The organism is Pedobacter sp. L105 (assembly GCF_009765875.1).
GTDB lineage: Bacteria > Bacteroidota > Bacteroidia > Sphingobacteriales > Sphingobacteriaceae > Pedobacter.
The window spans coordinates 57,672-158,645 of the sequence record NZ_LMUP01000003.1 but is presented as its reverse complement, the minus strand read 5'-3'; the positions used below and the strand labels follow the sequence as shown (position 1 = coordinate 158,645).

The 100,974-nt window shown below is 40.0% G+C and carries 94 protein-coding genes; 38 read left to right on the top strand and 56 right to left on the bottom strand.

The features are described from left to right. Window positions 1-345, bottom strand: a 345-nt coding sequence (locus GSQ84_RS05135; protein ID WP_158796195.1) for an SDR family NAD(P)-dependent oxidoreductase, incomplete at its 3' end; no start/stop codon positions are given. Window positions 346-609: 264 nt separating this feature from the next. Here GSQ84_RS05135 and GSQ84_RS05130 point away from each other — a divergent pair. After that, the gene (locus GSQ84_RS05130) at window positions 610-1,188 is read left to right on the top strand and encodes a Crp/Fnr family transcriptional regulator (protein WP_158796194.1); all 579 of its coding nucleotides are present in this window, start codon (window positions 610-612) and stop codon (window positions 1,186-1,188) included. A gap of 25 nt (window positions 1,189-1,213) precedes the next feature. On the opposite strand, the gene GSQ84_RS05125 is transcribed toward GSQ84_RS05130, so the two are convergent. After that, window positions 1,214-1,726, bottom strand: coding sequence for a cysteine hydrolase family protein (locus GSQ84_RS05125; RefSeq protein ID WP_158796193.1), 513 nt, complete (start codon window positions 1,724-1,726; stop codon window positions 1,214-1,216). 678 nt (window positions 1,727-2,404) lie between these two features. Between GSQ84_RS05125 and GSQ84_RS05120 the strand changes: the two genes are divergently transcribed. Both GSQ84_RS05120 and GSQ84_RS05115 read left to right on the top strand, forming a co-directional pair. Beyond that, window positions 2,405-3,280 carry an SDR family NAD(P)-dependent oxidoreductase gene (locus GSQ84_RS05120; RefSeq protein WP_158796192.1) on the top strand — a complete coding sequence of 292 codons (876 nt, stop codon included), beginning with the start codon at window positions 2,405-2,407 and terminating at the stop codon, window positions 3,278-3,280. 58 nt (window positions 3,281-3,338) lie between these two features. Next, on the top strand, window positions 3,339-4,253 hold the full coding sequence (locus GSQ84_RS05115; RefSeq protein WP_158796191.1) for an AraC family transcriptional regulator: 915 nt from the start codon (window positions 3,339-3,341) through the stop codon (window positions 4,251-4,253). Between the two features lie 133 nt (window positions 4,254-4,386). On the opposite strand, the gene GSQ84_RS05110 is transcribed toward GSQ84_RS05115, so the two are convergent. Together GSQ84_RS05110 and GSQ84_RS05105 are read right to left on the bottom strand one after the other, a co-directional pair. Next, a complete protein-coding gene (locus GSQ84_RS05110) occupies window positions 4,387-4,785 on the bottom strand; it encodes a nuclear transport factor 2 family protein (protein ID WP_158796190.1) in 399 nt (132 codons plus the stop codon). 98 nt (window positions 4,786-4,883) lie between these two features. Continuing rightward, the gene (locus tag GSQ84_RS05105; RefSeq protein WP_158796189.1) at window positions 4,884-5,465 is read right to left on the bottom strand and encodes a Crp/Fnr family transcriptional regulator; all 582 of its coding nucleotides are present in this window, start codon (window positions 5,463-5,465) and stop codon (window positions 4,884-4,886) included. 184 nt (window positions 5,466-5,649) lie between these two features. Here GSQ84_RS05105 and GSQ84_RS05100 point away from each other — a divergent pair, with 184 nt between their 5' ends. The 4 genes from GSQ84_RS05100 (at window position 5,650) to GSQ84_RS05085 (ending at window position 10,735) form a co-directional block, all read left to right on the top strand. Then, window positions 5,650-6,687: an aldehyde reductase gene (locus tag GSQ84_RS05100; RefSeq protein WP_158796188.1), complete on the top strand. Its 1,038-nt coding sequence runs from the start codon at window positions 5,650-5,652 to the stop codon at window positions 6,685-6,687. After that, complete coding sequence (locus tag GSQ84_RS05095; RefSeq protein ID WP_158796187.1) at window positions 6,684-7,487, top strand: AraC family transcriptional regulator; 804 nt, start codon at window positions 6,684-6,686, stop codon at window positions 7,485-7,487. The genes GSQ84_RS05100 and GSQ84_RS05095 overlap by 4 nt, the downstream gene beginning before the upstream one ends. A gap of 85 nt (window positions 7,488-7,572) precedes the next feature. Beyond that, window positions 7,573-8,295, top strand: a complete 723-nt coding sequence (locus tag GSQ84_RS05090; protein ID WP_158796186.1) for an SDR family oxidoreductase — start codon at window positions 7,573-7,575, stop codon at window positions 8,293-8,295. Window positions 8,296-8,674: 379 nt separating this feature from the next. Then, window positions 8,675-10,735 (top strand): M1 family metallopeptidase, encoded by a 2,061-nt coding sequence (locus GSQ84_RS05085; protein WP_158796185.1) that lies wholly within the window; start codon window positions 8,675-8,677, stop codon window positions 10,733-10,735. A gap of 105 nt (window positions 10,736-10,840) precedes the next feature. Here the strand turns inward: GSQ84_RS05085 and GSQ84_RS05080 are convergent, their stop codons facing one another. The 5 genes from GSQ84_RS05080 to GSQ84_RS05060 all read right to left on the bottom strand — a co-directional run bounded on the left by GSQ84_RS05080 (window position 10,841) and on the right by GSQ84_RS05060 (window position 14,421). Further along, window positions 10,841-11,398, bottom strand: a complete 558-nt coding sequence (locus tag GSQ84_RS05080; protein WP_158796184.1) for a GNAT family N-acetyltransferase — start codon at window positions 11,396-11,398, stop codon at window positions 10,841-10,843. Between the two features lie 26 nt (window positions 11,399-11,424). After that, complete coding sequence (locus tag GSQ84_RS05075; protein WP_158796183.1) at window positions 11,425-11,919, bottom strand: PRC-barrel domain-containing protein; 495 nt, start codon at window positions 11,917-11,919, stop codon at window positions 11,425-11,427. Between the two features lie 266 nt (window positions 11,920-12,185). After that, the gene (locus tag GSQ84_RS05070) at window positions 12,186-12,545 is read right to left on the bottom strand and encodes a hypothetical protein (protein ID WP_216848876.1); all 360 of its coding nucleotides are present in this window, start codon (window positions 12,543-12,545) and stop codon (window positions 12,186-12,188) included. 336 nt (window positions 12,546-12,881) lie between these two features. Beyond that, a complete protein-coding gene (locus tag GSQ84_RS05065; RefSeq protein ID WP_158796182.1) occupies window positions 12,882-13,553 on the bottom strand; it encodes a DUF6266 family protein in 672 nt (223 codons plus the stop codon). A 73-nt stretch (window positions 13,554-13,626) separates the two neighbouring features. After that, the gene (locus GSQ84_RS05060; RefSeq protein ID WP_158796181.1) at window positions 13,627-14,421 is read right to left on the bottom strand and encodes a hypothetical protein; all 795 of its coding nucleotides are present in this window, start codon (window positions 14,419-14,421) and stop codon (window positions 13,627-13,629) included. A gap of 2,105 nt (window positions 14,422-16,526) precedes the next feature. On the opposite strand from GSQ84_RS05060, the gene GSQ84_RS27855 reads away from it, so the two are divergent. After that, a complete protein-coding gene (locus GSQ84_RS27855) occupies window positions 16,527-16,706 on the top strand; it encodes a hypothetical protein (protein ID WP_216848875.1) in 180 nt (59 codons plus the stop codon). Window positions 16,707-16,764: 58 nt separating this feature from the next. Here GSQ84_RS27855 and GSQ84_RS05055 read toward each other — a convergent pair whose 3' ends face one another. Then, complete coding sequence (locus GSQ84_RS05055) at window positions 16,765-17,742, bottom strand: AraC family transcriptional regulator (protein ID WP_158796180.1); 978 nt, start codon at window positions 17,740-17,742, stop codon at window positions 16,765-16,767. A gap of 21 nt (window positions 17,743-17,763) precedes the next feature. After that, a complete protein-coding gene (locus GSQ84_RS05050) occupies window positions 17,764-18,696 on the bottom strand; it encodes an NAD-dependent epimerase/dehydratase family protein (RefSeq protein WP_216848874.1) in 933 nt (310 codons plus the stop codon). 248 nt (window positions 18,697-18,944) lie between these two features. On the opposite strand from GSQ84_RS05050, the gene GSQ84_RS05045 reads away from it, so the two are divergent. The 3 genes from GSQ84_RS05045 to GSQ84_RS05035 are packed head-to-tail and all read left to right on the top strand — an operon-like array spanning window position 18,945 to window position 21,053. Then, entirely contained in the window at window positions 18,945-19,397 is a 453-nt protein-coding gene (locus tag GSQ84_RS05045; protein WP_158796179.1) for a carboxymuconolactone decarboxylase family protein, read from the top strand. A gap of 22 nt (window positions 19,398-19,419) precedes the next feature. Further along, complete coding sequence (locus tag GSQ84_RS05040) at window positions 19,420-19,770, top strand: YciI family protein (RefSeq protein ID WP_158796178.1); 351 nt, start codon at window positions 19,420-19,422, stop codon at window positions 19,768-19,770. Between the two features lie 44 nt (window positions 19,771-19,814). Further along, window positions 19,815-21,053 (top strand): RNA polymerase sigma factor, encoded by a 1,239-nt coding sequence (locus GSQ84_RS05035; protein ID WP_158796177.1) that lies wholly within the window; start codon window positions 19,815-19,817, stop codon window positions 21,051-21,053. Window positions 21,054-21,149: 96 nt separating this feature from the next. Here the strand turns inward: GSQ84_RS05035 and GSQ84_RS05030 are convergent, their stop codons facing one another. Next, entirely contained in the window at window positions 21,150-21,893 is a 744-nt protein-coding gene (locus tag GSQ84_RS05030; protein ID WP_158796176.1) for an SDR family oxidoreductase, read from the bottom strand. 136 nt (window positions 21,894-22,029) lie between these two features. Here GSQ84_RS05030 and GSQ84_RS05025 point away from each other — a divergent pair, with 136 nt between their 5' ends. After that, complete coding sequence (locus GSQ84_RS05025) at window positions 22,030-22,992, top strand: SDR family oxidoreductase (RefSeq protein ID WP_158796175.1); 963 nt, start codon at window positions 22,030-22,032, stop codon at window positions 22,990-22,992. A 116-nt stretch (window positions 22,993-23,108) separates the two neighbouring features. Here the strand turns inward: GSQ84_RS05025 and GSQ84_RS05020 are convergent, their stop codons facing one another. Then, window positions 23,109-24,311, bottom strand: coding sequence for a redoxin family protein (locus tag GSQ84_RS05020; protein ID WP_158796174.1), 1,203 nt, complete (start codon window positions 24,309-24,311; stop codon window positions 23,109-23,111). Window positions 24,312-24,439: 128 nt separating this feature from the next. Here GSQ84_RS05020 and GSQ84_RS05015 point away from each other — a divergent pair, with 128 nt between their 5' ends. The 4 genes from GSQ84_RS05015 to GSQ84_RS05000 all read left to right on the top strand — a co-directional run bounded on the left by GSQ84_RS05015 (window position 24,440) and on the right by GSQ84_RS05000 (window position 28,104). Further along, window positions 24,440-25,957, top strand: a complete 1,518-nt coding sequence (locus tag GSQ84_RS05015; protein ID WP_158796173.1) for a cell wall metabolism sensor histidine kinase WalK — start codon at window positions 24,440-24,442, stop codon at window positions 25,955-25,957. Further along, entirely contained in the window at window positions 25,954-26,640 is a 687-nt protein-coding gene (locus GSQ84_RS05010) for a response regulator transcription factor (RefSeq protein WP_158796172.1), read from the top strand. The genes GSQ84_RS05015 and GSQ84_RS05010 overlap by 4 nt, the downstream gene beginning before the upstream one ends. A gap of 38 nt (window positions 26,641-26,678) precedes the next feature. Then, a complete protein-coding gene (locus GSQ84_RS05005; protein WP_158796171.1) occupies window positions 26,679-27,029 on the top strand; it encodes a hypothetical protein in 351 nt (116 codons plus the stop codon). A gap of 67 nt (window positions 27,030-27,096) precedes the next feature. Continuing rightward, complete coding sequence (locus GSQ84_RS05000) at window positions 27,097-28,104, top strand: SDR family oxidoreductase (protein ID WP_158796170.1); 1,008 nt, start codon at window positions 27,097-27,099, stop codon at window positions 28,102-28,104. A gap of 637 nt (window positions 28,105-28,741) precedes the next feature. On the opposite strand, the gene GSQ84_RS04995 is transcribed toward GSQ84_RS05000, so the two are convergent. After that, entirely contained in the window at window positions 28,742-29,434 is a 693-nt protein-coding gene (locus GSQ84_RS04995; protein WP_158796169.1) for a DUF2461 domain-containing protein, read from the bottom strand. Then, window positions 29,427-29,708 (bottom strand): pyrimidine/purine nucleoside phosphorylase, encoded by a 282-nt coding sequence (locus tag GSQ84_RS04990; RefSeq protein ID WP_158796168.1) that lies wholly within the window; start codon window positions 29,706-29,708, stop codon window positions 29,427-29,429. Before GSQ84_RS04990 ends, GSQ84_RS04995 begins: the two co-directional genes overlap by 8 nt. 114 nt (window positions 29,709-29,822) lie before the next feature. On the opposite strand from GSQ84_RS04990, the gene GSQ84_RS04985 reads away from it, so the two are divergent. Both GSQ84_RS04985 and GSQ84_RS04980 read left to right on the top strand, forming a co-directional pair. After that, the gene (locus GSQ84_RS04985) at window positions 29,823-30,191 is read left to right on the top strand and encodes a YccF domain-containing protein (RefSeq protein WP_158796167.1); all 369 of its coding nucleotides are present in this window, start codon (window positions 29,823-29,825) and stop codon (window positions 30,189-30,191) included. A gap of 455 nt (window positions 30,192-30,646) precedes the next feature. Continuing rightward, the gene (locus tag GSQ84_RS04980) at window positions 30,647-31,516 is read left to right on the top strand and encodes a helix-turn-helix domain-containing protein (protein WP_158796166.1); all 870 of its coding nucleotides are present in this window, start codon (window positions 30,647-30,649) and stop codon (window positions 31,514-31,516) included. Between the two features lie 398 nt (window positions 31,517-31,914). On the opposite strand, the gene GSQ84_RS04975 is transcribed toward GSQ84_RS04980, so the two are convergent. Then, window positions 31,915-33,576: a beta-xylosidase gene (locus tag GSQ84_RS04975; protein WP_254070785.1), complete on the bottom strand. Its 1,662-nt coding sequence runs from the start codon at window positions 33,574-33,576 to the stop codon at window positions 31,915-31,917. Window positions 33,577-33,812: 236 nt separating this feature from the next. Here GSQ84_RS04975 and GSQ84_RS04970 point away from each other — a divergent pair, with 236 nt between their 5' ends. Next, on the top strand, window positions 33,813-34,649 hold the full coding sequence (locus GSQ84_RS04970; protein ID WP_158796164.1) for a hypothetical protein: 837 nt from the start codon (window positions 33,813-33,815) through the stop codon (window positions 34,647-34,649). Between the two features lie 239 nt (window positions 34,650-34,888). On the opposite strand, the gene GSQ84_RS04965 is transcribed toward GSQ84_RS04970, so the two are convergent. From GSQ84_RS04965 to GSQ84_RS04915, 11 genes are all read right to left on the bottom strand, one after another. Beyond that, window positions 34,889-36,826, bottom strand: a complete 1,938-nt coding sequence (locus tag GSQ84_RS04965) for a glycoside hydrolase family 127 protein (protein WP_216848873.1) — start codon at window positions 36,824-36,826, stop codon at window positions 34,889-34,891. Window positions 36,827-36,998: 172 nt separating this feature from the next. Next, entirely contained in the window at window positions 36,999-37,559 is a 561-nt protein-coding gene (locus GSQ84_RS04960; protein WP_158796162.1) for an RNA polymerase sigma factor, read from the bottom strand. Window positions 37,560-37,807: 248 nt separating this feature from the next. Further along, window positions 37,808-40,510, bottom strand: a complete 2,703-nt coding sequence (locus tag GSQ84_RS04955; RefSeq protein ID WP_216848872.1) for an outer membrane beta-barrel protein — start codon at window positions 40,508-40,510, stop codon at window positions 37,808-37,810. Window positions 40,511-40,527: 17 nt separating this feature from the next. After that, window positions 40,528-41,553 carry a FecR family protein gene (locus GSQ84_RS04950; protein WP_158796160.1) on the bottom strand — a complete coding sequence of 342 codons (1,026 nt, stop codon included), beginning with the start codon at window positions 41,551-41,553 and terminating at the stop codon, window positions 40,528-40,530. A gap of 82 nt (window positions 41,554-41,635) precedes the next feature. Next, window positions 41,636-42,250, bottom strand: a complete 615-nt coding sequence (locus GSQ84_RS04945; protein ID WP_158796159.1) for an RNA polymerase sigma factor — start codon at window positions 42,248-42,250, stop codon at window positions 41,636-41,638. Window positions 42,251-42,342: 92 nt separating this feature from the next. Continuing rightward, window positions 42,343-44,550: a multicopper oxidase domain-containing protein gene (locus GSQ84_RS04940; RefSeq protein WP_158796158.1), complete on the bottom strand. Its 2,208-nt coding sequence runs from the start codon at window positions 44,548-44,550 to the stop codon at window positions 42,343-42,345. Between the two features lies 1 nt (window position 44,551). Then, window positions 44,552-45,049 (bottom strand): DUF3347 domain-containing protein, encoded by a 498-nt coding sequence (locus GSQ84_RS04935; RefSeq protein WP_158796157.1) that lies wholly within the window; start codon window positions 45,047-45,049, stop codon window positions 44,552-44,554. Between the two features lie 117 nt (window positions 45,050-45,166). After that, window positions 45,167-46,102 carry a YeiH family protein gene (locus tag GSQ84_RS04930; RefSeq protein ID WP_371416350.1) on the bottom strand — a complete coding sequence of 312 codons (936 nt, stop codon included), beginning with the start codon at window positions 46,100-46,102 and terminating at the stop codon, window positions 45,167-45,169. A gap of 72 nt (window positions 46,103-46,174) precedes the next feature. Beyond that, window positions 46,175-47,071, bottom strand: a complete 897-nt coding sequence (locus GSQ84_RS04925) for a LysR family transcriptional regulator (protein WP_158796156.1) — start codon at window positions 47,069-47,071, stop codon at window positions 46,175-46,177. A 9-nt stretch (window positions 47,072-47,080) separates the two neighbouring features. Beyond that, window positions 47,081-47,857 (bottom strand): CHASE3 domain-containing protein, encoded by a 777-nt coding sequence (locus tag GSQ84_RS04920; protein ID WP_158796155.1) that lies wholly within the window; start codon window positions 47,855-47,857, stop codon window positions 47,081-47,083. A 153-nt stretch (window positions 47,858-48,010) separates the two neighbouring features. Beyond that, entirely contained in the window at window positions 48,011-48,190 is a 180-nt protein-coding gene (locus tag GSQ84_RS04915) for a histone H1 (RefSeq protein WP_068396067.1), read from the bottom strand. A gap of 167 nt (window positions 48,191-48,357) precedes the next feature. Between GSQ84_RS04915 and GSQ84_RS04910 the strand changes: the two genes are divergently transcribed. Further along, window positions 48,358-48,675 (top strand): hypothetical protein, encoded by a 318-nt coding sequence (locus tag GSQ84_RS04910; RefSeq protein WP_158796154.1) that lies wholly within the window; start codon window positions 48,358-48,360, stop codon window positions 48,673-48,675. On the opposite strand, the gene GSQ84_RS04905 is transcribed toward GSQ84_RS04910, so the two are convergent. The 3 genes from GSQ84_RS04905 to GSQ84_RS04895 are packed head-to-tail and all read right to left on the bottom strand — an operon-like array spanning window position 48,669 to window position 52,649. After that, a complete protein-coding gene (locus GSQ84_RS04905) occupies window positions 48,669-50,264 on the bottom strand; it encodes an MFS transporter (RefSeq protein WP_158796153.1) in 1,596 nt (531 codons plus the stop codon). The genes GSQ84_RS04910 and GSQ84_RS04905 overlap by 7 nt on opposite strands. Window position 50,265: 1 nt before the next feature. Next, on the bottom strand, window positions 50,266-51,324 hold the full coding sequence (locus GSQ84_RS04900; RefSeq protein ID WP_158796152.1) for an HlyD family secretion protein: 1,059 nt from the start codon (window positions 51,322-51,324) through the stop codon (window positions 50,266-50,268). Continuing rightward, on the bottom strand, window positions 51,324-52,649 hold the full coding sequence (locus GSQ84_RS04895) for a TolC family protein (protein WP_158796151.1): 1,326 nt from the start codon (window positions 52,647-52,649) through the stop codon (window positions 51,324-51,326). The genes GSQ84_RS04900 and GSQ84_RS04895 overlap by 1 nt, the downstream gene beginning before the upstream one ends. 81 nt (window positions 52,650-52,730) lie before the next feature. On the opposite strand from GSQ84_RS04895, the gene GSQ84_RS04890 reads away from it, so the two are divergent. Next, the gene (locus GSQ84_RS04890) at window positions 52,731-53,525 is read left to right on the top strand and encodes an AraC family transcriptional regulator (protein WP_158796150.1); all 795 of its coding nucleotides are present in this window, start codon (window positions 52,731-52,733) and stop codon (window positions 53,523-53,525) included. Here GSQ84_RS04890 and GSQ84_RS04885 read toward each other — a convergent pair. After that, on the bottom strand, window positions 53,522-55,462 hold the full coding sequence (locus GSQ84_RS04885; protein ID WP_158796149.1) for a KUP/HAK/KT family potassium transporter: 1,941 nt from the start codon (window positions 55,460-55,462) through the stop codon (window positions 53,522-53,524). The two genes, GSQ84_RS04890 and GSQ84_RS04885, sit on opposite strands and share 4 nt — an antisense overlap. Window positions 55,463-55,690: 228 nt before the next feature. Here GSQ84_RS04885 and GSQ84_RS04880 point away from each other — a divergent pair, with 228 nt between their 5' ends. The 4 genes from GSQ84_RS04880 to GSQ84_RS04865 all read left to right on the top strand — a co-directional run bounded on the left by GSQ84_RS04880 (window position 55,691) and on the right by GSQ84_RS04865 (window position 59,621). Next, on the top strand, window positions 55,691-55,921 hold the full coding sequence (locus tag GSQ84_RS04880; protein WP_158796148.1) for a hypothetical protein: 231 nt from the start codon (window positions 55,691-55,693) through the stop codon (window positions 55,919-55,921). A gap of 70 nt (window positions 55,922-55,991) precedes the next feature. Further along, on the top strand, window positions 55,992-56,633 hold the full coding sequence (locus tag GSQ84_RS04875) for a DUF47 domain-containing protein (protein ID WP_158796147.1): 642 nt from the start codon (window positions 55,992-55,994) through the stop codon (window positions 56,631-56,633). Between the two features lie 5 nt (window positions 56,634-56,638). Next, window positions 56,639-57,790, top strand: a complete 1,152-nt coding sequence (locus GSQ84_RS04870) for a metallophosphoesterase (protein ID WP_158796146.1) — start codon at window positions 56,639-56,641, stop codon at window positions 57,788-57,790. After that, window positions 57,765-59,621 carry an ABC transporter ATP-binding protein gene (locus GSQ84_RS04865; protein ID WP_158796145.1) on the top strand — a complete coding sequence of 619 codons (1,857 nt, stop codon included), beginning with the start codon at window positions 57,765-57,767 and terminating at the stop codon, window positions 59,619-59,621. Before GSQ84_RS04870 ends, GSQ84_RS04865 begins: the two co-directional genes overlap by 26 nt. Before the next feature lies 1 nt (window position 59,622). Here the strand turns inward: GSQ84_RS04865 and GSQ84_RS04860 are convergent, their stop codons facing one another. Together GSQ84_RS04860 and GSQ84_RS04855 are read right to left on the bottom strand one after the other, a co-directional pair. Next, a complete protein-coding gene (locus GSQ84_RS04860; protein WP_158796144.1) occupies window positions 59,623-60,132 on the bottom strand; it encodes a hypothetical protein in 510 nt (169 codons plus the stop codon). A 3-nt stretch (window positions 60,133-60,135) separates the two neighbouring features. Further along, on the bottom strand, window positions 60,136-61,032 hold the full coding sequence (locus tag GSQ84_RS04855) for an aldo/keto reductase (protein ID WP_158796143.1): 897 nt from the start codon (window positions 61,030-61,032) through the stop codon (window positions 60,136-60,138). Between the two features lie 258 nt (window positions 61,033-61,290). Between GSQ84_RS04855 and GSQ84_RS04850 the strand changes: the two genes are divergently transcribed. Both GSQ84_RS04850 and GSQ84_RS04845 read left to right on the top strand, forming a co-directional pair. Further along, window positions 61,291-62,529, top strand: a complete 1,239-nt coding sequence (locus GSQ84_RS04850; protein WP_158796142.1) for a sodium:proton antiporter — start codon at window positions 61,291-61,293, stop codon at window positions 62,527-62,529. Between the two features lie 87 nt (window positions 62,530-62,616). Continuing rightward, on the top strand, window positions 62,617-64,638 hold the full coding sequence (locus GSQ84_RS04845; protein ID WP_158796141.1) for a cation:proton antiporter: 2,022 nt from the start codon (window positions 62,617-62,619) through the stop codon (window positions 64,636-64,638). Window positions 64,639-64,659: 21 nt separating this feature from the next. On the opposite strand, the gene GSQ84_RS04840 is transcribed toward GSQ84_RS04845, so the two are convergent. The 13 genes from GSQ84_RS04840 to GSQ84_RS04780 all read right to left on the bottom strand — a co-directional run bounded on the left by GSQ84_RS04840 (window position 64,660) and on the right by GSQ84_RS04780 (window position 79,913). Next, entirely contained in the window at window positions 64,660-65,199 is a 540-nt protein-coding gene (locus GSQ84_RS04840; protein ID WP_158796140.1) for a YfiT family bacillithiol transferase, read from the bottom strand. Window positions 65,200-65,232: 33 nt separating this feature from the next. Then, window positions 65,233-65,523 (bottom strand): antibiotic biosynthesis monooxygenase, encoded by a 291-nt coding sequence (locus GSQ84_RS04835; protein WP_158796139.1) that lies wholly within the window; start codon window positions 65,521-65,523, stop codon window positions 65,233-65,235. Window positions 65,524-65,571: 48 nt separating this feature from the next. Continuing rightward, window positions 65,572-66,492, bottom strand: coding sequence for a DUF6624 domain-containing protein (locus GSQ84_RS04830; RefSeq protein WP_158796138.1), 921 nt, complete (start codon window positions 66,490-66,492; stop codon window positions 65,572-65,574). 338 nt (window positions 66,493-66,830) lie between these two features. Beyond that, window positions 66,831-69,044 carry a xanthine dehydrogenase family protein molybdopterin-binding subunit gene (locus tag GSQ84_RS04825; protein WP_158796137.1) on the bottom strand — a complete coding sequence of 738 codons (2,214 nt, stop codon included), beginning with the start codon at window positions 69,042-69,044 and terminating at the stop codon, window positions 66,831-66,833. Window positions 69,045-69,047: 3 nt separating this feature from the next. Next, entirely contained in the window at window positions 69,048-70,034 is a 987-nt protein-coding gene (locus tag GSQ84_RS04820; RefSeq protein WP_158796136.1) for a xanthine dehydrogenase family protein subunit M, read from the bottom strand. Continuing rightward, entirely contained in the window at window positions 70,031-70,654 is a 624-nt protein-coding gene (locus GSQ84_RS04815) for a (2Fe-2S)-binding protein (RefSeq protein ID WP_158796135.1), read from the bottom strand. The genes GSQ84_RS04820 and GSQ84_RS04815 overlap by 4 nt, the downstream gene beginning before the upstream one ends. Before the next feature lie 265 nt (window positions 70,655-70,919). Continuing rightward, on the bottom strand, window positions 70,920-71,666 hold the full coding sequence (locus GSQ84_RS04810) for a YoaK family protein (RefSeq protein ID WP_158796134.1): 747 nt from the start codon (window positions 71,664-71,666) through the stop codon (window positions 70,920-70,922). 39 nt (window positions 71,667-71,705) lie between these two features. Then, window positions 71,706-73,094, bottom strand: coding sequence for a cation diffusion facilitator family transporter (locus GSQ84_RS04805; RefSeq protein WP_158796133.1), 1,389 nt, complete (start codon window positions 73,092-73,094; stop codon window positions 71,706-71,708). A 27-nt stretch (window positions 73,095-73,121) separates the two neighbouring features. After that, entirely contained in the window at window positions 73,122-75,818 is a 2,697-nt protein-coding gene (gene mgtA, locus GSQ84_RS04800; protein WP_158796132.1) for a magnesium-translocating P-type ATPase, read from the bottom strand. Between the two features lie 242 nt (window positions 75,819-76,060). Continuing rightward, window positions 76,061-77,071: a fatty acid desaturase gene (locus GSQ84_RS04795; protein WP_158796131.1), complete on the bottom strand. Its 1,011-nt coding sequence runs from the start codon at window positions 77,069-77,071 to the stop codon at window positions 76,061-76,063. Window positions 77,072-77,168: 97 nt separating this feature from the next. After that, complete coding sequence (locus GSQ84_RS04790; protein ID WP_158796130.1) at window positions 77,169-78,536, bottom strand: ATP-binding protein; 1,368 nt, start codon at window positions 78,534-78,536, stop codon at window positions 77,169-77,171. Next, the gene (locus GSQ84_RS04785) at window positions 78,526-79,215 is read right to left on the bottom strand and encodes a response regulator transcription factor (protein WP_158796129.1); all 690 of its coding nucleotides are present in this window, start codon (window positions 79,213-79,215) and stop codon (window positions 78,526-78,528) included. Before GSQ84_RS04785 ends, GSQ84_RS04790 begins: the two co-directional genes overlap by 11 nt. 110 nt (window positions 79,216-79,325) lie before the next feature. Further along, on the bottom strand, window positions 79,326-79,913 hold the full coding sequence (locus GSQ84_RS04780; protein WP_158796128.1) for a DUF4142 domain-containing protein: 588 nt from the start codon (window positions 79,911-79,913) through the stop codon (window positions 79,326-79,328). Between the two features lie 113 nt (window positions 79,914-80,026). Here GSQ84_RS04780 and GSQ84_RS04775 point away from each other — a divergent pair, with 113 nt between their 5' ends. Next, the gene (locus GSQ84_RS04775) at window positions 80,027-80,599 is read left to right on the top strand and encodes a hypothetical protein (RefSeq protein WP_158796127.1); all 573 of its coding nucleotides are present in this window, start codon (window positions 80,027-80,029) and stop codon (window positions 80,597-80,599) included. 105 nt (window positions 80,600-80,704) lie between these two features. On the opposite strand, the gene GSQ84_RS04770 is transcribed toward GSQ84_RS04775, so the two are convergent. Next, entirely contained in the window at window positions 80,705-80,884 is a 180-nt protein-coding gene (locus GSQ84_RS04770; RefSeq protein WP_158796126.1) for a hypothetical protein, read from the bottom strand. 232 nt (window positions 80,885-81,116) lie between these two features. On the opposite strand from GSQ84_RS04770, the gene GSQ84_RS04765 reads away from it, so the two are divergent. Then, entirely contained in the window at window positions 81,117-81,902 is a 786-nt protein-coding gene (locus GSQ84_RS04765; protein ID WP_158796125.1) for a thioredoxin family protein, read from the top strand. A 74-nt stretch (window positions 81,903-81,976) separates the two neighbouring features. Here GSQ84_RS04765 and GSQ84_RS04760 read toward each other — a convergent pair whose 3' ends face one another. From GSQ84_RS04760 to GSQ84_RS04750, 3 genes are all read right to left on the bottom strand, one after another. Next, window positions 81,977-82,798: a bifunctional 2-polyprenyl-6-hydroxyphenol methylase/3-demethylubiquinol 3-O-methyltransferase UbiG gene (locus GSQ84_RS04760; protein ID WP_158796124.1), complete on the bottom strand. Its 822-nt coding sequence runs from the start codon at window positions 82,796-82,798 to the stop codon at window positions 81,977-81,979. 200 nt (window positions 82,799-82,998) lie between these two features. After that, the gene (locus GSQ84_RS04755; protein WP_158796123.1) at window positions 82,999-83,658 is read right to left on the bottom strand and encodes a DNA-3-methyladenine glycosylase; all 660 of its coding nucleotides are present in this window, start codon (window positions 83,656-83,658) and stop codon (window positions 82,999-83,001) included. Continuing rightward, window positions 83,646-84,149: a methylated-DNA--[protein]-cysteine S-methyltransferase gene (locus GSQ84_RS04750; RefSeq protein ID WP_158796122.1), complete on the bottom strand. Its 504-nt coding sequence runs from the start codon at window positions 84,147-84,149 to the stop codon at window positions 83,646-83,648. Before GSQ84_RS04750 ends, GSQ84_RS04755 begins: the two co-directional genes overlap by 13 nt. A gap of 320 nt (window positions 84,150-84,469) precedes the next feature. On the opposite strand from GSQ84_RS04750, the gene GSQ84_RS04745 reads away from it, so the two are divergent. Then, a complete protein-coding gene (locus GSQ84_RS04745) occupies window positions 84,470-86,212 on the top strand; it encodes an ABC transporter ATP-binding protein (RefSeq protein WP_158796121.1) in 1,743 nt (580 codons plus the stop codon). A gap of 19 nt (window positions 86,213-86,231) precedes the next feature. Here GSQ84_RS04745 and GSQ84_RS04740 read toward each other — a convergent pair whose 3' ends face one another. Beyond that, on the bottom strand, window positions 86,232-87,071 hold the full coding sequence (locus GSQ84_RS04740) for a hypothetical protein (protein WP_158796120.1): 840 nt from the start codon (window positions 87,069-87,071) through the stop codon (window positions 86,232-86,234). A gap of 202 nt (window positions 87,072-87,273) precedes the next feature. On the opposite strand from GSQ84_RS04740, the gene GSQ84_RS04735 reads away from it, so the two are divergent. From GSQ84_RS04735 to GSQ84_RS04725, 3 genes are all read left to right on the top strand, one after another. Beyond that, window positions 87,274-88,089, top strand: a complete 816-nt coding sequence (locus GSQ84_RS04735; RefSeq protein WP_158796119.1) for an SDR family NAD(P)-dependent oxidoreductase — start codon at window positions 87,274-87,276, stop codon at window positions 88,087-88,089. 60 nt (window positions 88,090-88,149) lie between these two features. After that, window positions 88,150-89,043 carry an AraC family transcriptional regulator gene (locus GSQ84_RS04730; protein WP_158796118.1) on the top strand — a complete coding sequence of 298 codons (894 nt, stop codon included), beginning with the start codon at window positions 88,150-88,152 and terminating at the stop codon, window positions 89,041-89,043. A 641-nt stretch (window positions 89,044-89,684) separates the two neighbouring features. Beyond that, complete coding sequence (locus tag GSQ84_RS04725) at window positions 89,685-90,989, top strand: spondin domain-containing protein (protein WP_158796117.1); 1,305 nt, start codon at window positions 89,685-89,687, stop codon at window positions 90,987-90,989. Between the two features lie 131 nt (window positions 90,990-91,120). On the opposite strand, the gene GSQ84_RS04720 is transcribed toward GSQ84_RS04725, so the two are convergent. Then, complete coding sequence (locus tag GSQ84_RS04720; protein WP_158796116.1) at window positions 91,121-91,498, bottom strand: hypothetical protein; 378 nt, start codon at window positions 91,496-91,498, stop codon at window positions 91,121-91,123. A 183-nt stretch (window positions 91,499-91,681) separates the two neighbouring features. On the opposite strand from GSQ84_RS04720, the gene GSQ84_RS04715 reads away from it, so the two are divergent. Beyond that, window positions 91,682-92,266, top strand: a complete 585-nt coding sequence (locus GSQ84_RS04715; RefSeq protein WP_254070784.1) for a sigma-70 family RNA polymerase sigma factor — start codon at window positions 91,682-91,684, stop codon at window positions 92,264-92,266. Between the two features lies 1 nt (window position 92,267). Continuing rightward, the gene (locus tag GSQ84_RS04710; RefSeq protein WP_158796114.1) at window positions 92,268-92,543 is read left to right on the top strand and encodes a hypothetical protein; all 276 of its coding nucleotides are present in this window, start codon (window positions 92,268-92,270) and stop codon (window positions 92,541-92,543) included. A 77-nt stretch (window positions 92,544-92,620) separates the two neighbouring features. On the opposite strand, the gene GSQ84_RS04705 is transcribed toward GSQ84_RS04710, so the two are convergent. Then, entirely contained in the window at window positions 92,621-93,754 is a 1,134-nt protein-coding gene (locus tag GSQ84_RS04705; RefSeq protein ID WP_158796113.1) for a TlpA disulfide reductase family protein, read from the bottom strand. A 354-nt stretch (window positions 93,755-94,108) separates the two neighbouring features. Between GSQ84_RS04705 and GSQ84_RS04700 the strand changes: the two genes are divergently transcribed. The 3 genes from GSQ84_RS04700 to GSQ84_RS04690 all read left to right on the top strand — a co-directional run bounded on the left by GSQ84_RS04700 (window position 94,109) and on the right by GSQ84_RS04690 (window position 98,302). After that, a complete protein-coding gene (locus tag GSQ84_RS04700; protein ID WP_158796112.1) occupies window positions 94,109-96,475 on the top strand; it encodes an ABC transporter permease in 2,367 nt (788 codons plus the stop codon). Window positions 96,476-96,657: 182 nt separating this feature from the next. Further along, window positions 96,658-97,245 carry a Crp/Fnr family transcriptional regulator gene (locus tag GSQ84_RS04695; protein ID WP_158796111.1) on the top strand — a complete coding sequence of 196 codons (588 nt, stop codon included), beginning with the start codon at window positions 96,658-96,660 and terminating at the stop codon, window positions 97,243-97,245. Between the two features lie 298 nt (window positions 97,246-97,543). Beyond that, window positions 97,544-98,302, top strand: a complete 759-nt coding sequence (locus GSQ84_RS04690) for an SDR family NAD(P)-dependent oxidoreductase (RefSeq protein ID WP_158796110.1) — start codon at window positions 97,544-97,546, stop codon at window positions 98,300-98,302. Window positions 98,303-98,379: 77 nt separating this feature from the next. Here the strand turns inward: GSQ84_RS04690 and GSQ84_RS04685 are convergent, their stop codons facing one another. The 3 genes from GSQ84_RS04685 to GSQ84_RS04675 all read right to left on the bottom strand — a co-directional run bounded on the left by GSQ84_RS04685 (window position 98,380) and on the right by GSQ84_RS04675 (window position 100,777). Beyond that, on the bottom strand, window positions 98,380-99,132 hold the full coding sequence (locus GSQ84_RS04685; RefSeq protein ID WP_158796109.1) for an SDR family NAD(P)-dependent oxidoreductase: 753 nt from the start codon (window positions 99,130-99,132) through the stop codon (window positions 98,380-98,382). Between the two features lie 93 nt (window positions 99,133-99,225). Further along, complete coding sequence (locus GSQ84_RS04680) at window positions 99,226-99,813, bottom strand: Crp/Fnr family transcriptional regulator (RefSeq protein ID WP_158796108.1); 588 nt, start codon at window positions 99,811-99,813, stop codon at window positions 99,226-99,228. A gap of 169 nt (window positions 99,814-99,982) precedes the next feature. Then, window positions 99,983-100,777 carry a Fic family protein gene (locus tag GSQ84_RS04675; RefSeq protein WP_158796107.1) on the bottom strand — a complete coding sequence of 265 codons (795 nt, stop codon included), beginning with the start codon at window positions 100,775-100,777 and terminating at the stop codon, window positions 99,983-99,985. Window positions 100,778-100,974 lie beyond the last annotated feature (197 nt).

The window sequence follows — 100,974 nt, the reverse complement described above, 5'->3', positions numbered from 1 at the left end:
TACAGAACCCCAAACGTTCACTTCAAAAATATTTTTCATTTGTTCGATAGAAGTTGCTTCGAATAATCCAAATCCGGTTATTCCCGCATTATTGACCAATACATCAATCTGCCCGTATTTTTTGACTGTTGTTTCGACAGCAGCGTTTACCGAGGCGGTGCTGGTCACATCCATTTCAACCACTTCGATATTAGGTATAACACCCAATTCCTTTGCTATATCAGCATTTTTAGTAGTTATATTGCGCATAGCAGCAATTACCCTGTTTCCTTTTTTGGCCAGATCTAAAGCCATTAGTTTTCCGAATCCGGAACTTGTTCCGGTTATTAAAATCGTCTTTGACATATATTTCTTATTTAAAATCTCACTCATGAGAACTCTACAAAGGTTAGGAGAACAATTCGCCTGGAACAAGGACATTTAAAGCAAAATACCCGTGACTTTTATCACGATAGCCTTCACACAAGCATGCGCATAGGTTTCGCAAGTCTGATAAAGGAGAGCTTCATTGCTGATCGCAAAAATTGCAATAAATTGTCGGTCACCCGGATTCCATTTTTTAATTTAGAAACTGTAAAAGAGACGATTTTAGATAGATTTGTTTTATCTATGTTTGAAGCCTTCGAAATATACTTAAAGCAAAAAGCGGATTTAACCGATGGCGAAATTGACGCGGTGCGTGCCGTTAGCATTGAAAAAAAGATAAGGAAAAGACAGTATCTCCTTCAGGAAGGTGATGTTTGCCATTATAACTGTTTTATCGTAAAAGGTTGCCTTCGCTTGTACAGAGTTGGCGAAGACGGGGCTGAACACATACTACGTTTTGGCGTTGAAAATTGGTGGATCAGTGATCGTGAAAGTTATAATACTGGCAATCCTTCAAAAAGCAACATCGACGCGCTGGAAAACTGTGAAGTTATCCTGATAGACAAGCCGGCTTTCGATGATTTACTAACCACTATACCCAGATTAAAAAACTATATAGAAGTTCTGAAGGCAAGGAGTTTTGATGCCAGCCAAAACAGGATAATGACAAATATCAGTTCTACCGCTGAAGAAAAATATCAGAATTTTATGACCTCTTTTCCTGATATCTTTTACCGCGTTCCCTTGCATATGATCGCCTCCTACCTGGGTGTATCAAGAGAAACTTTAAGCCGGATCAGGAACCAGTTCTCTCATAAATAAACGTCAAATTCTAAGGTTCCAGAGGTTACCACCAGTTAAACCACTCATCAACCGTCACAACTTCTGCCTGACAGGGAAATAATTTGCTCATAAATATGCGGTGAACCTCCTTGTCGGGGTCGGCGCAGCAATCCAGCAATACAGTTAGGCCGTAACCTTTGTCGGCCGCCTCGCATAAAGTTGACAGTATCGCCCCACTGGTAGAAATTCCAGTGAGCACAATATTCCGAATGTTGAATGATCTTAATATAATCTCTAAATCAGTGCCGGTGAAAGCACTCACGCGCCTTCTCATTACTGTCACCTCCTCATTTCCGGGTAATAAATCAGGATGAACTTTCATAGACTCATCTATATTCCTGGTTGCAGGATGAGTTTTACCAGCCACCACATAAATAACGGGAATGTTATAATACCGGGCACTTGTTATTGCTTTTCCTGTATTTTCTATAATTACTGAAGTTTCATCTGGCATCGTCGCTAGAATTTCTTCCTGCATATCAATGACCAATAGCGCAGTATTTTGAGTTTGTTCCATTTTTTTAGTTGATTAATAATTATCTATTTTGCAATGGAGGCACTTGCTTTACCATCTCTTTATGACCTTGATAAGGTTTTACAAAGGGTAATAAATTAAAGAACATTGCGGCGATAAACAGAGTGGTAATGCTTTGACAAAGCACCGTGAGCGGGGCGCCTGACACTCATTACCCGGCCTCTCATGCGAGGTTCATCTCTACTTGTATTATGGTAATACTGGGCAGAAATGGGCATGATGGAGCCCAAGTCTGAGGTCAGGGCGAATGGCAAAGAATAAAGCATAATTACGATTCCGTAGAACACGGAAGGTGCTGTTTCTTAAATTCATAGTATACGATGTAGAGTTTTTTTTACAACAAACATATCCTTGTAATACATTATTGAATGCTACAAAGAACCACTTTTTCAAATAAACAGAAATAGATATATCGTTGTATTGATAGGACTATTTACGGTATTGTTCGCGGAAGGCGCCAGCGTTTTATCACGATTCTCTCTCACATAAGACGGTTGCGATATATTTTGCAGCAGCCTGTAAAGGTGATCATCATTCGCTGATGGTAAAATTTTAGTTAACCCGCTTCGCCATTATGGCTACAAAAATCATCAATACGGCTACATCTCACGGATAGCATATACTGACTTTTGTATTGTTAATCATTTAAAATATAATATTATGGCAGATCAAAATGAAACTTCGGCTTTAGCGCAATCCTCTGGCACTTCAGATAAAGTTTGGTTCATTACAGGTGCATCACGTGGTTTTGGACGTGTATGGGCCGAAGCAGCACTTAACCGTGGTGATAAAGTCGCGGCTACAGCCCGCACGCTGGGAAGCATTGCAGGCCTGAAAGAAAAATATGGCGAGAACGTGCTTACTTTAGAGATGGATGTAACCAAGCCCGATCAGGTAAAAACAGCCGTGGAACAAGCTCATTCCCACTTTGGAAGGTTGGATATCATCGCTAATAACGCAGGTTATACACTGGTAGGAACGATTGAGGAATCCAGTACCGAAGACATCCGGGCTCAATATGAAACCAACGTTTTTGGTGCAATTACTGTCATTCAGGCGGTTTTGCCATTGCTGAGAAAGCAAGGCTATGGTCATATTCTGGGTACATCGAGTGGCGTTGGACATGTGACATTACCAGTAGTTGGCTATTATTGTTCTACGAAATGGGCATTCGAGTCGATCCATGAAAGCCTGGCCTTAGAGGTCAAAGCCTTTGGTATCAAAGTAACGATCATAGAACCCGGTGCCTATGCAACTGAATTTGGCAGTCCTTTGTCTGCGAAGTTTGCAGCAGGCCTGGATGTTTATGCAGATTTTAAAAAACAGGTTTTTGAAGGCATGCAAGGCATGGAAAGAGGTGATCCGAATGCAACGCCAGAAGCCATCTTTAAAATCGTTGATACAGAAAATCCGCCATTGAGATTTAACCTTGGCAGTCACAATTTAGCATGGGTGCGAGCTGCATATACTGATAGACTGGAAACCTGGGAGGCATGGCAGGAAGTTTCCAGCTCAGCACAGGGAACATTAAAGTAATAGATAAATGATAACTGATATATCAATATATCGGTTATCATTGTATAAAGTTTTCGAAATGAAAAAAGAAGAGAATAGCTATCGTAAATTTGAATCGTTAACTGATTTTAACCGTCTGTTCGGGTTAGCAAAACCTTTGCATCCGCTGATCAGTTTAAGAGAGATCAACGACATAAAAATTGATGCTGATGAACTACCCGATTCATTTATACTCGGTTTTTACCAAATCGCTTATAAAACAAATGCCTGTAACCAGGCAAAATACGGTCAAAATTATTATGATTTTGGTGAAGGCGGACTGATATTTTCAGCACCGAACCAATTGTTTGAAACCCCTCGGGAAAATGGGAGTTCAGGGTATGTATTGCATATCCATCCGGATTTTTTCCTGACCTATCCGCTGGCAAAGAAAATTACCACTTATGGCTTCTTTTCCTATGCCACAAATGAAGCTTTACATCTGTCTGATCATGAAAAGACAACTATCCTTTCAATTTTTAAAATAATTGATGAAGAATTAAAAAGCAGAATAGATGATTTCAGTCAGGATGTTGTTATTTCACAGATTGAATTATTATTAAATTACAGCAATCGTTTTTACAAGCGTCAGTTCCTTACCCGCAAAGCAGTAAACCACAACTTGCTACAGCAGCTTGAAGAAATATTAGAAGCCTATTTTACAGATGAAAAGCCTTTAACCGAAGGGGTTCCTACAGTTCAATACCTTTCCGACAAGCTGAATATGTCACCAAGATATTTAAGTGATATGCTTCGTTCCCTGGCCGGGCAAAATGCCCAGCAGCACATACATCACAAGCTAATTGAAAAAGCAAAAGAAAAATTGTCCACCACCAGCTTGTCTGTAAGTGAAGTGGCATACGAACTGGGCTTTGAACATTCCCAATCTTTTAGTAAATTATTCAAGACAAAAACTACTTACTCTCCTTTGGAATTCAGGCGATCTTTTAATTAATGGCCCTTTACCTTTGACAACTTAATAACGTTACTAAAAGGGAAAATTTAAATGATTTAATAAGACAAAGAGCTGAATTACAAAAACAGCTCTATGACCTTTATAAAAATTAACACAAGAAACAATTATTCCTTTATTCCTGATGGGTATTATTAAAGATGTAATGCGATATCTTCCAATGCGTGTCTTTATGCAGTACAAACATTTCTTTATTTTTTAACGAAATGGTTTGTCCACTGGCTCTTATAAGCGTACTTACTTTTGAATTTGTCCTGACATAAGCGTAATCCCCATTTACATTCACTTCGTCAATAAAGTATTCAATATTGATTTCAAAGTTCTTAGAAAGCATTTCATAGGTGGCTTTTATGGCCTCGTATCCTTTTGCCAGTGGCCCATTATTGGGCATCAGTATGGCATCGGTTGCATAAAATGACATCGCTTTTAATATATCTGATGCATTGAAGGCTTCGCTGAAAGAAAAGATTAACTTTTCTATAGCCGATTTTTCTGTTGTTGTATCCATTTCCATTGTACGTTGTTTTGAGTACAGGACAAAGGAACCTACAATCAAATGAAACAGCCCTTAAACAAGGTTAAGAAATGGGCTTAACTTAGGTTAAGGATCATTTACTTTTTAACGATAATCCTTCTTAGCTTGCTCAGAAACTCAGGTGTAATCCCCAGGTAAGAAGCAATCTGCGTATTAGGCAGCCGATTTGCCAGGGTTGGATATTGCGCTAGAAATGCCAGGTATCGCTCCTCTGCCGTCGAGCTGATATTCTGCAAGACCCTGTTTTGAAGTTCCTCAAATTTATTTTCAATCATCACTCTAAAAATCCTGTCAAATTTCGGATGATGATGGTAAAGATAGATCAGGTTTATTTTTTCTATCTGTAAGATTATCGACGGTTCAATAGCTTCAATGTAAAGGCGGCTTTCCTTTCCTGAATGAAAGCTGCTGATATCTGTAATCCATTCATTTTCGGAAGCAAACTGAAGGTTATGCTCTGTACCATTTTTATCAACCCCATATAATTTAAAACAGCCGGAAACAACAAATGTGTAGTGTTTACAAATATCATTTTCCTGCAAAATAAATTGCCTGCGTTTGATTTTCCTTTCAACTACCCGGCTATTTAATTCACTTCTTTCACTTTCCCTGAGCGGAATGTAGGTATTAAAATAAGCGATGAGTTGATCTGTTGCCATGATGAATCTTATATATAGCCCTTCAAACATACGAAAGATGTATAAGCTTTAACAATACGATATCATTAACTCGTTTTTGTCCCCATCCTACCTTCATCTGGACTTCTCAATAAAGCTATTTTGGACTTCTCAGGAAAACTTACCGGGATTATTATGAGCAATTTTGTACCATAAAATTCAGACAATGGAAAATTCAGAAACAGTTTTAGTTACGGGAGGATCAGGAGCTGTAGGCGTTCATTGTATCCTTCAATTATTGCAAAAAGGGTACAGCGTAAAAACTACGCTCCGCTCCATCAGCAAAAAAAGTGAAGTGATTGAAATGCTTAAAACAGGCGGCATTACTGTCTTTGACAATCTTGTTTTTATGGAAGCAGATCTGATAAAAGATGATCATTGGGATGAAGTTATGAAAAATTGTAATTATGTTCTCCATGTTGCATCACCAACGCATTCTTTAACACCCAAAGATGAAAATGAGATGATCCGTCCTGCGGTAGACGGCGTGCTCCGTGTTTTAAAAGCTGCCCGCAATGCAGGTGTAAAACGCGTAGTCCTGACTTCCAGTTTTGGTGCCCTGGGTTTTAGCAACAAAAACCCGAACAGGCTAACAACAGAGGCAGACTGGACAGATCCGAATGAAAAAGGTTTGTCTGCTTATGAAAAATCAAAAGGATTGGCAGAACGTGCAGCCTGGGAGTTCATGAGCAAAGAAGGCGGCAGTTTAGAATTGGCAGCCATCAATCCTGTTGCTATTTTCGGGCCATCACTGGGCCCTTCCACATCCCCTAGCCTTGGGCTCCTGAAACATTTATTGGACGGTACCATGAAGGCTGTCCCCAATATCCCTTTGAATGTTGTTGATATCCGGGACGTAGCCGATCTGCATATTCGCGCAATGACGAATCCTGACGCTAAAGGGCAACGCTTTATCGCATCGGCAGACGGTCAGATATCCTTACCTGAAATTGCTATCTTGCTGAAAAATAAAATGCCCGCTGTGTCAAAAAAAGTCGCTGAAAAAACATTCCCTAACTGGGTGCTTAAAATCGCGGCCTTATTTAACCCGCTGGCAAAACAGGCCGTTTCCTTTATAAAAATCAGCCGAAACGTGAGCAATGCAAAGGCGAAGGAAGTTTTAGGCTGGACACCAGTTACAAATAATGAAGGGGCTATTCTGGCTTCAATGGAAAGTATGATCAAACTCGGAATTGTAAAATGAACGCGAACGCAGCAAAGAATTGTTTAAGTGAGCCTGAAATTGCGCAGGAACAATTTATCCCTGATCATGTATTTGTTTATGTGACAAAAGGATCGTTGCGCTGTTATGATGGCAACAAAAGCCATATTTTCAAAGCGGGCGAATACTGCCTGGTACGTAAAAATAGTCTGGCGAGATACGAAAGTGAGAAAGGTGCTGCCGAATTTGAAAAGGTTATTTTCTGTTTTGAAGAAAAGTTCATCAGGAATTTTCAGGAAAAACACCAATTGACGGCAGCGAAATCCAATTCAGCAGATACTTTTATTAGGATAAACCCTACAGCATTAATACCTGATTTCATTCGTTCGCTGGAACCTTACTCAGATCATTCAGGAAATATTGATGAGGCATTTGCCGATATAAAATATGAAGAATTGCTGATTATCCTCTTGAAAAATCAGCCGGAACTTGCTGGTATACTCTTTGATTATGCCAGTCCCGAAAAAATTAACCTGGAAGAGTTTATGAACCGCAATTATAAATTCAATGTACGCATTGAGCGGTTCGCTTATTTAACCGGACGCAGTTTATCGGCTTTTAAGCGGGATTTTAAAATCATATTTAAAAAAACTCCGAGTCACTGGCTGGTAAACAAACGTTTACAGGATGCTTATTTCCTGATGCAGAAAAAGAATAAAAAACCAACCGAGATTTATCTCGACCTGGGCTTCGAAAGCCTGTCGCACTTCTCCGTTGCCTTCAAAAAATTATTCGGGATTACCCCAACCGAACTGACAGGAAAAAAAAAGCAAAATCATTAGTTAGCACACATTTTGCAGGAATAGCATATACATTTAAATTCACTAACTATAAATGTAAATAATCCGTTTACACCAACATAAACTCATGAAAACAGCAAACAATAAAATTCTAATTACCGGAGGAGCAAGTGGTATCGGCCTGGGATTAACAGAAAGATTTATCAGGGAAAACAATACCGTGATCATTTGCGGAAGAAGAGAGTCTGTGCTCAAAGAAGTTGCAGCTAAATTTCCTGCTGTAATCACTAAGGTATGCGACCTTTCTGATGAAGAAGAACGCACTGAACTATTCAACTGGGTAGAAGAGAATCATCCCGACCTGAATGTATTAATGAATAATGCGGGCATTCAAAATTGGATGAATGTCTCAGATGATGATTTTTATGAAAAGTCGTCTGAGGAAATTGCAACCAATATTACCGCTCCAATTCATTTAACAAAACTGTTTTTGAACTTAAAATCGTTAGATACGATTATGAATGTTACCTCTGGCTTAGCCTTTGTGCCATTTTCAAAAGTCCCTGTGTATTGTGGTACAAAAGCATTTATGCGTTCATTCACACTGTCACTAAGACATCAATTGAAATCAACAGGTATTGAAGTGATTGAAATTATCCCCCCAGCATTGAACACAGACCTTGGCGGAAAAGGTATTCACAATGAACATCCTTCTGTAAGCGATTTTGTTGAATCCATATTTAAACAACTGAAAGAGGGTAAAACTGAATTGACGTTTGGGACAAGTGAAACAAGGGCAGCAGCAAATAATGAAACCATTGGCGACTATTTTAGTAAAATGAACCCATAGAGATTTTGTTAAGAATGAATAAGCCATAACTTCAACCTGATGTTATGGCTTATTTTTATTCATATTTCAACGCATCCACAGCATTTGACTTCGCTGCTCGAAACGGATTGTTCATATTCAAAAGCGAACAACTAACACTAGCCTTAATCTCCTCAAGAATTTGAATAGAAATCAGAATAATTCTATATTATTAATATCAAAATCCATCAATTTTAAATAAACAAGGATTCGTTCGAACATTTCACCTCAATTTTAATCATTTAACGCGTTGTGTGATTATAATTTACACCAGAAATAACCGTAACAATATATTTACGCACATTCTTCCTGTTTATTTTTATAGTATAATTGTGAAACAGACATATTTAAAATTATTTCCATGAAGATAAACTTACTTTACAGCCTTTCACTGGTTCTTCTGGCAGGTATAAATGTAGTTTCCGCACAAGTCACTACACCTCCGGCTACAAGCACTCCCCCTCCTGCTGCTTCACGGCGCCCCGTAGAACCACCAGATCCAAATGCTCCGCCTACAAAATATGATTACCATGATGCATTTGCCCCATTTTTCTATAGTAAAAATGGTACAGAATACAGGGCCGCAACGGGTGAACCCGGACCTAAGTACTGGCAAAATCGCACCGATTATCAATTGGCAGCGAAGTTAAATGACGAAACCAATGAAATAACGGGTACCGAAATTCTAACCTATACCAATAACAGCCCGCTGAAACTAGGTTTTATATGGATGCAACTCGACCAGAACTTGTTTAAGCAAGATTCAAGGGGAAGCGCCATTGTACCTTTAGTAGGCAGTCGTAATGCCGGCCACGGACAAATATTTGATGCAGGTTACAAGATCAAATCTGTCAAATTATTAAGCGGTCCAAAAGGAACTACTGCTACTGATGTTAAATTCATGATCAACGACACCCGTATGCAGGTATTCTTACCTAAAGAAGTAACTGCTGGCGGTGGTGTATTAAAACTGAAAATTGAGTATTCCTTTATCTCTCCTGATTACGGATCAGACCGGATGGGTATCATGCAAACTAAAAACGGAAAGATATTTACCATTGCACAATGGTATCCGCGGATGTGCGTATTTGATGATATTAGCGGATGGAATACTTTGCCATATACCGGACCAAGTGAATTTTACTTAGAATATGGTGATTTCGATATTAAAATCACTGCTCCTTCAAAAGACATCGTGGTATGTTCCGGAGATCTGCAAAACCCTTCGGAAGTATATACTGCTGAACAGCAAAAACGATGGGCACAGGCTGCACAGAGTGAAAAAACGGTGGTTATCCGTTCTGCTGCAGAAGTAACAGACGCTCAGTCACGCCCTGCCGGAAAAACTGAACTGACCTGGCATTTTATCATCAAAAATGCACGTGATGCCTCTTGGGGTGCTTCCTCCGCATTTATTATAGATGCTGCTAAGATGGACCTTCCAAGCGGAAAGAAATCAATGGCAATTTCTGCCTATCCGGTAGAAAGCGATGGGATCACTGCCTGGGGACGTTCAACAGAGTTTGTGAAAAAATCAATTGAATACAACTCTGCCAAATGGTTTGAGTTCCCTTATCCTAATGCGACGGCAGTTGCCGGAACACCTGGAGGAATGGAATATCCTGGTATTGTATTCTGCGGCGCTAAAGCCGGCGGACGTGGTTTATGGGGCGTAAATGACCATGAATTTGGCCATACCTGGTTCCCAATGATCGTTGGATCTAACGAGCGTTTGTACGGATGGATGGACGAAGGGTTTAACACGTTTATCAATACCCTGTCTACCGCAAACTTTAACAATGGTGAATATAAAAGCACCCTGCCAAGGGATATGCATAAGATTGGTGATAATTTCACCCTGCCAACTTTGGAACCTATCCTGAGTAATCCTGAGAATTTAAAAGAGAAAAATAACGGTACACTATTATACAGCAAACCAAGCGCAGGACTGGTACTATTGCGTGAACAGATCTTAGGCCCTGAGCGTTTTGATTTTGCCTTTACTACTTATATTAACAGATGGGCATTTAAACACCCTACACCGGATGACTTTTTCCGTACCATGGAAAATGCCGCTGGCGAAAGCCTGCAATGGTTCTGGAGAGGCTGGTTTGTGAACAACTGGCGACTGGACGTTTCCGTTCGCGAGGTAAAATACGTAGATAATGATCCTTCCAAAGGAGCTATCATTGTTCTGGATAACCTGGAAAAAATGGCTATGCCTGTCATCCTGGAAGTTAAAACCAAAAGCGGAAAAACCGACCGTATTAAATTACCGGCAGAAATCTGGGAGCGTAATGTAAGCTGGAGATTCAAATATCCATCCACAGAAGAAATTGAGTCTGTTACTTATGACCCCGACAATGTATTGCCAGATTTTAATCCATCGAATAACGTGTGGACAAAAAATAAGAAAGATTAATTACGGAAATTTCAACCGCTGACCAGGTATTAATATCCTCCTATCATTATAAATCCCCAAAATTATTTAAATTTTGGGGATTTATAATGATAGAGACTTTTTATGTTATGATGTCTCCATTTGATCTTTTTCAAAAAATTCATCGGAATACTTAATCGTGCCCCCAATGATCTCAGAGAAATCATGATCAATTAAGGAAATGATCAAAGAATTTGATTTAGCAATTTTAATGGGTAAGCTAATATCATATCGACTAGTCAGTTCATATCCAAATTTTGGATAATAATTTGGGATACCTAAAATGGCAATGAATTTAAAACCCAGATCCGCAGCAATCCGATGGCTTTCCATCACTAATTTGGAACCAATACCTTTATTTTGATAAGATGGTATAATAGAAAGTGGTGCTAAGGTCAATGCACTATAGTCGATACCCTTGTTTTGTATGTGCATTTTAGTCAACATAATATGACCCACAATCTCCTGGTGTTCATTTTCAGCGACAATTGATAATTCAGGAACAAAAGAATCCGAATTTCTTAATCTTTCAACCATCAGTTGTTCCCTGTGGTTGCTATATCCAACATCTTTATAAGAAGCTATAATGGCTTCAGCAACGGCAGAATGATCTACCTGTTTTTCCTGTCTGAGTTTAATTTCCATGCTTTGGGTTGACCACGCAACTGCGACTAACTGCGTGTAAAGTGATTATCATTAAAATGGTCATGATCATAAAAATCATCAGGGTGGCTTTCATAGACAACGCTGTCTGCATGAGGAAGTGAATCTTTTCCAAGAAATGCATAACGTATAGCCAGTTCTTCTACCGGGGAAATTATCTTACCACTTTCATATTCAGGTAGCGTTCCTAAACGATAAGTATAAACAGCCGGCAGGATCACTTCATCTTTTTTTTCATCAAAGGATACAACACCAATCGGAATAAGCACCACTCTGGTTTCCTTATCACCGTCCCTGTCTGCATCTACATCAATACTACTGATCAGATAACGTACTTTACCTGCATTACTGTCAAAGATCAGGTCTTTAACTTCCCCTATTTCACTGCCACTGCTATCTGCGATTCTCCAGCCGCTAATATCTGGCTGATCATCCGCAATTTCATAGTCGCTTCCGCTCAATTCTTCCAAATAGGTAGTTCTATTATTTTCTTTGTGTTCCATGATATCATTCTTTAAATTAACTTGATTAATGCAGTCCGGATATCTTTAATCCAATATACTGATTTAACTGCCTGATTAATGTTTATTCTGCTTTAATAACTTAAAAAGCAGGATATTGTTTGATACATCCTTAGTCGTTCGGGAATACAGCACCTGCCGCATAAATTGTGTCCCGGGCGGGATAAAAGTAATTGAAGAATTACAGCTAAATTTCAATAATCCTTCAATTATTTTTACAAAAACACTTCAGTTGTCACGACTTTTGATCAGGCTGCTGGTTCATCATCCAGAAGGAAGCGAAGCGGACTGATTGGGCCAAGCGGAATAAAATCAAATTCCATCATTTTTGCTACGCCTAAAGGAAGTTTTTCCAGCAGCTGGTGCGCTTCTTCCGGGTCGGTAAGGTTCATGATAAATACCACGCCATTTAAGTCCGGTTTAACGTACCACATTTCAATTTTACCAGTTAAGTATAAACGCACTGTAGCAGGTACTTCTTTTACCATAACAGGAAGCCTATCGCTCTGAATCATCCCTTTTTCTGTCCATCGGCCAATGGCCAGTATTTTTGTTGTCGGAGTAGTCAGGTCTACCTTTTTTTGAGTGTCCATAATTTCTTTATTCATGTTTAATTGTGATTACATCAGTAAAGATCTTAAGTAATTACGCCAGTTATCTTGCCAAATGGCAAGAAATTATTTCGATATAATTTCTCCATAACCCTTAACTGTTGTAAGTTATTTTACATTAATAATTACTATGTTTCAATTGATAGTTCTAATAAATTACAGCGAAGTAGCAAAACTTAATGAATCCCATCGCCTGGGGTATCGATTTGTTAACCGGTGCTGTTAATAGGATCACTCCAAATGAGTATACGATTAAATTAGAACCTAAACCTTAATCAATTACAACGTCATTCTGCAAAAGCCCTCTTTTATGACGTAAAGAGGGCTTTTATATTATATCATACTTGGTGTATAATTACTGATCACTCCCAGATACTGAGTGTTTGAAACTTTGCCATCCTCAGCAGCAAAAAAGAAATAACAATGCAATTGATCTCCTTGAAACGCTTTTGGCAAGCTCACTTCAAGTTTTCCTGCAGCCCTGGTTACCTCGCCAATACGGCTAGAAGTAAGTTGCTTTGTTTCATCAAAGATCAGCAATACCGCCTGGTCAAGTTTTCGCTTCAGCATTTCAAAAGGGTTATAAATTGTTGCAAAATCCCAGCTTACTTTCAGGATATCACCTGCATCTATCGAAACTGTAGCATTAAATTCCTGTTTCAAACCACCCTGATCCCTGCTGACCTTAATTTTAACCGCATCCATGGTGAAATCCGGATAAACACCTATAACCGCATTTTTTAAATGATAAGCAGTTGCAGCATTCAGAGGTCTTTCTGTGTGCAAATAATCATAGTACCCGATCCGCATGACCTGCTGAGTTTGATCTATAAACTGTTTCACCATTTTAAAAATAGCACGCTGACTAAGTTGCGGCAGTTTCGGTGCTTTTGTTGTTTTTTTAGGAAGAATTTTTACGATTGATTTATCCTTGCCTTTACAGACTACTATCGGCCCTACCTTACCGCTAAGTCCGCGGAGGAGCCCATTTTTTGTTGTTGCCATATGTTATGATTTAGATTGATTACCTATAAATTTAAATTTCGGCTAGCCTGTACCATATAGATCAAGAAACCTTTTACTTGCGTTTTGGCTTCGCCTCCATTTTTTCCCAGCTACTGTCGTCGTTATCCTGATAAACACCCGGTGTGATCAATGCTTTGCTGATCTGTCCGGGATTAAACGTTTTATGATTAATCACCGATGGATTATTTTTTGCATAGTTAGCATATTGAAGAAATGTACTAACAATGCATAAACAGCCGTCTGGCACGTTAAAACTAAACGTTTGCTGTTCTAGTAAGTCTTCATCCCTAGCTATTGTGATCAGCTGACTTTCAGCCTCTTTCTCCATATAACCATCCTCCAGCCGGCAAAGGGATACGTTTACCAGTACTTTGCAATAAAAGGTATTACCCGGAAATTTCAATTCACTTCCTATCTTATTTTCAGGAATGGTAACAGTCAATATGCCTTCATTTAAAGTGGTTGTTGACCTATTAGAGAGCAATTTAGAGAGTTTGGAATCCTCATTAAACTCAAAGCCCTCTAAGCTGGTAAAACTGTCTTCTTTAAAATTGAAAATCCCAGTTGTTTCATTAGGCGAACCCTTTAAACATTGTCGTAGGGTTGCCAGTAACCGGTTCTTCATCTTATAGTCTGCATAACTATTGATCTGGTTAGCTAAAGATACCCTGAGGTAACGGCCAATTAATCCTGCTCTTGCAAAAACTTCAGCTGCCCTTTTTGTGTTGTCTGTTTGTTTCAATTTTTTCGGGTCTGGTTTCGGATAAACAGATTGTTTTTCATTAACCACCCTATATACGAGATCACCTATTGCGCCACGTATAAATTTTCCATCTTTTTTTGCCATAATTTTATCTTTTTCTTTAAATATAAATTACAAGAAAATAAAAAACAATAGCTAACAAGCTGAACACCTGATTTTTTCCGATAATTTCCGGTAATTTCCGATAATTTCCGACAATTTAGCATTCCTTTTTTTCTGATCACTTCTGGAACCTCTTCAGATTTACCAAATATTATTCTGTTTAGGAGGAAACAGAGACTTCCCAAATCACTAATAGTTTGATCCGGAGGTGTTATGTAATCGATCTATTATATTCCACGCATAGTCCACGCATTGTCCACTCATCTAGTACTAATTTAATTAAATTCATAGTGAATGAGTGGACTATGCGTGGACTATAAGTGGTATTAAACAAACTTAACTCAAAATCATAACACGGTTTTGAATGATCAGCAAAGTCTGTAACATTCATTCAGTTCATTTCCCCATTGCTTTAGCAGAAAAAGCACCTGCCCAGCTTTCTCTTGCTCTGAGAGACGAATGGAAAAATTGAGTTGTTTCAATAAATCCATATAGTATTGCTCGATTTCAGTTCTTTTACATGAACATGATTTTTGATCTTCCATGGTGATTTTTTTAAAAATGATTAAATTGACCATCAGTTTAATTCCTACACTGATGATGATTTTATTAAAATTTAGACATGGCGATGCCATTGGGATAAAATCCCTATTGTAAATGTTGTCTATGAATTAGATTTTACAGAAAGAGAATTAGCCTGGAGGCTTGGCTTTGACTTGAAAGCTGAAAAATTTACTAAACCCACATTGATGTTGAATTGATGAAATTACGAAGCAATTTGTAGCCATCTGACTGATCACAATAGCGAAAAAAATAAAGACGGATTCTTTTAGATACAGTTTCTTCATTGCTTTAAATTTTAAGATCCTTAAGCAAGAAAAACTTTAGAAAGAGCGGTATGAAATATGGCCGCTCTCCGCATGCATAAGTAGTACCCCGTAGGAAGGGAGGAATAAATTCCCGTTGCACACACTACAGAGAACGGCCATATCGCTATCGGAAAGATAGAAAAAGTGCTTTCAATCTCCATAACTTTGTGTGCAATCAGATTCCTACGTCCACTTAAACAAAGTTTTTTTGATTAAAAATCAATTATTAAACTGAGTAATCGATCATAACCGATCAACTATCACATTACTAAGATAGGAATAATCATCCATAAAAAAGCATAATAAAGAACTTATTTTTCTTTAATATTAATTTTAAAACCTATTAATTAATTTTAACCTTTATCCAAAAAAAGTGAAATATGTGGGATGGGAAAATGAGATCCTTTAATATTCTTAAAAAAGGCTTTTTACTGTATCTTATGCTTAACTCTGTTCTGCCAGTATTTTCAAACCGTACATCCCCACGCTGAAGTTTGATAATCCTAATCTGGTCGGGCTTAAAAGAGTAATCCTGACTTTCCATTTCTGTGGTAATACTACAGCTACCATGTTCGGTGTCGCTGTAATTTCTAATTCTGATCTGAATATATTTAGCTGGAATATTAAGTATGGAATTTGGTCTTAATATGGGCATGAAACATGATTTTAAGAGGTTAATAAAAAATATTGATCGTTCATTACAAAAAAAGAGAATAATAAAATTTTCACAAGCGTGAAAATACTCATTTCTAAAGATAAGTATTTATACCTAAAGCACTTTTTTAAAGAATTATTCTTTTAATTTAACATCTAATCTACCTTTCATATATTAAAACCTTATCCTTATCAATAGAAGGTTTAACATATTTAGACAGTCCCTCATAGCTAACTAGACCCACTTTTTTATTTCGAATCTGATAGGAAAAGAATTTCATTCCGATAGGTTTCATATGATCCAATTCAACCAGAATATCTATATCACTATTTTCATCTCATGCATATATACCAAATACATAAGCCTTTTTTACTGGCCTACCAGAAAAAAAACTTCTGATATAATTAATATGCTGATTAGAAAGAGTCATCTAATAAAAATAATCAGTCTTAAACAAGAATTATCTGTCATCTTAAAAAAAACCTATCCTTTAGAAGGATTGAATATTATTGAAAATCCAGATATGATGCGTAAATTCCAGTGCATAAAATGCGTGAAGCAATATGAAAAAGAAAGTTAATAACATTTTTAGCGAACCTTCAGAAACATACATTACTAATGTGTCTGAAAATGATCGTCTACGTGCAGATGTATTTCGTTCCGATATGGGCAAACTTAAGCTTTTCACTAAAATGCTACGCACAAATGCGCTCTTAATTAAAGCGGTAATTGTTCATAAATAATCTATAGAGTAAAGTCATGGAATGATCTCCGCTGCCCCCATGCGCCTTTTCACTTAATTCAACTCATCTTAACCAGCTTTTCTTTTTCCCGGTATTGTGATGGAGTACTATCCATATACCGTTTAAAAAATCGGGTAAAATAAGATGGATTTTCAAAATTAAACAGGTAACAGATCTCGGCGATGCTCAATTCTGTATGTACCAGGAGCTGGGCAACCTCTCTCACCATACGTTCATGGATCAATAAACCCGGTGGTTTTCCTGAAACAGATTTTACGGTGTTGATAAGGTGGTTTTTGGATACATTTAGTAAACCAGCGTAACAGCTCAGGTTTTTCAGCGATGCCTGCTGATTGCGTTTAACACTTTCAAAATCCTTTTCAAAAAGCTGCGTAAAAGCCTTGGTGAGGCGAAGCCCTGCATTGCTGTTTACAAGTGCCGCCTGATAGTTACCAGAAATATGCAGACGCTGGGCTTTTTTAAGGATAATGGTAAGAAATGCCCTGATCACATCAGCTTTATACAGATCGTCCGACTCATATTCTTTTTCCATTTCTTTAAACAAACCGTTAAAGTATTCCGTTTCCTCTTCGTCCAGCTGTAAAGCAGAACATCCATCCAGCTGAAAGAACGGGTAGCTGTTCAGCAGTTCTGAAACCTGCGACGACTGCTGAAAAAAATCAGCATGGAACACACAGAAGTAACCTTCATGACGATCGGCCTTGGCCTGCCAGGAGGTGATTTTACCCGGCGATTCAAAGCAAAGCATCCCTCTTTTCACATAATACTCTTTGGCACCAAAGGTTTTGATCCCTTCCCCGCCGGTCACTAAATTGACCATAAAAAAATCAAGCCGGTTGGAAGGGATCACCTCTTTACACTGGTAACGGTAATCATCCCTGCGGTGTATTTCGAAATGTCCGGTTTTGGTATTTAACGAATTGTAAATCGCAGCATTATCGGCACTGCGCTTAAAGTAATTCTCTTTGTACGTCTGTGTAGTTAATGTAGGGATGTCTTTATGGTTAGTGTTCATTTGATTACCGTTTATGTAAACCTAAAAGCCCAAATCTCTTGCCCCTTTAGGAACAAGGCCATGGATATGTTCAAAAATTGACGTGTAGCGCGGCTGCCAATCCAATAGTTTACGTGCTTTATCTGACGTGCACCTGCTGTTAGAAGCCAGTCCAAAGTGAACAACATCGGCATTTTTAAAAAAAGCAATTGCCTCGTTAATGGAAATGGAAGAAGTATGTTCTCCCCTGCCCATCTTTTTACTGATGTCTTTAGCGATGTCCTTCATGCTGGCCTCTCCATTCTCTGCATAAAAATAAGAACCGGCAGCTGCTTTTTCCATCATCTGAATATATAATTCCGCCAGGTCGGCGATATGAACATTCGACCATATATTTTCACCTCTTTCAACATATACCCCTTCACCTTTTTCTGCCGCCAAACGCCATAAAAAAGGCAGCTGGATACTTTCTTTACGTAAGCCCAGTCCTTCGCCATAAACCATCGTAGGGACAATCACCATAGAACGTATCCCTTGTCTGGCCGACCATAAAACCTGGTTATTGATCTCCACCCACAGTGCTTTTTCAAACCTGGGCCGTAAAGGAAAATCTTCTGTATAAATAAAATCTGTGCGCTCACCCAGGTCTTTTGTACCCAGAATGCTTGATCCCGAGGTATGGATTAAGGTTTTGCCTGTTCCTTTTAACGCTTCTATTAAATTATCGATAAAAAAGGCATCCACCACAGTGGCCGTATTGATCACTGCATCTGCGGCTTCGGCTTCTCTTTTGATCAGTTCAGGATCATCTATAGTCCCTATCACGGGCCTTATACCAAGAACTTCCAGCTGTCCGGCAAGTTCTTTCTGGCGGATCAGCCCCGATACTTCATATCCTTTTTTTATCAGTAAATGTGCGATAGACCCACCTATATAACCGTTAGCGCCAGTCAGAAAAACTTTTTTAATTTTCATGTTATTTGTATTGAATTGTTTATGATATAATTACAGCAACAAAGTTCCTGATAATGATAAGGCGGAGATAGTCTGTTGCTCAGGATTACTATCACTTTATAAGGAATTACCTGTAAAATTTATCATTAGATGCCTATATTTATCTTTGTGTAACCGCTGATAATTTTATAAATAAAAATATATTATTCATTTTGTCCAATTCTGAAAATCAGATTGTCTTTAGGTTTTAACAATCAAAATTTAATAAAATGGAACAGAGAATCAACGTCTATGCTAAAGGACAAAACGCTTTAAAACCTCTTTACGGAATAACAGGTTATCTGAAGAAATCACCAGTTGAAGACGCCATTCTGGAACTTGTTTTTTTCAGGGTATCACAAATCAACAACTGTGCTTATTGTCTGGATATGCATTCCAAAGATGCCCGTGCTGCAGGAGAAACAGAACAGCGTTTATATGGTATCAGTTCGTGGCGCGAAACACCTTATTTCAGCGACCGTGAAAGGGCTGCCTTAGCCTGGGCTGAAGCCCTCACCAAATGTGAGGTACCTGATGCGATTTACAATAAGGTAAAAGAGCAGTTTACAGATGAAGAAATGATAGATTTGACATTGGCGATTACCACCATCAATACCTGGAACCGCATTAACCTTGCCTTTCCAAATGAACCGGGAACATATAAAGTAGGCCAGTTCGGCTAATCAAAATTTAAACCATAGAAAAATGAACGATTTCTTATTGATCTTTCGCAGGGATTTCACCAGCAAAGAAGCACAACCATCGTCTGAAGAGCTGCAAAATTCTATTAAGGACTGGCAAAATTGGTTTGGCGGTATTGCGGCCCAAAATAAACTGGCAAGACCATTACAGCGATGGGATGGCGAAGGAAAAGTAGTACAACAAAATAAACAGGTAATCAATGGGCCTTATGCCGAAATCAAGGAGTCGATTGGCGGTGTGATCATCATTAAAGCAGAAGATTATGATGATGCCGTATCCATTGCACAAGGCTGCCCGATTTTACAGCTGGGCGGAAATGTAGAAGTGAGGATGGCAAATTCGCTTAAAGACTAATAGAAACGGAGCCTTTGCCGGATGCAAAGGCTCTCAAAAACGCCATGGAAGAAAGGGAACTCTTACCAAATTTATTCAGACAGGAATATCAAAAGATAGTTTCGGTGCTTTGTTATTTATTTGGCATTGAACATATAGAGATTGCCGAAGATATTGTCAGTGATACTTTTCTCTCTGCTACCGAATTATGGGGCCAGAAAGGATTACCTGAAAATCCTATAGCCTGGCTTTATACGGTGGCGAAGAATAAAACCAGGAATTATTTAAAGCGCAATTCACTTTTCGGGCAGAAAATAACAGCGGAGATTCAATACAATAGTCACCTTACAGCGGAAATAGAGATCGACCTATCGGTTAAAAACATAACCGACAGCCAGCTAGCCATGATCTTCACAGTTTGTAATCCGGCTATTTCCAGCGAGTCGCAAGTAGCCCTCGCCCTCAATTTATTATGCGGTTTTGGCATTCAGGAAATTGCCGATGCATTTTTAACCAATAAAGAAGTGGTTTATAAAAGAATAAACAGGGCGAAACAAAAGCTGAAAGAAGCCCATATCAAAATAGAGCAGCCTGGTTTGGAGGAGATCAATAACAGACTGGATACTGTTTTAACGACCCTATATTTATTGTTTTCTGAAGGTTATTATTCAACTGCGCAAAATACGGTGCTGCGTAAAGATCTTTGTGCGGAAGCCATCCGGCTGACTTATTTACTGACTGAAAACCCCACTACGAATAAACCTGCTGTGAATGCACTGATGGCCTTAATGTGTTTTCATGCTTCAAGATTTGAAGCCAGGGTAAATGAAAGTGGCGAAACAATTTTGTACGAAGACCAGGATGAAACACTTTGGAACAAAGAGCTGATGGTTAAAGGCGGTTATTATTTAGGCAAAGCGGCAACGGGTACCCAGCTTACAAAATATCATCTGGAAGCAGGTATTGCGTACTGGCATACCCAAAAGGAAGATAGCCATCAAAAATGGGAAAACATTTTGCAGCTATATAATAACCTGCTCCTCCTGGAATATTCACCAATTGCAGCGTTAAACAGGACTTTCGCACTCGCTAAAACAAATGGAAAATGGGAGGCCATCCTGGAAGCCGAAAAGTTAAACCTTACAGACAACCACTTTTATTATTCTTTGCTGGGCCATTTGTATACTGATTTTGATCGGGCAAAAGCCATAAGACATTTCGAGATAGCTCATCACCTGGCCAGCTCAGCCGCAGATCGGGCAACGATAATGAAGAACATCAGTCGGCTTGAGGGCTTGATATAATATGTAAAAAAACCTGTCCTTCTGAAACGATGCCCAATTATTGTCAAAATTCCCCGGCAATGCATCAGAAGAACAGGTGTCTTTAAAGATTACTTGCTAAGACGGCTGTGATGTTGGTCTTAAAATAATCTCATTGACATCGTAATCTGCAGGCTGCTCAATCGCATAGGCCACTCCACGTGCGATAGATTCCGGGGATATCGCTTTGTCCAATACAGTTTTCATAGATTCTTTAATCTGAGTATCTGTGATCGTATTGGGTAATTCAGTTTTGATGGCACCCGGCGAAATAATCGTAGTACGGATGTTATACGGTTTAACTTCCTGACGAAATCCTTCCGACAAAGCCCTTACAGCAAATTTAGTTGCCGAATATACCGCTCCGCCTGGTCCTACCCTATGGCCTGCAACAGATGATACGTTGATCACATGTCCGCCTTTCTGTGCTTTAAACAATGGTAATACTGCACCAATACCATATAATGTTCCTTTTAAATTGGTATCTATCATTTGCTCCCATTCTTCATGGTGCAGCTCTTCCAGTTTAGAAAGCGGCATTAATCCGGCATTGTTAAAAAGAACATCGACCTTTCCAAAAGCGCTGACAGTACTTTTAACCAGTGCTTCTACCTCTTCGCGTTTGGTTACGTCGGTCACAAAAGCCTGCGCCTGGCCTCCCGCCGCTTTTATATCTTTAACTAATTCGTCCAATTTTTCCTTACGGCGTGCACCAAGGCTTAATATGGCACCTAATGAGGCCAGGTGTTTAGCTACAGCTTCTCCGATACCACTGCTGGCACCGGTAATAATTACTACTTTTCCTTTAATGTTGTTTTCCATGGTAATTCAATTGATATCTGGTTTAACAACAAAAAAGGACGGTAGGTTTTATTTAAACAATGTAAATAACGATCAGGGTAATTCTTCAAAACATTAAAGCCGACTTAGGGGTTAGGAAACAACTAATCCTAGTATTATGCTTAAAGATAAAACTATAGTCGTAACCGGAGCCTCCAGCGGAGCAGGAAAAGCAATTGCCTTAGAATTTGCCTTGCAGCAGCCTAAATTGGTGCTGGCTTCCAGAAATATAAATGCCCTGAATGAAGTAGCAGACGAATGCCGCTCACTGGGTGCTAAAGTTAAAGTGGTGGTAACCGATGTCACTGAAACCAGTGCCATGGTGCAGCTGGCAAATGAAGCCCATGTTTTTGGCGGCAGCATCGACGTATGGGTAAATAATGCCGGTTTACTGGCCGCCGGACAATTTGAAGAAACCCCTATGGCAGTCCACCAGCAGGTAATTGAGACTAACCTGATTGGTTACATGAATGGTGCACATGCTATACTGCCCTATTTTAAAAAACAAAATTACGGTGTGCTGATCAACAATATTTCCATAGGTGGCTTCCTGCCCGTACCCTTCGGGGTAGGCTATTCTGCCAGTAAGTTTGGCTTGCGCGGTTTTTCTTCAGCGCTGAAAGCAGAGTTATCCAACCGGCCTGGTATTCACGTTTGCGATGTTTTCCCTGCTTTTCTGGATACGCCTGGTATTCAGCATGCCGCTAATTACACTGGTAAATATCTAAAACCTGCCCCTCCTGTTTATGACCCAAGGCGCGTAGCGATGGCCATTGTTAAACTCGCAGAGAAACCCCGTCCGGAAGTAATGGTTGGAAGTTTATCTTCACTTTTAAGGGTATCTTATAGTCTGTTTCCCGGTTTAACACGCGGAATTACCTCAAAAGTAATCAGCTATTACCTGAACCATGCCGATACCATGCCAAAATCTGATGGTAATGTTTTTGGGCCGGTGGATTATGGTAATTCCGTTTATGGCGGCTGGGGCTTACCAGGAAGGCCAAAAGCGCATCGAAAATATATTGCAGCCAGTTTGTTGCTGGTTGCAGCAGCAGGATTTTTAGCGCTGAGAGAAAAATAAAAAATAATTACCTGCCTGCACAATATTCATTACATTTTGACGCTTTAGTATATGAGAGCGTTAATTAGATGAGGGGAAATGGTCATAGATCATTTCCCCTTTCTTTTTTAGGCGGTTTATTTATACAACACTAGCACCTTCATTTTTCTTTCTTCTTTCTCCAGCATAAAGCCCAGGTCACTTATTGATTGAGTGATATTTTTTAAATTCCTTATGTCTACAACCGTATGAATATCATAACGCCCGGTCAGCCCGGTTTCATCTACTACTGGCAAATCATATTCATTGCTCAGGTAGATAGTGGCAAAATCGGCTGCAGAAACACCCGTTCCGTTAAAACCTCTTCCACCAAATTCATAGCTTAACTTTTGTGAAGCCGATATAGGAATACTCAGCTGTTTTGCCGGATTGAGTTTCAAAACATATACAGGCATTAACTTTTCCGTCAGTCTTGCTTTTACGGGCAGCATGACCTGAAGTTTCTTTTGCATGATACGATAAAGGCTATCCTTCTCTTCCGGCTTCACCAGCAGGTCCAGACAATAAAGGGAGCTTTTATCATCAAAATTACAAGCCTCCTTTTCGTTTATTTCGTAAATGATCTGCTGGGAAGAGGTGATCAGGTAAGCTTCCTTATAAAAAGTGGTGATACAGGAATTAACAAAACTGATCCTTCTACCAAAATATGGTGCATCAAGATAAGTCTGTCCCACACTTCGCTGCCCTTTCATATATCCCCGTAAGGTAAAGTCTTCCGTCATGGTACTATCCACCCCAAAAAGGTCTTTTCCACCCGATACAGTCTGTTCTTTAAGATTTGCGGTTGATTTTATCTTTTTTCCTTTCACCAGGTCAGTGATCATTTGCTGGTTAATGGAATCTGTTTTTACCATAGCGACAACCTCATGTTTACTGTTGATAATAGCACTTTGTCCCACACCTACCAAACCAAATGCATGATAAAAAAAGTCCGAAGTATCACTGGCCAGCCAAATTTTTGACGGCTTTTGGATCAGGTATTTCTTCAGCCTTTCCGGCGAATCGTCTGATATAGCTATAATTTGCAAAGTATTTGGATTGACATCCTGCAATTTGGCCAGGGCATCCATTTCGGGAATACAGGGAGTGCACCAGGTTCCCCAAAGATTTAAAATATAAAACCGGTTTCCCATATCTTCACTGATAGAAAATGAATGGACAGGAGCATTGATTAAAGGACCAATACTGATTGCAGGGAATTGATCTCCCGTGTTGATGAGTTGCTGTGCCGATGCAGAACAGGCAGCAGCGAGTAAAATAAAAGTAATTAGTTTTTTCATGACCTTGAATGGTTTTACCCGTCAAAATTGCTGATAAGCCTAAACAAAATGTGTTATCCCTATGGTTAATAAAGGTTATATTACGTTAACGGGATTCCTCATGCCAATCCTAAAGTTTATATTTGGTTATGCTCAAAAACACCCGGTTTATTGTGTTGGTCTGTACCGCGGCGATAGTCATTGTATTACTGCTGCAATTTTACTGGATCAGCAGTTATTACCAGGTAAACCAGGCCACCTTTGAAAAGGAAGTGAACATGGCTTTTGAAGATGCCATCCAAAAAGAGTTTAGCCTGCGCTGCGATACCATACAGCATTTGATTGCCCTTCACCTGATGGATACCACGGCGTTTAAAATTAACGGGGAATATGACCCGAAACACAGGGTTTATCAATACTATCTGTCTACTGCAAGCAGAGATATACATCCTGATGATAAAATTTTATCCACGTCAATGAGTGACGGCCGTCTTAATAAACCCTTAATGAATGGGGATACCATCTTTAAAAGAAAAATTGCAGAACGCATGGCTTTTGCGATGCGCAGTGAGGATCTGGAACATCATATTGTTTATTACCGTACACAGAAATTGGGTGACTATATTGATCAATGTATAATCAGATATGATTTCGACACCACCCGTTTACGACCTGTATTGAAGCATTACCTCAATGAAAGGAATATTCACGTGCCCTTTAAATTTTATATCAGGGAAACTGACAGCACTTTTAACCGCAGTCAGTTTAGCCCTAAATTACTGGCAAAATTTCCTTTTATCACCAAATCTTACCCCACCTTTAAGCAAAGAAGCAAGCAGCAATACGTCCGGGCAATGTTCACCAACCCGGTTTCGTATGTTCTGGAAAGAATGGGACTGATGTTTGCCGGCTCGCTGTTGATTATTGTAGTGGTTGCTTTAAGTCTGCTCTGGATAGTTCGTTTACTTTTTGCAGAAAAACGTCTATCAGCCATTAAAAATGATTTTATCAGCAATATTACCCACGAACTGAAAACACCGATAGCCGGTGCATCGGCAGCCATTGAGGCTTTGATTGGCTTTGATGTTTTGGACGATAGGGAGAAAACTTCCCGTTATCTTCAGCATGGTAAAAACGAACTGGAAAGGTTATCTGCATTGGTAGATAAGGTATTGAATATCTCTATTTATGAAAACCAGCAATTTACAATCAGGCCCATTTTATTTGACGTAGAAAGCACGGTTAAAACGATGCTAATCAATTTTGCCTCCGCTCCCGGCAAAGTAGTGAACTGGTCTTATGCCAACCACACCACAATAGTGTTGCTCAATGCCGACCAGCTTTATTTTCAGCATGCGGTCAGTAATATTATCGACAATGCCATTAAATATGCAGGTGATGAAGTGACTATTGAGGTGGATTGTGTCATAAAAAACGCCTTTTTTGTGATCTCAGTTAAAGACAATGGCATCGGAATAGCTGCGCAAGACCTGTCATTGGTGTTTGAAAAATTTTACCGGGTACCTCATCATGAGCAGCACCAGATAAAGGGACATGGCCTTGGTTTAAATTACGTGAAAAGTATCATTGAAAGGCATAGCGGATGGTGCAGTATAGAAAGTGAATATGGTAAAGGAAGTATTTTTAGCTTAGGCTGGCCGATATGAACGCAAAGATCCTATTCGTTGAAGATGAACCGGTACTGGCTGAAATTGTGCAGGAAAGTTTACAGTCGCGCGGTTTTGAATTATTACATGTAAATACACTGGCCGATGCCAAACTTCAATATTATCAGTATAACCCGCAGCTGATTATACTGGATGTGATGCTGACTGATGGCAGCGGATTTGAATTAGCCAGACAGATCAGGAATGTAGATACATTGATCCCCATCATTTTTCTGACCTCAAAATCACTGCCCCGGGATGTAGTGGAAGGTTTTGAAAGCGGCGGAAATGATTACCTGAAAAAGCCTTTTAGTCTGGAAGAGTTGATTGTCAGAATGAAAGCACTCTTACATAAAAACAAACCAATATTCAAATCAGCAACGGATAGCAGTACGATAGAATTAGGGTTATATACCTTTCAGTACCCTAAGGGAGTATTAAAAAGTTTTGGTTCGGCACGGATGCTGACCACACGCGAAAGCGAAATCCTTCATTTATTGATTTTACAGAAGAATATGATCGTCATTCGGAAAGACCTACTTATCAATTTATGGGGTAATGACGATTACTTCAGCAGTCGTAGTCTGGATGTGTTTATCACTAAATTACGCCGTTATTTAAAAGAAGATCCCTCGGTTTGTATTCTTAACATCAGAGGGCAAGGTTATAAGCTAATCTATTAACGAATTAAACTTATATTAGCGAAATCAACCAAGAAATAATGAAACACCCGTACAAAGCACAACTCCTGTTGAACCTCAAAGCTTATTATCATGAACGGAACTGGCGTACACTCACCTACTTTACGCCAAAAAGAGAAGAAATCTTATTCATCCTGCCGGAAGAAGAAGACATTAAAAGTGCCTTCGAGGGATTATACGATGTATTAGGGTCATTGCCTGAAATTGATTTCCCCATTGAGCGGGTAGTAATCAGCTTTTGCCATGAAAGCGGAAATAACTATTGTTCACGGTTGATTAATCCAAGCACACAGGATGAAATCAATCTGGCATTGATTGGCTACAGACCCGAACGCAAAATACAACCGGAAGAACTTCAGGATTTCCAATAATCTATTTTTTCAAAACTTATTACAGGTTGTTTAGTTATTGCTCCAACATCTATGAGGAGCATATATTATGAACAATGAAAATAAAATCAGCCGCCGCAAAGTGATTGGCGGATTAGGACTCGGCCTGGCCGCAGTGGCTATGGCACCAGTTTTATCAGCAGAAGGATCGCCAAAACCGCTATCGTTTGCACCGGAGAAATTGACAGATCCAACTACAAAATATCCAAGACCTCCGTTTAATGGTCAGACTCAGCCCTGGCCGGGTTTAACCAGCAAGATGAACCCCGTACCCGACCATGGTGAAACTAGTTATAAAGGATCAGGCCGCTTAAAGGGCAGAAAAGCACTTATTACAGGCGGTGATTCGGGAATGGGACGTGCTGCCGCCATCGCTTATGCACGTGAAGGTGCGGATGTGGTGATTAATTATTTACCAGCAGAAGAACCGGATGCACGTGAGGTGATTGCACTGATGAAAGCAGAAGGCGTAAAAGCGATTGGTATTCCCGGCGACCTGCGTGAAGAAGCTTTTTGCCAGAAACTGGTAGCAGAAGCAGTAAAAAGCCTTGGCGGGCTTGATATCGTAGTGAGCAACGCAGGAAGGCAGCAAAGCCATGTTTCCATTCTGGATATATCCACTGAACAGTTTGACTGGACTATGAAAACCAATATCTATGCTCCTTTCTGGATCATTAAAGCTGCGTTGCCACATTTGCAGCCAGGATCGGCCATCATTGGAACTACATCCGAACAGGCCTATGATCCATCACCAGACCTGTATGATTATGCGCAGACTAAAGCCGCCACAATGAATTATGTGAAGTCACTGGCAAAACAGTTAGGCCCAAAAGGTATTCGCGTTAACGGCGTAGCACCGGGACCTATATGGACAGCATTACAGGTTACTGGTGGGGCAACTCAGGAAAAATTAAAAAACTTTGGCGGTATGACCCCGCTGGGCAGACCAGGACAACCCGTAGAACTCGCTTCGATTTATGTTCAGCTGGCTGCAAATGACGGCAGTTACGCAACCGGACAGGTTTATGGTGCTGCCGGAGGCGGCGGGCAGCCTTAATAAAAAAGTATTCACTGTATAGACCTAATGAAAAGTTACGAACAAGATAGTTCATAGTTTTTCATTAGGTCTTCTTTTTGACTCCCGTAGAAGCTTGCTTATTTTACGGCGAACGGGTGCTTCAAGTAGATTAATATCAAAGGGATCATCAAGAATGGAATTTCGATCAGGGCAGGTTTAATTTCCCTGACATTCAAAAACATAACTATCAGAAATAGGATAACCGCCGCATTGATCAGGTTTCCGGCAAGAAATGTTTGAGGAGCCAGAATGAGAACACTGCTTAAAATACTCAATACAGCAACTATTTTTAGAGTAGCCGGACTCAGGTCTATTTTCTTGAAAAGATCGCTTCAGGGCCTGTATCGCCGGGTTTTATAGTTAAGCCCTTCCACCCATGTGTAATGCCCATGTAAACTGTAAATAAAATCAGAACTCCGCTAATTAGTTTGACGATCATAAGTTATAGTATTATAAAACAAAAATAGCTGTTATCCCATTTATACAGTTTACGCAAATCAATCCGGTTTTTATCAAAATCAATCATTCATCTAAAATTGCAGCAGGGATACCCAAAATGAAGATGTGTTGCTTAAGGCATCAACTATAATTAATAAGCTGATGAATTTTTGATCACTTAAAGATCAAGCCCGTTAATATCTGTGGTTAAAACTTCGCTCATATAATCAAAAAACGGACGCATATTTTTAAACACCAGGCCAGCTTCTTTCACAAAAGAAGGCGCCAAAACCTCCTGATCTGTAAATTTCTTTACCAGTCTGAATTGTTTAAAACGCAGTAAGTCTATCGCCTCATCACTGGCATCAAAACCCTTGGGTGTGGTCTTCAGCTGTTCTCCCTTCAGTATACCAAATGTTTCTGTGAATGATTTGCTGGCCAGTATATTTCTGAGCGGGATTGGGTCAGCACTAATATCTTCCCGTATTCTTTTCAAATCCTGTGCATCAGGTGCCTGGAACCCACCTCCAATAAAGGTATTCCCGGGTTCAATATGAAAATAATATCCGCCCCTGCGTTTTTTCGTAGCCCGTGTAAAACTACCGCTCCAATTGGTTTTATAAGGTATCTTTTCTTTAGAGAACCTCGTATCCTTATAAATCCGGTGCAGGCTTTTTTTGCCTGAAGGCGTTTCAATCGAATCATGAACATTCAATTCAGTCAGTAATCCATCAGCAAAAGTTTCAATAAGCTTCTGTTGTTCTAAAAATTCATCTTTGTGTTCATTGAACCACTCCCGGTTATTGTTCTCTCTTAACAATTTTAAAAAATCCAGGCTTGAAGCCCGAACTTTTGGCTGTAACTTATCCATAATAACAAATATAAGCTACATCTGTGCCGCATTTCACATCAAATGAAACACCTGCGGCTACAGTAAATTCTTCTTGTTCATTGTAGGTTTGAAAACCGCTGTCATCTAATTTCGCTTCCAGGCTGCCCGACAGGACTTTCATTTTTTCAGGTGAAGAGGTCGAAAATGTATAGGCTCCTTTTTTCATCACGCCTAACGTAGCCTTACCTTCTGAGGTGTCTAAACCAAGGCTTTGAACGTTGCCTTCAAAATATGTATTGTGGGATATACTCATGATTTTTTAAGGGATTATAATAACTGTATCTGCATTCGGATGCAAATTATAAAAATTTAAATGTTACCGCTGTAACTAATCCGGTTAATTTTTATCTTAATTAAAACTAACAGAATGAATTTTATAGGCAATATATTATGGATAATTTTCGGGGGATTAATTATCTTTTTTGAATACATGATAGGCGGTCTAATTTTATGCCTTACCATCGTGGGTATCCCATTCGGGTTACAATGTTTTAAATTTGCCTTTGTAGGCCTCGCTCCTTTTGGGGTTAGAATTACAGATACTTCTTCCAACACCGGTTGTTTGTCTACCATCATGAATATCATCTGGCTACTTTGCGGCGGTTTCTGGATAGCGCTGACACATCTGTTTTTTGGTATCCTTTTATGCCTGACCATCATAGGTATTCCCTTTGGAAGACAGCATTTTAAATTGATGAACCTTGCATTTTCCCCGTTTGGAAAGTCAATCAGCTAGCTTCCAATGCATTTGTCTTTTAAGCTAAACCGGTACCTGCAGTTGCCTGTAGAACATCTTCCTGCTACGCAGTGCCAGTCCCCGGATGATTACGCTTGTAACCGGCCACGTCTTCTTCCAACGACCAGGGTTTAGTGGTAACCTCACTGATGTATATCCGGTTTTTAAATGCTTATTTTCCGTGATACGCGTTGTTTAACAACCTTTTCAGGTCAATTGAATATATAGCTAATAAACGCATCCCAGCTTATTTGAACATTTTATAATCAACTAAATAGCACAAAACATCCGGAAGCCCGGATATTAAAAACATTCAAATCATTATCTTATATTTATATAGTATTTATACGCTAATGGCGTTATTTATACTATGAAGCGTATACAATGAATTAAAACCGCGAAGACAATCCTGAGATAAACAACAATAGATACGACCCAAAAACAAATATATCCTAATGAAAAAGCAATTTCAAAATTACGACGGCTTATACAAGGAAGATGTATCTGTTTTATCTCCTTCGTATATACGCAGCGAATCGATCAGGGACCGCAGCAGTCTGTTTAACTGGCAGATCAGCCCACATGTACATCAACACCTGTTACAGATCTTTTTTATTGAAAGCGGATCAGTCAAAGTAGAGATGACACAGGGATCTTATGAACTGATCGCACCGGGAATAATGATCATTCCTCCCGGCAATGTACATGGATTTATTTATGACCCTCTGGTTATAGGACGCGTGATCACCCTCGAAGACATGTATTTAGAACAGCTGCTCCAATTGGCCGCAGGGTTAATGCTGAACCTAAAAAAGATACAATTCATCAGTGAATTTGATCAGGAAATATCTTTTGATCATTTGATGGATATCAGCTTAGAAATTGATAAAGAACTGTTTGGTGATTTTGAAGAAAGAGAGTTGGCTTTAAAAACACAACTGAGCTTTTTATTCCTTAAACTGTACCGCCTTTTAGATAACAATCGCTCGGCAATTGCCCAGCAGGGATTAAATGAAAATTACTACCAGAATTTTAAAAAGAGTTTCAAGAACCATCCGCCCTTTACCAGAACTATTCCGGATTATGCTGCAGAATTGAATATTACAGCCGTTCATTTAAACCGCGTTTGCCATACGGTTACCGGAAAATCATGCTCATGGATCTTGCAGGAACATGCCATTCTGGAAGCAAAAAAATTACTGATCTTTACCTCCTACTCGATGTCAGAAATAGCTTACCTGCTTAATTTTTCAGATCCGGCATACTTTTCCCGGTTATTTAGAAAACACCTTGGGATTACGCCAGGCGAATTTAGAAAACGCTGATTATACAAAGCCATAACCGGCAGCTTTCTTCGCCATCCAGTTCTGTAACTCAGCAGTAAAAGCAGGCTTTTTTTAATTGTAAAATATTGGTAGTTTGTTCAGAGATAATTCCGCTAACAGTGGCATGATTGGACGTCATTGATGGATATCCTCAAACCAATAAAATAAACTGGCAGACCAAAGCTCAAATGCTGATTGAGTAAAAAGTCTATTATATGATGATCGGCTAAAATAACCAGATCTCAGCTTCACCTGCCAGTGGATAACGGTGTGTTTGTTAATTCTTTTAATAGTTATACCTAATAACACATCAAAGTTAGCGCAGGCAGAGCTTATAATTTTGGACTATTTTGCTTAATGATTGGACATTTCAAACACGAAAGACATTCTTTCAATGATTACCAGGTAAACTGAAGTAATGAAACTCCCTGTCGCGGAAGCTGCATCTTTATAAGGGCTGTTCCATTTTTTGGACTAACCCATTGGGGGGCATTAAGCTGTTGTAGCTGACCCGCCTGCTGTAGGATCAGGATCTGCTGTGCGGACGGTTGTTTCGGAGACCCCATACTTTTCCAAACCGTATAGGAATTGCTATGCTTACCATCAATACGGTAATGGTGCAATAATACTTTGTTTGCGGGCAGTCCCTTTATAGCTACATTTACTGTGGCATCCGGAGCCGGGGTCATGTCATCATGATAATTCCATACCATAATACTTGCAGATTTGATACTTTTAGCTGCCAGAGCGTTGATATCCGCAGCACCGCGTACACTTTCATCCCTTACTTTTTTGTAATCATAAGCCAGGTTTTGTATCACTTCAACACGGTTTCCGGCCATCATGCCAAACATTCTGAATACATTAAGTACAGGTTTATCCACTCCATTAGTCGCCAGGTCGCGGAAACCGCGAAACCAGGCCTGGTCTTCATATTCAAATGCCCAGGTAACTGCTCCTGCCAGGTTTACCCCGCGTGCTTCTGACAGTTCATATTTACGGGCAAATACCGCCGCGGTATAACTTGAATACATGGTGCCATTACGATAAGCATTCTGAGGATTAAAATCTTCAGAACAGGCGGCACATCCTTCCGGATCAGACTCCCCGATAATGATAGGAAGTTTCTTCAGCACCGGATACGAAGCCACGATCTGAAATCCGCTGTCGATATCCCTGAGCTGGGTGCCCATGTTCATCTGTACATGCCCATCTACCAATTTTGGGGATCCTTTAGCATGATAAGTGATAAAATCGATGGGTGATCCAATCCCTCCGTTAACATAGTTTTTTCCTCCGGTTACGTGATTCAGAAAGGTTTTAAGGAATACGGCCGACTGTGCCGATGAAGGCCCGGTTACTTCCGGCCCTCCTATTCTGGCCGTTGGCAAAGCACGTTTTACAGCCGCAGCGGAATAGTCGTAAAGTTTAATATATTCTTCAGTGGTTCCTTTCCAGTACCCGATATTGGGTTCATTCCATACTTCCCAGTACCAGCTTTCAACTTCCTTCTGTCCATATCTGGCAACGGAATGTTTTACCCATTGGTAAACGAGTTCCTCCCATTTTTGATAATCCTTTGGCGGATAAGCCCATCCGGTATAAATATCGTTGTAATTGGAAGCCGGCGTCCAGTGATGACGGTAAGGTTTGGGTTTAACAGAAAGCGCTTCGGGCATAAAGCCGATCTGTGCAATTGGTTTCATGCCCCGGGCAATGAAGGTATCAAATATTTTATCGATAATAGTCCAGTTATAGACAGGATTGCCCTTTGCGTCTTCGGTATAGGCATTGGTAGAACCCCATTTTAAAGCGGCAGTTCCATCTCCGGTTACCAGCAAACTGTGCACACGTACATATACAGGCACTTTACTCAACTTCGAAATCTCTGTCAGCAGTTTTTTACCATCCTTCATGTAGGTATAGTTAGGTTCATCATAACCAAACCATGCCCATATGGGTTTCATTGGTGCTTTAGATACACTTAGATCTACCTGAACAGTTATCGGATCCTGGCTGTAAGCCAAAAAAGGCATACAGGTACAGACAATTATGATCATTAAGGCCGTTTTTTTGAACCACATAATATGAGATTTATTTCGGGTGAATTTAACCTGTTGATTATAAATATAAGAAATAAATTACCACTATTCGAAATTTTGGAAGTACGTTAGCATATGGCAAAACAAAAAGACATATATTGAAAGGCGCACTGGAACAGCTATTCGAAGATTTCCTGCCTTTTATTAACCCCGGTTTAGTTCAGTCCGTTGATCTGACCAAAGGTTTCGAATTTTTGAATAAAGAACTTAACTCAGTAATCCCGATTGAAAATGGGAAGTATGAACAGAAAATATTAGACAAACTAGTAAAGCTGCATACCAAAGATGGAAAACAACTATTGGTGCATCTGGAAGTACAGGAAAAATATAACAAAGATTTTAGTGAAAGGATGTACAGTTATTTCAACAGACTGTATGCTAAATATAAATTGCCAATAATTGCCTGTGCTATCTTTACAGAACCAAATGAAATTGATCGTGAAAACACTTTCCGAATTGATTATATGGGAACTGTAATGAACTATCAGTTTAACACCTGTAAAATTGCCAGTCAGCATATTGACGATCTGATTAATCATCCTAGCCCGTTTGCATTAATCCTCTTAATTGCAAAATCAGTCCTGCTAAAAAAAAGCTGTAAGAATAACCTTGAATTTGATGAGCGGTTACTGACACATAAAATCGAAATGGTTAAACTGCTATTGGAACGTAAATTACCTGTTCATAAGCAAAACGCAATAATGGATTTTCTTTTTTATTACATAAATTTTGAATATTCAGAAACAACCGCTAAATTTGAACTAAAAGTTAATATATTAACCAATAAAAACACTAAAGATATGTATACAATTGCAGATGCGATATATGAGGACGCTGAAATAACCGGATATTTTAAAGGAAAAAAGAAGGGTAAAATAGAAGGAAAAAAGGAAGCTAAAGAAGATGTAATTCGTAGTCTAATTATTAAACATGGTTTTTCAGACCAGCAAATTATGGACTATACAGATATTTCTATAAGCTTTATAAAAAAAACCAGGACAATATTAAAAGCTGAAAAATTGATTCATTAGGCTGCCTATTATACGGAATGTAAATTAATCATTTTGATGTTCACGTAGTATTTCTTTTAGCTGCTCTGAGTTCATCGGTTTGATCAGATAATTAGATACATTTTCATAGACCTTAGCCCTGTTTCTGCTGCTGGATCTATGGAAGAGGATACAATATATACTGTAATCAATGATTCTGTGGGGATTTATCTTCAAATTAGTACCCAAATTAATTCCAGCTGTTAAAAGCGTATGGAGTTTTATTTTGCAGAAGGGAACCAGACTGTCATTTCTCCTTTGCCCCGGTTAGCCCAGGCATAATAAGGAATGGCTGTAAATCCGCCGCCTTTTAATTTAATGACCCCATTTAAAAGATCTGAATCAAAAAGTGGTTTAAAACTGGTAGTTAAAGGAACAGTCAGGCTGTTTATTTTTGCCCGGTTATCTGTCCATTCTGCGCAATACATCAACGGCCCGCGCTGCAAAGCTACTTTACCCTGATCATCTTTGATCTGGTTATTGGCAATTACTTTACGTACTGGCATAGGTATATTTAACTGAACCAGGTCGTCTGCTTTCCAGCTGCGTGAAATGACAGCATATCCGTTTTGTATTTCATATTTTACAGGACTTCCATTAATTTTGAGAGTAACAACCGAAGAAACAGGCTGTGCAAAGTTGTAAATATCAGTTGGCATTGCTTTATTTTCTGCCCATCCGGGGATGCGGAAACGCAGGGTAAACTGCTGTTCTTCTTTTGGCGATACCACAAAACTCAGCAGGCCGCTCCATGGATAGTTATTTTGCTGAACGATAGTCACCGGCTGCTCTTCAATTTTAAGTTCGGCAGTTCCGCTGATATACAAATTCACATAAGTATCATTTCCTTTCTGTGCATACATATAACCCGGAAGTGAAGGTAGAAAGCGGGCTATATTAGTTGGACAGCAGGAGCATTCAAACCATCCGGAACGGTTGGGTTCCAGTGCCGGATGGGTAAACCCTTTTGTGATTTGCAGGGCATTGGTATAAAAAAAAGATTTACCATCCAGGCCAACACCCGAGATGAGTCCATTATATAAAACCTTTTCCATGACATCAATATATTTTGAATCTCCATGCAGTAAAAACATCCGCTGGTTCCAGAAAACATTGCCTATTGCAGCGCAGGTTTCGTTGTAGGCGGTAGCATTGGGCAGATCGTAGTTCTCGCCAAAACGTTCACCATCGGGAACCGCGCCTATTCCTCCCTGCACATAGATTTTCTTGCCCACCATATTGTCCCATATCTTATCAATGGCATCAATATAATCTTTATCACCGGTTAAAGCGGCTACATCGGCCATGCCACTATAGAGGTACATAGCTCTTACCGCATGTCCCTCTGCCTGTTCCTGTGTAGTAACCGGCTCATCATCCTGCCAGTACTTACCATTTTTCCATACATCCTTATTGTTTTTATCATAGGTACGCTTACCGCGTTCATCAATAAAAAACTTGGCCAGGCTTAGGTAATCCTGTTTTCCGGTGATCCTGTATAAACGAACCAGTCCCATTTCTACGATCTCATGTCCCGGAGCCACATGCCTTTTGCCCGGGCCAAAGGTTTCTACCAGCAAATCTGCGTTGCGCAGGGCGATATCAAGGAAGTTCCGTTTGCCAGTAGCCTGATAATGGGCGGCAGCAGCTTCAAACAGATGCCCCGAATCATACAATTCATGACTGAGTTCATTTTCTTTTACCCAGCGCTCGGAGCCCGACCAGGCATGGGGATGCAGGGGATCAATGGTACGAGCAGTATATAAATAACCATCAGGTTCTTGTGCCAGTTTTATTTTATTGATCAGCGAATCTACATATCCATCTAATTTTGCATCCGGGTGCATAGCCAAAGAATAAGAAGCCCCTTCTATAGTTTTATAAATATCAGTATCATCAAAGGGGAATTTGGTACAGAACTTACCGCTTTTTGCAGCGGCCATTTCAAAGTTCTTTACCCTCCCTGTATTTTCACACCTTGCAAAAGATGCAGGAATGGTAACTGTTCTGTTGGTTTCTATCCTTGGCAGCCAAAAAGTATCATCCAGTTTTACTTTGGTAAAAGACACCGGCTGTATGGGATAATCCTTCTGCTGGGCAAAAGCAAAACTGACTGCCAGCATCAGTAAGTGGATAAAAATTACTTTAGCTTTCATCATCGTATATTTTACAAAAATTAATCATTACTAGTATCAGCAGCTGCTGAATCCTTTTTGCAACTCATTAATAGTTTATCGGCCATCAGGCAATTCATCCGTCAATATGATGTTTAAAAAATTTAAAAAATAAAAACCCCTAAAAATAATTACTATTTAAATATAGAGGAGGGTATCAGGCAAATCCATCATTGTGCTGATGGATATAATCACGGATGAGCACTAATCCGTTAGTCAATTGCTTTTTTATAACAAATTTAGGGATATCCAGGAGATCTGAAATTTCTTCAGGAGAGCGCTTATCCTGAGTACGAAGCGTTAAAATCTCTTTTCTATTCTCTGGCAGGCTGTTAATTACTTCTATAGTCAATTGTTCAAACTGCTGGCAAATGAAGTCCCTGCGGGCTTGCTGATCACTACCTTTACTGAGCAGCCTGATCTTTTCTGCCCCTTTTATTTCCATCTCAAGCCTCGTTGTCCTTTCTACCAGTAAATGCTGCGCTGTACGATAAATATGGACTTTGAAATGGACAACTTGCTCCAGCTTTTCACGATCTCTCCAAATCTTAACAAAAAGATCCTCCAGAACTTCTTCGGTAGTATCCTTCGATTTACACAACAAATGAACGAAGTTGTATAAACCACGCATATACATAACATAAAGTTCATCGAATGCTTTACGATCATCATTTGCCAAACGTCTTAGCAGTTCTTTCTCTTCAAGAGGACTATCCATACAATTGAAATAAGTGTTAAGCCCATATAAAAATAAAGATGAAGTCTCATTTATAGAATTAATCCCTGAGTTGCTAATACCCTATTTACCTGAACAGGGTTCATCACAGTCTTTATAATTGGCACACTAATATAACAACAGATTTCAATAAAAAAAATTATCTGCCTGTTTTAGAGTGCGTAACACCGGACGGTTAATTTATCTTCAAACAAATGGCTCTTTTTTAACGATAAATTACATTTCACTGGCTAAAGCCTCTTGATCACATCTTCATTCCCTAATTTCTTATTTGATGATTTAATATTGCTTTTTCCGAATTTATACGTGAAGCCGATGCTTGCTCTTCTGCTATCCGTATTGTAAACCTGTCTGGAGGTATAACCGGTAAAATATTGATCCTGATGGTAGTCGTTCCTTTTAAATACAATTTCATTCCCGCTCAATCTTAACTGCCCTTTTCCATTAAAAAGGTCAATTAGTAATCCTGCATCGATATTTTTATAACCACTATAATTAGACAGACTTTGTTTATACGAGGTAAAGTAATAGGCATCCAGCTGAAGTTTGACTTTTTTTGATAATGTAAATATCTGGGCAGACTTGAAGTCAGAATAAAAACCTGAAAGCGCATAAGAGGCATTTAATATTGTCCCTTCTACCTTATTATGACCTAAAATAGCTCCGCTATTCTGCGTTCCCCACCATGAGGTAAGCTGCAGGGGATAAAAAAGATTGAGGTTTAGGTCGGATGAATTGTTCAAATTCTGCAGGGAAGAATAAGTTACATTATTTACATAATCTTCTTTTGATGGAAGCATGGCAAACATTCCTTTACCAGCTGTATAATTAAAAGAAATATTCAATTTATGAACGTTTGTGCTGATCGTATAAATATTATCATATTCAGGTTTTAGCGCAGGATTACCCTGTTCTATTGTATATTGATTATTAAAAACTGTATAGGGAACAAGGTCATAATATGGGGCCCTGGTGATGGTGCGTTTGAAAGAAAAGGAAAGATTATAGTCGGCATTAAAGGTATGCTGATATAACAATGCAGGAAATGCGTTTAGGTAATTGTGCGAATAATAACCTGTGTAAACGGTTTTTGTATTTTCTACACGCAGGCCGGCCTGCAATTTATCAGACGCCCAATTCTTGGTTAGCACACCATAAGCACCAGATATAGCTTCATCTAACTTACTGTTACTGGAAAAAGCCGGATCACGATCCAAATGTCCCTGGTTATTGACCAGGTAATCTGCATCATTTTTAGAATAGGTTTCCTGATATTTCAATCCGGTCTCAATAGTCCATCTGTGATTGAATTGATGCAGGTAATCTACCTGGGCAATATAAATATTAATAGCCGTTGTATTTATAGTTTGATAAGTTGCAGGTGTTCTGATCGTTTCTCCTGAAGAATTCAACAATACGGATGGAAAATCCTGGGATAAGACATGTCTGAACGGCGTTAATGAAGTCAGGAATGTCAATTCATTTTTGCCCGAATCTGCCAGCAGGTGATAATTAACATTATAGGTAAAGGTAGATTGATTTACATGAAAAGAGGAATTGGTGTTCAAAACAGAATCAATTCCTGAACCCTGTTTGTGAAATGAAGTGACGGATGTCCATGGTCCGTTAAGCTTAAAAACATTGTCGTTCACGAGTAATCCAATGGTTTGATCCTTACCCAGTTCAACATCTGCGCCAGCCTGAAAATAATAAGATTTATCATGACCAAGTCTGCGTAAATTCATTTGAAGTATCTCAGGGGTGGCTGAAACGCCAAGAATTTTCTCTGTATTGATGGAAAATAATTCATCCTGTCTGTTGATACCGCCAGTTCCAAAAACCGTTAGCGCTTTATGTTTGCAGGTGACAGCAGCATTTATATCGGACCGGCCATATTCTCCTAATGATCCTTCTGCACGTATATTACCGGTTAAGCCATCCACCTGGCTTTTTTTCGTGATGATGTTGATCACTGCACCATAGGCAGCATCATACCTTGCGGACGGCTGGGTGATCAGCTCAATTTTAGCAATATTACCAGCAGGTAATGTTTCGAGAATACTCTCTAAAGAAGCATCAGGAACTGGTTTATTATCGATCAGAACCATTGTTTTTTTCCCTTGCAGACTAACCGTATTGTCGGCAGAAACTTTTACAAAGGGAGCACTCTTTAACAGCTGTATGGAATTTCCGGAAGCCATCGCGCTATTCTCTACATTAAATATAAATCGGTCGCTTTTTGTTTCCACCACAGCCCTGCTGGCACTTATCTTTACCTCGTTTAAGGTTTTGGAAAGTGCTTCTATCAGCAGAGGCGGCAAAGTTAAGCTACCTCCATCCTCCATCATAAATTTCGGTGAAAAAGCATCATGGTAACCAATACTCGAAGCCCTGATTCTATATTCACCTGCTTTTACCGCTGTAAAAAGGTAAGATGCAGAAGTATCACTGAGTACTTTTTTCAGCACTGCAGAATCTGCAGCACGCAGCAAAGTCATAGTTGAAAACTCCAGCCCCTGTAATTTTTGATCTGTAACACGGCCAGTTATTTTTCCTGTGCCTGCAGAGTCAACAGCCGTTGATATCCCTTGCCCGGTTTCTGTTTTTAAGGATTGCTTTTTATCCCTGACTGGAAATATAGAATAGTTTTTGGTATCTATTTTATACCAGCTGAGCCCTAATGGAGAAAGTAATCCGGTTAACACCTGTTCTATATTTTTATCCTTTAAAGTTTCGCTGCTAAAGTTTACTTTTTTATCCCGGACGTTACCTTCTTCATATAGAAAATTGGTCTGATAATGTGCTGTTAGCTGCTTTAATACATCGGCCAATGGCATTAAGGTACCGGGAGATTTAACTGCCTGCCCATAAACTATACTATGAAACAGGATACAGATCAGCAATAAACAAACCCTCTGAGGGATTGATTTCATCAAAAAAGAACTGCGCATTAGTTAATGATCAATTGATGAGCTGCCTGATCTTTTTGTATAGAAATACCCAAAGAAGTTGATATTGCTTTCAGTAAGGCATCTTCAGAACTTACAGAGAAATTACCTGATAGTCTTTTATAACCTATAGCAGGATCTTTCAAGATTGCTTTATCTCCATAATCATCCTCAATGATACGCAGTACTTCGCTAAGCGGTGTACTGTTAAAGTGCAGTTCGCCAGTTTTCCAGGAAACATAGTCGGGCGTATAAATTTTTCGCTTCACAATAGTTTCCTCTTTTTCCCGATATTCTGCCAGATCACCCGGCTGAAGTTTAATCAGCGGCCGTTGCAGTCCTTTAACTTCAAGCCCAACGCGGCCTGTTGCCAATGCTACTTTTACCAGCCCGCGCCTGTTGTTTACATTAAATGACGTACCCAGCACTTCTACCTTCAGTTTTTGCGCATGGACTACAAAATGATCTCCTTCTTTGATCACTCCTGATTTATGCAGGTGGTTTACTTTAAAAAAAGCTTCCCCTTCTATCCATACTTCCCTGGTATTGGCGCTGTTCCAGTTTTTTGGATATCGCAGTTTTGAATTGGCGTTCAGTGTAACTATGGTTCCATCCGGCAAGGTTAAAGTTTTCACCTGACCATATCGGGTATCCACTGTAATTTTTTGGTATTGCTGGTAAAAGAAGAAGGAAATAGCCAATAACCCAAGCAGTAAAACTGCTGCAGCCGACCGCAGCCAAAAGGACAAACGGAAAACCGGTTTTTCATACAATTTGCTTTGCTGCGCAATGGCATTCCACAGGGATTGCTGTTCAGCTGAATTTAAATACTCCTGTTGAAAGCGGAGAGATAATACTATTTTTCGGGCATCTGTGATGATAGCCACAGTTTCAGGATAATCTTCCTGTACTTTTTGCCAGAAGGCATCAAGTGCAGGATCTGGGGCGCTCACCCAAAGTATAAAGCGGGGATGATCTATAAAATCTTCCAGCGTGTAGGAACTAAAATCAGCAGATTGCATATTCATAAATTTCTTTTTCAATCCTATTAGCTGAAAAACTATTTTTTTACCCCACGGCCTTAAATATTATTATTCAAACAATTGATTATCAATGATATATTTTTAAATAAAATAGAGTAATTAATAGTAGCAGGTCATCTTTAGATAAGTTTTCCTTTAAAAAGCCCAATGAACGCGCCATTAGTTTATAGGTAGCTTTTACTGAAATATCCATGATTGCTGCAATTTCATCATAAGAAAGATTTTCATAGAATTTAAGAAAGACAGCTTCCTTTTGCCGGTCTGTTAACTGCTCAAGCGCAGCTTCTATACGCTTTTTTAGTGTTTCGTTTTTTTCACCGGTAATGATATCTTCTTCTATGCTTAACGTGATGTGAAAAGGATAGTCTTCTGCTTCCTGATATTCCTGATGTTTTTGCAGCAGGGCTGCTTTTTTAAAAACCGAAAGCCGGAATGATTTAAAGAGATAATTTTTAACATCCGGCGGATTGCCGATAAACGTTCTCCTGGTCCAGAGGTTTACAAACAACTCCTGTATACATTCCTTAATGAGGTCTTTATCTGGCGTAAACTTCGATCCGTAATTGTATAAACTATTAGCATACAATGTATAAAGGTTTTCAAGCGCATTGGCATCTCCCTTTTTCAAGGACGACCAATATGCTTTGGCAGAGACAGAAGGATGATTTAAAGGTAGCTGCAAGAGAGTTTTTTTTGCTATATTACTAAATATATTTAACTAGCAAATAGCTTTTAAATATATTTAATACATTTTAACTCCGATCAGCTGATGTATTAATAAGTAATTGTTAATCCTCCGCCCCAGCCCATATCGCTATCATAGTGACTTGATAAAGCAATATATTTGGTGAGTACATATTTTAGTCCTGCGGCATATTCCCTATCGGTATTAACCATAAAATTAGCCCTTAATCTTTTGGAAACCGGTATATCATCCCTTCCCAGCTGGAACCTGTATTTCCCATTTCCATCAATCCGGGCATCTGCTACAACAAGCATGGGTAAAGTATAAGCAAAACCCACCATAAATGTTTTCCGGTTATTTTTATCGCTCGACTGTCCAAACAGGTTATTTTCCTGTTCGTCAGATTTCCGGTAGTGATAATCAAAACCTACATAGGGCATTAACCACTGTGTTTCACCCAAATACCTGCCTACCATGGTTTCACTTTCATAACCTTTTGTACTGCTGGTACCCAAATGCCATAGGGTATTGATCTTCCAGCGGGTGTTGGAGATCCCTGCTTGTCCATCAGAGCCATTACTTTCTAATCCTACACTGGCCATCGCATGGAAACGTTCATCATCTTTATTAATTTGCTTTAACGCATAGGCAGGATCAGGCACTTCCGGATTAGGAGGAGAGTTTTCATACTCAAAGATTCTTCCCATGCCGCTCATCATATGGTATAAAATATGGCAGTGGAAAAACCAGTTGCCACTGGCTGTTGCAGCAAATTCTATCGTATCGGTTTCCATTGGCATGATATCCAGGGTGTTTTTTAAAGGAGAATATTCTCCCTGTCCGTTCAGCACCCTAAAAAAATGCCCGTGAAGGTGCATAGGATGACGCATCATGGTATTATTAGTCAAAATTACCCTTACATTCTCGCCTTTTTTGATCAGTATTTTATCTGCTTCAGATACCGTTTTGTTATTGATAGACCATACATAACGGTTCATATTTCCGGTCAGGTTAAAACGCAGCAGCTTAAACTTTCCCGGAGGAAGTGTCGTTTTTTGCGTTGCTTTCAGCATACCATAATTCAAAGTAACGATATCTTCTGGAGCCCCCATTTTCATTCCCTTCTCTTTCCCCATGTCCATTTTCATTCCCATATCCATTTTATCGGGGCTGCCTGTGATCTCCGGGTACATGACTGCATTCATATCCATTTCCTGGTTGGTCATTTTCATTCCTTCCATCGCCTTCATCTTTCCATTGAGCTGCATCATGCCGTTCATCATTTTCATGCCTTCAAAATAGTGAAGTGCAGGCAAAGCGGGTGCTTTAATTCTGGCTCCTGAACCTAACCATAAAGTGGTAAATTGAGTGCGATCTTCTGCTGTTGCCCGAAATTCGTAATTTTTATTTTCGGGAATGGTAACAATCACATCATAGGTTTCCGCTACCGCTATAATTAGCCGGTCTACCTCCACAGGCTGTACAGCTTCCCCATCGTTGGCTACGACCGTCATTTTTCCGCCGCCATACGTTAGCCAGAAATAAGTTGAAGCACCGCCATTTACAATTCGTAGCCTAACCTTATCCCCGGCTTTAAACTGAGGTTGTTCATTGATAGTTTTACCATTGATCAGGAACTTATCATATGCTACATCACTTACGTCCATCGCCGGCATCCGTTTCCATTCGCTATTTAGCTTGGTACCAAAATGTCCTTGTCTAATCGCTTCGGCATAACTTTGTACAGAATTTTTCTTTATCGCAAACCAGTCGGTAGCGTTATGCAAACTACGGTTTATTTCCATAGCATCCATATCCGCCCAGTCGCTGAGCACCATGGTATACTCTTTATGAACCGGTTCATTTCTTGGGCGGAGAACCAGGGCGCCATACATGCCCATCTGTTCCTGCATACTAGTATGGGAGTGGTACCAATAAGTACCATGCTGTACAATAGGGAATTTAAACAAATGTGTTTCCCCGGCCCTGATTGGCTGAGTGGTGAGGTAAGAAACACCGTCATACTGGTTAGGCAGGATTAAACCGTGCCAGTGGATAGAAGTTTCTTCTTTTAAATTATTATGCACGTAGATCTCTGCTGTATCTCCTTCTGTGAAATATAAGGTAGGCCCGGGTATGGAATCGTTTATCGCCATAGCCATCCTCATTTTACGAGTGTAATCCACCATCTTTTCCGCCACATTCAAATCATACCGCAGGGTTTTAGGACGTTCGGTTTGCTGGGCATAAACACCCTGGACAGTAAAAAAGAAAAGGATCAGCCAGAAGAACTTCATTTTAGATCAACGTATCTTTAACTGTTCCACAGCTTAGCATTTGTTTTCCGAAATAAGGATTTTTGATCACCTGATCATTGCTTAGCCAATAGTTTTTTGTCATTGGACAATAAGCATAATAAACAGGCGTACTGCTGATCTTTACATTTTTAGTCAATGCATAAAAATCTGTTGACAGATTTGCGAAAGAACTTCTTTGTGCAGCAATATCTTTTGCTCCAGCAATGGCTTTGGCGGATACACTCAGCTTTTCTTTTAAAGGCAGAAAAACTTTGGCGTCATCAGTAGAAAGGTTTTTCACATCAACAGCTTCAATAGTAGCTAACAATTCTTTTGATTTTGCTGCTGCCGCAATACCATCAGAATTTACCAGTGCATTTTTAACATCAAAATAACTGTTCAATAGAGCCGAAAGAGGAGACGCTGCGCTGTTTGTTGCAAATGTTTGCAGACTGAAAGTTGTGGTAAGCAGGGTAAGGATGAAGATGATCTTTTTCATAGCTAATAATTAACTAAATTCATGGATTAACTGATATTATCAAAGTGTAAAGGTAAAATCCTTTGCCCCTCTGGTCTTTACAAAATTAGACTTACTTTTTATATAATTCTGTTTTGTTTAAGCAACCAGCGTTACAATGGCCCAAAGCGAAGCAGAAGAAATCACTACCCATAAAATAACCCCTTGCAGAAAAGGTTTCACGCCCACTGACCGGATCACTTTAACCGACAAGCCGCTTCCAATAAGGAACAAAGTTAAAGTCAGCCCCTTTTTTGCCAGGTTTACTACATAAGGGGCAATGTTTTGTACGGATGGCAGGTAGGTATTAGCCAGCATCGCTAAAATAAACAGGCCTATAAAATAAGGAACCTGAACTTTCGCCTTCTCGCTTTTAAACAGAAAAGCAGTGCCAAAAGCTACAGGTACAATCCATAATGCACGGGCCAGTTTTACCGTGGTAGCTAGCTGCAAAGCCTGGTTTCCATATTTACTGGCAGCCCCAACTACAGAACTCGTATCATGAATGGCAATGGCGCACCACATTCCAAACTGGCTTTGTGATAAGTTTAAAGCATGTCCTATAGCAGGAAATAGAAACAGGGCTACAGAATTCAGGACGAACACAATTCCCAATGAAACTGATATGTCCTTTTCATCGGCTTTCATTACAGGAGACAAAGCTGCAATGGCACTTCCACCGCAGATGGCAGTACCGGCTGAGATTAGAAATGATGTTTTAAGTTCAATTTTGAAGATCTTCCCCAGTATGTATCCGAGTGTCAATACACCGAAGATAGAAACGATTGTAAACAGTATTCCTTCCTTTCCCGCCATCATTGCGCTGAATACATCCATCCCAAAACCAAGGCCTATAACAGATACTTTTAACAACCAATTGGTAGCTTTATGATTGAAGTGCTGGTAAGGATGTTCCATGAGCTGCGCGAGTATTAATCCGAGCAAAAGGGCTAAAGGAGGAGACATTAAAGGCAGCAGGCAAACCAGTGCGGCAATGATAAAAATGATTTTTCTGGTAGTGAGGTTGAGTTCCACGATCTTTGTTTTTTGTTAAACAAAGGTGTCACTAACAGGAAGGCCAGTCAAATTGTTAAATTTGATCTGCCATTACTTTAAGTTATAGAATAGCCTGGCGTACCGTTGGAAAACTTCTGTTAAACCATCCGTTTTACCTTGTAAATGGATAAAATAGAAATTACGGGCGATAGTCAATCCTTCAACGTCTATAACTCTAAGTGTTCCGCTCTGTAATTCATTGGTTAGCGCATGGATGGAAATAAAGGCCAGGCAATCGGAATATTGGAGGTAAGATTTAATGCTTTCTGTACTTCCCAATTGAATTTCCACCTTTAGATCAGCAATGCTCATGTTCACTTCTTTTAGTGAATAATCAATCACTTCCAGCGTGCCCGAACCTTGTTCACGCATCACAAAGGAGCTGGATTTTAATAACTCAGCCCCTACTTCAGCTCGACCGGCCAGCGGGTGATTTTTACCGCAAACCAGCACAATCTCATCTTTAATGAATTCGGTATAACTGATCTCCGGGTTTCTGGACCTTCCTTCGATGATCCCCATTTCTATTTCTTTATCCAGCAGCGACTTTTCAATCTGCTCCGTATTACCATTGATCAGATTAATTTGAATAGCTTCAAACTTTTTCCTGAAGCCTGCCAATAGAGGTGCAATCACATAATGCGAAACGGTAGTACTTGCTCCCATGTGTAATATCCCTTCCTTTTTATGAACGAGGGCATTCATATCAAAGTCTATTTTCCGGTAGATATCAAATAAAGATTCTGTGTGACTGAAAAGGATTTCTCCGGCAATGGTCAGCTTGATTTTATTGCCGTTACGCTCAAAAAGTTTATTATCATATTGTTGCTCCAATTCATAAATATGTTTGGTTACAGCCGGTTGAGTAATAAATAGACTGGCCGCAGCTTTGGTAAAACTGAGACGCCTGGCTACAGTATAAAAAACTTCTAAACGAAAATCTGACATAATGATCTTTTAAAAAGGATTATCACGCGGAGGTTTTAAATCGTTGTCTTTAATTCTCACATCGTAATTACCTTTTGCCAGTTGCTCTGCCAGGTTACTGATCATTGCAATATTTTTTTGTGTACTTTTTTCTTTTCTTTCCAGTTCTTCCATTAGAAACTGATTATCAGCCAGATTGGCTTTCATGCGACGGTAAAAAACAAAAGTCACCACTACAGCTACCAGAGAAGCCAGCAGAATCAGCAGGGGTGTAAAAGTAGCGAAGCGATTTACTCTTGAAGTTCTGGCAACCATCAGTTGATGCTCACGGTACTTCATCAGATGGATCTGCTTCCTGATATGATCCATGATGCCCTTACCTTCCAGCAAAGACGTTTTAGTTACAGAAATACCGTTTTTCTTATCGGAAATTGTACGGTCAACAATTGCATATTTTTGATTGATCAGGCTATTTAAGTATGGAATATCCTTTTGCTGCCACTTATTATCAGCGGTAAGCAATTGAATATGATCAACATCGGTTGTTACATCCTCCCTTGAACCAGTGTAAGGTTCTAAGAACACTTGGTCTCCGGTCAGCAGATAACCCCGTTGGGACGTTTCCACATCCTTCATGCGGGAAAGGATATCGTCGAGCCCCTGGATAACCACACTGGTATGGTTTAACCATTCGTTACTTTCCAGTAATTTCCGGATACTGACATAAGAAGCAGTGGAACTTAGAATTAAAGCCAAAAGCGATATGCCCAGGCCTAGACGGATATTTCTTTTAAATGTATTAACCATGCTGAGAGCTATTGAAAAGATAAAAATAGATTATTTATAAATATAAAACAGAAATCAATTTTAAAAATACAAATTGGCTAACAAATAAAAATCCCGGTTAGTAAATACCAACCGGGATCTTCTCTTAGTATGCTATCAGCAAAAACTAATTATTTATTTATCGCTGTTTTTCTTTTCAGTTACTTCAGTACGGATGTCCTGAGCAAGGGTTTTCAAATCTTGCATAGCTTTACGTACTCTTGTACCAGCAGCACCATTACCTGAATTGTAAAACTTGTCAGCATCTGCCTCAACTCCGGCGATTAACTCTTTTAATTTTGCGAATTTTTCCATGATATTTTGTTAATTAAATTTGATTTATGGGCTTAAAGTTAATAATTATTGGTTTTCTTCCAAATGATTAACGTTCGAATATTGCCTTTTAATATATATAGATGTTTATTTAAAACCATTTAAGAACGGGTTTGTTAGTTAAACTACCTATTCAAAAGAACAATATCATGGAAAACGAAAACGAAAAAGAAAACCCGAAAGTAGTTGGTTCAGAGCACTATAACGTTGAAAAACCTCAAAACGAGACCTTTCCAAAGTTCAATAGCAACTCCGATCACCGCAATGCAGCTGGAGCGCCGGCGATTGAAAATTTAAATCAAACAGATGGGTTAAAAAGTGAACCAAAATCAGCAAATGGAGACGATTCTACCCCATCAGTACCAAAAAATGACGATTCCATCTTCGGCGAAAACACCAAAACCGACCTTGGCAACGGGCAAAGGGACGCGCACGAAGACAAGGATGAAAGGATCATCCGTCAGTAACCTGCGGGAGCTGGCTGATTAGATTTTAGATTAATTTTTGTCCTGTTCAGGTATGGAATGAGGGCAATGATCAGCAGTATAACAGCAATTAAAATGCTAACCAATAAATAATAATCCATCATTGTACGCAGGGATGCCTGCGCTTCTACAGATCTGTTTAACAATCCCCGGGCAATTTTAGCCGCCTGATCCGGAGCTACACCTTTTGAAGTGAGTGCCCCTGTGTACATTTTTAAACGTTCTGCAACAACCGGATTTAAACTGCTTAACTGATCCTGAAAACGGTTCATATGATCTGTTTTGAAACGCAGTGAAAAATAATTTACCAGGGCTATGCTGGTGCAAAAACCCATAAAGCGAAAAAAAACACCTGCTGCCGAGGCCGAACTCCCTAAATGACCGGGCACTGAGGAGATCATAAAAATGATAATAGGCGTCATCAGCATCCCCACTCCTGCCCCCTGAAGAAACAATGGGACGGCAAAGGTCAGCGCATCAGCCTGGGTACTGAATAAAAACCACATCCAGGAATGAAAGATCAGTAAAATGAAAAAGCCATATAACCATATTAAGCGCATTGGCCTTCTCAAGATCACCATTCTTGAAGATACAAGGCTTCCTATGACAATCCCTATAAGATTGACAATAAGCAGATAACCTATATTTCTTGGGTCCATCCCCAATGTTGAACCAAAATAAAGTGTGGTAATCCCAAAAGCCCCGCGCACTAAATAAAGCAGAAAGATCATCACTGCGCCGACCACAAAATTTCTCCTTTTAAAAATAGTCAGGTCAATATATGGGCGTTTCTGATGAAGCTGACGAAGAATATTGATCACCATCAGCACAGCACTGGCAATCAGGTTTATAACAATCCGTTTATCCTGCAGCCAGTAATACTGCTGCCCATATAACAACACATAACCTATGGAGCACAGCATACCAGAATAGAGTACAAAACTATACCAGTCTACCTGATAGAGAGGCATTTTCCTGTTTAACCGTACATTATTCATGATCAGCAGTAAGACCACACTACCGGGAACGAAAGAGAAAATAATAAACTTATACAATACATTAAAATCAAAATCATCAATGATCGGGGAAGTAATGAGTGCAGAAATGGGTGCTATAGCCAGTAATAACCCATAAAATACAGAATATCCGATTTCCTTAGCCCTTTCACTTTGTAAGCTCCCAAACATCAGGGTGATCAGAATACTGGTAGACATACAGTTGGCCAACCCCTGGATAAAGCGAACAGGCAACAGTACATAAAGATTATTGGTATGAAAACAGGCATAACAGGTAATTGCTTCGATCACCATACAGATTAAAAAGTACTCCTTAGTAGCGAAGAAAGTAAAAAACCTTCTTTCCAAAGCAAAAAACCCGGCTAATGCGGCATAAAATACAATCATAGAATACAGCACATCGGCAGGCTCAATTCCATAATAGCCAGCTGCCGCAACTGAACTGGCAGTAGATAAGGTAAACAGCAGCAAACTGGGTGTGATGAGCAGGAAAATAGTGATCCTGATCAGCCATACAGGGGCCCACGATTTAAATACCGGTTGTGCTAAACTCATTTTAGTCCTTTTTTATCGTTACGTTGGCATTCATTCCGGCACGCAGCTGTTCTATCACCGCCGGGCTTTCTGTCAATTTAATTTTTACGGGTATACGCTGTACAATTTTCACAAAATTACCTGTCGAATTATCGGGTGGCAGTAAAGAAAACCGCGCTCCCGTAGCAGGTGAAAGAGAGATAATCACACCTTTAAATTTTTTTCCTGGAAAAGCATCAGCGGTGATCTCTGCACTTCCATTGATATGCATATGTTCAATCTGGGTTTCCTTGAAATTGGCAATCACCCATTTGCCGGCATCCTGATCAACAATAAAGGCTAATGTTTGCCCTGGCTGGATGATCTGTCCTTCCTGTATTGTCCTTCTTCCCATTTTACCATTGTAAGGGGCCCTGATTACCGTATAACCCACATCGAGTTTACTACGGTTAAGCAAAGCTTTACGACGCAGGATCTCTGCTTCATAAACCCCTTTCTGCGCTTTAATATCATTTACTTTTGATAAAGAAGCCTGATAATTTTCTTTTGCCGCCTGGTATTCTGAGGTAGCTACATCCAATGCTGCCCTGCTGTTTTCCAGCTGCTGTTGTGTGGCAGATTCTACCTTAAATAATTTAGAATAGCGGTCGTAGTCTTGTTGCTGTCTTAACAACTTAGCTTTAGCCGATGCGATCTGCGATAAACCTGCCTCAGTCATTTTTGAGGTAGTGGTAACGTTACTTTCCAGCACATTGATCTGTGCCTGGGCATTGGTCAGGGCTGCTTCCCCTTCCTCCTGCTGTAACTTATACTCACTGTTATCTATGATCAGCAGTGTATCCCCTTTTTTTACTTCCTGGTTCTCTTCGTATTTGATTTCCCTGATATAACCGATTACACGGGAAGTAATCGGATTAATATATTCCTCTACCTGGGCATCATTGGTTTCTTCATTGCTATACAAGTCTATCACGGTAATCACTCCCCAAACAGCCAATGCTATGGTGATGATTCCGGCTATCCATGCCGTTATTTTGGTAATTAAACGATCGGTTTGTGTGTAGTTATTCTGCGTTTTCATTAGAGGTTACCTATGGCCTTTTGTAATTGATAATATTGTAATTGAGCTGCTATCCTTGCAGCTGCATAATCGAAACGGGTTTGTAGCAATTGGGTATCTGCATCCAGCAGATCAGTGATCAATGAAAGCTGATTGAAATAAGTGTTGTTCACAATCCTTAAATTCTCAGTCGCCTGATTGATATTTTCTTTGGCTACATCAATACGGATCAGTGCTTCTTTGTATCGCAAATAAGATTCATTCACTTCCTGTCTTAGCCTGTCCTCTGTATCCGCATGCTCTACTTCCTGCTGTTTATATTTCAGCTCGGCCGCCTTTACTTTATGCCTATTGGTATATAAAGCTGAAATTGGAATACTTGCTTTAATACCAGAGAAACCCAAACCATAAATAGCCATTGAATAGGGATATAATAAAATCTGTGGATAAGTGTAATTGTAATTGGTGAAGAGACCCAGTTTAATAGCGCCGTTAGCCTTTACATTTTTTATATCGAGTTTACTCAGTTCAGTTTCTTTTTGAGATATCTTAAAAGCATAAGAATGTTCCATCGCGTCATTCAGGTAATCTGCATAAGGTTTTAAAACAGGAAGCTCACTTTTTTCATCGTCTACAGGCTCAATCACGGTTTCATCGGGTAAACCAGTAAGAATATTAAGTTTCTGGTTAGCGATGAGAATATCATTATCGAGTTGTATCAGTGACATTTTCTGTCTTGATAATTTCAGCGTTCCCCGCAACACATCACTTTTTAAGATCACCCCGTTTTTAAGGAGCTGTTTGATTTCTTCCAGCTGTTTTTCCTGAGTACTGATATCTTTCAACAGCAGGTCTTTGAAAATATGGCTGCGCTGAAGGTCGAGATAATAGGCCGTTGCCCTTAATTTCATTTCTTCAGTAGTCAGGTTTTTCTGCTCGGTTGCAATTTCGCTTTCTTTCTTTTCTTCATCTATCCTGACGTTTACTTTACCGCCATTGTACAAGTTAAAGTAAGCATCCCCGCCAAAGCTGTATAACGTATGTACAGCTTCATATTCTGTATGCGCTTTTAACAAACCATTGTTATAGATAGGGACATTAGTAATCTTAGAGTATTGACCGTCAGCCGTAATTTCCGGAAGACGTTCCGCTTTCGCATCTTTAATACCTTCTACTGTACGCTGGACCCTCAGGTCCTGCATCTTGATCGCTTTGTTATTGGCAGACACCTTATCCCATACCTGGGAAATAGACAATTGCATCTTCGGGGCTTGCTGAGCTTTGGCATTGTTCAGCAGGAAGATCGTGCAACAAATGAGGGTTAATTTTTTATTAAAGTAATACATATCATAAATATTACACAAAATTACACGTATGTAATGCCCCTAATTTTATCTATATTACCAAATATTTGTCCATTCCAGCCAATGCAGAATTCAAACATCGAAGAGTATCTTCACGACATTGAAATGAAGCCCAGGAGTGTTTTTATCGTCCATGAAAGAATGGAAAGGAACCTGCCGCTTCATACCCATTCCAAGGGTCAGTTTACTTATGTAGATGGTGGTTTAGCCTATATTTTCATGGAAGACAAAACCTGGGTGATTCCGGCACGGCATTACGTTTGGATACCACAGGGGTTGCCTCATTTTCTGAAAGTAAGAAGTTCTGCCACTGTAACCCAGAACTTATACTTTTATACAGAAGATGACAATAATGATCCTTTTTACAGTAAATTGGGGATATACCCTGTCAACAATTTGCTATTCGAAATGATAAGTTTCACGGAAAACTGGAATGGATACATTGAAAAAAAAGATAAGGCCTATGTATTTATGGCGGCCATAAAGAATATCCTGCCGCAATTAAGCACCAAATCTTTCTCTATCGCATTACCCACCACTACCAATTCCAAATTAAGGCCTATCGTGTTGTATATGTGGCAGAATTTTTCTGATCCTATTACTTTGGAAAATATTTCAACGCGTTTTGGAATGGGAGAACGCACCTTATCGCGCCTTTTTCAGTCTGCGATGAGCGTCTCTTTCCTGCAACATTTAAAGTTGATGAGGATAACGAAAGCTATAGAATTGATCATGCAGGGAGATCACACGACAACCGAAATAGCCTATCTTACCGGATACAATAGTCTGGCGGCCTTTAGTAAAGCTTTTTATCAGCTGACCAATATCAGACCGTCAGATTTCGGAAAACAGGATTAACTTAGCCTTTTCAGGAAGAAATCAGTAGGCAGATCAACAATCAAAGGCACCTTTTCTACGGCTACAAAGCTTAAATCCAAACCAAACCCTTTTTCTTCAGGTACACTGAATGTTTTAAGAATAGAATAATAAGCCATGGTAAACCGCTCTTTAAAATTAAGACCCGTAGAAGTGTTGGTGAATACCTTTTCAATCACAACAAACCTGAAATCGCCCACAATCTTGTGTTCTTTTAATGATTTATACTGACTGGTGATATCAATTTCCCCGTTTTTAACCATTTCTTCCACTACCTTTCTAAACAGCACATTAACGCGCTGCTCTACACGGAAGCCCAGACGAAAATCTATACGGATCAGCTTTTTATCAATCAGCTGCTGTACTTTATATTCCATTGTAAATGGCTCATCGGTAACGTCAACATGAAGCAGCCAATATACATCTGCCCGTTTAGGGTGTTTCTGAATCATGGAATACATGATAGAAGACTCTATTTCAGAGTTAAAATTGGCACTGGTCAGGTAAACCAGCTGAGAGGCATATTTAGGGATACTATCGTCTTCGCTAATTTTACTGATAATTGGATAAAACTTTTCTATATCTACAAAACGCATGTAGCGGTTTCTGATCCTTCTTCCATTAGACCATGCCCACATAATGGAGAACAGGGAAATACCTAATATCAGTGTAAACCATCCTCCATGCAATATTTTGGCGGTATTACCTAAAAGGAAGGTCATTTCAATAATGGTATAGACAGTAGCAAAAATGACGATCAGGTACATCGGTACTTTTTTCCGCATCAGGAATATGGTCACCAGAATGGTAGTCATTAACATGGCTACCGTGATCGACAGACCATAAGCAGCTTCCATGTGCTCTGATTTCTGAAAGATCAATACTACCAGGATACAACCAATAAACAGTACCCAGTTCATGGAAGGTACATACAACTGACCTTTAGAATTACTTGGATAGTTGATTTTAACTTTTGGCCATAAGTTTAAACGTACGGCTTCGGAAATTAAAGTGAAAGAGCCTGAAATCAAGGCCTGACTAGCAACTGCCGCAGCTACGGTTGCAATCAGGATACCATAGATCAGGAACCATTGCGGCATAATATGGAAGAAGGGATTCAATTCTCCCAGGTGTTTGCCCTGCAATTGCATTAGCCATACACCCTGGCCCATGTAATTTAAAACCAAACAGGTTTTTACATATACCCAGCTTACACGGATGTTAGAACGTCCGCAATGCCCCAGGTCAGAATATAAAGCTTCAGCTCCGGTTGTACAAAGGAAAACAGCGCCGATAATTAAAAAGGCTTCCCTGTTGGTGGTCAGGATATGATAAGCGTACCATGGATTGATTGCTTTTAATATTTCAGGAAATTGCGCTACATAAATACCGCCCAATACAGCAATCATTGTAAACCAGAGCCACATAATAGGGCCAAAGGCCTTACCGATAAAAGAAGTACCGAATTGTTGTATCGCAAACAGAAAAGTAATGATCAGAATAACGATGGGCACTGTTGGCAGGCCATGGTAAATAATACCTAATCCTTCAATGGCAGAAGAAACCGTCACCGCAGGGGTCATAATTCCGTCAGCGAGCAGTGCTGCACCCCCTATCATTGCTGGAATGATCAGCCATTTGGCCCTGCGTTTAACCAGGGAATAAAGTGAGAAGATCCCTCCTTCGCCCTTGTTATCGGCCTGAAGTGTGATCACTACATATTTTATAGTAGTTTGTAGTGTAAGTGTCCAGAATATACAGGATAAACCTCCTAAAATCAGATCTGCGGTAATCAGCCGGTCGCCAATGATCGCCTTAAACACGTATAGCGGAGAAGTACCTATATCTCCATAAATGATCCCTAAGCTTATTAATAAACCAGCAGCAGTTAGTTTATTGACATCTTTGTGATTTCCCATTATTCCCTTTTAAAATTAGTGGCGCAAAGGTAGTAATTGTTAAAGCATTGAGAAGCACTATTTTCGCTATTTTCTAATATAAATTTAATCTCCGCGCATATTTCCTTTTTCACAACTGCTATCTTTGAAGTAACCATAATGATGCAATATTAAATTCATGTTAACTCTAGTCGTTTATTAACAGAATGATAATTAAAGATTACCAAATTGTTAAATTAGCTTTGCGATGTGCCGATACCTATTTTTATTATCTACGAATTGATCATCAGAATACAGCGATTTGACCCTTCCATAGGATCTTACGTTTCCCATACTTTTAACCAGCAGGTAGCAGTTGTGATCACTACTACGGGCACTTTACGAATTAAAAACGCCATTTTAAACCGTCAGTTTAAAGATCCGGAGCTGGTGACGGATACAGATTTAAGACAGCTGGTACTCAGGAAACATAACATATAGGTTAAGCTTACACAGACTTTATGAAAACTTAACATTGCCTTTATAATTTTACGGCAAATAAAAAACCTTCATGAATTCTCTATTTAGCTTCTTTAGACCCAAGGATAAAAAGTTTCAGTCGCTCTTTGAACAAGACATTAAAAACCTGGTTAACCTATCCCAAAGTTTAATGTTTGCGTTGAATGAAGAAGATGAAGATAAGCGCAGTGTCCATTTTCTGGAAATACAGCGTCTGGAAAAAGCAGGCGACGAAATCACACATATTATCTTTTTGGAGCTGTGCAAAAATTTCATTACACCCTTCGACAGGGAGGATATCCACACCCTGGTTACTGCTATTGATGACGTGGCCGATAATATCTATACCACTGCACTCAACATCGAGTTATACAAGATTACCACCTTTGGTGATGAGCTGGTTCAGCTGGCCAACTTACTTGCAGATATGTGTAAAGATCTCGAAATCGCAATTTTAGAGCTCCGTAAGCTAAGGAATACCAAAATTATTACCGACATTTGTATTAAGATAAACAAAGGAGAGAGCCAGGCAGATCATCTATGCAATACTGCCATTGCGCGTCTGTTTAAAACAGAAACAAACGCCATCGAGCTCATCAAACAAAAAGAGATCCTCCAGTCCCTGGAAATGGCCACAGATATGTGCGATGATGCTGCCAATGTGCTGGAATCGATCCTGATTAAAAACGCTTAAATAGCATGTCATCAGAAAACAAAAGTATACCAACAACACCACTATTCAAATTAAATCAAGCAGACGACAATTATAAATTCCAGCCCCTGCCACAGCCTTTTGGCCCATACCCCTACCGCTTAGCACCCGAACTGGAACTTTCAGGACCTGATCAGATGATTTTCCAGGTAGCGGGCGACACCGGCGGCCTCAAGTCCCCCGCCTTTCAGCAGCTCATTGCAGAACAAATGGGCAAGCAATATTTAAATGCAAAAAAGGTAACAGATAAACCTTCGTTTCTTTATCATGTAGGCGATATTGTCTATCATTTTGGAGAAGCAACACAATACGAAAGACAGTTTTTCAAACCTTATAAAAACTATCCATTACCAATTTTTGCTATTCCCGGTAACCACGATGCTGATGTTAACCCGCTTGCCGACGCACCATACGCAAGCCTTTATCCTTTTACCAGTGTTTTTTGCGGAACTAAGGATCAACACAGACCAGTTCCTTTCGGAGACAACAAAACGCGTAAAAGCGGTTTGCAGCCCCACGTCTACTGGACAATGGAAACCCCTTTAGCTACCATCATTGGGCTGGCCAGTAATGTGCCCAAATATGGGATAATTACAGAAGAGCAGAAAAAGTGGTTCATTGAGGAACTGCACTATGCAGCAACTTCACACCCTGATAAAGCAATCATCGTTTGTTTACACCATGCCCCCTACTCAGCCGATTTTAACCACAGTTCCAGCCTGCCAATGATCACTTTTCTTGAAGAAGCTTTTACGATCTCTGGTGTGGTTCCTGACCTCGTATTAAGCGGACATGTACATAATTACCAGCGCTTCAGCAAAATTTATAGCAGCGGTAAAATAGTTCCTTTTATTGTTTGCGGCGCCGGTGGTTTTGATGAACTGCACTGGCTGGCAGAGGCCGATGATATTACTTATACAGCTAACAGCGAAATCTTTGAAGGTGTTAAACTGGAAAATTACCTGACCATGCAGCATGGTTTCCTCAACCTGGAATTAACAAGAACAACGACGGGAATCCAGATCGAGGGAAAATATTACGCTATTCCTCATGAAGGCCTGCAGCCGGGTGAAGATGCCTATCTCTTCGAGGAATTTACGTATTTTAGCAAACATGGCTACAGAGAAGCTCTTCAATAAATCTTCCTTACAAAATTCAAAGAAAGATGGCTTAACTTTCAAAGAGCGGATTGCAGCCCTGGGCAACCTGCCCGAATTTTTCAGGATGGTCTGGCAAACCAGTCCGGCAATGACCATCAGCAATTTACTGCTGCGCATCGTCAGATCAGCCATTCCGCTAGCTATGCTTTTCGTAGGCAAACTGATCATCGACCAGGTGGTTCATATCAGTAAAACGCCGCAACATCCTAACCTTACACTGATCTGGAAACTGGTTGTACTGGAATTTGTACTGGCAGTCAGTTCGGATCTGCTGAACAGGGTGATTACCCTGATTGACAGCTTACTGGGTGATCTTTTCTCTAAACATACTTCTATACAGATCATGGCCCATGCGGCAACGCTAGATCTGGACCAGTTTGAAGATGCAGTATTCTATGACAAGCTGGAGCGGGCCAGGCAGCAAACTATTGGCCGTACCATATTACTTTCACAGGTGATGAGCCAGTTGCAGGACCTGATCACCATGGGCTTCCTGGCAGCAGGATTGATCGTCTTTAACCCATGGCTCATTTTATTGTTGCTGCTGGCGGTTATCCCCTCTTTTATGGGCGAGTCTTATTTTAATGACCGCAGTTATGCGCTTACCCGCGGGCAAACGCCCGAAAGAAGGGAACTCGATTACCTCAGGTTCCTGGGAGCTAGCGACGAAACAGCGAAGGAAATGAAGATCTTTGACCTTTCTGGTTTTGTGATCGATCGTTTTGCTACTTTATCCGACCGTTTTTACATCGCCAATAAAAAACTAAGCATCCAGCGTTCAACCTGGGGTACCTTTTTCGCCCTGCTGGGCACGGCAGGTTATTATGGTGCTTATATTGTAATCATACTTGATGCCGTATCAGGAAAAGTAACTATTGGGGAACTGACCTTTTTAGCGGGTTCTTTCCGTCAATTGAGAACATTACTGGAAGGAATCCTGAACCGTTTCACGGCCGTCTCGCAAGGGGCCATTTACCTGCGGGATTTTTTCGAGTTCTTTGAGATCAGTCCGCGAATCAAAACAGCTGCAAAATCACTGCCTTTCCCAAAACCTATTCAGCAGGGATTTACCTTTGAAAATGTTGGTTTTCAGTACCTCCACTCCGACCGATGGGCCAATCGGCACCTGAATTTCACTTTATATCCTGGTGAAAAACTGGCGCTGGTAGGAGAAAACGGAGCAGGAAAAACAACACTGGTTAAATTACTGTCCAGATTATACGATCCTACAGAAGGACGCATCTTACTGGATGGAATAGACCTGAAAGAATATGACCTGGCAGATTTAAGAATGAACCTGGGTATTATCTTCCAGGATTATATCCGTTATCAAATGAGCTTTTCACAGAATATTGCAGTAGGCAATATCAAAGAGAAAGACAATAATCCCCTGATCCACTCAGCTGCCCACCAAAGCCTGGCAGATATGCTTGCAGAAAAGCTGCCGGCCAAATATGATCAGGTATTGGGCAAAAGATTTGCAAAGGGAGTTGAACTATCCGGAGGTGAATGGCAGAAAGTTGCCCTTGCCAGGGCTTATATGAAAGATGCACAGCTGCTGATCCTCGATGAGCCAACCGCGGCTCTGGATGCCAGGGCAGAATATGAAGTATTCCAGCGTTTTTCAGAACTGACCCGGGGAAAATCGGCAGTCCTGATCTCCCACCGCTTTTCTACCGTAAGAATGGCTAACAGGATACTTGTACTGGAAAAAGGAGAACTGGTGGAGATTGGAAGCCATCAGGAATTACTGAAAAAAAAAGGAAGATATGCGGAACTGTTCAACCTGCAGGCCATGGGATACCGCTAGCTTAACTGTAGATTAAGGGAGTCCAGTGAATGAGGTTCCCTGTAAACTCTTCATTGAAATACAGAAAAAAATCATCTATCGTGGGGAATCCATCATTCATCACCATCTGTGCAAGGGTTACCCTGTCCAGGAGTTCATAATCTATAAATACTGCCGGCCCTTTTTCACTGATCAGGTTGGAATAGTCAATCTGGATTCTTTGAACAGACTGGCATTTCAATAAAGGGGCAAACTGAAATTCATCAGGGGTATTGAGGTTAATGACCAGCTGAATATCCATTCCTGCCTTCCACTCATGATCTGCATCCCTCCTGATCGTGTGGATCTTCGGCTCCAGAAATTCACCAAAGGTATCCCCTTCCCAGAACTGACCAAACTTTTCCAGGTAACGGCTCTGGTAATTCAGGTAACTTTCTTCCAGTTTTCCCGGCCCCTGTAACAGGCCTTTCCATATTTTCTCCAGAAAATAATTGGGCTGATGATTAACTTCTGTACCGAAAGATAACTTCATATTTTACCTGTGGTCTGAATAAAACTGCGGGTATGCGGCATGGGTGAGCACATCCATCTCCTGCGCTGAGAGTTCTTCGGCATCTGCCGAAGCAGTGATATCCTCCAGTTGTGCCAAAGTCCTGATCCCTACTACCGCACTGCTTACTGCATCATGATGTAAAACAAAACGAATGGCTGTCTGAGCGGCACTTCCGCTTTTACCTGTTACCTGATGCACAATCTCTGCTGCTGCACTCACCGCCGCAGGCGACCAGGTGAGGTAGGGTCTTCCCGGCTTGTCAACCAGCAAACCCTGGGCCACGCTTCCACGGGTTAACACACTGATATGATGCTCTTTTAATAGGTCAAGACATTCTTCTTCGGGTCTTCTGTCCAGCAGGCTGTACTGCATCATCACACTTACTATAGAAGATCTTTTTACATATTCCCTGATCACATTTGGCCTGATGGAAGAGATGCCATAATATCTTATTTTCCCCTGTTCTTTTAGCTTTTCAAAAGCTTCAATCGTTTCATCAATAGGGTCTTCTTTTGTACCGCCATGTAACTGATAGAGATCAATATGATCTGTTTGCAGTCGTTTGAGGCTATTTTCTACTGCACTTAAAATATATGCCTTACTGGGATTCCAGTCACATCCGCAACCATCCGGCCTGGCCTGGTTACCTACTTTGGTAGCCAGTACGATTTGATGGCGATTGGATTTTAACAGTTTACCTACTTTGATTTCGTTCTCTCCATTTTCATACAGATCGGCCGTATCAAAATAATTGATGCCCAACTCCAGGGCTTTATTTACAATGATTTCATTTTCTGCAGCAGTTCCTTTTAAAGACATACAGCCGAAACCAATTTTACTGATCTTCAGATCAGATTTTCCCAGTTTTGAATATTGCATATGTTAATTCTTTAAACGTTTTCTGCTGTTAATTGTTATTACTATTGATTGCATTTTATATTTTACTGCTTTGATGAAGCGATCATATTATCCTATCAAATAGGGTTTGCTAAGCTAATTGTTTTTTTTAAATCCTGAGATTATTTAGACAATAGTTCAGCCATTGCTTCAGAATGACATTTAAAAGATGGAAAACTAAGGAAAATAGCTTATTTTGTTGAATACGTACGGACTTACACAAAATTTTTAATTCGTTTAATGGATACTTTTACTACGATTACAATTCTGGTTACCATCAGTGCATTGATCTCTTTCTTCAATTATCGCTATGTAAAATTACCCGGCACCATAGGCATTATGGTAATCGCGATTACACTTTCTATCCTGATCATGATTGCGGGAAAGGCGTTTCCGGAGATGCATGGTTTTGTGATTGAGTTGAGCTCGAACCTGGATTTCACCAAAACCCTGCTGGATGTAATGCTTGCTTTTTTGCTTTTCGCCAGTGCTTTGCATTTTGACTTTGAAAAGCTAAAAGCGCAAAAGCTGCCTGTTTTGATTTTAAGCACCATAGGTGTTATTGGATCTACCACGATTTTTGGCTTTTTATTTTACTGGGCGGCTACCTTGCTGGGTATCGAAATCCCATTGATGTACTGTTTCCTCTTTGGCGCCCTGATCTCCCCTACCGACCCTGTCGCTGTCTTATCTATTTTAAAGAAATCAAAGATCCCGCCTTCCCTGGAGACCATTATTGGCGGTGAATCGTTATTTAACGATGGCGTAGGCATCCTGTTATTTGTTACGCTGAGAGAGATTGTAGAAGACAATGGTATAGAATTTTCATGGGCACACTCCGGACACCTCTTTGTTCAGGAAGTATTTGGAGGTATAGTCCTTGGTATTATCTCTGGTTACCTCTGTACACTAATGGTCAAAAAAATTGATGAACTGCAAACCATCGTGATGATTACCCTGGCCATGGTGATGGAAATTGCCGTATGCGGTGGCTTATTACATGTCTCTATCCCCCTGGCAGCAGTTACCGCCGGATTGATGCTGAGCAATATGACTCTGGGTGAATCCAGCAGCTCAGCCCATCTCAAAGAATTACTGGATAAGATCTGGGGACTAATTGACGATCTGCTGAATACAATCCTCTTTGTGATGATCGGCCTTCAGGTAGTGATCATTCCATTTTTCGGCCATTACTGGCTGATCAGCCTTTTGGCTATTCTTTTTGTGATCGTAGCCAGGGCGATCAGCATCGCTGTTCCAACGGTATTGCTGAACAGATCCCTGAATATCTCTTATAATAAAATGGGTATTGTGATCTGGGCAGGTTTGAGAGGCGGGATTTCAGTAGCACTTGCGCTTTCCTTACCCGAATCAAATTACAAGCCACTTATCGTTTCTGCCAGTTATCTGATCGTTATATTTTCAATCATTGTACAAGGTTTAACCCTAAACAAAGTAGTTAACAAACTTGCAACTTAATTTACCTTACCCTATTAGATATTCACAATTAAACTTTAATCCGTCAATTTTCGTTAAACCCTTATCAAGCTCACTTAACACTTATTTATGCACGCGAATTTCTTCGATCATCTTTCCAGACAATTCGACCTCCCTTTTACCAATCCGGTCCTCATTTTTTCACTGTTACTTTTTATCATTCTAATCGCCCCAATCTTATTAGGTAAAATAAAAATCCCCGGCATTGTGGGTTTTATCATTGCCGGTATTATGATTGGCCCCAATGGCTTTAATATCCTTAAAAAAAACTCTGCCATAGAGCTCTTCTCTACTATAGGCCTTTTATATATTATGTTTATCGCGGGTATAGAGCTCGACCTGGGGGAGTTTAAAAAGAAAAAACACAAGAGTTTCGTTTTCGGGTTCCTCACTTTCGCGGTACCCATCCTTATTGGCTTTCCGGTTTGTTATTACGGGCTTCATTATTCCCTGGTCACCTCTATCCTTACCGCCAGTATGTTTGCTACACATACCCTTGTAGCCTACCCTATTGTCAATAAGTTTGGCATTTCTAAAAACGAAGCCGTAGCTGTGACTGTAGGTGGCACCATACTAACCGATACCGCTGTACTGATCATCCTTGCGGTGATCATGGGTTCTGTACAGGGACATCTGGATACTTCATTCTGGATTCAGCTGACCATATCCCTGAGCATATTTACAGCTATCGTATTTTTAGTGATCCCCAGGATAGCTAAATGGTTCTTCACTAAACTGGAAAGTGAAAAAACCTCCCATTATATCTTTGTACTTTCTGTGGTTTTTTTCTCTGCTTTCCTGGCACAGCTTGCTGGTATAGAACCTATTATTGGTGCTTTTGTGGCCGGATTGGCGTTGAATAAACTGATTCCTCATTCTTCTATCCTGATGAACAGGATTGAATTTGTAGGTAATGCCTTATTCATTCCTTTTTTCCTGATTGGTGTAGGTATGCTGGTAGACCTTCGCGTATTGTTCAGAGGGCCCGAAGCACTGATCGTTGCCGGATCTTTAACTCTGGTAGCCCTGATAGGAAAATATCTCTCCGCTACTTTTACACAATGGATATTCAAATACACAAAAAATCAGCGTTTATTAATATTTGGTTTGAGCAGTGCCCATGCGGCTGCAACACTGGCTATTATATTGGTAGGTTATAAAGCCAAAATCATTGATGACAATATCCTGAATGGTACCATTATCCTAATTTTGGTGACCTGTGTAATCGCTTCTTTTGCTACTGAACGCGCCAGCCGCCGGATTATACTGGCTGAAGAAACCGACGGACCCGAGATCACACCTGAAGTAGAAAATATACTGATCCCGATAGCCGATTTCAATAACCTGGACAACATGCTGGATCTTGCGGTTCTCTTTAAAGACAAAACTTCCCATCAGCCTATCACCCTGCTTTCAGTAGTTCCCGACAGTGTAAATGCCAAAGCCAACCTGCTGACTGCCCGCAAAAAATTAAACGATTCCGTTAAATATGCCTCCGGAAATGGAACTGAAGTAGAGATTGTAGCTACGCTGGATCACAATGTATCCGGAGGGGTGCTTCGCATAGCGAAAGAAAAATCGGCAAATATCATTATTACCGGATGGCCGAAGAAGACCACGGTAATTGATAAATTCTTAGGTGATAAATCAGCCCCGCTGATAGAAAAATCGCCTGCAAATCTATTTATCCTGCATTTGAGCCAGCCTATAACGGTCCATAAAACTATCCAGCTGGTATGCCCTCCTGCCTATATGATGGAAAAAACGATGAACGTATGGCTGGCTAAGGTTTGTAAACTCAGTACAGAACTCAGTTTGAATGTAACCTGTTATTGTGATGATGCCACAAAAACGCATATCAATCATTTCCTGGAGTCTACCAGATCCAATGTCACCTTCAAATTTGATCCTACAGAAGTATGGAAAGAATGGAAAGAACTGCAGGAAAAGATTACCCCACAGGATTTTCTGATCGTGGTACTAGATCGTAAAGCCGAAACTACTTACCTGCTCTCTTTAAATTATACCCATCGTAAACTGGAAAGCTTATTTGAATCGCAAACCAAATTACTGATCTATCCTCAGATCTAATCTATAAGGCTGAGCTGGTGATTACCAGCCCATTCTTTTACGCAGGGAGAGAATCTGTTCTGCATGATGTTTACCATGCCAGCTATAGTTATTTGTCATTTGCCATAAGGGAACATAAGTCTTGCTTCCCGGATGGTAATATTCACGCGTCCAATCCTCTTCTTTCATTTGCATCAGCATGGAAGTCCAGCGGCGGTGTAAAGCGTGAATCAAAGTGATAGAAACATTTAAAGGAACATCCGTCACATCAGGAAGTTCTGCCCAGAGATGTTCCTCATAAGGTGTAATAGTAGGCCTATCTTCGGTCAGTGCCAGCTTTAACCGGATATAGGCATTCATATGACTGTCTGCGATATGGTGAATCACTTGTATCGTATTCCAGCCCCCCTCGCGATAAGGCACATTTAATTGTGCTTCATCCAGATTTTCAATACAGTAATCCAAAAGTAATGGTATTGATCTGATTGAACCGATCCATGCAGCAAGTGATTGTTCCGTATAAGTGTCGGCAGGCACAAAACGCCCGATAGGATAAGTATGTTTTTCTTGAAGATCTTCCATTGGTATATTTTATCCCTAAGATAAAAAAATGGATTAAAATACCCGGTTATAACGTTCGACTTTTGGAAAGGGATCATAAAAATGGTGCAGTAATGCTTTCCACTGCAGATATCCTTCAGATCCTCTAAAGCCAGCAGTATGGTCTTCCAGTGTTTTCCAATTTACCAGCAGAATGTACTGGTCAGGATTTTCAATGCAACGCTGCAGCTCATGTTTTACATAACCTGTCATCCCTGATATGATTTGCTGCGCTTCCGCAAAAGCCTGTTCAAATTCTCCAGATTTTCCTGGGATAATATTCAATATCGCAACTTCAGGTATCATTATCTTTTCTTTGAGTGCTGAAGGTAGTGATTAATGGATAATAACTGTTTATGGATTACTCTGCTGAATATAATATTTTAAAGGAGGTAGTCCTTCACTCATTCTTCTTTGATCAACATAAATACTGTCCTGGATTGGCAACGGGAGAAACTTACCTTCTTTATTCCTTATTAACTGTGATCCATAAATTTGATATTTATGCTGGTGTATTGAAATTCTATCTTCTAACATTGCATATTCTTCTGTGTTATCTACCGTACCTGCCAGAATAGCTTTCTTAAACATTTTCGCATACTTAACCTGAAGTTCCGGATGATCATCGGCATGCTGAATCACTATAAATAGTGTTAAGGTTCCTTTTTCACCTATAGTTTTTGCTCCAAGCCATCCATACTTATCAAGTATTTCACTTACTTTCCTCAAGTTAAGACTGTCTGCTTCACCCATTTTATTCTCCAGCTCCTCAACTTCCTTTGAATCTATGCCAAACTTCTTTATAACACCACCCAGTAACAACCTGTATCTTTGATCGTCGACAAATATTTGCTCCAGTTCTGTCTTTAATTTTAAATTATAATGTTTCTCTGCCTCTGCAGCATTCCTTTGGACCTTGCTGATCAATGGTTTCCATTCAGGAGCCTTTTTAAGATTATCCAAATCATTATCCCTTATTAATCCTTCTGAATTTCCGTATCCTTTTTTTTCGGCCATAACGTCTAAATAATGGAACGCTCTACCCGGATTATTAGCCTGGGCATAAGCACAAGCCGCATCATAGTAATCATTAACGATAATTTTGGCAGTGTAATGATCGAGGATACTGGAATAAGCTTCGGCTGCTGCCAGATAACTCTTCTTATTTAATAAAGAATCTGCTTTATGGATAGTCTCAAAGTATCTCAATGTCTGTGAGAACCCATTGTATGCTATGGATAATAGTATTAATAGTAGAAACACAGTTTTATTCATTCAATTACGTTTTTGGTTAAAAGGCTATTTGACTTAGACCGATGTACTTGTAAGCTTGCTTAAACCAAATATAACTAACTCCATAGTTAAAACATAACCAATATGATGATCAGCGGTTATGAATCCTGCAATAAGATGATCTAATGGAATATCTTCAACTCTATCCACCAGGATATCCTGTAAAAAAAAATTAAATGCTAATCGATGACATGCAATACTTTGCCCTTCAGCAAAGGATTGAGGAAGAGATTAGCATTCAATTTTTTTTACCCAGCGATTATCCCCCCAACAAAAAACTCCCTGATCAAGACCAGAGAGCTAAAGAAATTGAATGTTTATTATATCAACTTATCCGGAGTAATCGGAAGATTCCGAATCCGTTTACCTGTTGCATTATATACCGCATTCGCTACTGCCGGCGCTACGCCAATGATCACAATCTCTCCCAACCCCTTAGAACCCATTGGATTCAGATAAGGATCTTTCTCGTTCACAAACATCATTTGCATCTGTGGAATATCGGCCTGTACAGGCACATGGTAATCACCAAAACTGGCATTTACTGTACGGCCATTACGATCATCAAGTACCAGCTCCTCCGTCAATGCCATGCCTATACCACCAACTATCCCTCCCATCGACTGGCTGCGGGCAGTTTTAGGACTCACCACCGTTCCGCAATCTATCACAGAAACAGCATTCTTAATTCTCACTACACCTGTTAACTCATGTACATGTGCCTCTATAAAATGTACTGAAAAGGAATAAAAAGAATACTTGTTCTTTTCATCCCCCGGCGCAGCGTCGGCTGTAATTACCAGCTCATTTGGACTTTCAGCACCAAATAAAGAGGCAAATTCAATTTTAGAAGAGGGTTCATCAGTATTTACCAGGTTTGCCCCCTTAAACCTTATCGTTGACGCTACTGCATTTCCCCAGTCTGCTTTTTGCTTTGCGGCACGTTTCGCCAGCTCTACCTTTAAATTATTACAAACAGCAACAACGGCAGATCCTACTGTAGCTACAGTATTCGAACCGCCCTGCTGCGGAGCCTTCGGAAAAGTAGAATTCCCAAGCTGGAAGCTGATCTTCTCTACTGGTATGCCCAGATTTTCCGAGGCAATAATGGTCATGGTGGTTGCTGTACCAGGACCAATATCAGCAATGGCCGACTGTAAAAGCAATGTACCATCAGGCTTAAAAGTAGCTTTCATCGAAGCCCCGCCACGGAAAGCACCAAAAGTACCCGTCGCTATACCGTAACCTACTTTCCATTCACCTTCCTGAACCGCACCAGGGAGTGCCTTACGCTTGTCCCAGCCAATCTTCTCTGCACCCAGCTGATAACACTCCTTTAAGTATTTACTGGACCATGGCATTTTTTTATCCGGGTCCTGATCTGCATAATTCGCCAGCCGAAGTTCGATAGGATCCATATTCAATTTGTAGGAAAGTTCATCCAGTGCACATTCCAATGCAAAAGACCCTGTAGCCTCTCCCGGCCCGCGCATGGGTGCCGGTGTGCTTACATTTAGCGGAACAATCCTATATTTCGTATCAATATTAGGCACGTCATACATCATGCGTGTCATGGCCAGAACATTCTCTGTAAACTCTTCGTACATAGAAGTTTTTCCATAAGACTCATGAGAAATACCCAGCAGCTTACCATCTTTAGAAGCACCCAAAGCTACTTTTTGCAACGTATGAGGACGATAGCCTACCATATACGACATCTGGTTACGGTGCAGCACCAGCTTTACCGGTTTTTGCACTTTCTTAGCAGCAAGAACAGCTACAATTTCATGTGGCCATACCCGCAGTGCAGAACCAAAGGCACCTCCCACATAAGTGGAAATGACCTTTACATTTTGCGGGGAAAGCTGAAAAGATTTCGCCATGATAGCCGCTGTATTTTGTGAACCCTGGGTTTTATCCACCAGTGTTAGCTTATCGGCTGCTTCCCACCAGGCAATAATAGAGTGAGGTTCCATAGGATGATGGGCCTCGGAAGGTAACGTATACTCCTCCTCTACCTGAAACTCGGCATCTTTAAAAGCCGCCGCCTTTCCGCGCATATAATCTTCCTTGGTTTTTTTAGGCATTACTGCCCTGGACAGATTATTTTCCAGGCTGGTTGCCGACTTACCCTTAGCATAAACAACTTTAACCAGCGAGGCTCCATACTGTGCCCTCTCCAATGTGTCAGCTACTACTACTGCAATAGGCTGACCATTAAAATATATATTTTCACTATCAAAAACACGCAATTGCTTTTGAATAACATCCTGATTTTGTAGCTTATACTCTGGTACTCCAGGGGTGTTAAGGTGTGAAATGACAGCCATCACACCAGGGGCACGCTCTGCTTTTTTAGTATCCAATGCGGTAATCATCCCCTGCCCTATGGTACTTTCTACCAGAACGCCATAAGTAAGTTCCGGCAATTGTACCTCTGCTGTATATTTTGCTGCACCGGTTACTTTTACTCTTCCGTCTACGCGGGATAGGGCCAATTCCATATCCGCATTTTCTAAATGTTTTTTGCTCATAACCTATGCTTTAATGCCTGATGCTGTTTTCAACGCCTGAACCATTGTATTGGGTGCCAACTTTAATTTAAAAGCGTTGAATTCATATGCTTTAGCGCCCTTCATAGCTATTTCTGCAGCCTGATTAAAATTCTCTAAAGAAGCCGTTTTTCCCTTCAAAAACTCCTCTGCCGCTGTTAAGCGCCATGGCTTATGTGCCACACCACCCATTGCAAGCCGTACATCTTTGATCGTTGAGCCTTCTAGATCCATCGTTGCTGCCACAGAAATCAAAGCAAAAGCATAAGAGGCACGGTCGCGCACTTTTAAATAAGTACTATGCGCTGCCAGATGATTATCCGGAATAACAATGCCGGTAATAATTTCTTTCTTATCTAGTGTGGTATCCAGTTCAGGATGTGTACCTGGCAAACGATGGAAATCAGCCATAGGTATCTTCCTGTTCCCCTTAGGTCCTGCTACCATGATAATGGCATCCAGGGCAACCAAGGCTACATTCATATCACTGGGATTTACAGCAATACAGGTATCACTGGCGCCGAATATTGCGTGCATACGATTATATCCTTCTATAGCACTGCATCCCGATCCGGGTTCTCTTTTGTTACAGGGAGCAGAAATGTCATAAAAATAACCGCAGCGTGTGCGCTGTAATAAATTACCGCCCATAGTTGCTTTATTCCTAAGCTGGGGAGAAGCTCCGGAGAGCATTGCCTGTGACAATAGCGGCTGATATTTCAGTACATCGGCATTGCCTGAAGCCACTGCGTTTCTCACCGTAGCGCCAATATGTAATGTTCCGTTGTCTTTCTTTATTTCATTGAAACCAAGATGATTGATATCGACCAACTTATCAGGGGCCATTACCCCATATTTCATCAGGTCAATCAGGTTTGTTCCACCTGCCACTAACTTTGCAGTTGGGTCTTTTGACAATTCTGCGATAGCGGCTGCAGGGCTGCTGACCCTGGTATATTGAAAATTGTTCATACTTTTCCTCCTGCTTTAACTTCCTGTATAGCATTCACAATATTTGCGTAAGCACCGCAGCGGCAGATATTTCCACTCATGAACTCCCTGATATTTGTCTCTGAATCGGCATGACCTTCATGGATACAGGCTATGGCCGACATGATCTGACCTGAAGTACAATAACCGCATTGGAAACCATCGTGTTTGATAAATGCTTCCTGCATTGGATGCAGTTCATTACCCTTAGCAAGGCCTTCTATAGTAGTTATTTTTGCACCATCGTTCATAATGGCCAGTGATAAACATGAATTTGTTCTGACACCATCTACATGTACAGTGCAGGCACCGCATTGTCCCTGGTCGCATCCTTTTTTTGTTCCGGTCAGCTTAAGCCGCTCTCTTAATAAATCGAGTAAAGTTAAACGAGGTTCAACCTTAAGGTGATGCATTTCTCCATTGATCTCAATGTTCAATGGCATTTGCTCCATCGCTTCAGAGAGCTTCTCATCCAACTTCAGATCAGAGGCTTTTACAGCGATAGCCGGAGTCAAAGCTATGGCAGTTATCGCAGAGGATTTTTTCAGGAAATCACGACGGGAGCTTCCTGAGGGGTTCTCTTTCTGGGATTTGTTATCCATAATGGTATAAATTAAAAACTGATTATCCCTAATTTCGCAGAATTATTCCAGTTTCAGACTACAGATCTTGGAAAAATTACCAGTATAGAATCAATCCATTTAATTAATAACCCTTATTACAAATAATTACCCATTAATTATTTATATGTTTAATTACAAATATTATTTTCACAAATAAACCCCACAGACAAATACATTTGAAAAAAAGCGTTATGTTTACGAAAACATAACGCTTTTTGAGAAGTTGAAATTGTAAGGAGATTTTCTATTTACCCTTATGCGCTGCCGGCTTAAAAAAAGAAGCTATTCGATGAGAAAATAAGGGTAGTAAATCGTATGCTAAAATGGTAAGCAAAACAGCAGGTGCTACATAAAAAACCTTAAACTTGAACAAGTAGAAAAAGTAAGCGCCTACCAATCCTCCCAGGATATAAAAAGACAGAATGGTAACCCTGACATAAAGTTTATTCTTTACCACAGCCGGCTGGTTAGATTTCGGATGAATATACTCTGCTGCTTCGGCCCCCATATCAGTGATTAATCCGGTTAAATGAGAAGACTTTACCAGTCCACCGGATATGATACTCACCATTCCATTTTGCAGTCCCATAGAAAACAGGATAAAACCTATGATCACTTCACTTTCCTGTTGTGATCCTTTGTAAATGTGGTTACCATAAAGCGCAACCATAAATAGAACGACGGTCTCTATTACTATAGGTAAAGAATGTGCCCTGTATTGACTTCTATAATTGTAAGACCTGATAATATAACTGGAAACAAAAGCACCCGAAAAAAAAGCCAGCAGCCATAAAGAAAGCGAAATCACATCACTCAGATCAAAATCCACAATATTCTTAGCCAGATTTGCCACATGCCCTGTAATATTAGAAGAAAAGGCAAAAAAAGCAATCAGGCCTGCAACATTGATAATTCCCGCAACAAACGCTGTTGAAGAGGCTAACATCAGGTTTTCCTTTAAGGATCGGGCTTCTTTAGTGTTTCTCAGCATAAACTCTATTTAACAGTATATAAACTTAATCCTTTACCCTTAACTTTTTTTAGATATTGGCTCAGGATCTACATGAACTTTTACAATATTATCGATTTTTGACCGGATTTTACGCTCCAGATTTGACATTATAGCGTGAGCCTCTATTAATGGTGAAGAATCTTCTAAGGGAAGCTTAATCGTTAAAACAAGTCCTTCTTTAACTGTCAAAACGTTATCCAGGATAATCTGGTCGTTGATAGAATGAATGATCTGCTGCACTTCAGCGGTCAGTTGTTCATTCTGAGTAGCCTTTTGCGCCTTTTCATTTAAAGGTTCCAGATGTACATTGACGGTTACAGGGGCTTTAAATTCGGCAATCAATGCTTTTTCCAGCCGCTCTGAAGAACGGTGGGCTTCTGACAGATGTAAATGACTGGAAATCTCCATATCCAGTTCCAGACATACTTTTTCATCTACCAGATAAACATGCAGGTTATGGATACGCAATCCCAGCCTGTCGGCAATAGCCCTTACCGTAACTGAATAAGGTTCATTAGAAGCTGCTGTTGGTTCTGCATGTACAATCACCTGTGCATCACTGCCCAGATCCTTTGAAATTGAATGTTCAATTTTCTCGGTCAGCTGATGTGCTTTTTCAAAATTCAGCTCCCTGTTGATGCCTATCACCACTTCCACATGGGGCAAATTACCTACATACCTGATTTTAGTGACCACCGTATTAGGGATTACCCCTGCTTCCTGTTCAATCAGCGCATTTAATCTTGGGATCAGATCTTCAGGAACATTGTCCATTAACGATTTGATGGCCTGTGAACCGATGTTCCAGAAAGACTTCATCGCTGCAAAAGCGACTCCTAATGCTGCTATAGCATCTATACGGTCTACCAGCCATACCGGTAAATTGATATATCTGGAAAGAAAAATTACAAAAAGACCTGTTAAAACAGCCATAGACCCTAACAGGTCGTTTCCAAAATGCTCTGCGTCCGATTCCAGGGAAGCACTCTTATAATGAGCAGCTGCCTTTTTCAGGCTTCTCACCCGCCATAAATCAACCAGAAGACTGATAATAATAATCGCAAAAGACCAGACAGTGATTTCGGGTTTCTCCGGATGCCATACAATTTTAACGATCGACTGGTATAAGATCCAGATGGCAGTAACAGCCAACAGGATCATCCCTCCCAATGCACCTAGGGATTCTGCCCTTTCATGACCATAAGGATGATTTTCATCTGGTGGAAGCGAGGAAACACGCACTACAATGAAAGTGATAAGTGTGGATAACAAATCAAGAAGAGAGTGTGCACCTTCGGCAATCAGGCCTAAGCTGCCGGTTGCTATTCCTACGACGAATTTCAACGCCGAGAGACCAGCGCTGGAAACCACTGAAATCGTGGTGATCGTTTGTTTACTTTGAACCATTTGAATTGAGTTATGAATATATAAATATTAAAGCCAGTCGTTAAATTTTTTAATAAACCATGTTTTGATCAATTGTGTAAGCAGGCAATAGCTTAACAATATGCCCAGCAACCAGGGAAAATAACTTAGCGGAAGTGACTCTAGCTTTAGGGCATGGGCAATGGGTGAAAACGGAATGTAAATTCCAATCACCATGATCAAACTTGTCAATGCGACAACTGGTTTTGTAGCCCAGCTTTGGATAAAGGGAATCTTTCTGGTACGGATCATGTGAACGATTAAGGTCTGGGACAATAAACCTTCAATAAACCAGCCAGACTGAAATAGCGTTTGGTGAGCAGTGGTATTGGCTTTAAACACAAAGTACAATACCGCAAAAGTTGCATAGTCAAAAATAGAGCTGATGGGACCAATGAAGATCATAAAACGGCTGATACCATTGGCATCCCATTTTTGCGGTTTTTCAATAAATTCCTTATCCATACTATCCCAGGGAATAGCAATTTGTGATACATCATATAACAGATTTTGAACCAGCAGGTGAATAGGCAGCATAGGCAGGAAGGGCAGAAAAATACTTGCGCCCAGTACGCTGAACATATTGCCGAAATTACTGCTTGCAGTCATCTTGATATACTTGATAATATTACCAAAGGTTCTTCTGCCATAGATTACACCTTTACGTAACACCATCAGGTCTTTCTCCAGCAAAATAATATCTGCATTTTCTTTAGCGATATCTACTGCAGTATCTACAGAAATACCCACATCGGCATCTCTCAGGGCCGCAGCATCATTAATACCATCACCCATAAAACCAACGGTATGGCCTTTAGCTTGCAATAACTTAACCACTCTGGATTTCTGAATAGGGCTAAGTTTAGCCATAATGCTGATCTGATCAATATCCTTTAATAATTCCTCATCTGACATTTTCTCCAGGTCGCTTCCCAAAATCACATGGTTGATAGGAATACCTACATCCCTGCATATTTTCTTGGTTACAATTTCATTGTCGCCGGTAAGTACCTTAATACTGATGCCCAATCTTTGCAGGCTCTCTATAGCAGGTTTTGCAGAAGGCTTGGCGGGATCAAGAAAACCAATGAAGCCTGTGAGGATCATTCTGCTTTCATCGTTAACAGAATAATTTAACGGTTGTTCCTTATATTCTTTAATGGCTACCAACAATACACGCAGCCCCTCTTCATTCAGTTTTTTTGAAGTATTCAACACGGTTTTCCGCATCCTTGCATCCATGGGAACCACTTTATCCTGCTCTACATGAAGCTGATGATTTTCTCCGGGATCAAAAGAGTGACTGCAAAGCTCCAGCATTTCTTCAACAGCACCTTTACAGATCAGCAAATGACTGCCATTTTTTTGTTCCAGCACCACACTCATTCTGCGCCGGTTAAAATCAAAAGGTATCTCGTCGATCTTTTTAAAATCTTCCTCTACCTTCAGGTAATCGTGCAATTCTATATGTTGTAATACGGCTACATCCAGCAGGTTTTTTAAGCCCGTTTGATGGTAGCTATTAAGATAGGCCCATTTTAATACTTCATCATCATGATCACCAGACACATTAAGGTGTTTCTCCAGGATAATTTTATCCATAGTCAATGTTCCGGTTTTATCGGTGCAAAGGATATCCATTGCCCCAATATTCTGAATAGCGTTAAGGCGTTTAACAATCACCTTAAACTTACTCATACTGCGCGCCCCTTTTGCCAGGTTTGCAGTAACAATCATCGGCAGCATTTCGGGGGTTAAACCTACAGCAATAGAAATTCCAAACAGCAGGGCCTGCATCCAGTCGCCTTTTGTCAATCCATTGATCAAAAATACCAAGGGCACCATCACCAGCATAAACCTGATCAGCAGCCAGCTCACTTTATTAATTCCTTTATCAAAACTAGTTTCTGCACGTTTACCTGTCAACGCTTTTCCAAGAGAGCCGAAATAGGTTTGGTTGCCTGTAAAAACTACTGCGGCAACTGCTGTTCCACTGACTACATTGGTACCCATGAAACAGATATTTTCCAATTCCAGCGGTGATTTTAGTGTTGCATCAGGAATAGGGCTGCACCGTTTCTCTACAGGAAGCGATTCGCCTGTTAACATCGCCTGGCTTACAAAAAGATCCTTCGACTGCATCATGCGGCAGTCTGCCGGGATCATATCACCTGCACTCAAATAAACAACATCTCCCGGAACCAGTGCCGTGATTTCTATTTCCTGCCTGGTTAAACCATCCCGAAGTACAGCAGCCGTAGTTTTAACCATACTTTTGAGCTGTTTTGCTGCCTGGTTACTGGTATATTCCTGCCAGAAACGGAGCAAAGAGCTCAGCAGGACCATTACTCCTACCACGATCACTGTTTTATAGTCACGATCTGCAGGAGCAGCCAGCAGTACATCCATGATTAAGGATATGACCGCCAGAATAATCAATACACCAATAAAAGGGTTCAAAAAAGCCGACAGCAACTGTAAATACCAAGCCGGTGCTTTTTCATGCTGCACTTCATTGATCCCGAAATGTTTTCTTTTTGTACTTACCTGAAGTTCTGTAAGGCCCTCTTCAGCAGAGTCTAATTCTTCAAGAAATTGAGGGAGGTCCTGGCTGGCGACTTCGCGAAGTTTTGCGATTACCTGCGGATCAAAGCCATTATCAGCATTTTTTGAAAAAGGTAATATTTTTTTGTTTTGTACTTTCATGCTAACAACGTTATTCCTTACAGAAAACGCAGCAGCGATCCTGTACAGATTTAAAAAATTTTTACGAGGTAATAATAACTGGGGCCAGAATCCATTTTTCTTTTTTTAAGGTGCGGCAAAAGTAGAGATAGCAGCGTAGCTTTCCTCTTAGAGGTCAATTAGAATTTTATTAGAAAATAATTAGAACAAAAAAAGGGCACAGCTGATGAAGCCGTGCCCTTTTTATATATTCTGTTCCTACTTTAGATCACAGGCGTATCTGCATAATTTTGAACAGGTACGGGTTTAACTTCCACAGTCTTCCCCCCTCTGTTGGAGCGGGCTGTACGGGAATACACCGAAATCTCCCTGTTAAATAAAAACTGGAACAATAATTTGGTATAAGAAGTATGATAACCTAAATTCTCATAATGGTTATCAGCTAGTTTTTTTAACTGAGGTAACTTATTCCAGGGTATAGATGGAAAATCATGATGTTCATTGTGGTAACCTACGTTTAAGTTCAGAATGTTCATGCTGCCATAATAACTTTTGGTTTCCTGATGGTCTCCATGGGTTAAAAAGTGTTCCTGTACCCATCTTGCTCCAAGCGGATGTAAACCCACAGAAAAGAAAAAGCTTAAAATCAAAAATACCACTGCTTTTACGCCAAAGAAATAAACAATAGCTGCTGTAAAAATGATCTGAACAATCAGGTTGGCCACAGTCCAGGCATCAAATAACTTAATTTCTTTTAAACGGATGGGACGCAGCATTTGAAATATCGGATAAAACAATAACCAGATACTTTTACCAATCGTTGAATTATCAATTAGTTTAGCTTCCCAGCGAAAAGGCATATCCGCATCCAGTTCTTCTACACCCTGGTACGAATGATGTTTCATATGGTATTTAGCAAAAGAAACGGCACTAGGAAAAATCAATGGAAGATTAGCAATCATACTGCTGATCACATTCATGTTTTTGTTCTTAAACACCAGGTTATGCGAACATTCGTGAATACAAACGTATAATGTATGACATGCAAATGCACCTATACAATAGGCAGCAATTACATTCCACCACCAGGATTGATCTTTTAGAAACCATGCCAGCACTACCTGCAGGCCTACACAGAAGAGGATGATTAGGAAAGTAAACGGATTTAGCCCAATTAGCGCCCGGATACCAGGATGTTCTTTGATAATGGTCTTTGTACGTAATTTGTGAGGTTCACGTTCGTCTGACCAGGTAAAGCTTGTTCTTTTTGTCATAGGTGTACAACTTACAGAATTATAATTTGTTAAATGCGCGGTAAAGATAGAATTTATACTGTCCATTTCACGAACAGATTAAATTTTCATTAAAAAATTACACATGTGGAAACTCTGCGGTAAAGACAGAACCATCGTTTTTATTAGAAACAACCCCGATTATACCTTTATGCAGGTCGATTATTTTTTTTGTTAGAGAAAGACCAATTCCGTTACCGGAAGCAAATTTTTTATTCCCCCCACGGTAAAAAGGGTTAAAAATATTAGGGATTTCTTCTTCATTAATGCCAACTCCATGGTCCTGAAAACGAATAATAGCCTGGTTTGCATGGTAAGTTATGGCAATCTGACACTCCTTATTCTCAGAAAACTTACAGCCATTTTCCATCAGATTTACAAAAGCTACCCTAAGCAGATATTCATTACCAAGGATGGAAATATAATCATCATCTTCAATATCCTTCTCAAAAAATATATTGAGCTTATATCCGGGATAACTATCCAACACCTGGCTTCTGGCCTCCATTAAAATTTCATCCAGTCGCACTTCCTTAAAGCTAATTTCGGCAGGGTCATAACTGGCTTTGGCAAAATCCAGCAGACTGTTGCATAACTTTGTCAGTTTCTGCCCATCCTCCATTGCATGCTGAATAGAATCCTGATATTCTTTTGGCGACCGTTCTTTTTGTAATACCAGCTCTAATTCCCCAAGCATCGTAGCCAGAGGTGTTCTTAGTTCATGGGAAATACTGGATACAAATTGCTTCTGGCCATCAAAAGAATTTTCAAGACGGTCCAGCATCCGGTTAAAGGTAATGGCCAGCTCGGCAATTTCATCTTTACCATTTCCTTCATTTACCCGTAGGTCCAGATTCTTCGCTGTTATTTCTTCCACATGATCTACCAGGTCTGACACTGGTTTTAAGGCCTGCTGGGAAAGGAAACGGCCTGTAAAAAACACCAGGAAAATAGTAATTAAAAAACCTGCCAGTAAAGTATACTTCAGTCCTGCAAAATTCTTTAACCCATAAACGTCAGTAGCGGCCGCAGTGATCACATACAATTTTCCCTGATGAGGATACAGAAACCCTACTACCTGTAATTCATTCTGATAAAATTCTATTTCCTTATCCCTGATGATATCATGTATCATTTGGGGTGTTTCCTTTACTTTATCGATCTTTACCGCATCATGGTATAACAAATGAAAACCAGTATCATAGATAGCTACTTCTTCCGGGAAAATTGAACTGGAAGAGCTTTTATAGATCAGCTGTAATACCTGCGGATTAATTTTGGCGTCCAGTAAAAGGTTGGCTTTTGTAGTGGCGAGCTGTTTTAATCTTTTAAAATATTCGTCTTCCCGGTTTTTAGAGAATGAAGTATAGATCACCAGGGCAAAGATGAGCAGCAGGCAGGCGATACAAATGGTAAAGATTAACGTGAGGCGGTTTTTAATTTTCATGAGCTGCTCTAAAAATAAATCCTAAGCCAGGTTGGGTATGAATCAGCTTAACGGCAAAATCTTTATCAATCTTTTTACGGAGGTAATTGATATAGACGTCAATAAAATTAGTCCCCGTATCAAAGTAAGTATCCCATACCTTTTCAGCGATCTCATTGCGACCCAAAATCCTGTTTGGGTTCTGCATCATAAATTCAAGCAGTTTTAATTCTTTTGGTGTTAGCCTGATATCTTTTCCTCCGCGTGTAATGATTTTAGTTTTAAGGTTCAGCTCCAGATCCTCACATTTGAGTACAGTTGGCAATTCAGCCTGTTTTGTGCCATTCCTCTTCAGCAGGGCTGTGATCCTGGCATGGAGTTCCCTCAAATCAAAGGGTTTAACCAGGTAATCGTCCGCGCCTGCGTCAAATCCTTCCAGTTTATCATCGGTGGTACCCAGAGCCGTAAGCAATATAATAGGCACTTCTGGTTTTAATTTTCTAATTGATTTACAGAGCTCCAATCCATTTACCTGAGGTAAAATAATATCAGAAATAATCAAATCATAAGTATTGCTGATAGCGAGCCGCTCTCCTGTATAACCATCAAATGCTGCTGTAACAGTGTATCCTTTTTCTTCGAGGCTCCGCTTGATTAATGCAAGAACCCTTTCCTCATCTTCAATAATTAAAATATTCATTGATACTGCAGTAATTGACGGTGATGTTTAAGGGACGAAGATAAATAAAAAAAGGCCACGGCTATTGTTCATAACCGCGACCTTTTTAACTCCCATAAGGAGCAAATGACTTATTTCATGCTATCGTGAATTTTGTTAATTGCATCCAGGTGCATTTGAACTGCCGGTGCTGTTTTAGCAGCAAAAGCTTTCAAGTCTGCATCTTTACCATTTTTGGCTTCGTCCTGCATTAGGGTAAGCGTTTTTTTATGGCCATCTATCATTGCATCAACATAAGCTTTATCGAAATCAGCACCTGTTTTTGCTTTAAGATCATCCATTTTTCTCATATGCTCATCATCTACGGTAGCAGGAAGGGTAATGTTTTTTGTTTTGGCAATAGCCATCAGTTCATCATTAACCATTCCATGATCTTTTACCATCATATTGCCAAACATTTTGATTTGTGCATTAGAAGATTTTTCAGCAGCTAACTTCCCCAACGCAACTTCTGCCATACCGCCTACTGCGGCTTTTGTAGAGAAGTCGGCATCAGTTTTATCCACAGCAATTCCACCAGTGGCAGCTGCATTTGATGTAGTGTCTTTTGTTTTGTTTAAGCTGTCCGCAGTCTGTTTAGCATCTTTTGGACTATTATTACATGCCTGGAAGGCAACTGTTGTCGCAGCAATCGCGATCACGTAAATTAACTTTTTCATAGGTTTTTTAGTTTTGTTTTACTCATAACACCAGGGAGGCCTAATAGTTTTAAGTTGGTCTTTATTCTATGGCATGGAAATAGCTTAACATTAAACAACTTATAAAAACAAAGATGCGTATCCCAACATTTCCTAAAATCAACCTGAATAAAATCAGGACCAATTTTAAAGAGAGCTTTAATCATCTTTCCAGGGGTGGATTCCAAAAGATATTTAACCAGATCGATCAGTTAGGTATAAAAAAGGGAGTCGACCAAATGGGCCTGGACAAGTTTACCAATCAGTGTGCGTTAATGGCTGCCGGCTCCGGTGTAATCACTGGTGCCGGAGGCATCACTACCATGCTGATTGGAGTGCCTGTGGATATGATCAACCTGATTACCCAGCAGTTTAGGGTCACCATGGCCGTTTCTTATTTTTATACCGGCAATTATGAACTCAAGTTTGAAGACTTCTTCAAAATAGTGGCGGCCTCTCTAAAAGTAGATGCGGGAATGGCCATGACAAAAAATATGATGGAAGAAGTAGCTGAAAAACTAATGCTTAATCTGGGTTCAAAAACCGCAGAAAGGCTGGTACCGGTAGTAGGCGCCGTTATTGGCGGCACGGCAAATTACTTATTTATTAAACGTGTGGCCGCCAATCTAAAAGACAAACCTTATGAGAAAAGTGTAAACAAAATATAACGCGTATTTGTTGTATAACCACATCTAAGCAATAAAGCTCTCGTCATACAGGGCAAGCTTATTAATACTCTAATTATGAAAAAGAATATCTTAAAAATCGCCGTTTTAGTTGCTTTTTGTTTTAGTATAAGCAGCTGTGCTATGCACCGTCGCGATCATGGTTATGATCGTGATCACCATGATGGAAGACCAATGCACGATGATTACCACCATTAAGAGGTAATTCAATTCAGCAAAAAAATAGTCAAAGGACCTGGTATAATGCTTACCTGGTCCTTTTTTCATTCATGGTTGTGCCAATACATCCCCTATTTAATCGATGATCTTTTTTTTCAGGATCGCAGTTAGCCAGAGATCTATTGGTGATTCAGCTGTATAATTTGAAAAATCTTACAGTGTTTTATTTTTTTGTAAGGATTCCTTTGCAGGGACGACTAATAAGAAAAAACAAACCAGTTGTTATGAAACCTCCACTTGCTTATGATAGCTTCATAACCATAAAAACAAATATATTCTAATGAAAATTTTAACCTCATTTTTTATCGCCGGTTCTATCGCTTTAATTGCATTAAGTGTAAAAAGCAAGCCCCGGCCGGCGGTACCCGTTCAATCGGATCACTCCCCTGGATTCGCAGTAATAGAGTTGTTCACTTCTGAGGGTTGTTCAAGCTGCCCTCCTGCTGATGAACTACTTGCCAAAATACAGCAGGAAAATAAAAATAAACCGGTTTACATCCTTGCTTTCCATGTGGATTACTGGAATAGACTTGGCTGGACAGATATTTTTAGCAACCCTCTCTATTCAAAGCGGCAGAATGACTATGCCGAACAGTTAAATCTGCATTCCATTTATACACCACAAGCAATTGTAAATGGTCAAATGGAGTTTGTCGGCTCTGAGGAAAGAACCCTCCGTACGGCAATTACCAAACAACTTCAAACCAGTTCTTCAGAACAGCTAAGGTTAAAAGGCATTACCGTTCACTCCAAACAGGTCAGCCTCCGGTATTTGACAAAAGATGTTCAGGAGAAAGAATCCCTTGTTGTAGCCCTGGTTCAGAAATCAGCCGTCAGCCACGTAAAACGTGGAGAGAACAGCGGGCGTACCTTATCCCATGTACAAATAGTTCGTGCACTGGAAACTATTGCCTTACAAAGTACAAATGGAAATGTTGTGCTAAATTTGCCTGAAGGTATCGAGCTGAAGAATTTAGAAATTATTGCCTTTCTTCAACAGCGTAACAGTGGAAAAATTACAGCCGCTACAAAAATGGAACTCCTTTCGGCTAATCCGGCTCAATGATGAAAGCGAATAGCGGTAGGAAAAGTTATACCAGATCAATATACCACTACCATTAGCATTAAATTTACAGCCGATTACTTCCTACCTGCAATCATCATATGGGGACTCAAAGCAAGCAGGTCTTTATTATTTTCTGTCAGCTTTAACAATTCCAATACTCTTTCTTTCTTCTTAGCATCAGCCCTGGTTTCAAAATAATTTTTATCAAGCCAGATAGATCCTTCCACAGCATAAGTTTCCAGGTAAGTTAGCCCTGCTTCTTCAAATTCACTTCTTAATTCTGCGGGTTTATGATAATATGCTGATGGTAATAAGCCTGGGATATTTTTGGGTGGGTTATGGACCCCTGTAGTGAGTTCCTCCTTACACATATTAAAAATGCTATTGTCGTGGATCAGGCCGTTTAGCAACCCTACCAGCGTAGAAGCGGTATAATTGATAGCAAAGCCGAGAATAATGCCATTGGGTTTGAGTATGCGCTTAGCCTCTATAATAGCATCTATCCGTTCCTCTTTCTGCTGTAAATGATACAAGGGTCCGTGCAATATAACCACATCAGCAAAGTTATCCCCAAAATCTAATTTTCTTGCTTCCCCAAGGTGGGATTGATAAGTCTTTTTTAATTTATCTGCCCGTTTGACCGCTTGTTTGATATGCTTAGGTACCGGATCTATTAAATGTACCGTATGTCCTAATCCGGCCAGCCATTCAGCATATACCCCCGGACCTCCTCCTACATCGATAATTATTCCTTTTTTTGCGGGCAGATAACGCTGGATCAGATCTTTGTTTCTTTCAAATTCCAAAGGGCCTAAGCCCAATATTAACCGGTCTTCTTCAGAGGTTTCTGTATAAAAATCTTCAATTTCAGTATTAATTAATCTATTTGGTTTCATTTTTAATTCTGGCAAATCAACTGCCGATTATTGCTTCATCTCTATCAGAGACATGCTTTGAGCGTTATCTATTTAATTCATGCTGCTTAAAAAACAGTCTTTCCTAATGCAAGCTACTTCTTTTTCAATAAATCCCAAAGTGTTAGTCCAGGTTCCCGGAAAAGGAATTTATGGCTATCAATGCAGACTTATTATTTAAACTATATCTTTTGCTTTTTTGCCCGTAGTGAAAGGTAGTAATGCCATAACAACATTGTGGCTATGGTTCGATAAGGCTGCCAGTTGGTGGTTATCGTCAAAAGATCTTCCCGGGGCGTAGCTAAGCGCAATTTTTTCAGCTGTTTTAAGGCATTCACCGCAGCCAGGTCGCCTATCGGAAATATATCTGTTCGATGTAATACAAACATCAGGTAAACATCAATTGTCCAGTTACCAACGCCTTTTAATTGGTTCAGTGTGGAACGCACTTCATCGTCAGGCAAATTTTCCATTAAAGTTAAATCGAGCGCTCCGCTCACCACAGCTTCAGCAAGGTATCTCACATAAGACATTTTCTGGCGACTGAAGTAGCAGGATTTCAGTTCTTCATCGTTTAAGAGTAGCACTCTTGCAGGAGTAATCTCGTTTATTTTTTCACGTAATTTATTTAGAGCGGCTAAAGCTGAAGCCAAGGATACCTGTTGTTCCAGAATAATATGAACCAGCGTTTCAAAGGTATTTGGCCTTGTCCACATGGGTGGATATCCATAAGTCTGAATAATAAACAGGAGGTCATCATCGGCTGATGCCAGCAGATCACAGGTTTGAAAGAAGTTTTCAGAGGAAAATGTGGCTAAAGGAATATCTTTTAATCTTCCCATAACGTCGGGGTTTTTCTTGCAGCTTCGAGCTGTAGTAAAATAGATTTATTTTTAAGTCCGCCAGCAAAGCCGATCAGTTTGCCTGAAGTACCGATCACACGATGACAGGGGGCAATGATAGAGATTGGATTTTTATTTGCGGCAGATCCAACTGCGCGTACTGCTTTTGGATGATCAATTTGTTTGGCGATCTGGCCATAGGTGCGCGTTTCCCCAAATGGTATGGTTAAAAGGGCATCCCACACTTTTTTCTGAAATGCCGTTCCTGTAAAATCCAGTTCAAGCGCAAAAACTGTCCGCTTTTTTTCAAAGTACTCGGTCAGTTGTTTTTCCACTTCAAGCAATACAGGATGATCATTATTTTCTTGACCTGTTTCTATACCAGTCCTGTTAGGGTTATCATTCTCCCAAAGCACAGCAGCAAGGTTTTTATCGCTCGCTATGAGAATGAGTTCTCCTACCGGAAACTTTATTTTTTTGTGATACTTCATTTTATACGTATTCCATAATGAAGGTACAGATTCAGTAGCACATCACCAATCTACTATTCTTTATGTTTTTTTATGAAAATGATTTAATAGCCTGAATATATTCTTTTGCAGGCAAATGGTTTAATACCTAAACTATTGGGCCTCCCACGGGTTATTCATGGTAAACATAATCTTCTGCTTCAAAATTAAAGAGGAAACCATCATGATTTTACCGGTTACAGAAAGTAATGAGCCGGGAATACAAGCTCTTGAACACATAAAAGAGTTGATAAAAAATAGATCATGGTCGCTTCATCACCTTTAAAACAATATATACGCTGATGAAAATACTCCTAAAATACCTGAGCCCACGAAGGACGCTCATTATTATTTCACTTTTACTGGCTGGAAGTGCGCAGCTTTTAAGCTTATTGGATCCGATCATATTTGGGAAAATCATTGACAATTACTCTACCAATAAGTTTCATTTGAGCGAACAAAAACTGATATCAGAAGTCACCTATTGGTTATTTATTGCTCTTGGCATCGCCTTTATGGCAAGGTTATTCAAATCCATTCAGGAGTTTACCACCAGAAAGGTTGTCGCTAAGTTTGGAATGGATATTTTCAATGATGGCTTGAAGCAGACCTTACGGTTATCCTTTCATGAATTTGAAGACAGCAGAAGTGGCACAACGTTATCGGTACTGCAAAAAGTTAAGACCGATGCAGAACGGTTTATCAATTCATTTATCAATATTCTCTTTTCTTCTCTTGTAGGTGTAGGATTTCTATTGTGGTATAGTCTGAACAAAAACTGGCTGCTTGTGCCTGTCTTTTTTATAGGTGTGCTGGTTCTCGGATCGCTTACCGGATTGTTGTCTAAAAGGATAAAAGCGATACAGCGTTCCATCAACCGGCAGGTAGACCGCCAGGCGGGAGTAATCACTGAAAGCTTACGCAATATTGAACTGGTAAAGAGCCTTGGGCTCACTTTCTCCGAGATCAGGCGGCTCAATCTGCAAACGTTAAAGATCTTCGATTTGGAAATGTTAAAGGCTAGAAAGGTAAGTATGTTGTCTTTTCTCCAGGGCAATCTACTCAACGTGCTGAAACAGTCTGTGCTTTTTATCCTTTTGTGGTTGATTTTTAGGAAAATATTAAGCAATGGAGAGCTGATTGCCATGCAATTTATATCTACCGCCATCTTCACCCCTCTTCAGGATCTCGGCAACATGATTATTCTTTACCGTGAGGCCGATGCTTCGCTTAAGACCTTTGACAACCTGATGCAAAAGCGCATCGAAGTACGTCCGGAAAATTCTATTGAACTTGGAAGCCTGGAAAGATTGGAATTCAGAAATGTCGTGTTTCGACACCGGACTGCGGGATACAATGCGATAGATGATATTTCTTTCGACATCAGTAACGGGCAGACCATCGCTTTCGTAGGGCCATCAGGATCGGGGAAATCGACCCTCGTTAAGCTGCTCGTAGGACTTTACCTCCCCGTAGAAGGTGATATCTTTTTTAACGGGATCAATGCAGACCGTATCCGTTACAATCCATTACGCAGGCAAATTGGATTTGTAACACAAGACACGCAATTATACGCCGGATCAATCCGGGATAACATGCTTTTTGTAAACTCAAAAGCCAGTGAAGAAGATATTATTGAAGCCCTGAGAAACGCCTCTGCAACTGCTTTAATAGCAAAAGCATCACATGGAATTGATACTTTATTAGGAGAAAACGGGATGAAGCTCTCCGGGGGAGAAAAACAACGTATCTCCATTGCCCGGGCACTGCTCAGAAAGCCAAAGTTGTTGATTTTTGACGAGGCGACATCTGCGCTGGACTCCATTACCGAGGAAGAGATATCAGGAACGATCAGAGAGATCTCCGGAAGAAGAGAACAAATGACCATCCTGATTGCCCATCGGCTTTCAACAATTATGCATGCCGACAGGATCTACGTATTGGAAAAAGGAAAAGTATCAGAAACCGGCAGCCATGAAGATCTGCTCCAGACAAAAGGATTGTATTATTCCATGTGGCGGCAGCAGATCGGAGAGCGCAGATAAAAGCGGTATCTGATAGCTTTTAAAATTTAATCAGCAGTTTTTCAGCAACTAGTTTACCGTTTGTATAATATTCAAAAAACCAGTTTTCATTCCTTTTAAAAACGATTCCGTTAGCCACTCCGTTATCTGCAATGAAATAATCCTGCACAGAAGTTTTAGATAATGTTAACCTGATTTTTGGTTGGGTATCAATTAACTGATATCCGGTTGCTGTTGGCTGGGCATATAATGTACCCGCAGTTTGACCGGTTTCTGTTGCAATAACTTTTGCAGCATACATGTTTGACGGAACAGCCACATTCGCTGTAACTGGAACACTTGCAGAAGCAGAAGCGCTTGCTGTAGCAGGAACGCTTGTTGTAACGGGAGCACTCGCTATAGCAGGAACACTTGCTGTAGCAACCGGCTGCTGGTCACGCGTATCTGTCGAAGGTGCATAAGCGTATGGCACAGCGTTTAAAGAATTAAACGCATCCCTTAAAGCGAGGTTGTAAGAAACATCGTAATCTTTCTCCCTGCTTTTCCCTTCTTTACCTTTAAAAATAATATTGCCTTTACAGTCCTTTAATATCAATGTAAGACTGGTACTGAACATAGTGCTTTTCCCTACAACTTCGGCATTCAGCGCAATACATTTATTGCTGGAAATTTCACCTGGTACATCAGAATTATCAAAATAAACCGTAAAACCTTTGTCTTCCAGCAACCTCTTGGTCAGGGTATTTAATTTGTACTGGTCTTTTTGCTTAAGGAAACTAAACTGTTCAGGCACCAGCACATATTTGTAGTTATTAATTGTATTCTGGGCATATCCTGATAAGGAAACGAGTAAAAGGATTAATAAAAAGTATCTTTTCATATGTAACTATTGTTTTATTCTTAACAGGAAAATTAATAAAAGCTAAGATACAAATATAGTTTTTATAGTATCAACAAAGGATGGTGCTAATTGAAATTATGGCAATCAAAAACATCCGTGATACGTATCAATACTCCATGATTCTGTATAAATTTCGACATGGCGGAGCGAGTAAATTTGTCTTAAATAAATACTTAAAATTATGTCAAAGACAATTTTTATTACTGGTGCATCAAGAGGCTTTGGAAAAATCTGGGCCGAAGCATTTCTTAAACGTGGAGACAAAGTAGTGGCTACTGCGCGGGATATTAATAAACTGGATCATCTGGTAAAAGAATATGGAGATTCCATTCTCACCATTCAGTTAGATGTGAATAACAGGGCTGCCGGTTTCGCAGCTATTAAAAAGGCAAAAGAACATTTCGGATCGCTGGATGTGGTGATCAACAATGCGGGATATGGCTTATTCGGCACCATAGAAGAAACCTCCGAAGAACAGGCACGCGAACAACTGGAAACCAATGTATTTGGCTTGCTGTGGATCACCCAGGCCGCCATTCCGGTAATGAGGGAGCAAGGTTTTGGCCATATTATCCAGGTATCAAGTGTATTAGGAGTAGTTACCCTTCCAATACTTGGTATTTATACGGCCTCAAAATTTGCCGTTGAAGGTCTGAGCGAATCGCTGGCTGCGGAAGTAAAAGACTTCGGAATTAAAATTACACTGGTGGAACCCAACACATTTTCTACCGACTGGTATAACACTTCCGCCATACATACAGACAGAATTGAGGCCTATGATCAATTAAAAGAGTCATTCTATGGTAATATGACCGAAGATAGCATTGGAAAACCAGAAGCAACAGTTGATGCCGTCCTGCAGTTAGCAGACAATGAAAATCCTCCATTACGTTTATTTCTGGGGAAAATGGCCTATCCATGGACAAAATACATCTATGAGGAACGTTTAAAATCGTGGGAAGAATGGAGTGAAGTTTCTGCAGCTGCACATGGTTAATTAAATAATGTTTAATTTTATCGGCATCCCGCGAGGATGCCGATTTTTTGAGTTTACCAGATGAAACATTATAAAAATCTTATCGATCTGCATAGTGCAAATAATTTTGCGCCACCGGAAAACCCACTGATCAGTTTGGTGATATGCAACGGTATTTGCTCCGAAAATGCCGGTATGTCTTATACGGGCGATTTTTACCGGATTGGTTTAAAAAAGATCAAGTCTGGTGAGATGATCTATGGCAAAACTAAGTATGACCATAACAGTGGTTCCATGTCTTTCGTAAAACCACGTCAAATTGTGGGAGCAAGCGATGTTGAAGCACAGGGAGAAGGTTTTTTTATTTATTTACATGAAGATTTCCTTAACGGAAGTTACCTCCATGCAGATATTAAGAAGTACAATTATTTTGATTACGAGACCAGCGAAGCACTTTACCTGTCACCGAGAGAAGAACAGATTATCTGGGAACTTTACCATAAAATCGAAACCGAATATTACAATAATCAGGATGAGTATAGCAATGAAATCATGATTGCCCAGGTAACGTCTATCCTGAAATATGCGCAACGCTTTTATAAGCGGCAGTTTATTAACCGCAAAGAACTATCGGGCAAAACCGTTACCCGGTTTAACGAAGTGCTTTCTGAGTATTTAGAAAACGGTAAGCTGACCAATCATGGTTTACCAACAGTAAACTCTCTGGCTGATAAACTCAATGTTTCATCCGGTTATCTGAGCGATCTTTTAAAACAGGAAACCGGCAAAACGGCCATAGAACTGATCCATCTGTTCCTGATGTCAGAAGCAAAAAATATCCTCAAAGGTGAAGATAAAAGTATCACCGAAACAGCCTTTGCACTTGGTTTTGATAACCTGCCTTATTTCTCCCGTTTGTTTAAAAGAGAAACAGGTCTAAGCCCAAGGCAGTTTAAAAAACAGCTTTTAAATTAAATTGACGATCGAACACTAAGTTCAGCTATTATTTTCCATCTCATCAGCCAGTCCTTCTATTACAGCATTTGACTGTAATATTATTTTTGCCTAACCTGGCTTAACCATAAAAATAGCATCCCAGAAGTGAATGACTACGAAGACCACGAAGCTTTCAACTCCAGATTGCCTTCAGATTCCCTGCACCCTAACTGCCTGCTTTTCTCTAGTAAAATCGGGCAGGTACGGACGAGCTAAGGCGGAGCCAACCTGTAGCCGAAAGCATCTTGCAATGGAGAGTGGATTCGTTTTGAATCACCTGTTTTTTCAAATCTTATGCGCTGTTGTTCATTGATACTGACTATTTAAACTGGCGAAGTCATTCAACAGGGAGGTCTCTAAACAGAGGCATAATCAAAAATAAAAAGGTGATATCCCCTCAACATTGAAGAAAAATCGAGGGCAAATAAAATAATTTCATTTTTTTCTGAGATTTCGCTTGGAAAAATAAATTCAGCAAATAACTGATTATCAATTTATAATCTCACAAAATTTATCAATTTTAATATAGCCCATAAAATAATTTCACTTTTTTATCGCTAAAAATGAAAAAGGGCTGTAAGGAATCTTTATTGTCTCCGACAAATGGGGAAATTAATAACATGAACTACTTCAAAAACACATCAAATTTCGCATTAATTGCATTACTAGCCTTATCATTTGCTTCTTGTAAAAAAGACAATAACACTGGCGTAACCACATCTTCAAAATCTTCTATCACAGTTGAGAACGTTTTAAATTCAGAGCCCCTTGTAGAATCGGGCACATTTCAGGGTACCGGAACCCCCGGACTTATCCAGGCCGGACAATCTGTCTCCTTTCAGTTTTCTGCAGCTAAAGGCGAAGCCATAACTTTTGCTTCCATGTACGGATGGTCAAATGATTTATTCTTTGCACCCGCCAACCCAGGTATCCAGGTTTATGATGCCAACGGAAATCCAATTGAAGGAGATGTTTCTGCACAGGTAAAACTTTGGGATAATGGAACCCGGGTAAACCAGGCACCAGGCGCAGCTGTTAATCATCCGGGAGTAGCGGAGAATAAAGCTATTTCAGAGGTGAAAGGAGTTGATGCACAGGGAAACACTTATCTGGCTGCATCTTCATTGGTAAAAGCAAGCTTAAAATATGATGGTAATTCAGTATTTACCTTAACACTTACAAACATATCAGGCGGTACTGCCAATCCTACCCCTTTAAGTCCTGGCGTTTGGGCCGTTTCTTATATCGTAGGTGGAACATTGCAAAATACTGCACCTCTTTATGCCAGCGGACAATATACAGCTAATGGCCTAACCAGTATCGCAGAAGCAGGTAATAATGCTCCCCTTAGCGCTTATGTTAAAAGTATAACAGGAATCTTTACTCCCCTGTCTCCTATCCTGGTTGTTATCTATAATGGTATAGACAATCCAATTTACAAAACTGGCGCAATCGACGCAGGTTTCGGACTTAAACCACTGGCACAACAGGGAGATGCCAGCACATTGGCTGCTTACCTGAAAGGAAAGCCTGGTGTTAAAGCAGTATATGTTTTACCGGCTCCTGCTACAACAGTTTTATTACCTTCTATCGGCGGTAAAGCCGGAGGAATTGTATCTCAGGATATCAATGTTTCAAAAGGTGATCGTCTGGCCATAGCAACGATGTACGGATTTTCGAACGACTGGTTCTTTGCCTCAGTTGACAATGGAGTGGATGCTACAACTAAAGGAGACATTTCGTCGAGCATCAATCTTTTTGACGATGGAACAGCAACTGATCAGTTTCCTGGTGCTGGAATTACCCAGTTTAATTTAGCCGGTACACCATTGGTTACCAATACACCTATTGTAGCTATTCCAAATCCTAATGCATTCACTACCCTGCCTGCAATCAGTAACATCATCAGGGTAACACTTAAATAAGATCACAAAATTAACTGGCAGGTCTGGGTAAAACCAGGCCTGCTTAATTTCAGTTCAACCTTTATTCCTAACCTCAATGACATCAAACCAGAATCGCAACAGCTCCGCTAGCCGGTTGCGAAATTTCTCCTTTAGTTATCAGTTTTGGTAATGATAGCATCGGCAGTATCATTTGTTTCAGACTGAAGCCTGGCAGACTTGAGCTTTGCCCGTATAGACCATGCGCTGAATAAATAGATAAGGCTGATTACCAGATATATCCAGAACGGAATATTCTTCCCCGCAATGATCAAATACAAATAAGGTATACTGTAACCTAAAGCGGCTAACAGCAAAGGTAGAAGTACAGAAGTCTTTTGTCTTAAATTTTTAATGGCCCATCCTAAAAAAGAGAGAAACAAGATCTTACTTAACAAGTAAAAAGCGCCAAATAACCAGGGATTAAGCTGGTGCAAATTGGCCTGATGAAATAAGTAATCTTTTATGGTATTGATATAGTATTCCATCATATAAATTTGGAGTTACGTGGCCAAAGCTAAGGTTAAATTTAACAGTCGATTATTGAGTTTATCTATAGGCTATTGTTTTTGAATATATATCTATACCATTTTAGACCGTTATCCTTCGGTATATTTACCCCGAATTTAGGATAAAGGTTTTAGCAGGGTTACCAACAAAACCTGTTTATGATAATGGACGAAATTGAATTACCCCCTGTGGATCAGATGCCAGACCCCAAAAATTGGGTCAATACTTATGCTGATTATTTATATCTATTCGCTATTAAGCGGATCAGCGACGAAGATCAGGCGCGCGACCTTGTGCAGGAAACTTTTTTAGCAGCCCTCCAAAGTATGCACAAATTTGAGGGTAAAAGTTCAGAAAGAACCTGGTTAACGGCCATTTTAAAAAATAAGATCTATGATGTATACCGCGCAAAATCGTCTGGATTAAAAACAGAAGAAATTAAAAATCCGATAGGCGAAGAACCTGATTTTTTTCAAGAAAATGGGCATTGGAAAAAAGAACATGCGCCGAAACAATTTGGTCTCGATGATTTTGATTCTCTGGCACATAAAGAACTGAACCATATACTGCAGCAGTGCATGCAAAAATTACCCGCCATGTGGCTGTCCGTTTTTACGATGAAACATATGGACGATGAAACGACCGACTTTGTTTGTGCCGAACTCAGATTGAGTCAGGCCAATTTTTGGGTAATCATTCACCGCGCTAAACTCAACCTGAGGGCTTGCCTTCAGAAAAACTGGATGTAAAATGAACAACTTAATAAACGTGATCTATAATTGCCGTAAGGCAACCTATTTGATTGACAAGAGGCTGATCAGTAAAATCACCTTCAGGGAGTCTGTGGAGTTGCGCGTTCATCTGGTGGGCTGTAGCTTCTGCCGCCTGTATGTAGGCCAAAGTCAGAAAATTAACCAGATGATCAGCCAAATGTTAAAGACCGATAAAAAACCGGAGTTTAAGTTGGGCGATGACTTTAAGGCGGCATTACAAGCGCAAATTGAAGATGAGTTAAATAAAAAATAATGTTTGTAAGCGGATAATGAAAAACAAGCAAATGAATGATGATATTTAATCATTGAAAATATTACAGCAATAAAGATTTATTTCAACAGCTCTGCAAGTTTATCCATCAAAACCTTGTCTTTAACATTACGCGCTACAATTTTGCCGGTGGGGTCTATCAGTACATTAGCGGGAATAGAGGTTACACCGTAAAGCAGTGCCGCCTTATTTTTCCAGCCTTTCAAGTCTGATACCTGTGTCCAGGTAAGGCCATCTTCTTTAATGGCTTTTATCCAGTCTTTTTTCGTTTGCTCACTGTCCAGTGAAACGCCTAATACGGTGAATCCTTTATCCTTAAATTTATTATATGCCAGTATAACGTTAGGATTTTCCTGACGGCAAGGCAAACACCATGATGCCCAAAAATCAACCATTACATATTTAGCTTTATAATCGGCCAGTTTTACCAGCTTACCTTCTGTATCAGGCAAGGTAAAATCCGGAGCCATCAGGTTAACAGCTGATTTTAACTTTCCTGCTACGTTGGTTGTTATATCGGCTGCCATTTTCTTACCTGAAGGGGTAGCCTTTACATCCGGCGTTAAGGTATTGTAAGCGGCAGCTATCTGTTGTATAGGTGCGTCATTTTTCAGCAAATCTTGTATGGTAACTAGACTGATGTAGGAATCAGGATGGGTACTGATAAAACCAAACTTAACTGGCTCCATCTCTGTAAGTAACACCTTCCTTTTCTTGCGAAAATTGGCAACTTCGTTAATATCTTTTTGTTGCTCGGGTTTCAGCTCATCAAAATCATTCTCGAGTTTGACATACTTATTTTGCAAAGTTTTTAAATCTTCGGAAATGGCAGTTAAATCCCGGTTCGTTTTAGTGCCCGAAATGGCAGCGTATTTAAGAGAATCGGCAGTAGAAAACAAAATATCTCCCGGTTCTATATAAAACGCGATAGCGTTATAGTATATATCTATTTGCGTAGGGTTTTCATTTTGGTTCAGATGGGCCGGAGTGATCCCATTTATGCTTCCTTTAAAGCCGAAAGTGTGATGATTAACTACAGCCGAATCTAGTTTCAATTTATCCTCTAGCCAATACGTGAGATATATTTTATCGCCATTTTTTAAACCATCGCCGATACCTTTAATCGTGAAAGGAGCTTGCGCCAATGCTGCAAAGGGCACAAGAAATAATAACGACAGCAATATTTTTTTCATGAGTGAGAGCTTAAGTTTTAACACTTGAATATACAACATTAGCGCAGCTAATATCGGGTTTAAGTAAAATCCTATTTCCGGAGGAGGAAAAATTTAAATACTTTCACCTATTCAACCAGGTTCTTAATAACATGTAACGGAATTGAAAAAACGTTGCCCGCATTATTCACTTAAAACTTGCCCTCCCTCGTACGATAATGTACAGTAACTGTTCAATTTCGAACATTTCAGCAATTCAATTCATTTAACAAATGCCTTAATGATCCTTTCAGCCTTTATTTTTTTTATTGGCATCTATTTAGCTTTTGGCACCACGGTAGCCGTTAAATAAAATCGTTATTTTACCTTTCTGATATGTTCAAACTCAATTTAAAAATAGCACTGCGCAGCCTTTGGAAAAATAAAGGATATACCCTGATCAACGTTGGAGGTTTAGCAATTGGCCTTGCCAGCTGCATGATCTTACTGTTATATGTAGCTTATGAATGGAGTTATGACAGGCAGTTTAAAAATTTCGACAAAACATATATCGTTTATCATAACCTTAAAACCAACACAGAGACGTTTAGCTGGGCATGGACTCCCGGAGTGATGGCAAATGAGGTGAAAACTAAAATACCTGGGGTAGCCTATGCCTCTCACTCCAGCTATCCAAGGGAAGATATGGTTAGTAACGGAGAAAAGAATTTCAAGAAAAATGCTATTTACGCAGATCCTGATTTTTTAAAAATATTCGACTACAAATTTATCAAGGGAAACCCGGGTACTGCATTAAAAAATGTTAATTCAATTATCCTGACCAAAACGATGGCTAAGGCCCTCTTTGGAGAGGAAGACCCGATAAATAAAACAGTGAAATTACAGTATAAAGAGGTTTTAAAAGTAGAAGGTGTGATTGAAGATCTGCCTAAAAACAGCAGTATCCAGTTTGATTATCTAATGCCCTGGACATTGTTTATCCGGCTGGAACCCTGGGCAAATAACCAAAGCTGGGGAAATAACTTTTGCCTAACTGTAGTACAGCTACAGAACAATAGTGCTTTTGATCAGGCTAATGGGGAAATCAATAAAATTTATCGGCAAAATATGACGGGATCAGTCAACACTGCCCTGCTGCACCCTTTGTCGAAATGGCACTTATACGACAAATTTGAAAACGGAAAGGCAATTGGCGGTAAGATCAATCAGGTTAAGATTTTTCTTCTTCTTGCCTTTTGTATCCTTTTAATTGCCTGTGTGAATTTCATGAATCTTTCTACTGCCAGATCAGAAAAAAGGGCTAAGGAAGTGGGCATCAGAAAGTCTATAGGTTCTTCAAGAGGGGCGCTCATCATCCAGTTCTTGCTGGAATCTATTTTGATTTCTTTTATAGGAATGCTTTTCGCCTTTATATTGATGGAGCTTAGCCTCCCCTATTTTAATAACCTGTTAAATATTAAGCTAACGATTGATTATGGCGACTGGCAATTTTGGTCGGTCTTGGTAGGCTTAACTGTAATCACCGGTTTTATTGCTGGCAGCTATCCCGCATTTTACCTTTCTTCGTTTGAACCGGTTAAAGTACTTAAAGGGTTTAGTACAGCTGGCAGTGCTTCACTTTCAGTAAGAAAGATCCTGGTTGTATTTCAGTTTGTGTTTGCAGCCTGTCTGATTATCTGTACCTCTGTTATTTATCAGCAACTTCATTACATTAAGAACAAACCAATAGGTTATCAAAAAACCGGCTTGATTGAGATCCCGATCCAAGGAACCCTACAAGGAAAAGATAAACTAGCCATGCTGAAAGAGCAACTCATTAAAACCGGGTCAGCTTCCCAGGTGACTTTTTTTAGCAGCAGTTTAATTGAGGGCGGAAACAATACCTGGGGTGTGGACTGGCTAGGGAAAAACCCTAAAGAAAACATATTGTTTAACAGCAGGACTACAGGTGACGATTTTGTTAAAACTATTGGTTCTGGTATGGTTGCCGGCCGGGAGTTTACATCAGATTTTCAGGATGATTCTTCAAAAGTGATGATCAATGAGGCGGCGGTGAACGCAATGGGATTAAAACAGCCTATTGGTGCTAAACTAACAATTAATGGAACCAACGTTACTGTTATTGGGGTGATGAAAGACTTTGTAATGGAGTCTCCTTATAAAAAAGCAACACCAATGTTTATAGATAAGAATATGGATAGGGTTCAATATGTCGTTGTCCGGCTAAATCCTGCTCAAAGCGTGGGTACTTCAGCAGATCAGATTGATGGTGTTTTTAAAACACTTAATCCGGGTTTCCCTGTTGACAGGAAGTTTGTAGATGAAAACTTTGAACAGAAGTTCCTGGATGAGAAACTACTGGGAACTTTATCTAATTGGTTTGGAGGTTTCGCCATTTTTATTTCGTGCTTAGGCTTGCTGGGATTGGCCTTATTTATTGCCGAACAGAGGAAAAAAGAAGTGAGCATCCGCAAGATATTAGGTGCCAGTACGCTTAGTATATTAACGCTGCTTAATATAGATTTTATTAAGCTGGTTGCGATCTCCAATCTGATTGCTTTTCCACTGGCTTATATCATTATCAATAAATGGTTGTCGGCCTTTGAATTTAGAGTACCAATTACCATTATGCCCTTCGCTGTGGCCATGGGTTTATCATTGATTATTGCCATTTTAACAGTCAGCGTGCAATCCATCAAAGTAGCTAAGGCAGCCCCTATAGATGCGTTAAGATATGAATAAAGACAATGTTAATCGTGATGATTCAAGGCCTTATGTCAATTAAAACTCGCTTTAAAATCCAAAGGTGATAAACTGGTCTTTGCCTTGAACAGCCTGCTGAAGGACTGAGGATGTTCATGTTTGTTTTTTTAGTTTTTATCGGTCAGCTTGGGTAAATTGCGGATTATTATATACATTGAACGATGTCCAATTTTGAAGCGTTTTTCGATTACATTCAGGAAATATCAGGCAAACTGCTTTCAGAAGATGACAAACAGTTGTTGATGGCACATTTCAAAGCCAAAAAACTTAGAAAACGGCAATATTTTTTACAGGAAGGGGACGTATGTAAATATATTGGGTTTATTGTAAAAGGATCTGCCAGGACCTTTACAACAGATGAAAAGGGGCATGAAAATGTATTGAAATTGTCTGTCGAAAATTGGTGGCTGGCTGATTTTGAAAGCTTTTACCTGCTAACGCCAAGTCGCTTTAATATTGAGGCGCTAGAGAACCTGGAAGTTCTTCAATCAACCAATGCTCAAATTGAAGAGTTTCTTAAGCATATCCCTGCCTTTTCAGCAATGGCAAATGTAATCAGTCAAAATTACACCATTTCAACCCAGAAAAGAATGCAAGCCGCTTTTAGCTATACAGCTGAAGAGCGTTATCAGGACTTAATCAGCAATTATCCGCATTTTCTAAAACGGTTTCCGCAAAACATGATCGCTTCTTATCTGGGTTTATCCCCGGAAACTTTGAGCAGGATAAGGAAAAACTTTTTTAAATAGATTCAGAACCCCCATCGACATAGCTTTCTGAATACAAATAAATTGCTCAACAACGCAAAATATGCCGTTGTGATCTATCTCTATAGTTGCCTCCCAAGTCTCCCGTGGCTACCTTAAGTTACTTTTTTACAATTAGTTATTCGATTAACCTGATTTAGGTCAGAACAATGAGTTGACTTAAATCAAGCGTACTTAATGATTCATGTCAATAAACAGTCCGTTATGGGTCTGCATCTTTGGATATACTTCAGAACGAAAATACACCTGAAGAATATGAATATATTAACATATAGAAATCATGAGTAAATTAGAAAACAAAGTGGCTGTAGTTACCGGTGCATCAAAAGGAATAGGTGCATCTATTGCAAAACACTTCGCGGCAGCAGGCGCAAAAGTAGTTGTGAATTATGCCTCAAGTAAAGAAAGCGCAGATAGGGTAGTTAAGGAAATAACCGATAACGGAGGCCTGGCTATTGCCGTACAAGCCGATGTATCGAACGAGGAGGATGTGATCAGGCTGTTTGATGAAACCAATACAGCTTTCGGCCCCCTGGATATTTTGGTAAACAATGCGGTCTATCAGGGATACCTACCTGTTGAACAGATATCGGCAGCAGCTTTTCATCAGCATTTCAACGTCAATGTTTTGGGGCCTATATTGACTATCCAGGCATCATTAAAAGCGTTTGGCGATAAGGGCGGCAATATCATCAATATCAGTTCGGGTGCGAGCAAATATCCTCTTCCGGGCGCCTCGTTGTACTCTGCCACTAAAGCGGCATTAGACGCTATAACGATTGCTTTATCAAAAGAATTGGGTGCAAAGAATGTTCGTATCAATTCTATTTTGCCAGGCGCTACGGATACAGAAGGTGCAGCCAGCGCAGGTGTAACCCCTGGCAGTGAATATGAAAAAATGTTTGTTGCCAAAACACCACTTGGCCGCAGGGGCCAGCCCGAAGATATTGCGAAAGCTGTTTTATTTCTTGCTTCAGATGATGCAGCCTGGATCACGGGAGAGCAAATTGGTGTTTCGGGTGGTATGTATGGTTTTTAAAACTCAATTTTTTTGCTGATTCCTTAGCATCTGATATTCACTGGCACGAGTTCAAACTCATGCCAGTGAATAAGAAATTACTTAGCTAAGTAAGTCATGCCACCATCAACAAGAAGTTCGGAGCCAAGCAAGAAAGAAGAATCTTCAGAAGCAAGGAAAACTGCTGTTTTACCAATATCTGATGGCTGCCCGATCCTGCCTATTGGCATCACACCTGCAAACTGTGTTTTAACAGCTTCGATATGTTCTGCAGGAACGAACTTATCAAATGCAGGTGTGTCTGTAGTACCCGGAGTGATTACATTTACCCTGATCTTTCTTTCCAGCAAATCGTTTGAAAAACTTTTCGCCAAAAAGATCACGGCAGCTTTTGCAGCGCCGTAAAGCCCAAACGATGGATATGCCCGATGTGCAGCATTTGATCCGATAAGAATTATAGACCCTCCATCATTCATATAAGGCAGCGCTTTTTGTACAGTGAAGTAAACGCTTTTCAGGTTAAGATCCATGGTCTTATCGTAATCAGCTTCGCTCACATCTGCTACAGTTCCGGTTGTTCCTGCACCTGCATTGGCTACCAGTATATCTATTTTACCAAATTTATTGGCTGTATCTTTAAATACTCTTTCTAAATCGGCAAGATTAGTTACATCTGCATTGATGGCTATAAAATCATTGCCCAGCTGAGCAGCTGAATTTTCTAAGGTTTGATGATTTCTGCCAACAATAGCTCCCGCAGCGCCTTCACTTTTAAACGCTTCGGCAATACCAAATCCTATACCGCTATTGCCGCCTGTAATTACCGCTACTTTGTTTTTTAATTTACTCATGATCTTTTACTATTTAATGTTAATCCAAAGATGCAGCAGCGCAACGAACTGCATCTTATCATTAGTCATTAAATACGCTTATCAAAGATCAATCTATTTTGAGGAATTCTTCCTGATCCGGCTCAAACTTTCCGGTGTTAAACCCAGGTAGGAAGCAATTAAATTTTGAGGGAACCGCTGTATAAAGTGCGGATAATCGTTAACGAGTTCCTGAAATCGTTCTTCGCCAGTTTGACTGATGGAGGACTGCATTCTTTTTTGGGTAGCAATGGTATTATTTTGACTAAGCACATTTTGCATAGCTGAAAAGGCAGGAATTGGCTTTATGAATTCTTCTACAAGGCCATGGGTTATTTGTAAGATCTCCATATCTTCCAGCGCTTCTATGTTAAAGCGGCTTGGTATCAATTTGTAAAAACTTTCAAAATCGGCCAGCCACCAGTTCTCAACACTTAATTTTAATATATGCTCATGTCCTTTTTCATCTACCGTAAACGTCTTGGCAGCTCCTTTCACAATGAATCCAGTATATTTACATACATCCCCTTCCTGTAAAAAGTATTGTCGTTTCCTGATCTTTTTGGGTTTAAAATGTGTGGTAAATACTTGCTTGTCATCCGCTGAAAGCGTTTCGCCGGAAAGTTTTTGAACGTAATCGAACAGCGCCTGGAAATTATGCATCTTTAGGGTTCTTAAGGAGAATCTTCAAAAATAAAACTTTCAACTTATTTTTTGCTGCTTTTTAGTTATTCAAACTTGTTCTTATTCAGTTGCAGGAAAACGCACCCAAACCAATTTTTGAATAATATCCTACCTGCAATAAAATCACGAGATCAGCAGTTTCTGGCTCTTATTCTTTCTCTGTTACAGAGCTTGGTAACATCAATAAAAATGATAAAGCTTTTGTATAATCTAATAACGGGTATTCCAATCCTAAAACTCGTATGTTATTATAATAAGTCTTATGCTGTGTATAATAATATTTCTCAGACTGCACGAACCAAGCCTTACTGCGCAGTTTTTGAGCAAGAAACCATTTCTCAAACAAACGGGCACTACGACCATTTCCATCATTCCATGAATGTATTTTCACGAATACCAAATGAATCATGCTGGCAAAAAAGAAGGTTTCTACGACAGTAAGCTCAGCGTTAAGCAATAATTCCAGATCCGCATATAGTTTATCCATCTCACCAGACACTTCAGCAGGAGAAGCAGCTACATATTCAATGCGTCCATCTTTTGTGGTCACAAACATATTCTGGGTCCTGAATTGACCCAACCAATTTTTCGATACGATATGCTTAGCTAAAAGTTTGTGCATCGCTGCAAAAGTTTCCTGGCCTGGCCTGTTTTCTGAAGCAAACTGATAAGCCAGATAAAGGTCATCTATTTTACGTGTATAATCCGGTTGAAATTCCAGGTGAAAGCGTTTATGCTTGATATAAGAATCAAGCTCTATATCTTCTCCTTCAATTTTACTGGAATAAACTGAGGCTACGGAAGTATAAAAGCTAAACTCAGCTGTGGATAACTCAGCATCTTCCAATTTGTTAAACGCAGTCAACAATGCTTCTTCGGAAACAACTGCCTTGTATTGATCAAGCAGATCGGTAGGTATGATTTGTAAATCTATTTCCAGCATTGTTTCCTCTTGGTGGTTAAATAAAGATAAAAAAAAAGCCTGTCAATCGTAAGATTACAGGCTTTTCGTTTAATTTCAGCGGAGGAAGAGGTATTTGTACCCCTCCGGCTTTAAACCCCCTAATCAATTATTTTATTATGGTATGATTTTCGACTCACCGAATAACTAACCACTTTATGTACATCTTTTAGCTGCAA

Bases quoted from the DNA above. Each gene is read 5' to 3' on its own strand.
- GSQ84_RS04745 (WP_158796121.1), top strand. From the start codon at position 84,470: ATGAAAATACTCCTAAAATACCTGAGCCCACGAAGGACGCTCATTATT.
- GSQ84_RS04900 (WP_158796152.1), bottom strand. From the start codon at position 51,324: ATGAAAACGCAGAATAACTACACACAAACCGATCGTTTAATTACCAAA.
- GSQ84_RS05055 (WP_158796180.1), bottom strand. From the start codon at position 17,742: ATGAACACTAACCATAAAGACATCCCTACATTAACTACACAGACGTAC.
- GSQ84_RS05110 (WP_158796190.1), bottom strand. From the start codon at position 4,785: ATGGAAATGGATACAACAACAGAAAAATCGGCTATAGAAAAGTTAATC.
- GSQ84_RS04950 (WP_158796160.1), bottom strand. From the start codon at position 41,553: ATGAATATGCAATCTGCTGATTTTAGTTCCTACACGCTGGAAGATTTT.
- GSQ84_RS04920 (WP_158796155.1), bottom strand. From the start codon at position 47,857: ATGGTTAATACATTTAAAAGAAATATCCGTCTAGGCCTGGGCATATCG.
- GSQ84_RS04705 (WP_158796113.1), bottom strand. From the start codon at position 93,754: ATGAAAAAAATATTGCTGTCGTTATTATTTCTTGTGCCCTTTGCAGCA.
- GSQ84_RS04740 (WP_158796120.1), bottom strand. From the start codon at position 87,071: ATGAAAAGATACTTTTTATTAATCCTTTTACTCGTTTCCTTATCAGGA.
- GSQ84_RS04965 (WP_216848873.1), bottom strand. From the start codon at position 36,826: ATGATGAAAGCTAAAGTAATTTTTATCCACTTACTGATGCTGGCAGTC.
- GSQ84_RS04815 (WP_158796135.1), bottom strand. From the start codon at position 70,654: ATGGATAACAAATCCCAGAAAGAGAACCCCTCAGGAAGCTCCCGTCGT.
- GSQ84_RS04940 (WP_158796158.1), bottom strand. From the start codon at position 44,550: ATGAAGTTCTTCTGGCTGATCCTTTTCTTTTTTACTGTCCAGGGTGTT.
- GSQ84_RS05025 (WP_158796175.1), top strand. From the start codon at position 22,030: ATGCTTAAAGATAAAACTATAGTCGTAACCGGAGCCTCCAGCGGAGCA.
- GSQ84_RS04770 (WP_158796126.1), bottom strand. From the start codon at position 80,884: ATGAAAAAAGGACCAGGTAAGCATTATACCAGGTCCTTTGACTATTTT.
- GSQ84_RS05070 (WP_216848876.1), bottom strand. From the start codon at position 12,545: ATGAATAAAGAAATTATGGACACTCAAAAAAAGGTAGACCTGACTACT.
- GSQ84_RS05050 (WP_216848874.1), bottom strand. From the start codon at position 18,696: ATGAAAATTAAAAAAGTTTTTCTGACTGGCGCTAACGGTTATATAGGT.
- GSQ84_RS04960 (WP_158796162.1), bottom strand. From the start codon at position 37,559: ATGGATAGTCCTCTTGAAGAGAAAGAACTGCTAAGACGTTTGGCAAAT.
- GSQ84_RS04720 (WP_158796116.1), bottom strand. From the start codon at position 91,498: ATGATGGAATACTATATCAATACCATAAAAGATTACTTATTTCATCAG.
- GSQ84_RS04760 (WP_158796124.1), bottom strand. From the start codon at position 82,798: ATGAAACCAAATAGATTAATTAATACTGAAATTGAAGATTTTTATACA.
- GSQ84_RS04985 (WP_158796167.1), top strand. From the start codon at position 29,823: ATGAATTTTATAGGCAATATATTATGGATAATTTTCGGGGGATTAATT.
- GSQ84_RS04915 (WP_068396067.1), bottom strand. From the start codon at position 48,190: ATGGAAAAATTCGCAAAATTAAAAGAGTTAATCGCCGGAGTTGAGGCA.
- GSQ84_RS05040 (WP_158796178.1), top strand. From the start codon at position 19,420: ATGAACGATTTCTTATTGATCTTTCGCAGGGATTTCACCAGCAAAGAA.
- GSQ84_RS04820 (WP_158796136.1), bottom strand. From the start codon at position 70,034: ATGAACAATTTTCAATATACCAGGGTCAGCAGCCCTGCAGCCGCTATC.
- GSQ84_RS05010 (WP_158796172.1), top strand. From the start codon at position 25,954: ATGAACGCAAAGATCCTATTCGTTGAAGATGAACCGGTACTGGCTGAA.
- GSQ84_RS04785 (WP_158796129.1), bottom strand. From the start codon at position 79,215: ATGAATATTTTAATTATTGAAGATGAGGAAAGGGTTCTTGCATTAATC.
- GSQ84_RS04905 (WP_158796153.1), bottom strand. From the start codon at position 50,264: ATGAGTTTAGCACAACCGGTATTTAAATCGTGGGCCCCTGTATGGCTG.
- GSQ84_RS04975 (WP_254070785.1), bottom strand. From the start codon at position 33,576: ATGATCATAATTGTCTGTACCTGTATGCCTTTTTTGGCTTACAGCCAG.
- GSQ84_RS04810 (WP_158796134.1), bottom strand. From the start codon at position 71,666: ATGCTGAGAAACACTAAAGAAGCCCGATCCTTAAAGGAAAACCTGATG.
- GSQ84_RS04910 (WP_158796154.1), top strand. From the start codon at position 48,358: ATGGAAAACGAAAACGAAAAAGAAAACCCGAAAGTAGTTGGTTCAGAG.
- GSQ84_RS04980 (WP_158796166.1), top strand. From the start codon at position 30,647: ATGAAAAAGCAATTTCAAAATTACGACGGCTTATACAAGGAAGATGTA.
- GSQ84_RS05065 (WP_158796182.1), bottom strand. From the start codon at position 13,553: ATGGCAACAACAAAAAATGGGCTCCTCCGCGGACTTAGCGGTAAGGTA.
- GSQ84_RS05125 (WP_158796193.1), bottom strand. From the start codon at position 1,726: ATGGAACAAACTCAAAATACTGCGCTATTGGTCATTGATATGCAGGAA.
- GSQ84_RS04715 (WP_254070784.1), top strand. From the start codon at position 91,682: ATGGACGAAATTGAATTACCCCCTGTGGATCAGATGCCAGACCCCAAA.
- GSQ84_RS04790 (WP_158796130.1), bottom strand. From the start codon at position 78,536: ATGAAAATTAAAAACCGCCTCACGTTAATCTTTACCATTTGTATCGCC.
- GSQ84_RS04870 (WP_158796146.1), top strand. From the start codon at position 56,639: ATGTCATCAGAAAACAAAAGTATACCAACAACACCACTATTCAAATTA.
- GSQ84_RS04685 (WP_158796109.1), bottom strand. From the start codon at position 99,132: ATGAGTAAATTAAAAAACAAAGTAGCGGTAATTACAGGCGGCAATAGC.
- GSQ84_RS04680 (WP_158796108.1), bottom strand. From the start codon at position 99,813: ATGCATAATTTCCAGGCGCTGTTCGATTACGTTCAAAAACTTTCCGGC.
- GSQ84_RS04845 (WP_158796141.1), top strand. From the start codon at position 62,617: ATGCACGCGAATTTCTTCGATCATCTTTCCAGACAATTCGACCTCCCT.
- GSQ84_RS05060 (WP_158796181.1), bottom strand. From the start codon at position 14,421: ATGGCAAAAAAAGATGGAAAATTTATACGTGGCGCAATAGGTGATCTC.
- GSQ84_RS04730 (WP_158796118.1), top strand. From the start codon at position 88,150: ATGAAACATTATAAAAATCTTATCGATCTGCATAGTGCAAATAATTTT.
- GSQ84_RS04995 (WP_158796169.1), bottom strand. From the start codon at position 29,434: ATGGATAAGTTACAGCCAAAAGTTCGGGCTTCAAGCCTGGATTTTTTA.
- GSQ84_RS04750 (WP_158796122.1), bottom strand. From the start codon at position 84,149: ATGAAGTATCACAAAAAAATAAAGTTTCCGGTAGGAGAACTCATTCTC.
- GSQ84_RS04860 (WP_158796144.1), bottom strand. From the start codon at position 60,132: ATGAAGTTATCTTTCGGTACAGAAGTTAATCATCAGCCCAATTATTTT.
- GSQ84_RS05045 (WP_158796179.1), top strand. From the start codon at position 18,945: ATGGAACAGAGAATCAACGTCTATGCTAAAGGACAAAACGCTTTAAAA.
- GSQ84_RS04735 (WP_158796119.1), top strand. From the start codon at position 87,274: ATGTCAAAGACAATTTTTATTACTGGTGCATCAAGAGGCTTTGGAAAA.
- GSQ84_RS04710 (WP_158796114.1), top strand. From the start codon at position 92,268: ATGAACAACTTAATAAACGTGATCTATAATTGCCGTAAGGCAACCTAT.
- GSQ84_RS05130 (WP_158796194.1), top strand. From the start codon at position 610: ATGTTTGAAGCCTTCGAAATATACTTAAAGCAAAAAGCGGATTTAACC.
- GSQ84_RS04875 (WP_158796147.1), top strand. From the start codon at position 55,992: ATGAATTCTCTATTTAGCTTCTTTAGACCCAAGGATAAAAAGTTTCAG.
- GSQ84_RS05080 (WP_158796184.1), bottom strand. From the start codon at position 11,398: ATGGAAATTAAACTCAGACAGGAAAAACAGGTAGATCATTCTGCCGTT.
- GSQ84_RS05030 (WP_158796176.1), bottom strand. From the start codon at position 21,893: ATGGAAAACAACATTAAAGGAAAAGTAGTAATTATTACCGGTGCCAGC.
- GSQ84_RS04775 (WP_158796127.1), top strand. From the start codon at position 80,027: ATGCGTATCCCAACATTTCCTAAAATCAACCTGAATAAAATCAGGACC.
- GSQ84_RS04690 (WP_158796110.1), top strand. From the start codon at position 97,544: ATGAGTAAATTAGAAAACAAAGTGGCTGTAGTTACCGGTGCATCAAAA.
- GSQ84_RS04765 (WP_158796125.1), top strand. From the start codon at position 81,117: ATGAAAATTTTAACCTCATTTTTTATCGCCGGTTCTATCGCTTTAATT.
- GSQ84_RS04725 (WP_158796117.1), top strand. From the start codon at position 89,685: ATGAACTACTTCAAAAACACATCAAATTTCGCATTAATTGCATTACTA.
- GSQ84_RS05115 (WP_158796191.1), top strand. From the start codon at position 3,339: ATGAAAAAAGAAGAGAATAGCTATCGTAAATTTGAATCGTTAACTGAT.
- GSQ84_RS04795 (WP_158796131.1), bottom strand. From the start codon at position 77,071: ATGACAAAAAGAACAAGCTTTACCTGGTCAGACGAACGTGAACCTCAC.
- GSQ84_RS05005 (WP_158796171.1), top strand. From the start codon at position 26,679: ATGAAACACCCGTACAAAGCACAACTCCTGTTGAACCTCAAAGCTTAT.
- GSQ84_RS04830 (WP_158796138.1), bottom strand. From the start codon at position 66,492: ATGAATAAAACTGTGTTTCTACTATTAATACTATTATCCATAGCATAC.
- GSQ84_RS05075 (WP_158796183.1), bottom strand. From the start codon at position 11,919: ATGGAACACAAAGAAAATAATAGAACTACCTATTTGGAAGAATTGAGC.
- GSQ84_RS05000 (WP_158796170.1), top strand. From the start codon at position 27,097: ATGAACAATGAAAATAAAATCAGCCGCCGCAAAGTGATTGGCGGATTA.
- GSQ84_RS04675 (WP_158796107.1), bottom strand. From the start codon at position 100,777: ATGCTGGAAATAGATTTACAAATCATACCTACCGATCTGCTTGATCAA.
- GSQ84_RS05085 (WP_158796185.1), top strand. From the start codon at position 8,675: ATGAAGATAAACTTACTTTACAGCCTTTCACTGGTTCTTCTGGCAGGT.
- GSQ84_RS04885 (WP_158796149.1), bottom strand. From the start codon at position 55,462: ATGGGAAATCACAAAGATGTCAATAAACTAACTGCTGCTGGTTTATTA.
- GSQ84_RS04695 (WP_158796111.1), top strand. From the start codon at position 96,658: ATGTCCAATTTTGAAGCGTTTTTCGATTACATTCAGGAAATATCAGGC.
- mgtA (WP_158796132.1), bottom strand. From the start codon at position 75,818: ATGAAAGTACAAAACAAAAAAATATTACCTTTTTCAAAAAATGCTGAT.
- GSQ84_RS04855 (WP_158796143.1), bottom strand. From the start codon at position 61,032: ATGCAATATTCAAAACTGGGAAAATCTGATCTGAAGATCAGTAAAATT.
- GSQ84_RS04865 (WP_158796145.1), top strand. From the start codon at position 57,765: ATGGCTACAGAGAAGCTCTTCAATAAATCTTCCTTACAAAATTCAAAG.
- GSQ84_RS04890 (WP_158796150.1), top strand. From the start codon at position 52,731: ATGCAGAATTCAAACATCGAAGAGTATCTTCACGACATTGAAATGAAG.
- GSQ84_RS04780 (WP_158796128.1), bottom strand. From the start codon at position 79,913: ATGAAAAAGTTAATTTACGTGATCGCGATTGCTGCGACAACAGTTGCC.
- GSQ84_RS04835 (WP_158796139.1), bottom strand. From the start codon at position 65,523: ATGATACCTGAAGTTGCGATATTGAATATTATCCCAGGAAAATCTGGA.
- GSQ84_RS04935 (WP_158796157.1), bottom strand. From the start codon at position 45,049: ATGAAAAAGATCATCTTCATCCTTACCCTGCTTACCACAACTTTCAGT.
- GSQ84_RS04840 (WP_158796140.1), bottom strand. From the start codon at position 65,199: ATGGAAGATCTTCAAGAAAAACATACTTATCCTATCGGGCGTTTTGTG.
- GSQ84_RS04825 (WP_158796137.1), bottom strand. From the start codon at position 69,044: ATGAGCAAAAAACATTTAGAAAATGCGGATATGGAATTGGCCCTATCC.
- GSQ84_RS05105 (WP_158796189.1), bottom strand. From the start codon at position 5,465: ATGGCAACAGATCAACTCATCGCTTATTTTAATACCTACATTCCGCTC.
- GSQ84_RS05090 (WP_158796186.1), top strand. From the start codon at position 7,573: ATGAAAACAGCAAACAATAAAATTCTAATTACCGGAGGAGCAAGTGGT.
- GSQ84_RS04850 (WP_158796142.1), top strand. From the start codon at position 61,291: ATGGATACTTTTACTACGATTACAATTCTGGTTACCATCAGTGCATTG.
- GSQ84_RS05100 (WP_158796188.1), top strand. From the start codon at position 5,650: ATGGAAAATTCAGAAACAGTTTTAGTTACGGGAGGATCAGGAGCTGTA.
- GSQ84_RS04955 (WP_216848872.1), bottom strand. From the start codon at position 40,510: ATGAAATCAATCCCTCAGAGGGTTTGTTTATTGCTGATCTGTATCCTG.
- GSQ84_RS05095 (WP_158796187.1), top strand. From the start codon at position 6,684: ATGAACGCGAACGCAGCAAAGAATTGTTTAAGTGAGCCTGAAATTGCG.
- GSQ84_RS05035 (WP_158796177.1), top strand. From the start codon at position 19,815: ATGGAAGAAAGGGAACTCTTACCAAATTTATTCAGACAGGAATATCAA.
- GSQ84_RS04755 (WP_158796123.1), bottom strand. From the start codon at position 83,658: ATGGGAAGATTAAAAGATATTCCTTTAGCCACATTTTCCTCTGAAAAC.
- GSQ84_RS04925 (WP_158796156.1), bottom strand. From the start codon at position 47,071: ATGTCAGATTTTCGTTTAGAAGTTTTTTATACTGTAGCCAGGCGTCTC.
- GSQ84_RS05120 (WP_158796192.1), top strand. From the start codon at position 2,405: ATGGCAGATCAAAATGAAACTTCGGCTTTAGCGCAATCCTCTGGCACT.
- GSQ84_RS05015 (WP_158796173.1), top strand. From the start codon at position 24,440: ATGCTCAAAAACACCCGGTTTATTGTGTTGGTCTGTACCGCGGCGATA.
- GSQ84_RS05020 (WP_158796174.1), bottom strand. From the start codon at position 24,311: ATGAAAAAACTAATTACTTTTATTTTACTCGCTGCTGCCTGTTCTGCA.
- GSQ84_RS04805 (WP_158796133.1), bottom strand. From the start codon at position 73,094: ATGGTTCAAAGTAAACAAACGATCACCACGATTTCAGTGGTTTCCAGC.
- GSQ84_RS04895 (WP_158796151.1), bottom strand. From the start codon at position 52,649: ATGTATTACTTTAATAAAAAATTAACCCTCATTTGTTGCACGATCTTC.
- GSQ84_RS04990 (WP_158796168.1), bottom strand. From the start codon at position 29,708: ATGAGTATATCCCACAATACATATTTTGAAGGCAACGTTCAAAGCCTT.
- GSQ84_RS04700 (WP_158796112.1), top strand. From the start codon at position 94,109: ATGTTCAAACTCAATTTAAAAATAGCACTGCGCAGCCTTTGGAAAAAT.
- GSQ84_RS27855 (WP_216848875.1), top strand. From the start codon at position 16,527: ATGAAAAAGAAAGTTAATAACATTTTTAGCGAACCTTCAGAAACATAC.